This window comes from Actinomadura madurae (assembly GCF_900115095.1).
GTDB lineage: Bacteria > Actinomycetota > Actinomycetes > Streptosporangiales > Streptosporangiaceae > Spirillospora > Spirillospora madurae.
The window spans coordinates 112,820-226,633 of sequence record NZ_FOVH01000016.1 but is presented as its reverse complement, the minus strand read 5'-3'; the positions used below and the strand labels follow the sequence as shown (position 1 = coordinate 226,633).

Below are 113,814 nucleotides of genomic sequence, written 5' to 3'. Positions count from 1 at the left end.
TGGCCGTCCTGGAGGGACGCGAGGCGGTGATCATCGAGCGGTTCTCCGCGCCGCACGCGCTGGGGCTGGTGTCGCAGGTCGGGGGGCGCCTGCCGCTGCACTGCTCGGGCGTGGGCAAGGTGCTGCTCGCCCACGGCGGCCCGGAGCTGATCGACAAGGTGCTGAGCGGTGGGCTGCGCCGCTACACGCCGCAAACCGTGGTGGATCCCGCGGAGCTGCGGGCCCAGCTCGCGGCGTGCCGCCGGACCGGAACCGCCGTCGTCTGCGGTGAGCTGACCGAGGGGGCCGACTCGGTGGCCACCCGGATCGTCAACGGCCAAGGCCACGTCGTCGCGGCCATGTCGGTGGTGTTGCGGACGGGCTCGGTCACGCACCAGGCCGCGCTCCCGTCGCTGGTGGCCGGCGGTCTGGGCATCTCGCGGCTGCTCGGCCGGCGGCCCGGCACCCGGCTCCGCGAGGGCCGACCGCTCCAGTGATGTTCGTTGAATGAACATCCGCGTTGTCGGGGTGCGGACGGCCCCGGATACTCGCGGTCTCGGCCTGCCGATGTGGCGGGGCACTCTGTGCGGAGGACAGCCGGATGTCAGCGACCGATCCGGGACGCACCGTCCCGACCTGCGATCTGTTCATTGCCGGACGCGGAGTGCCGCCGGAGTCCGAGCGGTACTTCGACACGGCGGAGGCGTTGACCGGCACGCCGATCGCGCGGGTCGCGGCGGCGTCCCCGGCCGATGCCCGCCGCGCGGTCGACGCCGCGGCGTCGGCGCTCCCGTCCTGGTCCGGCCTCCCGCCGGCCCGGCGCCGGGAGGTTCTCGCGCGTGCGGCGGCGCTGCTGGACGATCGGGCCGAGCACCTGGCCGCGGTGATGGGTGCGGAGATGGGCGCGCCCCGGGCCTGGCGCATGTTCAACGTCCACGTCGCCAAGGGCATGCTCGCCGAGGCCGCCGCACAGGCCTACTCCGCCGTCGGCGAGGTCATCCCGTCCGACGTGCCGGGACTGACCGCGCTGGGCATCCGGCAGCCGGCCGGCGTGGTGGTCGGCATCGCGCCCTGGAACGCGCCACTGATCCTGGGCGTTCGTGCGATCGCGATGCCGCTGGCGTACGGCAACACTGTGGTCCTCAAGACCTCCGAGCAGACACCGCGGACCCAGGCCGCCATCGTCGAGGTCCTGCACGAGGCAGGCGCTCCAGCCGGTGCCGTCAACCTGGTCAGCAACGCGCCCGAGGACGCCGCCGAGGTCGTCGAAGCCCTGATCGCCCACCCCGGCACCGCCCGGGTGAACTTCACCGGGTCGACCAAGGTCGGCCGGATCATCGGCGAACTGGCCGGGCGCCACCTCACCCGCGCGGTCCTGGAGCTGGGCGGCAAGGCGCCCATGGTCGTACTGCCCGACGCCGACATCGACGCCGCCGCGGCGGCCGCCAGTTTCGGCGCGTTCATGAACCAGGGCCAGATCTGCATGTCGACCGAACGGGTGATCGCCGACCGCTCGGTGGCCGAACCGCTCAGCGACCGCCTGGCCGACCTGGCCGGCAAGCTCATCGTCGGCCCGCCCGACGATCCGACCTCGCAGATCGGCCCCGTCGTCCATACCGGTGCCCGCGACCACGTCCTGGCCTTGATCGAGGACGCCCGTCGGCAGGGCGCGCAAGTGCTGACCGGCGGAGACGCCGACGGCCTCTACGTCCAGCCGACCGTGCTGCGCGGTGTGACGCCCGAGATGCGGATCTACGGCGAGGAGTCTTTCGGTCCCGTGGTTTCAGTCATCGAGGCGAACGGTGTCGACGACGCCGTGGCCAAGGCCAACGACACCGAGTACGGGCTGTCCGCCGCGGTATTCGGCCGGGACGGAGGAACGGCGCTGGATGTGGCCCGCCGAATCCGCTCGGGCATCTGCCACATCAACGGGGCCACCGTCCACGACGAACCCCAGATGCCGTTCGGCGGCGTCGGCGCCAGCGGCTGGGGACGCTTCGGCTCCAGGGCCGCGCTCGAGGAGTTCACCGAACTCCGCTGGGTGACCATCCAGTCGGGCCAGCGGCACTACCCGATCTGAGACGGCCCGAATCCCCGGCCCCGAACAGCCCGGGGACACGCACGGAAAGGGTCCGCATGAACCCGTCGCCCGCAGTGGGGCCAGGTGCTCGCAGTGTCCGCGATGCCGCCCTCGACGTCATGCGCCACTTCGAGATGACGACCATCTTCGCCAACCCCGGATCGACCGAGATCTCCTTCCTCACCGGACTGCCCGACGACGTCGAGTTCCGGCTCGCCCTGCACGAGGGCTCGGTGGTCGGCATGGCCACGGGCTGGGCGATCGCTCGCGGACGGCCCGCATTCGTCAACCTTCACACCACCGCTGGGCTCGCCAACGCGGCCGGTGCCCTGGCCACCGCGCGGACCAACCGCGCGCCCCTCGTGGCCGTCGTCGGCCAGCAGGACCGGCGGCACCTCGCCCACGACCCCTTCCTCGCCGGGCGTCTCGACGGCCTCGTGGGCCAGTACCCGGTGTGGACGAACACGCCGCTCCGTCCCCAGGACGTCCCCGCTGCCATCGCCCGGGCGCACCATGAGGCGGTCACCGGAGCCGGCCCGGCGATCGTGGTCGTCCCGATGGACGATTGGGACCAGCCCTCCGCGCCCGAACGCGGTGCTGCGCCCATGGCGGTCCACCGGGCGGCGCCCACCACGACCGAGGCGATCGACGGCCTGGTCGAGCTCGTCGAGTCCGCCCGCCACCCGGTGATCATCGTCGGCGCGGGCGCGGACAGCCCGCCCGCCTGGTCAGCGCTGGTGGACCTGGCCGGACGGCTGGGCGCCCCGGTGTGGCAGGAACCGTTCGGTGCCCGCGCCGGCTTCCCGCAGGACCACCCGTCCTTCGCCGGGCACCTGCCCTCGGGACGGACGGCCGTTCGCCGAGCACTGCACGGTCACGACCTTCTCCTGGCGTTCGGCGGGCCAGTGCTGCGGCAGTACCCCTGGGAGCCCGGCGACCTCCTCCCCAGCGGAATGCGGACCGCGCAGGTCACCCAGTACCCCGACGAAGCCCACAACAGCGTCGCCGATCTTGCACTGATCGCCGACCCCGCCTTGATCTCTCGCGCCCTGGCCGAGCGCATCAAGCGCCGCGAAACCCGCGCACCCGAGCGACCGTCCCCCGCTCCTGCCCCGGCACCGGCCTCCGGTGAGCCGCTGCGGCCGGCCCATGTCTACGATCTGCTGGCCCGCCACCTACCAGCCGATGCGATCCTGGTCGAGGAGTCGCCCTCCAGCCGCCCAGAACTTCACCGCCGGGTCCCCGCCCGTGCACCACTCGGATTCGTCAGCGCAGCCGCAGGCGGCCTGGGCTTCGGCCTGCCCGCCGCGATCGGCCTGAAGATGGGCGCCCCCACCCGTCCCGTCGTGGCCGTCCTCGGCGACGGATCCTCCCTCTACGGAATCCAGGGCCTGTGGAGCGCGGCCCACTACCAGACCGGTGTCCTCTTCGTCGTCATGTCCAACGGCGCCTACGCGATCATGGACCGGCTCGCCGAGGCATCGGGGCGCGGCAAAGCCCCATGGCCCTCGTTCACCGAGGTCGCCATCTCGGGCATCGCCGAGAACCTGGGATGCCCTGCGACGCGCGTCACCACTCACGAGCAACTCGCATCGAGCCTGGCCAAGCTGCTACCCGGCCTTGCCGGACGCACCAGCCCTCTCGTCCTCGACATCAACGTCGCCCCCGACCCCTCTTACGCATGAACCCCGACCAGTCCCCGGGGCGGCCGCACCCCAGGACTCGGGTCGGATGCCGTCGGCCGGTCCTGTCGACAGTGAGTCGCCTATCTCCTCGAAATACCGCCTTTACGTGCAGTAGTGTCGACACTGCTCCACGAAGGCGGCTGGCGGGAGACGAGAGCATGGCAGACCAGGAGACGCATTTGGCTCTGAGCCGCCTGCTACGGCTGCGAGACCGGCGCGAACCGCTGGTCGTGCAGATCGCCGAGTGGGTTGGTGCCGGAATCATCGAGGGCCGGCTGGAGCCGGGGCAGGATCTCAACAGCGTCGATCTGTCCCGCCGGTTCGACACCAGCCGTACCCCGGTGCGGGAGGCGCTGATGCTCCTGGAGCAGGAAGGCCTGGTCGAGATCAAGGCCCGGCGGCGGCCTCGGGTCGCCGCGCCCACACTTGAGGGAATCCGTGACATCTACCAGGTGCGGCGCCAGCTCCTGTCGATGCTGGCGGGGCTGCTGGTCGAGCGTGCCACCGACACCGAGCTGGCCGAGCTGCGCACCCGGATCGAGCGGATGCGGAGTCTCGCGGACGCCGGGGACGTTGACGCCTACTTCTGGGACCACGTCCAGCTCCAAGAGCGGATGACCGAGATCGCCGGCAACACCACGCTGAAGCAGATGCTGGACTCGCTCGCCCTCCGTACCCTCATGCTGCGGCATCTCAGCCTGACCCGGCCCGGCCGCCTGGCCCACAGTGTGGACGACCAGGAACGGCTCATCCAGGCTTGCGAGGAACGCGACAGGGAACTGGCCTCGGCTCTGATCGCCGGGGCGACCGTGCGGGCGCTGCGCGCGGTGGAGGAGCAGATCGAGCAGGACACGGCGGACCGCCGCCGCAATCCCACCCGCCAACGTCGTGCCGCAGGCTGAACGGCCCGCCCCACGGGCGAGCGCCCCGCCGTCCACGGGCGCCTCTCTCGCGCGTTGTGGCGCGGAGCTTCACGTGCGTCGTGCGGGTGCCCGCAGCACGTCCCGGCGTACGGTGTCACCGAAGACGAGGGCTGGGGTGTCGTCGGGGCCGGTGAACCGCGGCCAAGCGGGGAGGGCCCCGCCGTTCGGGTCGCCCGTGGTGGTGAAGCGCGCCCAGGTGTCGGCCATGAGAGCCGCCAGTTCTCGGTCGGCGTCCTGCCAGGGCCAGACCGGGCGCCGATCCAGGTTGTCCAGGACGTAGGGGAGTTCGGCGGTGTGGTAGACGCCGACGTCGGGCACGCCGGGCGGCAGCGGCGGGCGGTGGGAGAAGCGGTACATCCAGGTCGGTGCGGCGGCGGCCCGGTGGCCGCGTGCCCAGTGCCAGACGGGGCGCACGAACCGGTCGTCGCCGACGGCGTCGGCATCCTCGCCTTCGGCGGCATAGACCGTTCCCTCGTCCAGGTTGGTGCCCACCATCAGCGGCACGGCGTGCTGGCGGCCGGCATCGAAGACGTCGTCGGTCGCCTCGGTCAGCACCCTGCCGTCGACCACGGGCCCGAAACGGCCCCGCACGGTCAGCTCGATACCCGATATCCGGCGCAGCGACGCGATGTCCCGGCCGCCGAAGCCGTCCGCGTAGGCGAGGCCGTGCTTCTGGGCTTCGGCCTGACTCGGCAGCGGTCCCTCCGCCCGGCCCACTCCGGACGCGCTCTGCCCGATGGCCGCGCGGAAGAACGGACGGGCCGACTGCGAGGCCATGAGGTGGCAGATGTGGGCGGCGCCGGCGGAGTTGCCCGCGAGGGTGACCCGGCCGGCGTCGCCGCCGAAGGCCGCGATGTTCGCCCGAACCCAGGTCAGGGCGGCGAGAATGTCGAGCGTCCCATAGTTTCCGGACGCGCCGACATCGTCTTCGGCGGCCAGGCCGGGGTGGGCGAGGAACCCGAGCGCGCCCAGGCGGTGGTTGAGGGTGACGACGACCACGCCCCGGCGGGCCATGCCGCCGCCGTCGTGGATGTCCTGGGATCCGTGGCCGTAGCGGTTGCCGCCGCCATGGACCCAGACCATGACGGGGAGCCCGGCGCCCGGCGCGGGGTCGGGCGTCCACACGTTGAGGTAGAGGCAGTCCTCGCTCATGACCAGGGCGCGCCGGTCGGCGAAGTTGCTCTGGTACATGACCGAGTCCCGCGGCGGCTCCGGCTGGAGGGGCGCGGGCCCGAACGAGTGCGCGTCGCGTTCCCCGTCCCAGCCCGCGGCGGGCCGGGGCGGCCGCCAGCGCAGGTCGCCGACCGGGGGCTCGGCGAAGGGGATGCCGCGGAACACGGCGATGGGGCCGTCCCACTGGCCGACCAGGCGCCCGGCGGCCGTCCGCGCTCGCGGAGAGGCCGCGCCGCCGTTCCTCTCGCTCTTCCGCCGGGCGCTCACGCCGGCGCCTTGTGCAGGACGCCGCCTTTCATGACGGCGACGAGGCGGTCACGGTCCTGGAGGACGCGGATGTCGTCCAGGGGGTAGCCGTCGACGAGCACCAAGTCGGCGAGGAACCCTTCCCGCACCAGGCCGAGTTCGTCGCCCATGCCCATCACCTGGCCGCCGTACAGGGTGGCGGCCCGCAGGGCCTCTGCGGGGGTGAAGCCGAACCACTCGACGAACAGCTGCAGGTCATGAGCATTGCGGCCGACCGGGTTCCAGGCGAATCCATAGTCTCCGCCCGGGACGACGCGCACACCGCGCCGGACGAGTTCCGGGACGACCTGCCTGACCGATTTCTCGGTGAGCTCGACCTCCATACCGGGATCGGGTTCGACGCCGGCGTGGTGGAGGTTGGCGTGGATGATCCCGGGGGTGGGGGCGACGAACACCCGCTCGCGCGCGTCCCGGAGCAGGTCAAGGGCCTCTTCGTCGGCGAAGGTGCAGTGGTAGACCGCGCGGATGCCGTGCCGGACCGCCATCTTGATCGACTCTGCCGCGTGGGCGTGCGCGGTCAGCGCCACGCCGTGCTCGCGGGAGGTCGCCGCTGCCGCGGCGACCTCCTCGTCGGTGAACTGCACGATCCGTGAGGTGCCCTGCACCACCGCGCTCTCGCCGGACAGCGACAACTTGACGATGTCGACGCCCAGGCCGGCCATCTCCCCGACGAAGCGGCCCACCGATTCCGGGTCGGGCACCCGGCCGTCGATGCCCGGGAAGTCGTAGACCCCCGGCTCGACCATGCCCGCGGTGCCCTCCCAGGACGCCGCCTTGAAGCGGGGGCCCGGCATCCAGCCCTCCGCGAAGGCCTTGCGGGCGGCGACCTCCGTCCGGGGCAGGCGGTTGCCGCCGGAGTAGGCGCTGGTGAAGCCGTGATCGAGCATGACTCGTCCCGCATGGGCCACGAGCAGGGCCTTCTCCTCATCGGGCTCGTCCCGTCTCGGGGAACGGTGCTCGACGGTCGAGCCGAAGCCGAGGTGCGTGTGGGAGTCGACGAGGCCGGGGATGAGAGTGCCGCCCGAGCCGTCCAGTACCCGGGCCCCGGCGCGCCGGGCCGCGGGCAGCCGGGGTGCGACGGCGGTGATGCGGTCGCCCTCGACGAGGACCTCGGCGGCGAAAGGCTCGCGCCCGGTGCCGTCGAAGACCCGAACGTCGGTGAAGACCGTTGTGTCACCCATCATGCGTCCCCCGTCTGTAGGTCCGGGATTGTCAGATTTCCGTGGTGCCGCGCGCCGACGCCGACGGGCCTCGCGGCGCGCCCGCCGTCTCCAGGAGAGTGATGGAGAGAAGACCCGCCGGGGTTCTCGTGCACTACGGCATGCGGGGGGTGGCTTCTGCTGTGTACGGCCGGTCGGGTCAGGCGCGGTTCGCGGCGGCCAGGGCGGTGGTGGACTCGGCCGGGGTCATGTAGGTGCGGAAAAGCCCCTCGGGGTCGTAAGCGCCGCGGATCTGCTCCAGCCGCTCAGCGTTCTCGACGCTGATTCCGAGGTCGAATCGATCGGCGAGGTTGTTGTCGGAGAACTGCAGCCCCTTGGACATGTGCTGCATGGCGGCCAGCGAGCCGTGTGCCCAGGCCTCATGGCGCAGATCCTCGGCCGGATCGTTCCAACCGGCATTGGGGGAGACATAGGCCTTGGCCTGAATGGACCAGCAGGCGTCCGGACGCGGCGGGTAGTGGCCCCAGAGCATCCACAGCACGAAGCTGTTCCCGCTGGGAATGGCGTCGAAGACGGGCGCCGCCGCGGCGAGGATCTCCTCGGCCGTCCCGTCGGCCCAGACGCCGTCCACGGACCAGCGCAGCCCCTCCGGGGTGAGGCGGTCCGCGATGTCGTACAGTTCCTCGATGGTCGTCTCCTGACGCACCGTCGAGCGCACGGCGCGGTCGCGGAAGGGTGCGGTCTCCAGGAGCGCGAGCGTCTCCGGGCCGTGCTCGGTCGTGCAGAAGGCGGTGGCGGTCAGGGAGACCGTGGGCACGCCGAGGTCCGGGGTGAAGCCGACCTTGGCGGAGAATTCCACAGTGGTGGGCAGCTTCTCCAGAAGGTCGTAGGACCAGGCCAGGACCTCGTCGCGTAGGGCCAGCGGGTAACTGTGCACAGTCCGGACGATCTTCGCGGGGCGTTCGTGGACCCGCAGGTGGAAGCGGGTGACCACACCGAAGAAACCGGGACCGCTGCCCCGGGCGGCCCAGAGCAGGTCGGGATGGGTCTCGTCGGTGGCGTGCACGAGCGTCCCGTCGGCGAGGACCACGTCAATGGCGCGGATGCTCAGGCAGGCCGGACCGAGGTGCCGGGAGTTCCAGCCGTAACCACCGCCGAGGATGAACCCTCCGATGCCCACGGTGGGCGCATGGCCGGTGGGGAAGAACAACCCGTGCGGCGCGAGGGCGTCCTGGATCGCGGGGCCCTTGGCGGCGGGCTGGACGGCCGCGGTCCGGGCCTCGGGATCGACGGTGATCTCCTGCAGCCGGGAGAGGTCGATCAGCATGCCGTCGTCCCGCACGCCATTGCCGACCCAACTGTGCCCTCCGGAGCGGATGGAGACGCGCAACCCCTCCGAGCGCGCCAGCCGGACGGCCCGGACGACGTCCTGCTCGTCCTCGGCGATGACGATGACGGCGGGGAAGCGGTCCGGCCTGCGCTCGTTCCACACGGCGGCCAGGCGGGCCTCCTCATAGCCCGTGTCGCCGCGCCGGATGACGGCTCCGCGCACGGTCCGGGCAGGGTCGGTTTCGATCGATTTAGACACGATGCCTCCTCGGTGATGCAGAGCCGACGATACTGTCGACACAAAAGCGGGGTCAAGCGGTCGGATGTCTACCGGGTGGCCGATTCTGTCGACACTATGACCTTCGGAAGGTCGGAACGGGCTCCGCCGCCGGGCTTGGCGTGACGTCGGAGGGCCCGGCCGGGTGTCGACGAGAGCCAGCGAAGATGCCTGCGGCCGAAGGCGCTGCCGATGAGCGCTAAGCGTGGTCGCAGGCTGTGCGGTGGCGAATCGCCCGATTTGGCCGGATGTTGGTAACCGCGCGGTCGATGGGTTCCTCGCGGCTGGGTAGGGCGCCGGTTATCGCCGAAGCGTCCAGTGCGGGAGGAGACGCTGATCATGACCGCACCAACCCGGGCCGCACCCGGCCGGCAATGGGCCGACGCCTTCGCCGCGGCCAGCAACGACGACGCCGAGATCCGGGCCCACGGGAAGTACTTCACCTGCACCTACCTGCTCGACGCCGCCGACCGCAGCTACGCGATCAAGGTGGAGTCGGGGCGGGTGACCCAGGTCACGGTGGATCCGGGGCCGCTGGACGTCCCCTACGAATTCGCGATCCGGGCGAGCCCTGAGACGTGGCGGGGGTTCGGTGAGCCGGTGCCGCCCCCGATGCACCACGGGATCTGGGCGGCCACCTTCCAGCGCGACATGCGATTGGACGGGGACATCCTGGTCCTCATGCAGAATCTGCGCTGCGTCACCCGGCAGATCGAACTGCTCCGCGCCGTCGGCTCGCCCGTCTGAGGAAGGAGATCACCGTGAGCAAGGTATCCCCGGTCACCGGGCACTATGTGACCGTCGAGGTCGACGGCGTCGAGTACAAGGTCTTCTACCTCGAGAACGGCACCGGACAGCCGCTGGTCTGCCAGCACACCGCCGGCTGTCACAACCACCAGTGGCGCGGCCTGCTGGAGGACGAAGAGATCACGGCGAATTACCGCGTCATCGCCTACGATCTGCCCCGCCACGGCAAGTCCGATCCGCCGGAGAACGTCGAGTGGTGGAAGGAGGAGTACACCCTCACCGCGGACCACTACGTCAATTTCATCGTCGCGTTGTGCGATGCCCTCGAACTCGAAGACCCCATCTTCATGGGCTCCTCCTTCGGGGGGAACGTCGCGCTGCAACTCGCGCTGCGGCGCCCCGACCGCTTCGCGGGCGTCCTGGCGGTCGAGGGCGCGGACTACTCGCCCGGGTTCTACCTCGACTGGTGGCAGCACCCGCACGCCAACGCCGCCCAGGTCTGCGCGAGCGGCGTGTGGGACCTGATGGCGCCGCAGTCGCCCGAGGCCGACCGCTGGAAGACATGGTTCTACTACTCCCAGGGCTCCGAGGCGTTCAAGGGCGACCTGTACTTCTACTCCGTCGACCACGATCTGCGGGAACGTCTTCACGAGATCGACGGGGACCGGTGCCCCGTCGTGATGCTCACCGGCGAGTACGACTATCTGACGACCCCGGAGGACAGCGCCCGCACCGCGAACGCGATCGAGAACGCCACCTTCATCAAGATGGAGAAGATCGGGCATTTCCCGATGAGCGAGAACCATTCCGTGTTCCGCGGTTACCTCCTCGAAGCCCTCAGGATCCTCGGAAGAAAGAAGGTGTCCGTCTGAGCGGGCAAAGGGGAGCGCCGACAACGGCGGCGTAGGGCCGGCGTCCGCGGGAACCTAGGTGGGCATGGCGCCCAGTCTTGGCTACGTGATCCTGTATGTCCGCGACCTTGCCGCCTCGATCGTCTTCTACCGGGACGTGGTCGGGCTCGTCTTCAAGTTCCAGGACGCGGGCTATGCGGAATTCTCTACCGAGGCCACCAGGTTCGCGCTGTACGAGCAGCGCCGCGCCGACTGGCTGACCAACAGCCGGACCGCGCCCGGCCCGGCGGCCGAGGTCGTCTTCATGGTCGACGACGTCGACGCCGAGGCCCGCAGGCTCAGGGAAAGGGGGGCCGCTATCCTCAGCGGCCCCGCCGACCGGCCGTGGGGACACCGGACACTGCATGTCGCCGACCCCGATGGTTTCATCGTGGAGCTCGCGCAGGACATCCCGCGCCGTCGCCATCGACGCTAGAGCCGCGCGAGTCAGCGGGCGTGCGTCGCGCCGCCGTCCACGACCAGCGTGGAGCCGACCACGTAGTCGCCTGCGCGGGAGGCCAAGTAGATCGCGGCCGCGGCCATGTCCTCGTCGGTGCCGATACGCCCCGACGGGATCACCTCCATGAGTTCGTCCGCGTGATCGCGCGCGGCCCTGTTCATGTTCGAGGCGAACGCGCCCGGAGCGATCGCGGAGACGACGATCCCGTCCTCGATCAGCCGAAGCGCCATTCTGCGGGTCAGCTGGATCAGTCCGGCCTTGCTGGCGTGGTAGCCGTAGGTCTCCATCGGGTTGATCGAGATCCCGTCGATCGAGGCGATGTTGATGACCTTGGCCAGATGGCCGCCGGTCGCGGCCACGAGTTCCGGCTTGAGCGCCTGCGTGAGGAAGAACGGCGTCTTGAGGTTGAGGTCCATCACCTTGTCCCAGCCGGACTCGGGGAACTCGTCGAACGGAGCACCCCAGGCCGCCCCGGCGTTGTTGACCAGGATGTCCAGCGCCGACTCCTGCTCGCGGTAGGCGGCCACCAGTTCCTGGATGCCCGCCGCGGTCGAGACGTCCGCCGGAAGCGAGACGCAGTGGCCGAACTCCGACAGCTCCTTTGCGGCGGCATCGCACGCCTCGGCCTTGCGCGCGGAGATGTAGACCCGCACGCCGCTGCGGACATAGCCCTCGGCGATCATCCGGCCGATGCCGCGGGAGCCGCCGGTGATCAGTGCCGTGCGGCCGTCGAGGGAGAAGAGGGTGGAGATGTCCATGGTTCTCGCTTCCGCGGCGGGAGGCGAACCGTCAGTTCGACGCGTCGCGCCCAGCCTGTTGTCGAGTCTGCTTCCGAGCATTCTCGATCGTGACTCGCGAAGCCATCAGGTATCCGAGTAAGTTCCGGCGTCGGCCAGGCGGGTGACCTGCCCTGCCCTTATCGCCGCCTCGCTTCGAACCGTCACGAGAGCCGCTCCAGCACCATCGCCATGCCTTGTCCGCCGCCCACGCACATCGTCTCCAGCCCGAACTGCCTGTCGTGGAACCGGAGCGAGTTGATCAGCGTGCTGGTGATGCGCGCGCCGGTCATGCCGAAGGGGTGGCCGACCGCGATGGCGCCGCCGTTGACGTTGAGCTTGTCGATGTCGAGGCCCAGGTCGCGGGCCGACGGGATCACCTGCGCCGCGAAGGCCTCGTTGATCTCGACGAGGTCGATGTCCTCGATCGTCATTCCCGCCCGGGCGAGGGCCCGCTCGCTCGCCTCCACCGGGCCGAGGCCCATGATCTCGGGCGAGAGCCCGGTGACGCCGGTGGAGACGATCCGCGCGAGCGGGGTCAGTCCGAGCCGCCTGGCCTTGACGTCGCTCATGATGACGATCGCCGCCGCACCGTCGTTGAGCGGGCAGCAGTTCGCGGCGGTGACGCTCCCGCCGGGACGGAAGACCGGCTTGAGCTGGGAGACCGAGTCCTTCGTCACGCCGGGGCGAGGGCCGTCGTCGGCGGAGACCACGGTGCCGTCCGGCAGCGTCAGCGGGGTGATGTCCCGCTCCCAGAAGCCGTTGGCGATCGCCGCCTCGGCGAGGTTCTGGCTGCGGACACCGAACTCGTCCTGCTCCTCGCGGCTGATGCCCTTGAGCTGGGCGACGTTCTCGGCGGTCTGCCCCATCGCGGCGTACAGGTCGGGCATGGCGGGGCTCGACGCCGGCGGAGATGAAGACGTCGCCCTCGCCCGCCTTGATCGCGTGGAAGGCCATCCGGGTCGTCTGGAGGCTGGACGAGCAGTAGCGGTTGACCGTGGTGCCGGGCAGATGGTCCATGCCCGCGAGCACGGCCACGGCCAGGTCGTCGGGCCGCATCGAGACCAGAGATCCCTTGTTGGCACGGCCGATCGGGGAACGTGCGGTGGCGACGATCACAGCCTCGGGCATCGGTGGTTCTCCTTGCGAAGCGTGTTCGGACTGGACTATTCGGCCGAGGAGGACGCCATCGTGTCGGCGTGCTCCGGACGCCCCACCGCGCGGAGCAGCACGGAGGCGTCGAGCCGGGGGCCGCGCCAGGCGATGTGCTGGTCGGGGCGGATCAGGAGGAAGGGTTCGTGTCCCCATGCGGCCGGCGCCGGGATCGTCGTCAGAGGGATGCCGAAATGCTCCGCCCTGCTCTGGAACCGCGCGATGGCGCCCGTGTCGGCGGAGCCCGGATGGATCAGCGTGAACCCGCGGCCGAGGTCGTCGTACAGCGCATGACCGGGCTTCAGCCAGACATGCGGGAGTCGTGAGCCGGGAACGGTCGACGGGGTGTAGTTCACCACGTCGAACGGTGGCGCCTCGTGCGTCGTGATCACCACGGGTGAACCGTGGTAGGAGTATCCGAGCACGAGGCCCAGGGAGTTGAACTCCTCGTACTTGGTCTCCTGGATGCGTTCGGCGGTCTGCGCGATGTCGGGGCCGGACGCTCGGAGGTTGCGCGTCGCGGAATCGATCGTCTGCTGCGCGACCTCGCGCCGCTCCACCGCGTAGGTGCGGAGCAGCTCGGGGCCTGCCCAGCCGCGCAGCGCCGCGGCGAGCTTCCAGCCGATGTTGACCGCGTCTCCGACGCAGGTGTTGAAGCCGTGGCCTCCGAACGGCGGATTGACGTGTGCGCTCTCACCGACGAGGAAGACCCGGTCGGAGGCGTACCGGTCGGCGATCAGCATCCGGGGCACCCACGGGTCGGTGGCGAGAAGCTCGATGCCGATCTCGTCCGCGGACCGTCCGGTGAGTGCGGCGAGGAGCTCGACCGCACGCTGGTCGGTGCAGGTGGCGTCGATGCCGCCGAGGCCCGCCCACCAGGTCCCTTCGCCGTCGAGCGGGCCCATGGCCGACTTCACCTCCGGGCCGACCACCCAGTAGTGGACGGCCTCACCGACGGCGGGCCGCAATCCCGGTGCGCGGAACACCGTGTTGAGGTTCGAGCGAGGCGACGACGCCCCGGCGAACGTCGAACCGATGGCGTCTCGGGTGACGCCCTTCGCGCCGTCGCAGCCGGCGACGTAGTCCGCGGTGATCTGGTACGTCGACTCGTCGTCACGCGTGATCTCGCAGCTCACCGAGTCGCTCGACTCGGTCAGACCCGTGACGCGCTCTCCGAGCCGGAGCTCGACGAGCCCGGTCGATCGCAGGTGGGCGCGGAGCACCTCCTCGACGATCGGTTGCGGCACCTGCTGCCCGCCTTCGGCGAACAGGTCACTGGGGGTGGCGCGCATGCCGAACGCATCGTCGAACTGGGTGATGCGCTCGCCGTTGAGAGTGGTGCAGAAGATGACCCGCCGGCACGACTCCGGTTTGAGAGGTGCGGCGTCACGGACCGCGTCGGCGATGCCCCAGCGCCGGAAGAGCTCCATCGTGCGCGGGCTCGTCGTCTTGGCGCGTGGTCTTGTGTGGGAGACGGCGGCCCGCGGCTCGACCACGATCGAGGGAACGCCGTGCAGTGCCAGTTCGGCCGCGGTCGCGAGTCCCGCGGGTCCACCCCCTGCGACCAGGACCGGAGCCGTCGACATCGAGTTCACTGGGTCAGGCATGGGCATATAGTCCGGCGTGCGATGGTCGACACACAGGGGACATTTCAATGAGTGGCACGCAGCGCTCAAGGCGCCCGTCCGGCCGTCCACCAGTCGGGGAGCCGATCCTCGACCGGGCCTTCCGGCTCCTGCGGGCCTTCGCCGACAACGGCGAGAGCCTGTCGCTGCAGACGCTGGCCGCCTGCTCTGACCTGCCGAAGAGCACCGCGCTGCGGATCGCGAACCAGCTCGTGCGCGTCGGGGCGCTCGAACGTCGCGAGAACGGAGAATTCGTCGTCGGCCTGCAACTCCTGGAGATCGCCTCACTCGCGCCGCGCGGGCACGGACTGCGCGCCGCGGCGCTGCCGGTGATGGAGGACCTGCATCACGTCACGCGCCAGCACATCCTGCTGGCGGTGCGCGAGGGCGACGAGGGCGTGCTGGTCGAACGGCTGTCGGCCACGGACGCGACGGCGGTCAAGTACCGGGTCGGCGGGCGGATCCCCCTCGGCGAGACCGGGATCGGGGTGGCACTGCTGGCGTACGCCCCCGAGGAGGTGCGTCAGGCGCGCCTGGAGCGTTCGGCGGAGCCCGCCCGGCTCCGGAGACTCCTCGCGATGACGAGAACGGAGGGTGTGTGCGCGGTCACTGGCCCGAACCCGTTGCCGGGCGGCCCGGACATCATCTCGACCGTGGCGGCGCCGATCCTCGGTCGGCAGGGCGAGGCGCTCGGTGCGATCTCTCTCGTATCGCCCGGTCCCCGCGGCACCCAGGTCGCCAACCGGGTCGCGATCCGGACCGCGAGCCTCGCGATCGCCCGCGCGACGCGGGCCCCCGATCCGGTCAGGCGGACGAGGCCGCCTGCTGACTCGCGATCGCCAACTCGATCGTGAGCCGGATGTGCCGCTCGCTGAGACCGACCGCGAGGTCGGCGTCGCGGCCCACGGCCGCTTCCATGATCGCGCGGTGCTCGGCCTCGATGTCGCGGTGCGTGCGCAGGCTCTCGGGTGTAGACCAGCAGCGGTAGACCTCCGAGATGGAGCGCAGGCGCGCCGCGGCGTCGTAGAGGTAGGTGTTGCCGCAGCCGGCGAGGATGGCGAGGTGGAACGCCTCGTGCGCGACGAGCCAGTCCTCGCTTATCTCGGGCCCCGTGACGGTGCGGCCGATCCGCTCGAGCGCGTGGTGCTTGGCGACGACCTCCGACTCCCAGGTGATGTCGCCGTGCGCGACCGCCTCGCGGATCCCGAGGGTCTCGAGGGCGACGCGCGCGTCGGTGAGCTGGGTGAGGTTGTCGACCGAGACGTCGATGACGCGGAATCCCAGCTGCGCCTCCGAGGTGGCCAGGCCCTGCTCGACGAGCCGGGGCAGGACTTCCCGCAGCACTCCGCTGCTGACGTTGTAGCGGGCGCCGAGTTCGGCGAAGCCGAGCTTTGATCCCGGCGCCAAGCGGCCGTTGAGGACATCCGAACGCAGTCGCTGGAGCACCACGCTCGCCCGCGTGGGGGCCGCGGAACCAGATCGAGCCATGGCCGGAGTGTAGTCCAAGGTGTTGAAACCCTGCAGTGGTCTCCACTTTGGCGCCAAATTTCGAAATATCGTTGACATCTCGCATCCTCGCTGGTTGTGTGAGCCGGACCACGGACGAAAGGTGAGCCACACGATGCGAATCGCGACGAGAGCAGGGCGAACGGTTCTGATGGCGCCCGACTCCAGCACGGTGGTCGACCTCGCGAAGGCCGGCGACGGGGCGTTCGGGCCCGACCCACGGCAGGTCTTCGACGCCTGGGACGCGCTGGTCCGCTGGTACGGCACCGCCACCATCGACTTCGCCGCGGGCGACCGGTACGAGCCCAGCGAGCTCGGGGCGCCGTCGCCCGACCCCCGGCAGGTCTTCGCGATCGGATTGAACTACCGCGACCACGCCGACGAGTCGGGCTTCACCTACCCCGACAAGCCGACCGTCTTCACCAAGTTCCTCGGCAGCTTCGCCGGGCCGGCGGGCGACCTCGCCCTGCCGGGGGAGACGGTGGACTGGGAGGCCGAGCTGGTCGTCGTGATCGGAAAGCCCGCGCGCGACGTCGCCGTCGAGGACGCCTGGTCGCACGTCGCGGGGCTCACCGTCGGGCAGGACTTCTCCGAGCGCACCTACCAGCTGGCAGGGCCCGTGCCGCAGTTCTCGCTCGGCAAGTCCTTCGCCGGCTTCTCCCCGCAGGGACCAGGGCTGGTCACACCCGACGAGGTGCCGGATCCCGACCGGCTCCACATCTCCTGCACCGTCAACGGCGAGACCGTGCAGTCCGGGTCGACCGATCGGATGATCTTCTCGGTCCCGTCGCTGATCTCGCACCTGTCGTCGGTGCTGGAGCTCCGCCCAGGTGACGTGATCTTCACAGGTACCCCGTCGGGCGTCGGCGGTGCCCGCAAGCCACCGCGGTTCCTCAAGGAAGGCGATGTCGTCGAGACCGCCATCGAGGGCATCGGCACGATGCGGCACGTGTGCGTCAAGGCGCGGTGACGGGGCGAGGAAAGGGGCTGTTGTGGGGATGCACCGACTGACCGGGATCACCATGGGTGTCCCCGACGTCGCCGCGACGGCGGCGTACTACACCGAGTTCGGGCTGACGCCTGTCGCATCGGAGGGCGACGACAAGATCGCACGCTTCCGCACCCAGGACGGCGGTGAGCAGCTCACCATCAGGCACACGGATCTGCGGCGGCTCATCGAACTGGGAATCGGTGTCGACGACGCCGACGACCTCGACCGCATCGCCCGCGGCCTCCGCCGACTCGACCTCGCTTACGAGCGGTCCGATGCCGGCGTCACGGCCCTCGATCCCGGCACCGGCGTGAAGGTCAGCGTCTCGATCGCTGCCCGTACCGAGCCGCGACCCGACCGGGAGCAGAGCTACAACGCGCCGGGGCGGCCGGTCCGCACCAACGAGCGGGCCGACGGCGTCACGCGCGAGGGGCCGGTCAAGCCGCGCAGGCTCGGCCACGTCGTGCTGGGCTCGACCGACTACACGGCGACGGAGCGCTTCTTCATCGAGGGCCTCGGCTTCAAGGTCAGCGACCTCGTTTCCGATGTGGCGGCCTTCCTCCGGTGCTCGACCGACCATCACAACGTGCTCGTCCAGAAGGCACCGGTCTCGTTCCTGCACCACACCTCGTGGATCGTCGACGACGTGGACGAGATCGGCAGGGGAGCTCACCACATGCTCGCCGCGGACCCGTCGCGCCACGTGTGGGGTCTCGGCCGGCACGCCGTCGGCTCGAACTTCTTCTGGTACCTCAAGGACCCGGCCGGCAACTTCTCCGAGTACAGCTCCGACATCGACTGCATCGTCGACGACGCGTTGTGGAAGCCGGAGGTGTGGGAGGGCGTTCGGGCGATGTACGCGTGGGGCCCGCCGCCCCCGCCGTCCTTCCTCGCCCCCGACGACCTCGCCGAGCTGATGGCCGGCGCGCACACCTCATGAGCGACGCACCGCGGACCGCCGGGCTCGCCCCCGCCCCACTCGGCACGGGACGGCTGGCGGAGTTCGCCGCCGAAGCGGCAGAGCGGCACGGCGTCGTCCTGAACGACTACTGGCAGTTGCATGAGTGGTCGATCACCGAGCCGGAGCGGTTCTGGGCCGAGGTGTGGCAACAGTTCGGCGTTGTCGCGTCGGCGCCGTACCGAACGGTCCTCGACCGCCGCACCATGCCGGGGGCCAAGTGGTTCCAGGGGGCTCGGCTGAACTACGTCGATCAGGTGATGCGGTTCGCCGACCGGCCCGGTGCGGCGGTGGTCTCGATCGCCGAAGACGGCAGCCGAGGCGAGTTGAGCTGGCCTCGGCTGAGGGCGGCTGTCGCCGGTTTCGCCTCGGCACTGCGCTCCATGGGCGTCCAGGAGGGAGACCGGGTCGTCGGCTACCTCCCCAATGCGCAGGAATCCGTCATCGCCTTCCTCGCCACGGCCTCGCTCGGCGCGACGTGGGCGGGGTGCGCTCCCGACTACGGAGTCTCCGCCGCCGCCGATCGCTTCCAGCAGCTGGAGCCGACGGTCCTGGTGGCCGCCACGGCGTACCGCTTCGACGGGAAGGTGCGCGACCGGCGTGAGGAGGTCGCTGCGCTCGTCGAGCGTCTGGGGGTGCGCGCGGTGGTGACGGTGCCGCGCGCCGGCCTCGACGCCGAGCCCGCCGCTTTCGGCCCGGTGCGTCACGAACGCTGGGACGACGTCTGCTCCGCGGACTCCGAAGAGCGGCTTATCACCGCGCAGGTGCCGGCCGAGCATCCGCTGTGGGTCCTGTTCTCGTCCGGCACCACCGGCATTCCCAAAGGGATCGCGCACAGTCACGCCGGCGTGGTCGCGATGAGCCTCGCGGCCTCCGCGCTGCAGGCGGACATGGGCCCTGGAGACACGTTCTTCTGGTACACCACGACGAACTGGATGCTGTGGAACAGCGTCGTCTCCAGTCTGCTGTCCGGGGTCACGGCGGTCACCTGCGAAGGCGGCCCGTTCTTCCCGACGGCCGATCGACTGTGGCAGATCGTCGCCGACGAGCGCGTCACCGTCTTCGGTACCAGCCCCGGTCACATCCTGGGGTGCGCGTCGCAGGGGTCGAGGCCCAACGAGCACCACGGGTTCACGCACCTCAAGCAGATCATGGTCAGTGGCGCGCCGGCCCCGGCCTCGGTGTACGCATGGGTGGCCGACGCGGTCTCGCCGTCCGTCCCCTTGATCTCCAGCAGCGGCGGTACGGACGTCGTCGGCGCGTTCGTCGCCGGTGCGCCCGCGCTCCCGGTCGTCCCCGGTGAGATTCCGGGCCCGGTGCTGGGCACGGCCGTGGCGGCCTTCGACGGCGATGGGGAGCCGATCCGCGATCAGGTGGGCGAGCTGGTCGTCACGCTTCCGATGCCGAGCATGCCCGTCGGGTTCTGGAACGACCCGGACGGATCCAAGTACCGAGCCGCGTATTTCGACACGTTCCCCGGGGTCTGGCGTCACGGCGACTGGGTCACCCACACCAGCAGGGGGTCGTTCGTCGTGCACGGCCGCTCCGACTCGACCCTCAACCGCAACGGCGTGCGGATCGGCTCCGCCGATCTCTACAAGATCATCGAGGGGCCCGAAGGCGTGGCCGAGGCGATGGTGATCGGTGTCGAGCGCGCCGACGGGACGTACCGGATGCCCATGTTCCTGGTGCCGCACGCGGGACAGGTCCTGGACGACGAGGCGATCGGGGCTCTCCGGCAGAAGCTGCGCACCGAGGGCTCGCCGCGGCACGTGCCGGACGCGTTCCATGTCGTGGCCGCGATCCCGCACACCAAGACCGGAAAGAAGCTCGAGATCCCGATCAAGCGGATCCTGCAGGGCGCGCGCCCCGAGGAGGTGCTGAGCGAGGGAGCGATCGATCGCCCCGGGCTCATCGCCGACTACGTCGCGCTCGCCGAGCGGTGGGACGCCGAAGACGCCCACGCGACCGCAGACCAGTAGAGAGCAAGGAGCGAGAGATGGCAGGAAACCCGGCGGACCGGGACGTGTTCGTCCCGCACGCCTTCCCCGAGAAGCAGGTCGACCTCGGTGAGATCACCATGAACTATGCCGAGGCGGGCTCTCCGGAGAACCCGGCCCTGCTTCTCCTTCCGGAGCAGACCGGATCGTGGTGGAGCTACGAGCCCTCGATCGGGCTGCTCGCCGAGCACTTCCACGTCTTCGCCGTCGACATGAGGGGGCAGGGCCGCAGCACCTGGACGCCGCGGCGGTACAGCCTCGACAACTTCGGCGGCGACCTGGTCAGGTTCATCTCGCTGGTCATCGGACGCCCGCTCATCGTCTCCGGCTGCTCCTCCGGTGGCGTGATGGCGGCCTGGTTGTCGGCGTACTCCATGCCGGGCCAGATCCGCGGTGCGATCTGCGAGGACCCTCCCTTGTTCGCCTCCGAGCTGACTCCCTCGTCCGGCCACGGCATCCGGCAGCACGAAGCCGGCGGCATGTTCGAAGCCTGGAACCGGTACCTGGGAGACCAGTGGTCGGTCGGCGACTGGGACGGCCTGACCAGGGCGATCGATGACTCGGCGTCCGCGGTCACCTCGGCGATGCTGTTCCCCGACCCCTCGCGACCGCCGCAGAACTTCAAGGAGTACGACCCGGAATGGGCGCGCGCCTTCTACGAGGGCACCGTGGCCGTGAACTGCCCGCACGACATCATGCTGAGGCAGGTCAAGACCCCTGTGCTGATCACCCATCACCAGCGCCACGAGGATCCGGAGACCGGTGTCCTCAGCCCCGGGGCGCTCTCGGTTGCTCAGGCGATGAAGGCCAAGGAGCTGATCGAGTCCGCGGGCCGGCGATGTGACTACCAGGACCACCCGACGGCGCTCCACATGATGCACCAGTTCGATCCTGAACTGTTCACCAAGGTCGTCGTGGAATGGGCGGCAACGCTGCGCTGAACCGTCCCCGGTGATCCGCGGCCTTCAGGAACACCCATGACCGTCACGACGCGCGCGGAAGGGGAAGACGGCCGTTGATGAGGCTCAACCGCATCGTCGTCGTCGGCGGACTCGTCGGGATGGAGATCGCCTCGACGTGCCGTCGGCTCGGTAAGGGCGTGACCGTCGTCGATCGGGAACCACCACTCGAACGCCTGCTCGGACCGATCGGGCCGCCCGGATCCGATGGTGCGCCGACGACTGAATTGCCGCTCGGATCCGTTCAGTCGACTACTGCGCGGGGATCGGTTTGTCCTGGAGTGCGCGGACGACCGAGGAGGGGCTCGGGCGGCCCAGCCGCGCGGCGAGCCAAGTGCTGGTCTCGACCAGTTTGGCAAGGTCGATGCCGGTGCGGATGCCGAGACCTTCGAGCTGCCAGAGGAGGTCTTCGGTGGCGAGGTTGCCGGTGGCGCTCTCGGCGTAGGGGCAGCCGCCGAGGCCGCCTGCCGAGGTGTCCACGGTGCTCACCCCGTGCTGGAGCGCGACGAGTGTGTTGGCGAGTCCCTGGCCGTAGGTGTCGTGGAAGTGCACGGCGATCCGGTCGAGCGGGATCCCGGCGGCGGTGAGGGCCTTGAGGAGGGCGATGACCCGCCCCGGGGTGGCCACGCCGATGGTGTCGCCGAGGCTGAGTTCGGTGCAGCCGAGGGAGGCCAGTGCCGTCGCGACGCCGACGACCTGGTCGGTGGAGACCGCTCCTTCCCATGGGTCGCCCCAGCACATGGAAAGGTAGCCGCGTACCCGCATCCCGGCTTCGCGGGCCTCGGCGATGACGGGAGCGAACATCTCGAGTGATTCGGCCACTGTGCGATTGAGGTTGGCTTTGGCGAAGCTCTCGGTGGCCGATGCGAACACGGCTATGTCGGTGACGTCCAGGTCGAGGGCTCGTCGCAGGCCGCGCAGGTTGGGCACGAGGACGGGGTAACGGACCCCCGGGCGGCGGTCGAGGCGGCGGAGTACCTCCTCGGCGTCCGCGAGCTGGGGCACCCGGGCGGGGTGGACCATGCTCGTCGCCTCGATGAGGGTATGGCCGGCGTCCGCGAGGCGTTCGATGAACTCGATCTTCACGCCGGCGTCCACCGGTGCGGACTCGTTCTGGAGTCCGTCACGGGGGCCCACCTCGCAGATGGTGACGGATTCGGGGAGGCCCGGCAGCCGCCGGGTCCCGTATCCGCTCATCGTCCGGCCCGCAGTTCGGCCAGGACCTTCTCGGCGTGGTCGGCGCGGAGCTGCTTGTCCGCGATGAGCCGGGCGACGACGGCCGGCACCTCCTCCGGGGTCGCCCCGGCCGTCGAGGCGATGTTGCGGGCGTGCAGGGACATGTGGCCGCGCTGGATCCCCTCGGTGGCCAGGGCCCGGACGGCGGCGAGGTTCTGCGCGAGGCCGACCGCGGTGATGATCTCCGCGAGCTCGGTGGCGGTGCGGACGCCGAGCAGGGCGATCGCCGCCTGAGCGGCGGGATGGACCTTGGTGGCGCCGCCGACGAGACCTACGGGCATGGGCAGTTCCAGGACCGCGGCGACGTTGCCGTCGGCGTCCTTCTCGAACCGGGACAGCGAGGTGTAGCGCCCGGCGGGGGAGACGGCGTGGGAGTGGGCGCCGGCCTCGACGGCGCGGGTGTCGTTGCCGGTGGCGAGCACGACCGCGGTGATGCCGTTCATGATGCCCTTGTTGTGGGTCGCGGCGCGATAGGGGTCGGCCTCGGCGAGCGCGGCGGCGTGAATGATGTTGTCGACCACGTCGGGGCCGCCGAGCGCGGCGGCGTCGAACACCGCGCGTGCCCGGGAGAGCCGCAGGTCGGCCTTGTTGGTGAGGATCCGCAGCAGGCTGTTCCCGCCCGCGATCTCGGCCGCCCGGGCGGCGACGGCCTCGGCCATCGTGTTGACCGCGTTCGCGCCCATCGCGTCGCGGACGTCGACCTGCAGGTGCGCGACGACATAGGTGCCGGCGCGCGACGGGACCAGGCGCACCGCGATGTCGCGGACGCCGCCGCCGAACTCGACGAGCTTCGGGTCCTGGGCGTCGGCGAGCGCGATCAGCTCCTCACGGGCCTCCAGCAGCCGTACCCGTCCCGCCTCGGGGTCGGCGATCCCCACGATCTGGACCTGTGCCTGCATGATGGGCGCGGTCGAGGACGTGGTGAACCCGCCGTGGACGCGCGCGACCTTGGCGGCGTTGCTCGCCGCGGCGACGACCGACGCCTCCTCGATCGCCATCGGCACGAGCACGTCCGAGCCGTTGACGACGAAGTTCGTCGCGACCCCGATCGGGACTCCGATGATCCCGGCCACGTTCTCGATCATGTGGTCGGCCAGCGCGGTGGTGAGGCCGTGCGCGGGGTCGAAGGCGGCGATCGCCGCGGGGTCGAGGCCGGCGGCGTCGGCGACGGACGTGCGCCGGTCCTCGACGGAGAGGTCCCGGAGATGCTGGATACGGCTGGTGCGCGGCATGTCGGTTCCCCGCCTACGTGTGGTTGCAGTACAGGGAGCGACGGTAGTTCGCATGAGATCGATGGGGAACGGACCGATCGTCCATGCTGATGAGATTTCTATGGGCGATCGGTCAGGTGGGCGAGGCGGACCGCGACGGTGATCCGGAAAAGATGGTCCGGCTCCTGCCAGTCCTCGCCGAGGAGCTGGGTCACTCGTTCCATGCGTTGCAGCACCGTGTTCTTGTGCAGGTGGAGAGCACGCGCGGCGCCGACCGTGCTCATCCGGTTGCTGAGGTAGGCGGCCAGCGTGGGCAGCAGCTTGGCCGAGTGTTCGCCGTCCCAGTCCAGTACGGGCCCGATGACGCGCCGTACGTAGGCGTTCACCCGCGCTTCCCCCGGGCCGAAGAGGGCCGTGTAGGGAAGGTATTCGTCGGTGGTGACGGCGGCGTCGTCCAGTCCGAGCGACGGCAGAATTCGAAGACATGCCGAGGCCGCGTCCACCTGCGTGCGCAGATCGCCGGCGGCGTCGCTGACGTTGGCGCCGGCCGCGAGGACCGGCACCTGGAGCGTGCGGCTCACCGCCTGGTGGACGTGCGTGCTCGCGGTGCGCGGGTCGGGATCGGACGTGAGGGCCACGACATGCTCGGCGTGCGCGCCGACGAGGCCGCCGATCTGGCGAAGGGCGAGGACGGCGTCACGGCGGAGTTCGGACGGCACGCAGACCACCACGACGGATCGCAGGTCACCGAGCCGGATGCCCTGTGCGCGGGCCCGGGTGGCGATGTCGGCCCGGCGGCCGGGGGAGTTGGACAGCAGGTCGGCGAGCAGGTCGCCGCGGACGCGCTTCTCGGCCTCGATCATGGCCTCCTGCTTGAGGTTGAGCAGCGCGGTGATCTGTGCGGCGCGTTCGGCGGTCCGCAGCTCGACGGGGCCGAACGCGACCTCGCCCTGCTCCAGCAGCAGGGCTCCGAGAGACGTCGTCCCGGCGACGATCGCCACCACGAAGGCGCCTCCTCCCACGGGGACGCAACGTCCGCTCCGGCGGCTTCGATCCACGGCCTCGCGCAGAGGCTCGTCGGTGTCGTCGGTTTCGAGCAGCCTGACGTGGCACCGCAACGCACGTCCGAGTGCGGTCGCGACATCGGGCGCGTCACCGCCCTGGAGGATGAGGTTCGTGAGGTCGTTGTGGACTTCGCTGGCGCGTTCGACGGCCTCGACGTGGCGGGCGAGTTCTCCGTAGGCGCGGCGTGCCTCGTCGGCCGAGTCCCGTGCCCGGGCGAGCAGGCGGGCGGTCTGGAGCACGATCGCGGCGTGGTCGGCGAAGGCCGACAGCAGGGAGATCTCCTCAGGCGAGAAGGCGTGCTCGAAGCGGTTGGCGGCGAACAGCACGCCGAGCACCTGGTCGTCGGCCAGCAGCGGGACGCCGAGCAGCGACACCAGGCCCTCCGCCTTGACGGCGGCGTCGATGCCCGAGTCATGCGGCACCTGCGTCATCGTGGCGTACTTGGACGTCCAGCACGGCCGGCGGCCCTCGACCACCTGGCTCGCCAGACCTATGCCGGGAGGCACCCGCAGCCCGAGGAGGGACGGGGAGATCGAGCCGAGGGTGGTCCGCACCCGGAGTTCCTTGCTGTCCGCGTCGAACTCGGACAGGTAGGTGACGTCGGTGCCCACCAGGTCGTGCGCCCGTTCGACGAGCCGGCCCAGCAGTTCGTCCACGTCGCGGAGCTGCGCGAGCTCGCGTGCCGATGAGAAGAGGGCCGACAGTTCCCGCCCGCGGCGGCGCCAGCGGTCCGAGGTCGCGCGCAGGCGCCGGAGCTCGTAGGCGATCTTGGCGGCGCCCTCCTCGGGCAGGGCCGCCTCCGAGAGGAGGCCGTCCACGTCGACCTCCCGGTCGGTCGACGCGGCCTGGAGCAGGTCGATGACGATCTCGACCGGGATGGTGCTCGCCATGTCGCCCCTGCCTTCCCGTACCGATCGAACAGGAACTTTTCCTGGATAGTGGACGAATGATACATAGCCTGAACCAGGTGGCGGCCGTAGCGTCCACGGCGGGGATGGCGGAATCTCCGGTGAATCGAAACAGACCGTTGGTGCGGACCTACCACCCGTCAGCCCAGCACGATCGGCACCAACCCATTCGAGAGGGACGGCGAGCATGGCGCTTCATGTTGGCATCGACGTCGGGGGGACCTTCACCGACGCCGTGGCGATCGTCGACGGGCGCGTGATCCGCGGCAAGGCGTTCTCGACCAAGGACGTGACCACCGGGATCCTCGGCGCCCTGGATGTCCTGCGGGACCGTGTGGGCATGGCCGAGGCGGAGTTCTTCGCCGCGGTCGACCGCTTCGTCCTGGGCAACACCATCGTCACCAACGCGGTGGACGAGCAGAAGTACGCCGCGGTGGGACTGCTGACCACGCAGGGGTTCCGCGACACCCTGCGCATCGCCCGCTCGGCCCGCACCGACGAGCGCGACCCGCACCGGATGTCGGCGCCGCCGGACATCGTGGAGCGCCGCCGCATCGTGGAGGTCGCCGAGCGGGTCGATGCCCACGGCACGGTCCTGGTCCCGCTCACCGAGGACGCGATCGCCGCCGCGGTGGACGCGGTCCTGGCGGCCGGCGCGGAAGCGATCGCGGTCTGCCTGCTGTGGTCGTTCCGCAACGCCGTCCACGAACAGGCGATCGGCGATTACCTGGACGCCCACCACCCCGACGTCCCGTACACGCTGTCCAGCCGCCTGACACCGGTCTACCGCGAGTACGAGCGCATGGTCACCACCGCGCTGGACGCCGCGGTGAAGCCGATCGTGGCCTCGCACTTCGAGCACCTGGCCGAGGACCTCCGGAGCAGGGGGCTCCGCGCTCGGGTGCAGATCATGCAGGTGCACGGCGGGTTCCTGTCGGTGGAGGAAACCGGCAAGGCCCCGATCTCGATGTTCAACTCCGGCCCGGTCGGCGGCGTCACCGGCGCGCGGCTGCTGGGCAAGCGCCTGGGGCGCCGCCGGGTGCTCACCGCGGACATGGGAGGCACGAGCCTCGACGCCGCGGCGATCCTGGACGAGGAGTTCCGGCTGCTGCCCCGGGCCGAGATAGGCGGCCTGCCCACGAGCCTGACCGCCGTCGACATCGAGACCATCGGGGCGGGCGGCGGCAGCCTGGCCTGGGTGGACGGCCGGAACCTGCTGCGCGTCGGCCCGCAGAGCGCGGGCTCGACCCCCGGCCCCGCCTGCTACGGCAAGGGCGGCACCCGGCCGGCGGTCACCGATGCCGCGCTGGTGCTCGGCTTGATCAACCCGGACTACTACCTCGGCGGCACCGTCCCCCTGTACGAGGAGAAGGCGCGGACGGCGCTGCGCAAGCACGTGGCCGAACCCCTGGGGATCTCCGAGGACGCCGCCGCCGAAGGCGTGTACCGGCTGGCGACGTCGCAGATGTCCAACGCGCTGCGCAAGATCACCGTGAACCGGGGGCACGATCCGCGCGAGTTCACCCTCGTCGGCTTCGGTGGCGCGTGCGGCCTGTTCGCGGCCGCCATCGCCGCCGAGGCCGGGGTCCGGGAGGTCGTGATCCCGCGCAACGCCGCGGTCTTCTCCGCCTACGGCCTGATGCACGCCGACTCGGTCTTCTCCGCCGTCCAGACGAGCCCGTGGACGATGGACCAGCCCGCCGCGGCGCTGGAGAAGGAGTTCGCGGCCCTTGAGGAACGCGCGCGGGCGTGGTTCGAGACCGAGGGGATCCCGGACGACCGCCGAGAGCTCCAGCGCGAGGCGGACATGAAGTTCGTGGGCCAGATCTTCGAGGTCACCACCCGCCTCCCCGTGAGCACGTTCGGCGAGGCGGACAAGGAGGCGCTGCGCGACCGGTTCATCGCCGACTACGAAGAGGAGTTCGGCACCGGCACCGCGTGGACGGAGGCCGACATCCTGCTCATCAACACGCGGGTCCGGGCCATCGGCCGCAGCGACGTGCAGACGGTGAAGCAGATCGCGGGCGCCGATGAGGAGCGGCACGAGCTCACCCGCCGCGCCGTGCTGGAGCCGCTCACCGGGGAGCGCGTCGAGATCGGCGTGCACCGGGGGTTCGGCGCGCTCGGCCGATCCGACGGTCCCTGCCTGCTGGAGGAGCCCGACACCACGGTCTACGTGCCCAGCGGCGCCACCGTCGAGCTCACCGAGGGCGGCGACTTCCTGCTGGGCCTCGCCGACCGCTGACCCGTCCGCCGAAGGAGACGACCCATGACCAGCACCCAGCCCGAGATGCCCGAAGGATTCGACCCGGTCACCCTCGAGGTGATCCGGATGCGCCTGGACTCCATCGTGGAGGAGATGGGCATCGCGATGATCCGCTCGTCGGGCTCCCCGGTCATCACCGAGGCCGGCGACTTCAACACCGCCCTGTTCGACCCCGCCGGCCGCATCTACGCCTACTCCGACTACGTCCAGTTCCACATCGGATCCGGCAGCGTCGCCGTGCAGAACCTGGTGAAGGCCATCGAGGGCGAGCCGCTCGCGCCGGGTGACGCGTTCATCTGCAACGACCCGCACACGGCCGGCGCGAGCCACCCGCCGGACACCAACGTGATCTCGCCGATCTTCCACGGCGACGAGCTGATCGGCTGGGCGCAGTCGCAGGCGCACCTGGTCGACGTCGGCGGCATGACCCCCGGCGGCTTCGCGCCCGGCGCCCATGACTGCTACGCCGAGGCGCTGCGGCTGCCGCCCGGTGTGAAGATCTTCGAGCGGGGCGAGCCCGTCGAGTGGGTGCGCCGGATCCTGCTCAACAACGTCCGGGTGCCCACGCTGTTCTGGAACGACGTGCGCAGCCTGGTCGCGAGCAACAACACCGGCATCCGGCGGCTGCTCGGCACCATCGAGGAGTTCGGGCTCGAGCGGTTCCGCGACTACACCAAGCTCTCCTTCGAGCTCGCCGAGCAGGTCGTGCGCGAACGGATCCGCGCGATCCCGGACGGCACCTACAGCGCCGACGAGTGGACCGAACACAACGGACACGTCGACGACCTGTACCGCGTCGCCTGCACCATGACCAAGAGCGGCGACCAGATCACCTTCGATTTCACCGGCTCCAGCGAGCAGACCGACGGCTTCGTCAACTGCAGCTACGGAGCCCTGGTCGGCAGTGTCGCCACGGCCATCGTGCCGATCCTCGCCTGGGACGTCCCGTTCAACGAGGGTGTCATGACGGCGTTCGACATCGTCGCCGAACCCGGCTCGATCGTGAACCCCCGGCCCCCGGCGCCGATCAGCAACGGGCACCTCACCACCGGCGCCCGGGTGAGCCGCGTGGTCACCAAGCTCATGAACGACGCGTGCCACAGGAGCGACGACGACACCGTCCGCAACCGCACGCAGGGGGTGTGGGGCGACTCGTGGACCGGCGGGATCTCCGCGGGCACCACCGACGGCGGCGAGTACTTCGTCCTGTTCAACATGGACGGCGGCGGGATGGGCGCCGGCGCCCAGCCCGACGGCGACGGGCTCGACTGCGCGGGGATGATGACGCAGGTCAACAACATGCTCCCCGACGTCGAGATGAACGAGATGCTCTACCCGGTGCTCTACCTGTGGAAGCAGCTCAACGTCGACAGCGCGGGCCACGGCGCCCACCGCGGCGGCCTCGGCCTGCGCTTCGCCTGGACCCTGCACGGTGCGCCGGAGGTCACGCAGACGGTGTTCGCCCCGAGCGCCCAGGTGGTCGCCGGCGGCTTCGGCGGAGGCCTCCCCGGTGGCGGCAGCGGGCACGAGGTCTGGCGCCGGACCGATGTCGCGCGGCTGCTCGGTGACGGCCGGGTCCCCGCCCGGGACGCGCTGAGCGCCGAGGAGAAGGAGCTGCTGGCGATCAACCAGCAGTCGGTCACGGTCCGCGCCGGGGACGTGTTCGTGCAGTGGATCGCGGGCGGAGGCGGCTACGGCGACCCGCTGCTGCGCGCCCCGCAGCTGGTCGCGGCCGACGTTCGCGACGGCTATGTGACCGCCCAGGCCGCGCGGCAGACCTACGGCGTGGTCCTTACCGACGGCGTCGTCGACGAGACCGCCACGGAGCGGGCCCGCGCCGAGCTCCGCCGGGAACGGCTCGGCGAAAGCCCCGTCCAGCAGGTCCTGCCGGCCTCGCCGGCCGGATCGTCCGCGCCGCGCCGTGACGCGGACGGCTGGTTCGTGCCCGCCAGCGGTGCCCGCCTCGGTACGGGGGAGGATTGGCACCGGGCCGCGCGGAAGGTCACCCATGTGGCCGCCGACAGGCTGGCCGCGTACGGAGTCCGCGTCCGCCCGCGCGCCAACGGGCAGCGCGTCTTGATCGACGAGTACTACAGCCCCGCGTGCGGCACCCTTCTGGAGGCGTGCGTCAGGGTCGACTCGACGGCGGGCTGACCGGCCGACTCATAGATCAGAGGCGAACATGACCATCAACGACTTCGGCGCGATCGCGGGCATGCTCCCCGGCGGGCCGTCCCAGGGCGCGCTGCGCGGCATCGTGGTCCTGGACATCACCCGGGTCGTCGCCGGCCCCTTCTGCTCGATGCTGCTGGGCGACCTCGGGGCGACCGTGATCAAGGTCGAGAATCCCAGGGATCCGGACTACGCCCGGGACTTCCCGCCGAAGCTCAAGGCGAGCTCCGGCGAGGAGTTCAGCGGGTTCTTCGCCCAGTTCAACCGCAACAAGTTCGGGCTGACCCTCGATCTGTCCCAGCCGGACGGCAAGGAACTGCTGAAGAAACTGGTACGCCGTGCGGACGTTCTGGTCGAGAACTTCCGGCCCGGCACGATGGACAAGCTGGGCGTCGGCTACGAGACGCTGCGCGAGCAGAACCCGCGGCTGGTGTACACGGCGATCTCCGGCTACGGGCAGTCCGGCCCCTATCGCCGCCGGCCCGCCTACGACAACAGCGCGCAGGCCGCGGGCGGGTTGTGGTCGATCAACGGCTTCCCCGACCGGCCTCCGGTGCGCGTCGGCACCATCATCGGTGATCTGTCCGCCACGCTGTACGCGGTCATCGGCACCCTGGCCGCGCTACGGCACGCGGAGAAGACCGGGGAGGGGCAGATGGTCGACGTGTCCCAGCAGGACTCGGTGCTCAGCCTCACCGAGAACGCCGTGGTCTCCTACGCCGTCGACGGCAAGGTCGCCGGTCCGCTGGGCAACGAGCACCCGTTCGTCAAGCCCTACGAGCTCTACCCGTGCCAGGACGGGTTCGTGTTCTTCGGCGGATACACCGACAAGTTCTGGCGCCTGTCCTGCCACCTGTTCGGACAGCCCGAGCTCGCCGACGACCCCGAGATCGACACCATGGCCAAACGGTTCGAGCCCGAGGTCTACGAGCGGCGGATCCGGCCGCTGCTGCACAAGTGGTTCGAGGACAAGACGAAGGCCGAGCTGGAGGAGATCGTCGGCGACGCCGTGCCGCTGAGCGCGATCAAGGACATCGCCGAGGTCGTGGAGGACCCGCAGATCGCCGCGCGTGACATGGTCGTCGACGTCGACTATCCCGACTTCGGCCGGCTGCGCATGTTCGGCTCGCCCATCAAGCTCGGCGGCACGCCCACCCAGCCGCGCGGCCTCGCACCGAAGGTCGGCGAGCACGCCGGCACCGTCCTCGGGGCACTGGCCGATCTCGACGAGCACCACATCGCCGCGTTGCGCGAGAAGAAGGTCATCTGATGGGCGGCATCACCCTCGACCGCGACGGGGCGGTCGGGATCATCCGCTTCGACCGTCCCGACAAGCTCAACGCGCTGACGCTCGCGATGTACGAGGACCTGGGCGCGGCCTTCGCCGAGGTCCGCGACGACGACTCGCTCGCCGTCGCGATCCTCACCGGCAGCGGCGACCGCGCCTTCAGCGTGGGGGCCGACCTCACCGAGTCGATCCCGGCCCTGGCCCAGGGGCGCTTCGACATCTCCGAATGGGATGCCGCGCACCAGAAGCACACCACGCTGTTCAAACCCGTGATCGCCGCGATCAACGGTCTCTGCCTCGGCGGCGGCTTCGAGATCATGCTGTCCACGGACATCCGGATCGCGGCCGACACCGCCGAGTTCGGCCTTCCCGAGAGCGGCGTCGGCGTCGTCCCCGCGGGGGGTACCCTCACCAGGCTGACACGGCAGATCCCCTACGTGTGGGCGATGGAACTGATGCTGCAGGGAGACCGGATCTCCGCGGCGCAGGCACTCCGATACGGACTCCTCAACGAGGTGGTCCCCCTTCCCTCACTGTTCGATTCCGCGCTCGACCGCGCCCATCGGCTCGTGGCCCGCAGCGGCACCGCACTGGAAACCGTCAAGGAGGCCGTGCTCAGGCTCGGTGACCTCCCGCAGGACCAGGCGTTCCACAGCGAAGCCCTCTACGGTCAGAAGGCCTTCACCTCACCGGACGCCCGCGAAGGCATAGCCGCGTTCACCCAACGCCGCCCCCCGACCTTCCCATCCCGCACCGGCACGGCGAAACCTCCCCACTGACCCGGCACTGGTACGACCTGGACGCCGATCCGATGACCGGCGCCTCCTCCCGCGGTCGGTCAGGGTGACGGGGGGTTCCGGAAGACCGCGCTTGCCGTTAGGACCGTTCGGCCCTGGCTGTGGAGTCGGGCGGATGCGAAGGTCACCGTTCGCGTCGACTGATCGACCGTCGCCTCCCCGAACAGCAGGTCACCGCCGTGGGCGGGCGCCATCATCGAGCAGGACAGTTGCAGCGTCACGGGATGGCGGTCGGGGTTCACGCCGAGGTAGGACTCGACGGTGGCGCCGAGGGTGATGTCGAGGACGGTCATGAGGAAGCCGCCGTGCGCGGTGCCGTTGGGATTGAGGTGGTGAGGCGCCGGCGACACGCAGACGTCGGTCCGGTCGGTGCCGCGCCGCCACATCAGGCCGCCGACGTGGTCGAGGAAGGTGCCCTCCTGGCCCAGGGGGACGAAGCCTTCGGGGACGCCGTTCACGCTTCCTCCACCAAGACGATCCATACCGCCGCCATCGCGGGCCGTTCGCTCGCCCGCCGCTCCAACAGGCACCGTAGGTCGAGCCGGGTGGTGGCGCTCGGGCCCGCGGCCACCGCATCCAACGTCAAGCGAAGGCGGAACTCGTCGCCCGGGAGGACGGGGGCGGTGAACCGGACCCGTTCCAGCCCGTAGTTCGTCCATCTCGTGGCCTTGGCGATGGTGTAGCACTGGTTCGCCAGGGCGGTGACCGTCGAGAGCATCAGGAATCCGTGGGCGAGGAGACCGCTCAGACCGGCCTCGGCTCGCGCACGGACCGGGTCCGTGTGGATCCAGTGCCGGTCGTGGGTGAGTTCGGCGAACCCGAGCACGTCGTCCTGTTCGAGTGAAGCCCAGCCGCTGACCCCGATCTCGGTTCCGATGTGGGTCCGGAGATCGGTGGCGCGGTCGACGGCCAGGGTCCTGTCAGGGTCCTCGACCTTCACGATGTCGCCTCCTGCCTGTCGTAAAGCTGCTCGACGAGCCGCGCCCGCCGTTCCAGGACGACCCCGCGCACGAGTTGTCCCTTGCTGCCCACCTCGTCGCCCTCAGGTACGAGCAGAGCGCCGCCGAGGAGCCGAGTGCTCGGTTTGGGGTTCTCGCGGTTGAACACGTCCAGGAGTAGTCGCAGGTCGTCCGCGCCAAAGGCCCGGTCGTCCGCCCAGACGAGCACGCATGGCGCCGGCCGGTCGGCGCCGGCCACGACCACGTCGCGCAGGCGGCCTCCGCCGCGGGCGAGGAGATCCGCGCGGATGCCGGTGGCGTCGACCCAGGTGCCGTTGGCCAGCTTGAAGTCGTCGGCGATCCGGCCGGTGAAGCGCAGCCCGAGTTCCGGGCGCGCGGGATCGATCAGTTCGCCCGTGTCACCCGAGCGGTACCAACCGTCGGAGGTGAACGCCGCCCGGCTCTGTTCGGGCTGCCGCCAGTACCCGGCGGCGACGCATGGCCCGCGGACGAGGAGTTCCCGCTTGCCCGCGACGGGCCGGAGCGCGATCTCGACACCGGGCAGCGGTGTCCCGATGCAGTCCGGGGCCACCCCGTGCGCGTGCACCATGGTGGCTCCAGGGCCCGCCTCGGTCGAACCCCATCCGGTCACGATGGGAACGGGACGCCCGCGCACCGTCGCCGACAGATCCGACAGCCGGCGGAACACGCCCGGGTGCATGGCCGCGCCGGCGCTGAACATGACGTCGAGTCGCCCGAAGAACGCCTCGCGGAAGGACGGATCGGCCTCCAACGCGGGCAGGAGCGCCGCGAACCCGGCCGGGACCGCCCCATGGAAGGTGGGCCGGTGACGGCGGAGGTTCTCGATGGTGACGTCGAGCCGGTCCGGCCGGCCCGCCGCCTCGTCGATGTGCAGCGTTCCGCCCTGGGACAGCACGAGCCCGACGTTGGCATTGCCGCCGAAGGCGTGGTTCCACGGCAGCCAGTCGACCAGCACCGGGCGGTGGCCGGTCAGGAACGGCCAGACGTCGACCGTGACCTGGACGTTCGTCGTCATCATCGACTGGGTGTAGGCCACCGGCTTCGGCCGGCCGGTCGAACCGGAGGTGAGGAGGATCTTCGCCGGGGCAGCCGGTTCGATGTCGTCGGGATCCGGCCGCGGGTCCCCGTCGCGGGCTTCTCTCCGCAGGTCCCGCACGGCCGGATGACCGACCAGGACATCGGCCCGTGAGCCCTCGGGCAGGGCGTCCGCCAGGACCGCCGCGCGGGCCGGGTCGGACACCCACACCAGGGCCGGTTCGAGGAGGGCCAGGAGGCCGGTCAGCTTGCCGCGGTCGGCGGAGGCCCCCGCGTACTGCGGCGCGACGGGCACCGCCACGGCCCTCGCGAGCATCGCGGCCAGCCCCATGGTCATGTGCTCGATGGAGTTCGGCCCCAGCACCACCACGCGGTCCCCGCTCCGCAGGCCGCGCTGGACGAGCGCCGCGGCGACCCGGGTCACGTCGTCCCACGCCTCGGCGTAGGACCAGGCCGTCCTGCCGGTGCCGGTGGACACCGTGAGCAGGACGGCGTCAGGCGTCTCGGCGGCGAACCGGCGCAGCCAGTGCAGGACGGTCGGCGCCGGCGTGCCGGCGGGAATGCGGGACCGCAGCAGGAGCAGCCCGTCCGGATCGCGGTGGTGGTCGACCGCGGGCGTCGCGAACATGCTCATGCCCCGGGCTCCGGGTGAGGCCCGGCCTCACCGCGGTCATCGGCGTGCAGCAGCGCCAGCAGGTCGACGGCGGCCGTGTCCCTGTCGGCGAGGACCGCGCCGATCGGCCGGCCGTCGAGGGCGTCGTCCCCGGCCGCGATCAGCAGGGCGCGGGTCTTCTCGTCGAGATGCGGCGAGCCGAGCTCGGACCACCATCCCTCGATGGTCTCCGCGAACGAGCGCATCGCGCCGCGCATCCCGTCGGGGCCGCCGGCCAGCGCCAGCGAGGTGAGGGGACCGCCGACCAGGAAACGCGGGGTGATGCCGTGGACGACGGCGTCCTCGATGCCGCGGGCGTCCACGACGCCCTCGGCGAGCAGATGCACCGCTTCCCGGAGCATCGCGAACGTGAGCCTGTTGGTGAGGTACCCGGGTACCTCGCGTCGCAGCAGGACCGGGCGTTTGCCCAGGTCGCGAAGGTGGGCGAGCGCCGCGGTGACGACCGCGGACGAGGTCGCCTCGCCCGCCAGGACCTCCACGAGCGGTAGCGCGTAGACGGGGCTCTGCGGGTGGGCGACCAGCAGGCGCTCCGGGTGCTTCATGCCGGTTTGCAGGTCCGATGGCATGAGCCCGCCGCTGCTCGACAGGATCGGAACCTCGGACGCGACCGAGGCCTCGATGCTCCGGTACGCCTCCCGCTTGGCTTCGAGGGATTCGGGGACGTTCTCGTGCACCAAGGCCACGGCGCCGAGCTCGGCGGCCGGGACCAGCCGGAGCAGGTCCAGGGGCGCCGACGCGGGTGCGCCGGGCAGGGTGCGCCGGACCGACGGCCACACCGCGTCGAGGTACGACGTCAGCCTCCCGAGCGCGGTGGGTGCCGGATCGGCCACCAGCACCGGCCGGCGCCGGGCGAGGTAGGTGGCGGCCCATCCACCGCCGATCGTCCCGGCGCCCACCAGGCCGACGGGCTCGTCATTCGCGAGATGGGACATGGGTGACCTCCGTGACACGGCTCAACGGTGACGGGCGACGAACCTGGAGATAACGCGGTTGAACTCCAGTGGACGTTCCCAGGTGGGGCAGTGCCCGCACCCCACGATCGTGTGCTGCTCCGCGCGTCGCATGCGTTTCGCGACCTTCCCGGCAAGGTAGGGCGTGATGTAGTTGTCGGCGTCCGTCGTGACGAGCAGGGTGGGCACCGCCGTGGCTTCGACCGCCGCCCAGTCCATCGGGCTCCTGAAGCCCTGCATGAAGAATTCGCCGTTCAGAGCCCGTTCCTCGATCTTCAGCCACTCGCGCACGCCGGCCGGGTCGGCGGAGCGATAGCTCGGACCGAGCTCGCGGAACTCGCTCGGCATGGATTCGAACTCCGGCGACCGCAGCGCGGCGACGCTCGCCGCGAACTCCGGGTCCTTGATGCCCATCGTGCTGCACACGATCGAAAGCGAGCGGACCCGGGCCGGTCGCGCCAGGGCCGCGTCCAGGGCCGGCACCCCGCCTGCGGCATGCCCGACGAGATGGGCCTGATCGATCGCCAGATGGTCGAGCAGCGCGATGAGATCGTCGGTGCTGTAGCCGACGGCGGTGTGCGTGCTGCCTTCATGGCCGCGCCGGGAGTAGGCGATGACGCGACGGCCCTCGCCGCGCAGTCCCTGCTGCTGGTAGGGCCAGGAGTTCAGGCTCCCCGACCGGGCGTGCAGGAGCACGACGACAGGGCCGTCGCCGCCGGTGTCGCTCCACACGAGACGGGCGTCCGGCAGTTCCAGCACCCCGCGCCGCAGCGGGACGTCCGGCACCGGTATCGGCGTGAAGTCCACCGGCCATGCGTGCCCGGCGGCGCCCTCCGCCCCGGCGGCGCCCTCCGCTCCGGCGGGGGAGAGGCCGGCGACACCGGCCAGCCCCACAGTGGCCGGGATCGACGCGAGGACCGTCCGTCGACCGATCGACCTGGTCATGCCGCACCTCCCTCTTCAGCGAGGAAGCCGAGCACGAGGTCGTTGAAGCGGTGGTGTTGCTCCCATTGCGGCCAGTGTCCGGCGCCTTTGACGAGTTCGAAGCGTCCGTTCGGGAGCCGGTCCGCCATGCGCAGCCCGACGGCGGCGGGTCCCGAGGGGTCGTCGCTGGTCCAGATTACGAGCGCGGGCGCGGTGATGGCCGCCAGCTCGTCGTCGGTGATCATGTTGCGCGCCCGGGTGCCGCCGTCCTGGAGGCACATGATGTTCCGCATCGACTCGGCGAACGGCGGCTGTGCGTAGATGGTCCGCCGGACGTCGACCAGTTCCTGCGTGACGCTCGCCGGGTCGGCCATCAGCCAGGTCACGCGGGCGCGGATGCGCTCGTCGCTCGGGTCGTCGGCGGCGCCCTGGGACAGCGTGCGGATCCGTTCGCGGACCGCCGGATCGGATAGCGCGCCACCGGGGGTGTTCAGCACGATGCGGCCCACACGCTCGGGGTGCGCGTACGCGGCTTTCACCGCGACCCATCCTCCGAGCGACTCCCCGTTCAGGTGTGTCCGATCCAAGCCGAGCGCGTCGAGAAGGCCCATGAGGTGGGCGACGTAGTCCGGCAGTTCGAGCGGCCGGGTCGCCGGGGTGGTCAGCCCGTGGCCGGGGTAGTCGTAGGCGATGACGCGGTACCGCGCGGCGAGGGCGGGGATGTTGCGCGCGTAGGCCTCCAGGTGCCCGCCGACGCCGTGCAGCAGGACGACGGTCTCCGGTCCCGAGCCTGCTTCCAGTACGCGGGTGTTCCATTCGCCGACCTGCACATGCCGGATCGTCAGGTCCTGCCCCAGCAGGGCGGTCCAGATGCTCGGCTCGTCGGTGACGGGGGCGGGGACGGTCATGGGGTCCTCCGGGTCTCTGCGGTGGTGATGCCGAAGCCGGCGATCCATTCCGGGATGGCGCGGTAGAAGCGGGTGCGCATCGCGTAGGGGCCGGCGGCGGCCAGCGCCGCGTAGCAGGCCAGCCAGGTGCGGACCTCGTGGGCGGAGTTGCCCGCCTCGGCGGTGATCCAGTCGTTGGTCCAGGCGTCGGTGGCGGCGAGCCGTCCCTCGGCCAGCAGGTCGAGGAAGGCGCGGTCCCAGTCCGGATTCAGCCGCGGGCCGGGTTCCCCTGCCGCGACGGCCAGGCCCGCGCGGCGGACGCGGGCCTCGCGCTCGGCCCGCTCCTCGGCCGTCGGATTCCGGCCGCCGATGAGCCGGGCGGCGACCTCGGGCGGCGCGTCCTCCAGCGTGGGGATCGGCGGATCGTGGGAGAGCCCGCCGGAGCCGAGCAGCAGCACCCGGCGGTCGAGTGCGAGCAGGGCGCGCCCCAGCGCCTCGCCGAGCCGGCGGGTGCGCCGCACGGGACCGAACGGCACCGCCACGGCGTTGACGAAGACGGGCACCGTCGCGACGGCGTCGATGGAACCGAACAACTGCTCCAGGGGCTGCGCGAAGCCGTGGTCGACGACCAACCGTTCGGACATCGCCAGGTCGACGTCCGCCGCGAGGACCTCCCGGACGACGTGCCGCGCGGCGTCCGCGTCGACCGCGAGCGGTCCCCGCGCCGTCCCGTAGTCGCCGACCGCCTCGGCCGCGGTGCCCACGCAGAACGGCGGCATCAGGTCGTAGAACATGCCGTTGTAGTGGTCCGGCGCGAGCACGACGACCAGGTCCGGCTGGAATTCCGCGACGAAGTCACGGGCCTGCGCGAACGCCGAGCCGACCGCGGCGCGGGCGCCGCCGCGCGGCTCGACCGTGTGCAGGAGCGGCGAGTGTGACGCCGTAACGACGGCCAGCGGCACCGGTACCTCCTCGACGTGTGGGATGACCCGACGCTACGACCGACGCTCACATAGGTCTATGTGAAAGTTCGGCATCAGGACATAGTCGTTTCCCTATGAATTCGCTCTCGGCCTTGTCGCGGACCCGCGAGTCGCGGACACACTCCTTGCCGAATCGATAGGCGTCCGGCTAAGTGAAGGCGACAAGACTTGTAATAGTGCTATTCCTCTGAGCGGCCTAGCGTCCTGGGTATGACCGAGTTCACATCCACCCCGGCCGCCGCCGCCCCGCCAGGGGCCCCGGCGACCTCCTCGGCCTCCCGGTTGCGCCGGCTGGTCACCGTCGCCGTACTGGCGCAGGCCGTCGAGTACTTCGACTTCTTCGTCTACGCCACCGCGTCCGCCATCTTCCTCGGCCCGCTGTTCTTCTCCGGGCTCGGCGACACCGCCTCCACGCTGGCCTCGTTCTCGACCTTCGCCGTCGGATTCGTCGCCCGCCCGGTCGGCGGCGCGGTCGCGGGCCACTTCGGCGACCGGTACGGCCGCAAGCCGATGCTCGTCGCCTCGACGGTGGTGATGGGCGGAGCCACCTTCCTCATGGGCCTGCTGCCCACGGCGGCGACGATCGGCTGGGCCGCCGCGGTGGCGCTCACGCTGCTGCGCCTGCTGCAGGGCTTCGCGCTCGGCGGGCAGTGGGGCGGCGCGTCGCTGCTCCTCACCGAGAGCGCGCCGGCCGGCCGGCGCGGCTTCTTCGGGAGCTTCGTGCAGGTCGGCTCACAGCTGGGACTGATGGGCGGGATCAGCGCGTTCCTCGTGCTCGCGTTCCTCTTCTCGGACGAGCAGATGATGGCGTGGGGCTGGCGGATTCCGTTCCTGTCCGGTCTGGTCATGATCGGCATCGGGCTCTACATCCACCGCGCGGTGGAGGACACGCCCAAGTTCAAGGAGCTGCAGGCAACCCGCCCGGAGACGGCCGCCGCCGAGCAGCCTCCGCTGGTGAAGGTGCTGCGCGAGCACTGGCGGACGATCCTGTTCGCGGGCGGCGCGTTCGTCCTGCCGAACGCCGTCGCCTTCATCGTGGTGGCCGGGATCCTCGACTACGGCGTCCGGACCCTGCACCTGGCCAAGGGCCCGCTGCTCGGGGTGATCCTGGCCGGTTGCGTCGCGCCGCTGTTCTTCCTGCCGTACTTCGCGCACCTGTCCGATCGCGTGGGGCGGCCGAAGCTGTTCATCCTCGGAGCCGTGGGCGTCGTGCTCTGGGGCTGGCCGATGTTCGCGATGATCGACACCGGCGACCTGTGGCTGGTCTTCGCCGCGCTGTTCGTCTGCTTCACCGTCCACTCGATGATGTTCGGTCCCCAGGTGGCGCTCTACTCCGAGCTGTTCAGCACGGACGTCCGCTTCTCGGGAGCGTCACTCGGGTACCAGATCGGATCGGTCTTCGGCGGGGGGATCGCGCCGCTGGTCACTACCGCGCTGCTCGACTGGACGAAGGTGAGCTGGTCCGTCGCCGCCTACATGACCGTCCTCGGGGGGATCAGTCTCGTGTCCATCGTGGTGTTGCGCAGGCAGGCGAACTCGGCGAGCCGCAAGGAGCTGTGATGACGAGGCGTACTGTCCGGCATGTCGTCGACACCCACCACCATGTCGGCACCCTCTCGATCGGCGCGGCCGAGGAACGGGCGCCGGACCGGGAGCCGCGCGACCTCGTCGACACCCATCACGCCATGCTCGACCGCTTCGGGATGACGGCGTGCGCGGTGATGCCGGGCCTGCAGTACGAGCGTCCGCACGGGATCGTCAACACCCGGGAGGTCAACGACGCGATCGCGGCCTACAGGGACCGCTCGCCGCGCTTCCTCGCCGCGCTCGGCACGGTGGAGCCGCTGCACGGCCTCGCGCTCTGCCGCGAGGAGCTCGACCGGATGGTCGGCGATCTGCGCCTCGACGGAGTCGTCTGGCACACCCGCTACCAGGGCGTGGCCGTCTCGGACCGGCGGATGCACGCCCTGGTCGACGAGGCCACCGCCCGCGGCCTCCCCTGCTACGTCCACATGTTCGCCGAATCCAACCTGGAGGCGCCGTGGATGTTCGCGGACCTCGCCCGAACCCATCCCGAGGCGACGATCGTCGCGCTGGACGGGTTCTCCGGCTCGACGCAGATCCAGTACGTCATGGATCTGGCGGACCGCTTCGACAACATCCTGTTCGACACCGCGGTCTGCTTCCCGCTGCTGCGCCCGCTGGACGCCTTCGTCGCCCGGTTCGGCTCCGAGCGGCTGATGTTCGGCACGGACTCCTACGCCGACCCGGTCAGCTACAACGTGCCCGCCGTGATGGAGGAGCTGCTCAACTCCGACCTGGACACCGAGCACCTCGAGAACGTCTTCTGGCGCACGTTCTGCCGGGTCTTCCCCGCCGCAGGCCAGGCACTGCGAGCATTCGACGCTCCCGGGGATGAATCCTGATGCCCGCCCATTTAGGGCACTGCCACTCGACCAACGTTCGGACGGAGGCACGGTTCTGGGCGGCGCGGCGGATCGGATCCGCCGCGCCGCGCCGCGCTGCCCGACCGAGGCGATACGGCCGCGGGCGCATTCAGAAAAGGCTATGGGACGGTCGAACAAAAGCGCATGGTGCATAGCGGTCCGCTCGTTTACCGTCGCAACTATGACCGAAACCACATTCGCCGTGGAGTCCGGAGCCCCGCTACGCGCGATCGACCCGCGAACCGGAGCCGGCGACGCCACGTACGACGCCGCGAGCACGGATGACGTGGCCCGGGCAGCGCGCCAGGCCCGCTCGGCTCAGAAGCGGTGGGAGGCGCTGGGCCTCGACGGCCGGCGGACGGCCTTGCTCGCCTGGGCGGACGCCATCGAGGCTTCGGCGGCGACGATCGCCGAGGCCGAGATGCGCGACACCGGGCGCCGCCGCATGGCGCACGAGGTGCCGCACATCGTGGCGGGGTCGATCCGCGCATGGTGCGGCCGAGCGCCCCGGGTGGTCGAGGCCGCTGCGCTCGAAGGCGTCTCGACCGTCGACCCGGGCGTCAGCTTCCGGACGCAACTGGTGCCGTATCCGCTCGTGGGAGTCATCAGCCCGTGGAACCACCCGTTCCTGCTCTCCACCCTGGACCTGGTGCCCGCGCTGCTGGCCGGATCCGCCGCGATCGTCAAGCCCAGCGAGATCACTCCTCGCTTCATCGAGCCGGTCCGCTCGACATTGGCCCGGGTCCCCGAGTTGGAGGACGTCGTCACCTACCTCTACGGCGACGGAGGCACGGGCCGGGCACTCATCGACGTGGTCGATGTGCTGTGCTTCACCGGAAGCGTCGCCACCGGCCGCAAGGTCGCCGTGGCCTGTGCGGAGCGATTCGTCCCCGTCTTCCTGGAGCTCGGGGGCAAGGACGCCGCGATCGTGACGCGGACCGCCGACCTGGAGCGGGCGACCGAGGCGGTCCTGAAGGGCGCCGTGCACAACACCGGCCAGATCTGCTTCGCCACCGAGCGCGTGTATGTGCAGCGCCCGGTCATCGAAGAGTTCGTCGACCTGCTCGTGGCGAAGGCGCGGGCTTTGAAGGTCAACCACCCCGACATCAGGCACGGGCACCTGGGGCCGTTCATCGACCAGCGTCAGGCCGTGGTCGTGGACCGTCACCTCGGCGACGCCGTGGGCAAGGGCGCTCGGATCCTCACCGGCGGCACCAGCACCGACCTCGACGGTGGACGGTACATGGAGCCCACGGTCGTGGTCGGCGTCGACCACTCGATGTCCCTGATGACCGAGGAGACGTTCGGGCCGGTCATCCCGGTGATGCCCTACGACACCGAAGACGAGGCCGTCGCGCTGGCCAACGACTCCGACTACGGCCTGTCCGCGGCGGTCATCGCCGGGGACGCCGACGAGGCCGAACGGATCGCGCGCCGCGTCGACGCGGGCGCCATCAGCCTCCAGGACACCTCGCTGACGATCACGATCATGGGCGACGTCGAGAAGACCTCCTTCAACCGGTCCGGACTCGGTGGCTCGCGGATGGGGCCCAACGCGCTGCTTCGCTTCTTCCGCAAGAAGGCGCTGATCCGCCGTGACGGGCCGGTGACCGGCATGACGTCGCTCGGAGAGGACGGCCTCGTGTGACCGTCCCCTGATCCTTCTCCGGCGTCACCTCGTCCGAGCCCGGAGCTAGTCGACAGCGCCCCTGACGTGTCGGTCCGTCATTCCGCCGGTGCCAAGGGGCCGAACCGGCGGACCGCGTCGTCACGTATGGCCTGCGCCAGGCGGCGCTGAAGCGGCGTCGGACGCTTACCGCGACGGGTCACCAGATAGAGCTTGTCCCGCAGGTCGGCTCCGTCGATGACGACCTCGCGCAGCGTGCCGCGGTCGAGCTCCTTCTGCACCGACGCCCGCCAGAGCAGCCCCAGCCCGAGGTCGGCCTCGACGGCCTGCTTGATGGCCTCGGCGTTGCCCAGCTCGATCTCGACCCGGCGGTTCACCACGCCGATCGAGGCGAGGGCGCCGTCCTGCGCGCGCCGGATCGCCAGTCCTCCGGGAGGGCACACGAACGGCATCCCGTTCAGCTCCTCCGGGCGGACCAGGTCGCCGGCCAGGCGGCTCGACGTCGACGCGACGAGGCAGAACCCCGGCTCGGCGATCAGCTCGGCGTCGAAGGCGTTGGTGTCCAGGACCGCGTCGGTCGCGATCACGCACATGTCGGCACGGCCGGTGAGGGAGGTCTCCAGGGCCTGCTCCACGCCCGAGATCAGCAGGGTGATGCTCGCCTGCTCGTACTCGCGCCGGAAATCGATCAGTACTGGCGTCAGGATGTAGGTGCCCACGGACATGCTCGTCGCCACCACCACCGTGCCGGACGTCCCGCCGGACAGATTCTGCAGGCTGGACTGGAGCTCCAGCCGCCCCCGGAGCACCTCACTGGCCCAGCGGTAGGCCTCGTGGCCCGCCTCGGTCAGCGCGATGCCCCGGCCGTCGCGCTCGAAAAGCCGCGCACCGATCCGATCCTGCAGGGAGCGCAGGTGCGCGCTCACCACGGGCTGGGAGATGTAGAGCTCTTCGGCCGCGCGGCGCACGCTGCCGAGGTCCACGACCTTGCAGAACACTTCGAGCTTTTGCAGCGAGATGCGGTTGTCCGGCGCACTCATCACGCCCACCCCTTAGTCAGACGTCTATGTGAGCCTCGAAAAGTTTGTCATAGTGCTATCGGCTCACGCTGACTAGCGTCCGACTCACAGAGGGCAACGGCAAATGAACGAGGAAAGAGTCAGCAGTGGGATACAAGCAACCCCCGCAATGGACCGGCCTGGGCGACCACCAACGCGAGGGCGACGAATGGCCGGTCGTGATCGCGGGCGCGGGACCGGTCGGCACCTGCCTCGCGCTTGAGCTGGGCCGGCGCGGTGTGCCGACCCTCGTCCTCGAAACCGAGCCCGGCACCACGGCCAACCCCCGGTGCAACACCACCAATGCCCGCTCCATGGAGTACTTCCGGCGCATGGGCATCGCAGACCGGATCCGCCGCGCCGGACTCCCGCTCGACCACGCCACCGACGTCGTCTACTGCACAGCGATCCTCGGCGACGAGCTCACCCGATTCGAGTTCTCGACCTCGGGGCAGGTCTTGAGCGGAAAGGCGCACGAGTTCGCCGACTGGCCCACCCCCGAACCCCAGCACCGCGTCTCCCAGATCTACCTCGAACCGATCCTCCACGAGGAACTGGCCCGACTCCCGTCGGTGCAGGTACGGCGGGGTGCCGAGGTGGTGGACGCGGTCCGGCATGGCGACCGTGTGACCGTCCGGTACCGCGACACCGCGACCGGTGAGGAGAGCGAGGTCCTCGCGCGGTACCTCGTCGGCTGCGACGGCGGCACGAGCGTGGTGCGGCGCTCGATCGGCTCCGTACTGGAAGGCGACGGCAAAGCCGCGGAGGAGCGGCTCTCGGTGTACTTCCGCTCCGCCGAACTCGGCCGGGAGATGGCGCGGCGTCGTCCGGGCTGGATGTACTGGTGGTACGGCGAGAGGCTCCGCGGCTCCTTCGTCCAGCTGAACGGCACCGACCTGTTCCTGTGCCACGCGCGGGTGCCGGAGCACATGACCCCCGACGAGCTGGACGAGGACGAGGTACTCGTCACCGCGATTGGACGGCCGGTCGAGCACGAGAAGATCCAGGTGGTCCGGTGGACGCCCCGCCGGCTGGTCGCCGACCGCTTCCGCGCGGGCCGGGTCCTGCTCGCCGGCGACGCCGCGCACCTGTGGCTGCCGCTGGGCGGCTTCGGCATGAACACCGGGATCGCCGACGCGGTCGGCCTCGGGTGGCGGCTCGCCGCCATCCTGGACGGCTGGGCGGACGAACGCGTGCTCGACGACTACGAGGCCGAGCGCCGGTCCGTGGGAGAAGCGACCTCGCAGGCGGCGCTGAAGATCGACCGTGACATGAAGCAGATCGGCCGGGACCCCGAGTTCCACGCCGACTCGAACCGCGGCCGGACGCTGCGCGAGGAGGCCGGGCGGCTGATCGAGCAGAAGGACCGCCAGCAGTGGTACAGCCAGGGCGTCCAGTTCGGCTCGCGCTACATCGGCTCACTGGGCATCGCGGCGCGGCCCGGCGGGAGCAACGGCACGGCCATCGAGGACATCGGCACCTACGTGCCCAGCGCCGATCCCGGGGCCCGCTTCCCCCACGCCTGGCTGCCCGACGGCACCTCGATCTTCGACCGCCTGGGGCCGGAGTTCACTCTGGTGGTCGTGGACGCCCCGGACCTGGCGGCCCAGGTCACCCCCTTGCTCGACCTCGCCCACGCGCACGGCATACCGATGACCTTGCTGGAAGTCTCCGGACCCGAATTCCTCGACGTCTACCGGTACCGCCTGATCCTGGTCCGCCCCGACCTCCACGTCGCCTGGAGCGACGACGAGCCTCCGGCCCGCCCCGGCGACCTGCTCGCCAGCCTCCTAGGCCGCCACGACACCGCCCGCCAGCCGACCCCGCAGCCCTGACCCCCGGGCCGAGCCGGGGACCGGGCGCACCGCAACGGGCAGCACGCCGAGGCCGCCGCCCACGGGGACCGTCACCCCAACAGCGCCTATCCGTTCTCAACGGCGCCCCGGTCGCCCCGGGGCGCCTCTCCCACGTGTTCCAGAAGATGCCGGCACGAGGGCGCCATAGCTGTTGCCCATCTGACCGATCTGCCCGTCCGACCACGGCTGGACGGCCAGCCACTCGATGACGTCGTAGTTGTCACGTTGTTCCAGCGGGCTGAACGGGTCGACGCGTCCGGGCGATTCACCTGAGCCGCGCGTCGTGCACACCAGCCCGTTGTAGCCGTACTCGGCGCAGCGCGTCGCCAACTGTCCGTCAGCGCGGGTGGGCCGTCCGTCCAGTCCGCGCCGCGGGCGACGCCGGCCCGAGTGGACCCCGGTGATCCGGTGCGTTGGTGGTCGCGGCGCCACGGATCGGAAGAGGATCACGGGCGGGCCAGGACGTGTGAACGCCCTACACGCGAGAGCGTCTGGAGGATCTAGTGTGGCTGGGCTGTGCGGGGACGCTCCCGATCGCGATGGAGACCAGCAGCCCGAGCGCGGCGGCCGCCACCGCCTGGCCTTCTCCCACCGCGGGCAGGTCCGACTTGGGGCCGCCGACCGGTGCGAAGCGTTCTCGCGGATCCAGCACGACCGGCATGATGTCGCCGCGCCCGTACCCCTCGCAGTTGGTGGCGAGCTCGCGCGCGATCGGGGCGCCGTCGGTGCGGCGCAGCGTGCAGTGGTGGCTTTCGGAGCCGCGGCTCTGCGTCGTCCAGGTCCGTTCCACGACTGCTTCGGCATCGACGCCGACAAGGATCATCGCGATGTCCCGCGCAGCCACGACACCGACGATGGAGACGGCGAGCAACGACAGGACGCCGAAGGTCAGCGGCACACCGCTGAACCGGAGCGGCCGCCGCGTCCGGTACAGCCATCCCAGTGCGACCACCGCTGAGATCGTCTCGATGACGACGATCAGAGCCGCGGCCGTCGTGTTCCACCACAAGTAGCCGGCCACGGCGAGCGCGAACCCGCATGCGGCCACGCCGAGCACCAGGCCACCGCGCAGCATGGCGGAACCGACGACGGACATGCTTCCTCCACCAGGCCGTACCGAACGCCAGAGCGTAACTGGTGATCGTGGTTCATCGCCGACACAAGCGCGCGGGGCCTCCCGCCCTGCAGACGAACCGGACGAGGTCGTTGTCTGGCATTGATAATCGTTTTCATTATCGTTACGGTGTCCCTGTGCCGACCACGGGAGATCTTCTGGCATCGAGGCTCCGCCCCATCTCGTTCTGAGCCGACTTGTTCGCCGTCCCCAACAGCGCCTGCGATCGCCCCTCCGATTCCCGCCTTTCCTCCGTGCAGTTGAAGGAGCGTCATGCCTGATAAGTCGCTTTCGTCCGCATTCGTGGCGGTTGACGAGGTCGCGGGGGTGGTCGCCGAGGTGCTCGGTCTGGCCGCCGGGTCGGTGGATCACGACGCCGTCCTGACCGTCCTGGGACTGGACTCGTTCACCGCGGTCCGGCTGCGGCGCAGGCTGCGGGATCTGGGTTTGGACCTGCCGATGACGGCGTTCCTCGGGGCCGCGACGGCCCGGACCGTCGCGGCGGGCATCGCCGATCCCGGCGAGGGAGCCCCATCGGACGAGGGTTTCCCCCTGACGCCGTTGCAGACCGCGTACTGGATCGGCAGGAACCCCGGGTTTCCGCTCGGTGGAGTCGCGACCTTCTATTACCGCGAGTACGACCGGGTGCCGGGGCCGGAGGGACCGGAGGAGGATCTGGCCCGGCTCGCCCTCGCATGGAATCGCCTGGTGGAGCACCATCCGATGCTCCGCATGGTGGTGGACGGGGAGGGGCGGCAGCACGTCCTTCCCGCCGTGGAGCCGTACGAGATCGAGGTCGTGGATCTGCGGGCGGTGACGGGGAAGGAGGCCGACCGCAGGCTCGGCGATCTGCGTCACGACCGCTCGCACCAGGTGCGGGACGCGTCGCGGTGGCCGTTGTTCGACGTCAGTGCCGCGTTCCTTCCGGACGGCCGGACACGCGTCCTGCTCGGCATCGACGTGCTCGCCCTCGACCTGGCGGGATGGATGCAGGTCCTGGACGAGTGGGGGCGGCTGGTCGGCGATCCGGACGCCGTGCTGGCGTCGGCCCCGATCTCCTTCGCCGAACTGGTCGAGCGCCGGGCCGCCGACCCGGACGAGGCGCGGAGGAGGGAGCGCGATCGGGAGTACTGGCGGGGGCGGGTGCTTCCCGCCGGCCCCCGGCTCCCGTGGGCGACCGACCTGGCGGAGCTGCGGTCGCACCGCTTCGGCCGGTGGGCGGCCGAGCTGCCGGCCGCGGAGTGGAGCGCGCTGCGGGAGCGGGCGGCCGAGCGCGGCCTGAGCCCGACGGGCGTCCTGCTGGCGGCCTTCGGGCTGGTCCTGTCGCGGTGGGGCGCGGGCGGGGCGTTCTGCCTGAACACGACGCTGTTCGACCGGCCCGACGACCCCGAGCTGGCACACCTGGTGGGCGACTTCACCTCGACGCTGCTGGTGGAGGTGCCGGAGCCGGGGACGCGCGGGTTCGCCGACTTCGCGGCGCGGGTCAACCGGCGGTTCTGGACCGACATGGAGCACCGCGCCGTGTCGGGCGTCGAAGTCCTGCGCGACGCCGGGGCCACCGATCTCACACCCACCCATCCGGTGGTGTTCACCAGCGGCCTGGGCCTGTCGGACCCGGAGCGGGATCCCGCGGGGTGGCTGGGCGAGGAGGTCTTCGGGATCTCGCAGACCCCGCAGGTGGCACTGGACCACATCGTCCACGACGAAGGGGGACGGCTGCGGATCGCCTGGGACGCGGTCACCGGAGCGTTCACCGACGGCTTCGTCGCGGGCATGCGCGACGCTCACCTGCGGCTGCTGCGGCGGCTGGCCACCGAGCCGGACACCTGGGACGAACCCGGCCTCGGGTGGGACCCGAGCCTGCTGGCGGAAGAGCCCCTGGACCGCCGTCCCTTCCCCAAGGCCGGGCCTCGGCTGGACGATCCGCTGCGCGCGGCCGCCCGTGCCGTGCCCGGCGAGCCGGCCGTGCTCGACTCGTCCGGCGGTCTGAGCCACGGGGAGCTGGCCGAGCGTACCGGGCGCATCGGGGGTGCCCTGGCCGCGCTGGGCGCCGGGCCGGGTGAGCTGGTCGCCGTTGCCTTCGACAAGGGCGTCGAGCAGGTGACCGCACTGCTGGGAGTGTGTGCGAGCGGCGCCGGGTACGTGCCCGTGGAACCGTCCTGGCCGGCGGGCCGCATCGCCTCGGTGTGCGAGCAGGCGGGCGTGACCAGGGCGCTGGTCCCCGCGGGCTCGGCCGTCGCATGGCCCGGCCACGTCAGCACGCACACGCTGCCGGAGCTCCTGGACGCGAGGACGGCCGACCCGGACACGGCCGCGGACGACGACCTGGCCTATGTCATCTTCACCTCCGGCTCCACGGGACGTCCCAAGGGCGTGGCGATCGAGCACCGGGCCGCCCGCACCACGATCGACGACCTCATCGACCGCTTCCCGGTCGGCCCGGGGGACCGGGTCCTCGGGCTGTCGGCGTTCAGCTTCGACCTGTCGGTGCACGACGTCTTCGGGGTGATGGGCACCGGCGCCGGGCTCGTGCTGCCCGACGCGGGCCGGCAACGCGACCCGGGCCACTGGCTCGACCTGATGGAGCGGCACCGGGTCACCGTCTGGAACACCGCGCCCGCGCTGATGGAGATGCTCGTCGAGTACGCCGAGATCGAGCCCGAGCGCGCCCGCGCGGTACTGGGACGGCTGCGCCTGGTGTTCCTGTCGGCCGACTGGATCCCGGTCACGCTGCCCGACAGGATCCGCGCGCTGGCGCCCGAGGCGCGGCTGGTGAGCCTGGGCGGAGCCACGGAGGCGTCGATCTGGTCGATCTGCTACCCCATCGGCGAGGTCGATCCGTCCTGGCCGAGCATCCCGTACGGGCGGGCGCTGCGCGGCCAGTCGTTCCACATCCTCGACGAGCAGGGGCGGCCGTGCCCGGTCGGTGCGGCGGGCGAACTGCACATCGGCGGTGGCGGCCTCGCCCGCGGCTACATCGGGGACGACGAACAGACCCGCGAGCGGTTCGTCACCGACCCGGTGCTGCGACGCAGGCTGTACCGCACAGGCGACCTCGGGCGGTGGCGGATCGACGGCACCATCGAGTTCCTGGGACGGCTCGACCGCCAGGTCAAGATCCGCGGGCACCGCATCGAACTGGGCGAGGTGGAGTCCGCGCTCAACCGGGCGCCCGGTGTGCGGCACTCGGTGGCGTCGTCCGTCCGCGGCCCCGACGACCGGCCCCGGCTGGTCGCCTACCTGGCCGCCGCCGAGCCCGCCGCCCGACCGTCCGACGACGAGCTCATCGCGCACCTGCGCGAGCGCCTGCCCGACTACATGGTGCCGAGCCGGATCCTGTGGCTGGAGGCCTTTCCGGTCACCGGCAACGGCAAGATCGACTACAAGGCTCTGCCCAACCCCTACGACCGGGCGGCCGCCCCTGCGCGAACGCCGGACGAGGCGGAGCCGTCCGCGAACGCGGAGCCGCCCCCGGCCGCCGCGGACAAACCCGGGGACTTGGCGGTGCTGTTGCGGCAGGCGGGCGAGCAGGGCCTCGACGTGGCCGTGCGCATCTCCGGGGGCACGCTCACCCCGGCGCGGGCGCTGGCGGCGGCCGGCGCGTGGGCCGGGCGGCTGTCGGCCGCGGCGGAGGGTCGGGAACTGACCCTGCATGAACGGCTGCCCGCGGACGGATTGATCGAACTCAGCGTCGTCACGGCGCCGGCGCCGCCGCCCGCACCAGCATCCCAGCCGGCCGCCGAGGCCGCCCCCGCACCGCGGCCTTCCGCCTCGTCGCCGAACGGTTCCGGGGAGGCACAGAACGCCGATCCCGAGATCGAACGGTTCGTGACCGAGACTCTGAGCGGCCTGCTCGGAGGAGCCTCGATCGACCCGGACACTCCCTTCATGCGCCTGGGCGCCACGTCGCTCACCCTCGTGCGCGCCCATGCCCGGCTGACCGAACGCCTCGATCCCGGCCTGTCCGTCGTGGACCTGTTCACCAGTCCGACGGTGCGCGGACTCGCGGGTTTGATCACGTCCCGCACGGAACGGGACGCCGCCACCCCGGTCCGGCCCGCCGCCGGACCGGACGGTGAACCGGCCGCCGGGCAGGCGCCGCCCCCAACGGATCCCGCGGCGCGGCGGGCGCACCATCGGCGCCTCGCCCGCCTCCAGGCCGCCGAGGTCGCCCGATGAGCCGCCCCGAGTTCGTTCCCGATCCGGACACCGCCGTCGCCGTCACCGGGCTGGCCTGCCGTTTCCCAGGTGCCCCGGACGCGGAGGCGTTCTGGACGATGCTCGTCGAGGGCCGCGAGGGCCTCGTCCGGTGCACCGACGAGGAACTCGCCGAGCGCGGGGTGCCCCGCAGGCTTCGCGGGGACCCCGCGTACGTGCCGGTCGCCGGGCTGATCGACGGCCAGGACATGTTCGACCCGAAGCCTTTCGGGCTCGCCGCGGCCGAAGCCGCCCTGCTCGATCCGCAGCACCGGCTGTTCCTGGAGTGCGCGTGGCGGGCGCTGGAACAGGCGGGCCACGGGGGAGGGCGCGGGGCCGGATCGGTGGGGGTGTTCGCCGGCGCCGCGCAGAGCGCCTACCTGGCGAGCAACCTGGCCGATCGCTGGGATCCGACCGGTGGCGGGGCCGACCCGGCCGGGAGCCTGCAGGCGGCGATCGCCACGCAGACCGACTACATGCCGCTCCAAACGGCCTACCGGCTGAACCTCACCGGGCCCGCGGTCGCGGTGAACACCACCTGCTCGACGTCTCTGGTCGCGGTACACCTGGCGGGCCAGTCGCTGCTGAACGGCGAATGCGACACCGCGCTGGCGGGCGGGGTCTCGCTGATCGTGCCGCAGGGGCGCGGGTACCTGTCGATGGCCGACGGCATCTACTCCCGGGACGGCAAGGTCCGCCCGTTCTCCGCGAACGGCAGCGGCGTCGTCTACAGCCAGGGCGCCGGGGTGGTCGTGCTGCGCCGGTTGCGGGACGCTCTGGACGGCGGCGATCCGATCCTGGCGGTCGTGGCGGGATCGGCCGTCAACAACGACGGTGCGGCGAAGGCCGGCTTCACCGCACCTTCGCTGCACGGCCAGGCGGCCGCCATCGCCGAGGCGCACGCGGTCGCGGGGGTCGGGCCGCGGCAGGTCGGATACGTCGAGGCGCACGGCACCGCGACCCGCATCGGGGATCCGATCGAGGTGGGGGCGCTGCGCCGCGTCTTCGGCGACACCGGCCCGGCCTGGTGCGGGCTCGGGTCGGTCAAGAGCAACATCGGCCATGCCAACTCCGCCGCGGGGATCGCGTCGTTCATCAAGACCGTGCTGGCGATGCGCGCGGGGACGCTGCCCGCCTCGCTGCACGCCGATCCGGTCAACGAGCTCCTCGGGCTGGACGGGTCTCCCTTCGAGGTCCTCACCGAGACCCGCCCGTGGGACGGCCCGCGGCTCGCCGGGGTCAGTTCGTTCGGTATCGGCGGGACGAACGCGCATGTCGTGGTGGGGCCCGCGCCCGGCCGCCCGCCTTCCGCCCCCGATCCCCGGCCGCAGGCGATCGTCCTCTCGGCGCACGACCCGGTGGCGCTGCGCGAGACCGCCGCCGACCTGGCCGCGTGGACGGAACGTCAGGACCCCACCGCTACGGCCGATCTGGCGCACACGCTCCAGACCGGCCGCGACCACCTCCCGTACCGGCTCGCCGTCGCGGCCACCGGTGACACCCTCGCCTCCGCGCTGCGCGCGGCGGTGCCGGTCGCACCGCTGCCCGCGCGGCCGCGGGTCATCTTCGCCTTCCCCGGCGGTGGCAGCGCCCGTCCCGGTATGGGAGCCGAGCCCTACGCCGACGAGCCGGTGTTCACGGCCTGTGCGGACGAGTGCGCCGAGCTGTTCGCCGATCTCCTCAAGGTTGACATCCGCCCGGTCATCCGGGGCGAGGTGATCGATACGGCTCGGGTCCACGGGGCGATCCATGGCCTGCCCGCCCTGTTCGCGGTTTCGCTGGCCACCGCGCGGCTGCTGGGGTCCTGGGGCGTCGGTGCACACGCCGTCCTCGGGCACAGCCTGGGCGAGTACACCGCGGCCGTGGTCGGCGGCGCCCTGTCGCTGGAGGACGCCGCCGGCCTCATCGCGGTGCGGTCCATCGCGCTCGCGGAGGCGGCCGGGGACGGTGCGATGCTGGCCGTCCCGCTGCCCGAGCAGGACACGCGGACTCTGCTGTCCCGCCATCCGGGCGTCGACCTCGCGGCGGTCAACGGCCCCACCGCCTGCGCGGTCTCCGGGCCGCGCACCGACGTGGGGGCGCTGGAGGCCGAGCTGCGGGCCGGCGGTCTGCGGCCGGCCCGGCTCCGGTTCGATGGGGCCGCGCATTCCCGCCTGGTGGAACCCGCGCTGCCGGACATGCGCCACGCGGCAACGCGGATCAAGGCGAGCACCCCCGCCGTCCCGCTGATCAGCACGGTCACCGGAACGGCGGTGGGCACCGAGCTGGGAGAGGCCGAGCATTGGGTGCGCCAGCTCCGGCAGACCGTCCTGTTCTCCCAGGCGCTGCGCGCGACCGTCGAGACCGTGGGCGGGACGGCCGACCGGCCCGCGGTGCTCGTCCAGGTCGGGCCCGGAGCGGCGCTCGCCACGCTTGCCCGCGGCCATGACCTCCCCGGGCTCCACGCCGCGCTGCCCGCGCTCGCGGCCGACACCGCCGACAGCGATCTGGCCGCCGTGCGGGACGCCGCCGGTCAGCTGTGGGCGCACGGCGTGGACGTCGACTTCCCCGCCATGCACGTTCCCGGCCGCCGCCGCGTGTCCGCCCCGGGATACGCGTTCCAGCGGCGCCGTCTGTGGATCGATCCGCCCGAGCGTCCGGCCGTCCACCTCGATGGGGAGCCGCCGGACGAAACCGAACCGCTCCACATCCCGGTATGGCGGCAGGCGGTGCCGCTCGATCCGGTCGCGCGTATCGACGGCCGCTGGCTCGTGGCCGGTCACGACGAAAGTGCGGTGGCGGAACTCTGCCGGACTCTCAGCGGTGATGCGATCGCGCTCTCAGAGGTGGACGACGCCTCGTCCGGCACCTGGGCCGGTGTCATCATGCTGGCGCACACCGGCGGACCGGAAGCGGTGGCCGAGCAGATCCTCGCGTATGCGCGGCTGGCCGAGGCCATCGCGGCCGCCGGAGAGCCGCCCGGCCTGCTGCTGCACGTCACGCGGTCGGCGCAGCGCGTGGAGAGCGCCGATCACCCCGATCCCGTCGCGGCGGCATCGCACGCGCTGCCCCGCGTTCTCGCGCAGGAGCATCCCGGGCTGCGCTGGCGCACCCTGGACCTGGACGGCGGGGCCGACCTCGCCGCCGCCGTGACGGCCGAGCTCGGCGTGGCGCCTTCCGGGGAAGTGGCGCCTTCCGGGGAAGAGGTCGCCGCCCGCGGCGGCAGCCGATGGATCCGCGGCGTCCGATCGTGGCGCCCCTCGTCGGACGCCCCGCGGCTCCAGGCCGGGCACATCGCGTTGATCACCGGAGGCCTCGGAGACGTGGGCCTGACCACGGCGGCGCACCTCGCCCGCCGGGGGCTCCGGGTCGTCGTCACCTCCAGGAGTGCGCCGCCAAGGGAGGGTGAGCGGGCCGAATGGTTGCGCCTGCTCGCCGGCGAAGGCCTGGACGTCCAGGTCAGGCAGGTGGACGCCGCCGACGCCGCCACGACCGCGGCCCTGCTCGCCGAACTCGCCGACCAGGCGCCGATCGCGCTGGTCGTGCACGCCGCCGGAGTGGTCGCCGGCGCCGACCTGCAGCCGCTGCGCCGCGTCGGCCCCGAGCACGTGACCGGGCATGTCGAGGCCAAGGTCGAGGGCGCGCTGGCGCTGCGGACGGCGCTGGACGCGCTGCCCGCGGACCGGCGCCCCTCCACGGTGGTGCTCATGTCGTCGGCGGGCACCCTGGTCGGCGGCATCGGCATGGGGCCGTACTGCGCCGCCAACCGTTACCTGGACGCCATGGCCGAAGGGCTCACGCCGTCCGGGACCCGCTGGGTCAGCGTCGTGTGGGACGTGTGGAAGGCCGGCCCGCCGGGCGGTGAGCGCGAGGTGCGGTCGCCCTACGCGCTGGACGCCCGCACCGGCATGGGCGCCCTCGACCGCGTCCTGGCGGGCCGCGACGCCGGCGCTCTGCCGCCCGTGGTCGCGGTCTCCACCACCGACCTGCGGGAACGGATGGCCGCGGCCGCCTTCACCGCGCCCGTAGCGCCCTCCGGAACCGGCGACGGCACGGCCGGCACCGAGCTGACCGGCGAGCAGCGAGCGGTGGCCGACCTGTGGTCGGACCTGCTGGGCGTACCGGTGACCTCACCCGACGCGGACTTCTTCGCACTCGGCGGGCATTCCCTGCTGGCCACCCGCATGCTCGCCACCCTGCGCAAGATCTTCGGCGTCGAACCGCGGCTCCGCGACCTGTTCACCCGGCCGACCGTCGCGGGCCTCGCCGAACTCCTGACCGGCCCGGCGGACCCGGCGCCGAGCCCGCCCCCCGCTCCGGCGGAAGACTCGTCCGACGCCACGTTCCCCATGACGCGCGTCCAGCACGCCTACTGGGTCGGGCGCGGGGGCGGGTACGCCCTCGGCGACATCGCCTGCGCCTTCTACCTGGAGTACGACTGCCCCGACCTCGACCTCGCCCGGTACGAGGCCGCCTGGCGGAAGGTGATCGCGCGGCATCCGATGCTCCGCACGGTCGTCACCGGCCAGGGCCGGTTGAAGACCCTGGAGCACGTCCCGGACTACCGGATCCGCGTCCACGACCTGACCGGCGTCTCCGAACCGGCCCGCGCCGACCGGCTGGCCCGGCTCCGCGACCGCGTTTCCCGCGACCCCGGCCCGCCCGACAGGTGGCCGCTGGTGCAGATCCAGGCCGCCCGCCTCCCCGGCGGCCGGGTGCGCCTCTTCATCGGCGTGGACGTGCTGATCTGCGACGCGGGCAGCTACTGGATCATCGACCGCGAGGTCCGGCACTTCTACGAGCACCTGGAGAGCCCGCTGCCGGAGCTCGGCGTGGACTTCGCCGCGTGTGCCCGGGCGGTCGAGGCCGCCCGGGACGGCGACGAGTGGCGTCGCGCCGCCGCCTACTGGCGTGATCGTCTCGACACCGTTCCCGGGCCGCCGCCGCTGCCCGTCGCCGCCCCGGACGGGCCGCCGAGGTTCGCGCGCCGTGCCGACCGGCTGAGCGGCGACGAGTGGGACGCGCTGCGCCGCGAGGCCGCGCGGCGCGGCGCCACGCCGACGGCCGTGCTGCTGACCGCCTACGCCGAGGCCCTGGCGGCCTGGTCGGAGAGTCCGCACTTCGCGCTGACCTTGACCCTGTTCGACCGCCCGCCGGCGCACCCGGACGTCGACGCGGTGGTCGGCGACTTCACCTCACTGCTCGTCCACGAGGTCGACCGGCGCGAGCCCGGCTCCTTCACCGAGCACGTGCGGGCCACGCACCGGCGGCTGTTCGCCGATCTGGACCACCGCGCGTACTCGGCGCTGGACCTGTTCGCCGAGCGGGCGGCGCGCACCGGCGAGGTCGCCTCGGTGCCGGTGGTGTTCACCAGCGCGCTCGGCCTGGAGGACCTCGTCGGCGGTGAACCCGACCTGCAGTGGGTCGGCGAGCAGGTGCACGCGCTGAGCCAGACCCCGCAGACCTGGCTGGATCACCAGGTCCTCGTCCAGCGCGGCGAGCTGCTGCTGCAGTGGGATTTCGTCGAGGGCGTGCTTCCGGCCGGCGAGGTCGACCGCGTGTTCGCCGCCTATGTCGCGCGGCTGCGGCGGCTGGCCGATGACCCCGCCGCCTGGGACGGGCCTCGGGGCGCGGCCGTCACCGAGGACGTGCTGGTACCGCTCCGGGACGGCACCGGCGACCGCACCCTCTACCTCTTGCACCCCTCGGGGGGCGACGTCATGTGCTACGCGGAGCTGTCCAGGCTGCTGGACGAACGCTTCTCCGTCGTCGCCGTCACCGACCCCGGCCTGGTGGGCGAGGGTGAGGCGCCCACCGACCTCACCGGACTCGCCCGGGGCTACGCCCAGGTGATCCGGGGCGATTCCAGCGGTCCCTACCTGCTGGGCGGCTGGTCGATGGGCGGCAGCCTCGGTCAGGAGGTCGCCCGCCTCCTCCACGAGCACGGCGATACCGTCGGCCTGCTGGTGATGCTGGACTCCAACGACCCCGCCCACATCACCCCGATCGAGGCGCCGACCCCGGACGCCGCCGACGCCGAGGCGACCGTGCGGCTGCTCGGCGCCTTCGAGGCCTTCCAGGGCATCGACCTGGGCGTCGGGACGGCCGAGGGCCGGGCGGCACTGCTCGCTCTGCCCCCGGACCGCCGGTACGCGCACGTCACGGAGCGGCTGCGCGACCACGGGCTCCTCGGCCGCCGCGACGACGCGCCGGACCGGGTCGCCGTGTTCGCCCGGCACCTGCGCGGCCTGGCCCGGCACACCCCCCGGCCCCTGACCGACGCGACCACGGCGACGCTGCTGGTGCGCGCCGACCGCCCCGCGTCCCGCAACTCCGGCATCGGCATGGGGGTGGACGACACCCCGCCCGAGCTGCGGCCCGATCTGGGCTGGGGACGGCATCTGGCCGGCCCGCTCGACGTCCACGGCATCGACACCGACCACTACGGCCTGCTGCGCGCGCCCGCCCTCGCACGGCTCGCCGAGCTCGTCAACCGGGCGCTCGCTCGCCACTGAAGGAACGGGACATCCGATGACACCCCTTCGCAAGACCGCCGGCGCGCTCGCCCTAGGGCTGGCTTTCACCCTGTCCGGATGCGGCGGAGGCGGCGACGCGGCCGCCCCGTCCGGTGGGGACACGCTGCGTTACGTCGCGGTCGGCGCCCCAGCCACCGCGATCAACGACCCGCACGGCGGCATCGGCAACCAGTCGGACCTGATCAGGTTCGCGCTGCTGTACGACGTGCTCACCAAACCCAAGGCCGACGGCACCACCGAGTACCGCCTCGCCACGTCCATGACCCCGGACGAGTCCCTGACCACGTGGACGGTCGAACTGCGGCAGAACGTGACGTTCACCGACGGCCGTCCCGTCCGGGCCGCCGACGTGCTGTTCTCCGTGCGCCGCATCCACGGGAAGGCCGCCGAGAACTTCGGGCGCCTGCGGATGTTCGACATGGCCAGGTCCCGTGTGGTCGACGATCACACCCTCGAACTGGTCACCGCCGAGCCCTACGCGGAGGTCCCGCGTGCCTTGGAGTCGGTGACCTTCGTCGTGCCCGAGGGCACGACGGACTTCGCCGAGCCGCCCCCCGGGTCCGGCCCGTACCGGATGACCGGCGGCACGCCGCAGCACGCCGTCCTCGAACGCAATGACCGCTGGTGGGGGCCCAAGCCCGCGATGCGGCGCATCGAGGTGCGGGCCGTGGCGGACCCGCAGGCGCGCGCCCAGGCGGTGATGTCCGGGCAGGCCGATGTCGCCGGCAGCGTCAGCCCCGCCGCCGCCCGCCGGGCGGAGGGGAGGTCGGGCCTCGCGGTCGTGCGCCGGCCCGCCGTCACCATGTACCCGTTCGTGATGCGGTTGGACCGCGAGCCGTTCGACGACCCCCGCGTCCGGGAGGCGATCAAGCTGGCGGCCGACCGGCGCGAACTGGTCGACAAGGTCTTCCTCGGCTACGGAAAGGCCGGCAACGACCTGCTCACCCCGGCCGACCCGTCCAGCCCCCGCGACGTGCCGCAACGCACCCGCGACGCCGCCAAGGCCAAGGACCTGCTGCGGCAGGCCGGGCACGGCGGCGGGCTGACCCTCACGCTGGCGACCACGACCTCCTACCCGGGCATGGACACCGCGGCGAACCTGTTCGCTCAGCAGCTCCGCGAGGCGGGCATCACCGTGCGGGTGAGGATGGAACCACCGGACACCTACTGGACGAAGGTCTTCGCCAAGGCCGACTTCTACACCGGCTTCTTCGGCGGCATCCCCTTCCTTGATGTGGCGCGGGTATCGCTTCTCGCCGATGCGCCCACCAACGAGACGGCCTGGAAGCGACCCGGATGGGACGCCCGATTCGGCAGGGCCCTCGCCACCACGGACGAGCAGGACAGGCGCCGGGAGTTCGGCGCGCTCCAGCGGGAGTTGCGCGACGAAGGCGGCTATGTGGTCTGGGGGACCGGCGACGGCCTCGACCTGACCTCCGCCCGCGTCACCGGCCTGCCCACCGGCCCCGGATTCGAGAGCAGCTTCATCGAAGGGGTGCGGCCGGCCCGGTGATCGCCCGCCTGTTCGCCTCGGCCGCACGCGCCGCCGGCCTGCTCGTCCTGGCCTCCGTGGCGGTGTTCGGCGCCACCGAGCTCCTCCCGTCGGACGCGGCGCGGACCCGCTCCGGCGGGACGGCCGCGGCCGGGCTGCGCGACCGGCTGGGGCTGGACCGCCCGGCCTGGCGGCGCTATGCCGACTGGCTCGCCGGACTGGCGCGCGGGGACGCGGGCGACTCCCTGCTCACCGACCGCCCCGTGGCGCAGATGGTCGCCGAGCGACTGCCCGCCACGCTCACCCTGGCGGGATGCGCGCTCGCCCTGACCGTCCCCCTGATGGGCGCCCTGGCCTGGGCCGTGGGCACCGCCTCGTCCCGCCGCCGGGGCCCCCTCACCGGGGTGGTGACCACGCTCGCGGCGGTCCCGCAGGTGGTGTTCGCCGCGGGAATGACGGCGCTGTTCGCGGGGGTGCTCGCCTGGCTGCCGCCGGTTTCGCTGGTGCCCCCGGACGGGGCCCCGCTGGATCGACCGGAGATCCTGGTGCTGCCTTCGCTGGCGCTGGCGATCCCGGCCGCGGCGTTCGGGGCGGCCCTCCTCGGCGGCGCGGTCGCCGACACGGTACGCCGCCCGCACGTGTCGTCCGCCGTCGCCCGTGGCGTGCCCGGGACGCGGGTGGCGGCGCGGCACGTCCTGCCCTGCCTGCTCGCGCCGGCCGTGCGGGTGCTGGCCGTGGTTGCGGGCGGGATGCTCGCCGCCACGGCGGTCGTGGAGACGCTCTTCGGCTACAGCGGGCTGGGGGAGTTGCTGGTCAGCTCGATCGGAACCCGCGACGTGCCGGTCGTGCAGGCGGTCGCGATGCCGGCGGCGGGCACCGTGCTGGCCGGGCTGCTCACCGCCGACGTGCTCGCCGCGCTGACCGACCCCCACCGGAAGACCGCATGAGCCGGGCGCCGGCGGCATGGACGCTGCTCCTGATGGTCGCGGTCCTGCTGGGCGGGGAGTTCGCGCCGCACGATCCGGCGGCCTCGATCGGCGCGCCCTGGGCCCCGCCCGGCGATGGCTCGTTGCTGGGAACGGACGACGCCGGCCGTGACGTGCTGTCGCGCGTGCTGGCGGGCGGCCGCGCACTCACCGCGACGGCGCTGGCCGCGGCCCTCACCGCCGCGGTTCTCGGTACCGCGGGCGGGCTGGCCGCGGGCTGGGCGGGAGGCCGGGTCGATCGCCTGCTGAGCGGGCTCGCCGACCTGCTGCTCGCGGTCCCGTTCCTGCTGCAGGCGATGGTCCTGGCCGTCGCGCTGCCCGCGCCCGCCGCCGTGGTCGCCGGGACGGTCTGCGGCGGCGCGCCGCTCGGCCTGCGCGTGATCCGGGACCTGACCGGGCAGGCCAGAGGGTCCGGGTACGTGGAGGCGGCTCGGGGACGAGGCGAGACGGCCGCCGCGATCCTCGGCCGGGAGGTGCTGCCCTCGCTGGCCGGGGCGGCCGCCGCCGACCTGGTGCTGCGGTTCGTCCTGGCGCTGCACCTCGCGGCGGCGTTCGGGATGCTCGGCCTCGGACCCGAGCCGCCGGCCCCCGACTGGGGGCTGATGCTGCGGGAGAACCTGCCGGGTGCGGGCCTCAACCCCGTGGCGCTGGTGGCACCGGCCATCGCGCTGACCGTCCTGGCGGTGACCGCCGCCCTGCTCGCGCAGAGCCTCGCCGCCACTCGCACGCCCCGCCCGGCCGAGCTCACGAAAGCCGGGGCGGAGCCGCGGCCCGTGGGCGCTGAGTCGGCCATGGACGGGCTCGATGTGGACGGGCTCGATGTGGTCGATTCCTTTGGCAGGCCCATCATCACGGGCTTCGCCCTGCGCGCCGGGCCGGGCGAGGTGGTCGCGATCGTCGGGCCGTCCGGCAGCGGCAAGACGACGGCGCTGCGGGCCGTCCTCGGGCTGCTGGGGGAGGGGCTTCGGCGTTCCGGCGGGACCGTGCGCTGGCGGGGAGACGACGTCCCCTCCGGCCGAGCGGCCCGCCGCTGGCGGCGCGTCCACGTCGGTCTCGTCGACCAGGACCCTGGCGCCACGCTGGACCCGCTGATGACCGTCGGCGCCGCCGTTCTCGATGGCCGCCGCGAGCCGCGGGCCGCCGCCCGCACGATGCTGACGGAACTGGGCCTTGACGCCGGGCGGCTCTGGTCGCGCCGCGCGAACCGGCTCTCCGGAGGACAGGCGCAACGGGTCGCGCTCGCCCGGGCGCTGCTCACCGGCCCGGCGCTGCTGGTCCTGGACGAGCCGACCAGCGGACTCGACCAGGGCGCCCTCGACCTGGTGGCCGGCGCCGTGGAACGGCGCCGTGGTGACGGGCGCTCCGTCACGCTGGTGGTCTCCCACGACGAGACCTTCGTCGCCCGCGTCGCCGACCGGATCATCGACCTGACCCCGCCCGACACCGGCCGCCCCCTCCCGCGGGCCGTTCCGGCGCCCGTCGGGGAACCGCCGCCGGTGGCCGCCGAGGCGCTGGCCGTGCGGGGGCTGCGCGTGGCCTACGGGCCCGCCGCTCTGCTCGGCGTCGAAGACCTGTCGTTGCGGCGCGGTGAACTCGTCGCCGTCACCGGGCCGTCCGGGAGCGGCAAGACCACGCTGCTGCGCGCCTTGGCGGGACTGCACGTCCCCGCATGCGGCGACCTCGGCGTTCTCGGACGGCCGGCCGCCTGGTCCTTGGACGGACGCGACCGCGACGAGATCCGCGCGATCCAGTTCGTCGGCCAGGACCCGGCGGGCGTCCTCAACCCCGCCCACCGTGTCGCGACCGTCCTCGCCCGTCCGCTCTGCCTACTGGCCGGGACGCCCCCCGCTCAGGCGCGGGAACGCGTCCCCGAACTCCTCCGCCAAGTGGAGCTCGGCCCGGAGCTGGCGGCGCGCCGTCCGGCCGAGCTGTCGGGCGGGCAGCGCCAGCGGGTCGCGCTCGCCCGGGCGCTCGCCGCCGGACCGGCGGTTCTGCTCGCCGACGAGATCACCGCCGCCCTGGACGCCGCGTCCGCCGCGGCCGTCCTGCGCCTGCTCGCGAGCCTGCGCGCCGGCGGCCTGGCGGTCCTCCTGGTCACGCACGACCACTCGGTGGCCGCGTGTGCCGACCGCGTCCTGCACGTCCACGACCGCACCCTCGTCCCGCAGCCCCTCGCACGAACGGAGACCGATGGCCGTGCCCGCTGACCAGCACAAAGATGATCTTCTGCGTCCACTTCGCGCGCACCCCTGGATCGAGGACGCCCGCTTCGCGCCCGACGGAGAGACCGTGCGCATCCGGCCCGCCGCGTCCGCCCTCGCGGTGCGTCCCGCCCTCGGCGGATTGGTCGAGGAGTACCTGGAGCACTGGGGCGAGGTCTACGACTGGACGTACACCGAGGCCGAAGGACGTCGCGCGGACGACCTGGACCTGTCCGGATGGCGCGCCTCCGACACCGGACGCCCGCTGCCCGCCGGGCACATGCGCGAGTGGGTCGACCACACGGTCGGCCTGGTGCTGAGCGTTCGGCCGCGGTGGATCCTCGAACTGGGCTGCGGCACCGGGCTGCTGACGCATCGGCTGCGCGGCCATGTGTCCGGTTACGTGGGCACCGATGTGGCCGGCACCGCCGTCCGGAAGCTCAGCGCCGGCGCCTTGCCGGGAACCACGTTCGTCCGGGCGGCGGCCCACGAAGCCCGGTCCCCGCAGGTGCTGGCCGCGCTGGAGGCGGGCGGCTTCCCCGATGCCCGGCCCGACTGCGTGCTCCTGAACTCGGTGACCCAGTGCTTTCCCGGCGTCGCCTACCTGGAAGCGGTGCTCCGGGACGCCGTCGAACTGGTCGCCGCAGGAGGGACGGTGATCGTCGGAGACGTGCGCGACGCGCGCCTGCTCCGCGACTTCTGCCGCTGGGCGGAGCGCGCGCAGGCCCCCGACGCCGATGCGCGCGAACTCGCGCGCCGCGCGGCGCAGCGCGCCGCGCGCGACCCCGAGCTGCTCTTCGACCCGCCGCTGATCGCCGGACTCGCCGTGCGGGCGGCCGCGGAGACGGGACGCTCCCTTCGGATGAGCGTCCATCCCAAGACCATGCGGGACGAGACCGAACTGACCCGCTACCGCTTCGACGCCGTCTTGCACGTCGACGCCTCGGCGACGCCCACCCCGAAGGCCGCGTCCTGGGACGACTCGGCCGGCGACGAGGCCGCCGCGTTGAACGTGTTGCTGGAAACGGAACCGGTGGCCGTTCACGGCATCCCGCGCACGTCGCTGCCCGCCGCGCGCCTGCGGGAGCTGGTGGGGGAGCGGGCCGCGGTGATCGCCGATCCCGCGGACCCCGCGCGGCTCGGAGTGGTCGCCCCGCCCGAGGCGGCGGCCGTCCCGGTGGAGGAGATCGCCGGCCGTCCCGGGACGGCGCACGACCCGTTCCCTTCCTTCGGCGAGCGCCGGCTCGGCGAGATCGCGCGTGCCGTCCTGCGCCGCGACACGGCCGTCGAGATCGATCGCGGCGACGGCCGGGCCGGGCTGCCGGAGCGCGCCGGACGGGCCGCCGCCCGGGCCGTCGACACGGACCCGGCCGGGTTGCCGGTCTTCCTGCGCAGGCTGGACGAGGTGGCGTTGCGGGCGATGGCGTCCACGCTGCGTCCGGTGGGCCTGACCGTCCCCGAAGAGCGGCTCACCGCCGACGAGATCGCCGACGGAGTGCACGCCGCCGCCCGGCATCGCTGGATCCTGCGCCGCTGGCTGCACGTCCTGGTGGCGGAAGGAAGGGTCGTCCGGCACGACGACGGCCGGTACGGCGCGCTGCGGCCCATGACGCGCCGGGAGGTGGCCGCGGCGGCGGAAGGCGTGGTGGCCGAGGGGGAGGAGAGCGGCTACCCGGCCAAGACGGCCGGTCTCATGCTCACGGCGATGGCGCGGCTCCCCGAGCTCCTGCGAGACGAGCTGTCGATGCGGACCCTGCTGTTCGGCGATGACGGGACGGAGGCCGCCGACGGGGCGTACCGCGAGAACACCGTCAACCGCTACCTCAACGGCGCGGTCGGCGAGGTGCTGCGCTGGGCCGGCGAGAACAACGACCACGGCGGTGCCCTGCGGGTGCTGGAACTCGGCGCGGGGGTCGGCGGCACGACGGCGGACGCGCTGGCGGCGCTCGCCGGCACCGAGATCGACTACCTGTTCACCGATCTGTCCCGCTACTTCCTGTCCCTCGGCCGGGAGCGCTTCGGAGGACGCGACGGCGTGCGGTTCGCGATCTTCGACATCAACCGGGACGCCGCGGTCCAGGGTGTCGCCCCGGGCTCCTTCGATGTGGTGCTGTCGGCGAACGTTCTGCACAACGCCCGCCACGTGGGCGGCATGCTGGCGGGGCTCGCGGATCTACTCGCCCCGGGGGGCCTGTTCGTGTTCGTCGAGACCACCCGCGAGCTGTACTCGATCCTCACCTCGATGCAGTTCCTCATGTCCGCCGGCCCCGGGGAGGAGCGGCTCCATCCCGACGATCCCCGGGCGGCCGGTGACCGGATCTTCCTCACCGGCGAGGAGTGGTCGCGCGAGCTGGGGAACGCCGGGCTGCGGCCGTGGTTCACCCTCCCGCACGACGACCATCCCCTGGCGGAGGCGGGCCTGCGGCTTTTCGTCGCCCGCCTCGCCAGGTGACGACTCCTACTCGGAAGGGAAGCCGAGATCGGATCGAAAGAGGTCGCCGTCCATCCACAACGCGGCGCGCACACCGTCGGCGGCGCCCAGCGAGACCAGGGTCGCGGCGTCGGGGACGGCGGGCAGCTTGGCCGTGTCGCCCGCGGCCGCGACGCCCGGCACGGTGGTCTCCTGCAGCTCGTCGACGCGGACCGTGCCGTCGTCCTGGATCTCGCAGCCGAGCTGGGCCGCCAGCTCCGAATGCTGCCGCGTGGGCGCCCGGTGGTAGACCCCCTGCCGCCGCAGCACGCTCCCGTCCGCGAACCGCAGCGTGACGTCGCCGGCCTCGCCCGACACCTCGGTGATCGGCTCGGTGTTGACGGTGACGCCCTTCTCGCGGAGCTTTTCGGCGATCTCGGCGGGCAGCTCCAGCGGCCCATGGGTGCACAGCACCACGTCGTCGCTGAACCGGTCGGCGACGTACAGCGCCAGCATCGCCTCCCGCGGGACGGTGGTGATGACCGCGAGGGTCTTCCCGCTGGTCTCCCAGCCGTGGCAGAAGGGGCAGTGGAAGACGCCGCGGCCGAACCGCTCGGCCAGGCCGGGGATGTCGTAGGGCTCGTCGACCTGCCCGGTGGCCAGCACCAGGCGCCGTGCCCGCTCCCGCGCGCCGCCGGCCAGCTCGACCTCGAAGTCGTCCTTGGCTCCGCGCGCCGCCAGGACCGTCCCGGGACGCACCTCCACCGAGGGGTAGGCGGCCAGCTCCGCGCGGCCGAGTTCCAGCAGGCGCGCCGGCGGGAAGCCGTCCCGGCTCAGGTACATGTGCATCTCGGCGGCGGGCGCGTTACGGACCCGGCCGCCGTCGATCACCAGGACGCGGCGGCGCTGCCGCCCGAACACCAGGGCGGCGCTCAGCCCGGCCGGTCCGCCGCCCACCACGATCACGTCGTACATGTCGCTCCTCCGCTGTCGGAAATGGTGAGGAATCTTGATCGATGAGTCGTGCGGCGCGTGGCTGCGCCGCTTCCTGCCGCGCCCGGACGCCGGGCTGCGCCTGATCTGCGTTCCGCACGGCGGCGGCGGAGCGGGCGCCTTCCTGGGCTGGGCCGAGCTGCTGCCATCGGCCGTCGAGCTGCTCGCGGTCCAGTACCCCGGCCGCGGGGACCGCCTCGCCGACCCGGTGCCCCGCGCCATGGCCGAACTGGTCACCGAGCTCACCGATGCCATCGCGGCCGTCGCGGACCGGCCCTATGCGCTCTTCGGGCACAGCATGGGCGCCACCGTCGCCTACGAGGTCGCCCAGGAGGCGCGGCGGCGCGGCCTGCCCGGCCCGGTCCATCTGGTGGCCTCCGCGCGGGAGGCGCCGCACGACGAGAAGGGCGGCGACGTGCACCGGGGCGGCGACGACGACCTGTACGCGGAGCTGCTGCGCCTCGGCGGTACCGCGCCGGACGTGCTCGCCGATCCCGGCCTGCGCGCGATGATCTTCGCCTGTGCGCGGGGGGACTACCGGCTCATCGAGACCTACCGGCCGCTGCCGCTGCCGCCGCTGGACTGCCCGGTCACGGTGTTCCTGGGCGACCGCGACCCCGACCTGACCCCGGACGAGGCGGGCCGCTGGCGGCACGCCACCTGGGCCCGGACGCGGCTGGAGGTCTTCCCCGGCGATCACTTCTACCTGGTGCCGCGGCGCCACGCCGTGCTCGCCTCGCTGCGCCGGCTGCTCGCCCCGTACGGCCGCGGGGCCGGCTGACATCACCGGCGCCAGACGCGCAGGCTCTCGGGCGCGTCCGGGACGGGCGACAGCCCGGCGGCGGACAGCTCCGCGGCCAGCAGCTCGTCGGAGACGACGTGGCAGTCGAACTCGGCGGTCTCCTCCTGGACGAGGCGGTCGCCCTCCCAGGTCCGGTAGGTGTTCACCCAGCGGATCATGTCGCCGCCGATCACATCCGCCCGCGACACCGTGTCGTACCGGCGGCGGCCGAGGGTGCGTCCCGGCACCACGCTGGACGGAACCTCCTCGGCCTTCTGCGGATACTGCGCCTCCACGATCAGCAGCCCGCCCGGAGTCAGCGCCCGCGCCCACCTGCGCCACAGCCGCGCACGCTCGGCCGGGGAGAAGTGCATCACCAGATTGAGCAGGACGACCGCGTCGACGGCGGTTCCGGGATCGGCGGTCGCCGCGTCACACGGCAGCACGGTCACCCGCCGCTCCGCCCCGGGCCGCCTCGCCAGCCTCGTGACCAGCGCCGCCCGCATGACGCGCGCCGGCTCGATCGCGAAGATCTCCGCCCCGGCGGGCAGGGAACTGAGCATCGACTCGGTGAAGTAGCCCGTCCCCGCACCGACCTCGGCCACCGACCGTGCGTCCTTGAGCAGCCCGCCCACCGCGGCGGCGAGGCCGGCCCAGTGCTCCTCCGGCAGGATCAGGTCGTAGTAGGGGGCATTGATGGCATATCCCAGGCCCTCGTCCGCCCGGGCCGTCTCATCGGTCATTCCTCACGCCCTTCTTCTCGGTGGTGGATCAGGCCAACTCGATGCCGGTGACCAGCGGATCGCCGGACAGCAGCGCCAGGGTCTCGGCCGCGTCCAGCACGTCCGCGGCGAAATGGACGCCCGCCGGGATCCGGCCGGTGAGCGACTCCCGCACGGTCAGCGCCGCCACGACGCCACTCAGTGCGTAGGAGTCGGGAGTATGGAGAACAAGGCGGCGCGGACGTCCCGGTGTGGAGTCACGGTGCACGGCCTGGAACAGCATCGTGTAGTAGGGCCCCGTGGCGGCCAGGTCGGCGTCGGCCGCGGCCACGACCGCCGGGACGTGCCGCTCGGGCGGAGCGTCCCCGTCCCCGCTCGCGTCGTCGTCCGCCCATGCCTCCGCGAGCGCCCGGGGAATCGCTTCGGTGACGTAGACGGTGTAGTTCCGCAGCTCTTCCACGTCCAGTTCGGCGGCGAGCCGCGCCGCCTCGACCGACAGGAACGGCCAGGCGTGCACCCGTCCCCGGAACCCCGGCAGGGTGACCGACCGCAGCGGGCGCAGCGCGTTCGGCAGCACCGCGCCGGCCCGCCACACGGCCAGCGCGGTCCCGAACCGGGGACCGCGCGTCAGGAGCGCGTCCACCGCCGACAACGGGCCGATCGCGGCCGCGCCGCCGACGTAGAGGTCCAGCCGGGACGGCGGGCCGTCCGCCGCCAGCAGCCGGGGGAGCAGGCCGGAAAGCCCCGGCATCAGGCCCGCCGAGAAGACCGCGGCCTTCCGGCGGGCGGGGCCTTGGCCGAGCGCGTCGGCGGCGGCCGCGTCACCCGCCGCGTCGACGTAGTGAGCCCCGCCCGCCAGTGCCGCCCGGGCCACCGTGTCGAGCACCAGGTACGACGGGCCCGCGCAGTTGACCACCACGTCGCAGCCGGCGCAGAAGGCGCGCAGGGCGTCGGCGTCGTTGAGATCCACGCGCACCGGTTCGGTGCGGGCGCGGGGCACTCGGGCGCCGACCTCGGCGGCCCGGTCCAGATCGCGCCCGCCGAGTCGCAGGTCGCCCAAGTCCCAGGAGGCCAGCCGGTCGACGGCGACCCGGCCGACCGTTCCCGAGGCGCCCAGCACGCCGATCGTCGTCATCGGCCCTCGTCCAGATCGCGGACGACGGCCGCCAGACCGGCCACGGTCGGGGCGTCCAGGAACCGCCGGACCTGGACGGCCACGCCCTCGTCCTTGGCCAGCCGTGCCAGGGCGCGCACGGCCAGCAGTGAGTCACCGCCGAGGGCGAAGAACGGCGTCGCGCGGTCGAGGACCGGGGCGTCCAGGATCCCCTCCCACAGCAGCGCGATCCGCTGCTCCAGCTCGTCCCTGGGCGGCCCGGCCTCTTCGCCCGTGCCGGCCGCGGCGGGGCCACCCGGTGAGAGGCCGCCGTCCCGTTCCGGCTCCGGAGCGGCGGGCAACTCGACCACCCGTTCCCAGCCTGGCCCGTCGGCCAGGTCCCCGATCAGCTCCACCAGCTCCGCGAAGGCCGCGTCGACCTCCTGCGGATCGAACAGCTCGCCCACCAGCGAGAACGCGACGGCCATCGCGCCGTCCATCTCCCAGAACCGCGCCTCCAGGGCGACCTGGGGGGTGCGGAGCTGGTGGTAGTAGTCGGCGAAGTCCAGCCGGCCGAGCGGTCCGGCCGACGTGGCCTGGCTCTCGCCGATGGCCGCGTCCATCCCGAGGGTGCTCTGGAACACCACGGGCGCGACGGGCCGGGTCGTCCCGCGCCTTCGGGCCAGCTCCCGCGACACCTCCACACCCGAGATCAGGTTGTGCGCCGCGTACTCGGTGAACGTGCGCTGCTGGCCGGCCGCCAGCTCGGCGAAGGTTCGTCCGGTGCCGGGTTCGGCGGGGACGAGCATGGTGGACGCGAACGCGCCGATCGTCCGGTGGATGTCGGGATGCAGCGGCAGGCGGTTGAGCTGCAGGGTGTTGAGCAGCATCCGGCGGTGCCCGGCCCAGCGGGCGAGCACGACCGAGAACGCGGTGAGCATCGCGGCCGACACGGTGACGTCGTGCGCGGCGCACCGTTCCCGCAATGCCGCCCATTTCGCGGCTTCCAGCCGCGCCTCCCGGCTGTCCATCAGGGTCGGCGCCACCTCCCGGGGATCGGCGCGCAGCGGCAGCGCGGGCGGGAGAGGCGCGCCGTCGAGCCGGTCCCACCACCAGTCGCGGTCGGCCGCCCAGGCCGCCGTCCGGCGCAGCCGCCCGATCGAGGTGACGTAGTCGCCGAAGTCGACCTCCAGCGGTGCCAGGACGGCGTTCCAGTCGGCCGCCAGCGCGAGCAGTTCCCGATTGAGCACCGTGGCCGACCATCCGTCCATCGCGACCAGGCTCATCGCGGTGTGCAGCCGCCCCCGCCCGCCCGGCAGGAGGCTCAGCCGCGCGTCGAGCCCGGGACCGGACAGCGGGTTCGGCCCGGTCCCGGCCATCTCCCGCCGCACGGTCGCCAGCGTTGCGCGGATCTCGTCCTCGCCCGCCTCGCGCAGGTCGTAGACGCGGGGCCGCGGGATCGCGCCGGGTGCGTCCTCCGGCAGGACGTACTGCATGCCGTCGGGCGTGATGCGGGCCCGGAGCGTCGGCTGGTGCAGGGCCAGCCGTCGCAGCGCGTCGGCCAGTGTCTCCTCGGCCTCCTCGGCGTCCATGTCCGTCAGGCCGACATCGCCGTAGAAGTGCGCCGAGTCGTACGAGAGCTCCCAGCCGTCGTGCTGCCCCACGAAGTAGCCCTGTTGGAGCGGCATCAGGGGAAAGGGTGCCGCGGGGTCGGCGCGGTGCTCGATCTCCACGGGAAGGGCCCGTGCCGTCGCTCCACCCTGGCCGCGCCGTGCCACGATGTCGGCGAGCTCCGACAAGGTGATCTCCACGGTGACGTCGGACAGCGCGAGCTCGACCGACAGCCGCTTGCGGATCAGCGCCGACATGCGCACGGTCAGCACCGAGTCGCCGCCGAGCCGCAGGAAGCTGGCGTCGCCGCCGATCGTGCCGGGGTCCAGGTCGAGCAACTCGGCCCAGATCCGGGCCAGGTCCGGGACGATCTCCGCAGGGGGCCGGGCCCTGGCCGGGGGCGGCGCTTCGCCGGGGCCGGTGGCGGACGGAATGGTCATCTGATCTCCTTACGGCTCCCGCGCGGCGACGAACAGGCGCTGCGAGAACGCCGCCGGCGGATGGTCGGGATGGGGCAGGTCGAGGAGCGGTGCCAGCCCGGCGGTGCGGACGGCGGCCAGCGATTCCCGCCGGGTCAGGTAGGTGCGGCCGGTCCCGGCCCGCCCGTCACGGCGCTCGGGACGCGAACCGCCGGGACGAGCCGACAGCAGGAACGGCATCGAAGCCAGCGACTGGTGGTGCTCGTGGCACGTCTCGACGAGCAGCAGCGCACCGCCGGGCGCCAGTGACTCCCGGACACGTCCGACAGCGTCCCTGTATGCGAGGCGTTGTGCGCCGCGTTCACGGCGACCACCAGATCGAACGGGTCCGGTCCGCACTGCGCGGCGAGGTCCCGGTCGAAGCCACGACGCGGGGACGCGGGAAGGGGTGTCCGGCGAACCGGATGCGCGCCGCGTCCGTGCCCGGTCCAGGGTCTCCCGGGCTTCGGCTGGCCCCGCCCGATGAGCACGGGCGCGCATCGTCACGGCCGGGCGGCCGGTGGACGAGCCGAGCCCTGGGCGAGTCGCGCCGTCAGTTCGGGTGCGAGCCCGATCGTTGCCCGCGGCCATCTCCTTCTGCAGCGTGGCGCAGTCATCGACGCCCTCATGGAGCAGATCGCGCAGCCGGTGGGCGCTCATCGCGGCGACCGACATGCCTTGCGCGTAGACCGGGTTGAGCGCGCATGTGGCCTCGCCCACCACCAGCAGGCCCGCGGCCACGCGGCGAAGGCCGGGAAGCCCTCTTCATCCGTCGGTGGGTGGTCATCGAGGCAGCCGTACAGCGACACCAGCCGGCGGCCGCCCTCGACCGGCACCAGCGCACCTCCGCGAAGCGGTTGCGAGGGCCCCGGCTGGACCGAGATCACCCGCCACGCGTCGCCGAAGTCCGCGGGCATCGCGTAACAGCGGCTGGCGTATCCCGCGCGCGAGTCGACGAGCGTGGTCTCCGCATCGTCGCAGTCGAGCGAGGCCAGCCACTCAGGTGTCCTGGAGCGGCGCCCCGACGTGTCCACCACCAGGTCTGCGGCGACCTCGGTGGTCCCGCCGTCACGCCGCACGACGGTGACCTCGGTGATCCCCGCACCGTCCGCGCGCAGGCCGGTGACCTCCAGCCGGTCACGCATCCGGATGCCCGGGAGGCTTTCCGCGCGGCGGCGGACCACCCACTCCACGAGCTCCCGGCTCGCCGACGGCACCGTGCGCGACGGCGCGAAGCGGTGGCACCAGCCCGCCGGGCTGAGCCACACGTGGTCGTAGGGGGTGCGCAGCGGCACCGCGCCGGCCGCGTACAACTCGTCGGTGACGGCCACCGCGTCCCGCCCGACGACGGTCACCCGCCGGGCATGCCCGGCCAGTGCGATCGCCGCGGGCAATCCCGCGATACCGCCGCCTATGACCGCGACGTGATGCCGGCGCTCCATGGAACTCCTCATCTGGGGAGGCTAGAAATGATAATCGTTTTCGCCAGCTTGCGCAGCCCTCACTCTCGGCTCGTTGAGTCGTTCGGCGGTTGGGGGGTGTAGCCGGACACCCTGGAGTTGTGGTTCTCTTATATGAGATAGTTGCCTCATTTAGTAGGGGAGTCCCATCGTGTTCATCGTTGCGGCGACGGACCGCGTGTTCGTCGCTCCGAGCTGGGACCGCGCGGCGGCGGTGCGGAGTCGCCGTCTGGGGGAGGTGCCGGCCGCCAACGTCGGCGACGCGCTGCAGCGGATGACCGTCATGGACGGCGGCATCCGGCTGTTCACCGAGCACGCCGCGCTCCTCGGAAACGCCCTGACGGTGGACGTGCGGTCGGGTGACAACCTGGCCGTCCACCGGGCGCTCGACGAGGCCCGGCCGGGCGACGTCCTGGTCGTGAACGGACACGGGGACATGACCCGTGCGCTGATCGGCGACCTCATCGGCGAGATCATGCTGAACGCCGGGGTCGTCGGCGCGGTCGTCGACGGGGCCGTCCGCGATGTCCGGGCGCTGTCCGAGATGGGCCTGGCCGTCTACGCGCGGGCGGTCACCCCGGCCGGGCCCTTCAAGGACGGGCCCGGCGCCGTCGGAGCCCCGGTGGCGGTCGGCGGGGTGGTGGTGGAGGCGGGCGACGTGCTCGTCGGCGACGCCGACGGCGTCGTCGTCGTGCCACGGCACCGCGTGCAGGAGGTCGCGGACGCGGTCGACGGGATCGGCGAGAAGGAGGAGGCGCTCCGGCAGCGCATCCTCACCGCGCGCTCCGGCCGGGCGGGGGTGGCCCGATGACCGCCCTGCCGTCCGCCTTCCGGATCGCGGAACTGCGCCGCTTCTCGCGGCGCCCGGCCCTCGCCCCGGCCCCGCCGGGGGCCGTCTCCCTCGCCATGGGCGAGCCGGACCTCCCGACGCCGCCGCCGGTGATCGAGGCCGCGGTGGCTGCCCTGCGCGAGGGGCACACCCACTACGCCGACCAGAAGGGCCTGTGGGAGCTGCGCGCCGCGCTCGCGGCCGGACTGCCGGCGCACCCCGGCCGGACGTGGACCGCGGACGACATCGTGGTCACCCACGGCGCGACCGCCGCGCTCGCGGCCGTGGTGCTCGCGACGATCGGCCCCGGCGACCGCGTGGTCGTCCCGGAGCCCGCCTACTCGCTGTACGCCGACCTGGTCGTCTTCGCCGGGGGGACGGTGGATTTCGTCCCGCTCGCCCCGGACCTGCACTGGGACCTCGACGCGCTGGCCGCCGCGCTGCCCGGGGCCGCGATGATGATCTTCTCGAACCCGTCGAACCCGACCGGCATCGTGCACCGCGAGGAGGAGCTGGAGGCCCTCGGGAAGCTCCTCGACGGCTCCGACGTCGTGGTCGTCAGCGATGAGGCGTACCACCGGCTGGTCTACCCGGGGCACGCGCTGACCTCCGCGCTGGAGATCGCATCGCTGCGAGACCGGACCGTGTACGTGCAGACGTTCTCCAAGACGTACGCGATGACCGGCTGGCGGGTGGGGTACCTGACCGGTCCGCGCGAGGTGGTCGACGCGGCGGCGCACGCGCACCGGACTTACAACGGCTCGTTGAACACGGCGGTCCAGCACGCGGCCCTCGCCGCCCTCGACCTGCCGGACGGCGTCGTCGACGCCATGGTCGACACGTACCGGCAGCGGCGCGAACTCGTGGTCGACCACCTGTCCGGTGTTCCCGGTCTGCACCTGGTTCCGCCGGAAGGAGCGTTCTACGGGTTCCTTCGCTACGACGCCGACCTGCCCTCGGAGACGGTCGTCCGCGAACTCGCCGAGCGGAAGGTCATGGTCCGGGCCGGCGCCGAGTACGGGCCGTCGGGCGAGGGACACGTCCGGATCTCGTTCGCGGCCGCCGAGAACGACCTGCGGACCGGGCTGGCCCGTATCGTCCGTCACCTCGGCGATGCGCGATCCTGACGAGGCCGGGCGGGTGTGCTTCGCACCGCGGATGTCCGTGCGGGCCAAGGCGAGCCGCCCGGAGGGCGATACCCTTCGCCTGTACTCAGTCGAGGGCGAGGGGAGCCTGTGACCGATCAGCAGGCCGCCGCGCGCGGGGGGCGCAAGCTGCGCAGTGACACCCGCCGCAACCGCCGGCGCCTCCTTGAGGCCGTCGGCGACCTCGCCCGGGAAGCGCCCGATCAGCTCACCATGCAGGCGGTCGCGACCCGCGCGGAGATCGGCCCCGCCACCGCCTACCGCTACTACTCCTCGATAGAGGACGTGCTCGCGGCCTATGTGCTCAGCGTCGTCGAGGAACTCCGCGACTTCAGCGCGGCGTCGACCGCGGAAGGGCGTCCGCTGTTCGACTCCGTCGTGGACAAGTGGATGGACCTGCTCGCCGAGCACGGCCCGGCGCTGGTGCGGCTCCGGTCCCGGCGGGGCTACCTGGAGCGGCTCCACGCCGGGAACGAGATCATCGCCGCGACGCGGGAAGCCTGGACCGGGCCGGTGCGAGGGCTGCTCGACGACATCGGCCTCCCGGACGACATGATCGAGTACGCCCTGTTCCTCGCGAACATGATCTTCGATCCGCGAGAGATCCAGGACCTGCTGCAGGAGACGGACCTGTCCCGCCGGGAGGTCGTGACCCGGCTGACCGAGGCCTACGGCGGCGCGCTGCGCGGATGGGCGCGGGCAGGCTGATCCCGCCCCGACGTCGGCGCGTGGCAGCCCATTTCCGACCGGTCCGGCGCCTGGCCGCGGGGTCCCGTATGTGCCGCCACCGGTGACGATGCTGGTCGGCGCACGGCCGCCGTTGTGATCGGTGCCGGGACCTCGGCCACGGCGGCCGGCCCGGCACCGCCGGCGCATCGCTCGCCGCCCGCCCGGGCTTTCGGGAAGACGCTGCGCGGCCGGGACCGTTCCACGCAGTAGCCGTGAGGCCCCCGCTCGCACGCACCTCGGGTCTCCCGTGTCATGGGATCGCCTCCTTCTGGCACGAGGCGCGGCGAGATTAATGTGATACGATTCTCTCAATTCGGATGACAGTCTCGCACCTCTGGCGACAGGGAGGTCCGTAGTGGCAGCGCAGCGGCAGGAGCGCGAACCCGCCGACAGTTCCACCATCCGGGCGGGTGGGCTCGACGTCGGGTACATCGATCGCGGCAGCGGTGTGCCGCTCGTCCTCATTCACGGCGGCGAGGGCGACCGCACCGCGTACGCGACACTCCGCGCGCACCTCGGCGCGGGGATACGGGCGATCTCCTACGATCAACGCGATTCCGGGATCACCGTGAACCCGCCCGTTCCGTACACGCTGGGCGACCTCGGCGATGACGTCGCCGACCTGCTGGACGCGCTGGGACTGCGGAGTGCGCACCTGCTGGGCACCTCCTTCGGCGGCGCCGTCGCGCAGCACGCCGCGCTCCGGCATCCCGAGCGCGTCGAGTCCCTCGTCCTGATCGCCACCACGCCGAGCTTCGCGCTGGGGGCCGACGCGATCAACAAGCTGCTGAACCTGTCCTACGGCGACATGCGGGACGCGGTCGACGACTACTTCGTCACGCCCGAAGGCAGGGCCAGGATCGGCACCCGGGCCGCCCAGACGCTCATGACCCGTGACCCCGAGCAGCGCGCCCGCCGCCACGCCGCCGCCCGGGAGCACGAGATCCGGGACCGCCTCGGGGAGATCACCGCGCCCACCCTGATCGTGCACGGCACGGAGGACCAGCTGGCGCCCTACCCCGGCGCCGTCATGATGGAGCAGCGGATGCCGAACGCCGAACTGCGGTCGATCGAGGGCGGGCGGCACGCGGTCGGGATGGAGTTCGCGGACGAGATCGCCCTCTGGGTGCGCGAGTTCCTCGGGGTGACCGCGGAGTGAGCCGCGCCGGCCGTGAGGTCGCGGACCGGATGGCCGAGGCGGCCCGGGCGTGGCTCGCCTCTCTGGACGCGGACCAGCGCACGCTGGCGGCCGGGCCGCGGCCGGGAGCCCGCGGCGAGGCCGAAGCCGAGCGCACCCGCTGGTTCTACACCCCCACCGACCATGGCGGCCTCACCTTCCACCAGCAGCGCCCCGCCCAGCACCGGCTGATGATGCGGCTGGTCGCGAGCGGCCTTTCCGAAGCCGGGTACACCACCGTCGCCACCGTGCTCGGCCTGGAGAACGTACTCGACCGCACCGAAGGCTTCTCCGTGAACTGGGGGCGGGAACGCACCCGCGACCCCGGCATGTACTACCTGCGGGTCTTCGGCGAGCCCGGCGGGCCGCTGCCGTGGGGATGGCGGTTCGGCGGCCACCATGTCTCGCTCAACAACCTCGTGGTGGACGGGCGCGTCGCCGCCACCACGCCGTGCTTTCTGGGCGCCGACCCGGCCGCGTCGCCGCTACTGGGGGGCGCGTCGCTGCGCCCGCTGGGGGCGGCCGAGGATCTGGCCCGCGAGCTGGTGCGGTCCCTGCGTCCCGAGCTCGCCGCACGCGCGGTGCTGCTGGCGCGCCCCCCGAACGACATCGTGACGGGCAACGGCGCCCGGGTCGACGGCCGCGTGAGGAAGCGCGGCGAACTCTGGCGCCCCGGCCCGCACGTCCCGGACCGTGCCGAGGACCCGGCAACCGGCCTCGACGGCGCGGACCAGCGGGCGCTGGACCTCGCCTCGACGCCCAAGGGCGTTCCGGGCGTCGAACTCGACGCCGCGCAGCGGGAGTTGCTGCGGGCCCTGCTCGGCACCTACCTCGGCCGCGTCCCGGAAGAGGTGTCCGCGCTGCCCCGCTATGACGACCCGGCGGCGCTGGACGCCGTGCACCTCGCCTGGGCCGGGTCCACAGCGGCGGGCGAGCCGCACTACTACCGCCTGCAGGGGCCGCGGTTGCTCGTCGAGTGGACCAACGTCCACCGCGGCGCCAACCACGCCCACGCCGTGTGGCGGGACCCGGACACCGACTTCGGCGGGGACGTCCTCGCCGCCCACCACGCCGCCCACCACGTGCCCTGACCATGGGATGTGACAGACATGGCCGGTCAACAGCCATCACGGACCGACAATCCACCCCACAAGACCCGCCCCACGCTCCGGGGATCCTTCGGCATGTGCGCGTCGACGCACTGGCTGGCCTCCGCGACGGCCCAGTCCGTCCTGGAGCGGGGCGGCAACGCGTTCGACGCGGCGACGGCCGGCGCCTTCGTGCTGCACGTGGCCGAACCCCATCTCAACGGGCCGGGCGGCGATCTCGTCGCCGTGCTCGCGACCGCGGCGGGCGCGTCTCCGCTCGTGCTGGCCGGGCAAGGGCACGCTCCGCGGGGGGCCACGATCGAGCACTTCCGGGCCGAAGGACTGGACCACGTCCCGGGCTCGGGCGCCCTGGCCGCCGCCGTCCCGGGGGCCGTGGACTCCTGGCTCTGGCTGCTCGCCGAGTTCGGCACCTGGGAACTGGCCGGCGTCCTGGCCTACGCGATCCACTACGCGGAGCACGGAGTTCCGGTCGTCCCCCAGTTGGCGCGCGTCCTGGCCACGGTCGAGGATCTCTTCCGCACGCACTGGCCGACGTCGTACGCGCTGTGGATGCCCGGAGGACGGGTCCCGCGAGCGGATGCCACGCTCGTCAACCCCGAGTACGCCCGGACCCTGCGCCGGCTGAGCGCCGCGGGCGCCGGCACGACGAGGACCGCCCGGATCGACTCCGCGCGGCAGACCTGGCGGACCGGGTTCGTGGCGGCCGCCGTGGGCGAGTTCGCGGCCACACCGCATCGCCATTCCTCGGGCCGGGACCACGCCGGAGTGATCACCGCCGCCGACTTCGCCGACTTCCGCCCGTCCGTCGAACCCGCGGTCACCGCGGAGTTCCGGGGGGCCACGGTGGCGAAGGCGGGCCTGTGGTCCCAGGGGCCCGTGCTGCTCCAGTGCCTCACCATGCTCGACCACTTCGACGATGAGCAGATCGATCCGTCGACCGCCGAGGGAATCCACACCATCACCGAGGCCGTGAAGCTGGCCATGGCCGACCGGGAGGCGTTCTACGGGCATCTGGATCCGGAGGACGCGGAGGCCGTGGTGCGCCGTCTGCTGTCCCCCCGGTACAGCAGGGAGCGCGCCGGCCTGATCGGCAGGGACGCGTCGACCGCGTTCAGGCCCGGTGACATCGGCGTCACACCGTACACACCGCCGCTCGACACCGATCGGCAGGCCGTCCGGGTCGAAGGCGTGGGAGAACCCACCGTGCAGCACACCGGGGAGACCCGGGGCGACACCTGCCACATCGACGTCGTCGACCGCTGGGGGAACATCATCTCCGCCACGCCGTCGGGAGGGTGGCTCCAGTCCTCTCCCGCCGTGCCCGGTCTCGGCTTCGCGCTGGGCACGCGGCTCCAGATGGCGTGGCTGGATCCGGCCGCCCCGTCGCGGCTGGAGCCGGGACGGCGGCCTCGTACGACACTCACCCCGACCCTGGTGCTCCGCGACGGCAGGCCCGTGGCCGCGCTGGGTTCGCCGGGGGGCGACAAGCAGGAGCAGTGGCAACTGCTCTACCTCGTGCGCACGCTCGCTCTCGGCCTGGACCCGCAGGAGGCGATCGACGCACCCGCGTTCCACACCACCGCGGTACTGAGCTCGTTCTGGCCGCGGACCTGGACGCCGAGGGGACTGGTCACCGAGGAGCGAGTGGGCGGGACGGTCATCGACGAGCTGCGTGAGCGAGGCCATGACGTGACCGTCTCCGGACCATGGAGCCAGGGCCGGCTGTCCGCCGTCACACGTGATCCGGACAGCGGAGTCCTCCAGGCGGCGGCGAACTCGCGCGGCGCCCAGGGCTACGCCGCGGGGCGATGAGCGGCGTCGCGTCCGGCACCCGCGCCGGCGGCCGGCCGCTGCGGCGGCGTGTCCCGCCACTGGGTCTCATGCTCGCGCTCACCTTCGCGACGGGCGTCGTCGACGCCGTCGGATACCTCCGCCTCGACCAGGTGTTCGCGGGCAACATGACGGGCAACGTCGTCATCCTCGGCATGGCGGCCATAGGCGGGACGGGGCTGCCCGTGGCCGGCCCGGTCGCCGCGCTGGCGGCCTTTCTCGCCGGCGCGGCCATGGCCGGGCGGGTGCTGCGCACCGCCGCCTCGGGCTGGAGCCGCCGGTGCACGGGCCTGCTGGCCGGCGTCGGGCTGGTCCTGGCCGCCACGGCGCTCGGCCTGGCCGCGACCCGGGCGGGCGCCCCCGGCGTCCGCGCGTCGATGGCGTCGTCGCTCGCCCTGGCCATGGGGGTCCAGGCGGCGACGGCCCGCCACCTGGCGGTGAAGGACGTCACCACCGTCGTCGTCACCTCCACGCTGACCGGCCTCGCGGCGGACTCCCGGCTGGGAGCGGCCCGCGGGCAAGGGGCGCTGCGCCGAGGCGCGGCCGTCGCGCTCATCATCGCCGGAGCGGTCAGCGGCGCGGCGCTGTGCCAGGTGCACGAAGGCCTCGCGGTGGTGACGGCGGCGTTCGTCGTGCTGGCCGTGACCGGCCTCGGCCACGCGTCCGCTCGCCCCGCCGACCGCGCGACGGCGGTCCCGACGCGGCGAAACCCATGACAGTCCCACCCGGCATCCCCGGATGTCCCGATCGCACGAACGACCGCGAACAGCCCACGAAGAAAGGTATGGACGTTCATGTCCTCGACTTTGGCACCTCCGGTCCGTATCGGAAGGGTCGCTCTGGGGGCCCTGGGCATGCTGGCGGCCGCCACCGGGACCCTGGAGTCGGTGGTGGCCCCGACGCTGCCGCTGTTGCAGCGCGAGTTGTCGATCAGTCCCGCCCAGGGGGCGCTGCTGAGTGTCGTGATGCTCGTCACCGGCGCACTCGTCGCGCCCATCGCGGGGATTCTCGGGGACCGCTGGGGCGGTAAGCGGGTGATGATGCGGCTGATGGCGGTCGTCTCGGCCGGCGGGATGGTGTCGGCGCTGGCGCCGAACCTGTGGGTGCTGCTGCTGGGGCAGATCCTGCAGGGCGCGATGGTCGGCGCGATGCCGCTGTCGTTCATCCTGGTGCGCAGGCACATGCCGTCGGGGCAGTCCCAGGTCGCCATCGGGGTGGTCAGCGGGTTGTTCGTGGGCGGCGGCATGCTGGGGACGCTGATCGCCGGGCCCATCGCCGAAGGGCTGTCGCGGCACTGGATGTTCGCGATCCCGACCTTCGCGATCATCGCGGCGACCGTGTCCATCCACAGGCTGATGCCGGACGATCCGCCGGGCCGGCCGGCCGGCGGGATCGACTGGCCCGGCCTGGTGCTTCTGAGCGGCGTCCTGCTGACGCTCATGCTCGTGCTCTCGATGGCGGCCGACATCGGCGAGCAGCCACTGGTGTTCGGCGCCCTCGTCGTGGTCCTGGCCGCACTGGTGACCGGTTGGGTGGCCGTCGAGCGTCGTGCCGCCTCACCGCTGGTCGATCTGCGCATGCTCGCCAGGCCCGCGATCTGGAGCTCCTATGTGATCACCTTCGCCGTCTGCGTGGGCACCGCGGTGTCGATGTTCATGGTTCCGCAGCTGTTCGCGGTCTCGGGTGACGGATACGGTTTCGGGGCCGACTCCACCGACATCGGGCGGTACCTGCTGCCCGGGACCGTCATGGCGGCGATCAGCGGACCGCTCGGCGGGATCGCGGCGCGGCGGTTCGGGGCCGGCGCCGCGGTCAGCACCGCGATCGGCCTCCTGGCGGCCACACTCGTCGCCGTGGCGTTCGTGCACGCCGAGGTGTGGCACCTCGTGGTGGGCAAGGCGCTGATCGCCCTGGCCAGCGGTGTCTGCGTCACCGCGATCGTCATCAAGACCGCCACCAGTGTCGATCACGACAACACCGGCACCGCCACCAGCCTGGTCCTGGTGATCCGCGTGCTGGGCTTCGCCACGGGCGCACAGGTCAGCGGCGCCTTCCTCACCGCCGCGACCCCCTCGGGGTCCGACGTCCCCGCCGGATCGGCCTTCGTCACCGGCTTCGTCATCGCCGGCATCGTCAGCGCGCTGTCCCTCCTCGTCGTCCGCACCATGAGCAAAGGAACCAAGGCATGACCCGCACCGATCCGGCGACCGGCATCCGCACCGCGCCGAAACACGAAGTACTGATATCAGGGGCGAGCATCGCGGGTCCTGTCCTCGCGTTCTGGCTGAACCGGTACGGATACGCGGTCACGGTGGTGGAGAAGTCGGGCACGCTTCGCAGCGGTGGCTATCCCATCGACGTGCGCGGCACCGCACTTGAGGTCGTCCGGAAGATGGGGATCCTTCCACGACTGCGGGACGCACACGTCGACCTGCGTCGGCTGACCTTCCTCGACGGGGACGGCGCCGAGGTGGTCTCGCTCAACCCGCACACCGTCACCGGTGGTGTCGCGGGACGGGACCTGGAGGTACGGCGCGGGGACCTGACAGAGGCCCTTTATGCGGCGGTCCGTGACGACGTTGAGTTCATGTTCGGCGACTCCATCGAAACACTCGACCAGTCTGACCACGTGGTCGATGTCACCTTCCGCGGGGGCGGCAGCCGCACGTTCGACATGGTGTTCGGCGCCGACGGTATGCACTCACATACCCGGGAGATGCTCTTCGGCCACGAGAAGCAGTTCCACCGCTACCTCGGCTACTGCTTCGCAGTGTTCACCATGCGCAACACCTTCGGGCTCTCCCACGAGACCGTGATGTGGAACACCCCGGGCAGGGCCGCGGCACTCTACGCCGTGGGGGACGGCGACGAAGTGCACGCCTTCCTGAACTTCGCGCAGCCGGAACCGCCGTTCGACGCGTTCACGAACCCGGAAGCCCAACGGGACCTCGTCGCCACGGTCTTCGCCGACGCGGGATGGGAGGTCCCGGGCATGCTGGCCGCCATGCGCGAGGCGGATGACCTGTTCTTCGACGGGGTCGGCCAGATACGCATGCCCCGCTGGTCCAGCGGCAGGGCCGCGCTGGTGGGCGACGCCGCGTACGCGCCCTCGTTCCTCACCGGACAGGGCACCAGCCTCGCGCTCGTCGGCGCGTACATGCTCGCCGGTTCCCTGGCCGCCCGGGACCACGCCGCGGGCTTCGCGGCCTACGAACACACCACCCGTGATTTCGTGACCATGAATCAGGACCTCGTCGGCAAGGGCAGTGCCACACTCTTCCCGACCACCGCCCAGGCCCTGGAAGAACGCAACAGCAGGCTGCGCGACCTCAGCGCCATGCCCGCCGCGGAGCCACGCCCGGCCCACTCGGCCCTGACCCTCCCCGACTTCGAGCCGGCGCCCTGATCTCCGACGACAACCCCGACCACCCGAGAAGGCCGGGTATGTCCAGGTGGGGGTGGGTATGGGGTTTGCAAGGGGCTGGCCATGGCGGAGATAGATTTCGGGTTGATATTCGAGGCGTCGCCCACCGCCTCGGTGGTGCTGTCGCCGGATCTGGTGTTCCGGGCGGTGAACCGCGCCTTCGAAAGGATCACGGGCCTGGACCGGGCCGAGCTGATCGGCCGTCCGGAGCTGGAGGTGCCCGCGGGTCCGTCCGGGCAGGGCCCGCCGCAGCTGCGGGCCTCGCTGGAACGGGTGCTCACCGAACGCGAGACCGACATCGTCGCCATGCTGCGCTACGACCTGGAGGACGCCCGGGCGCCGGGCCGCTTCCGGGAGCGGTACTGGAACACGGTGAACGCTCCGGTCCTGGATTCAGACGGCAAACTCCTCTGGATCGTCCAGAAGGTGCACGAGATCACCCCCTTCGTCGATCAGTTGCGCAAAGCGGCCTGGCCCACGGCCGCCGCCGGCTCCGCGGCGGTGCAGATGCAGCAGATCGAAGTGGAGCTGTTCGACCGGGCCCGGGAGCTGAACGAGGTCAACCAGAGGCTCCGCCGCGCCCAGGACCAGCAACGCCGCACCACCGAAGCGCTCCATGAGCAGCTACGCCGGCACCGCGAGGCCGTCGCCGACACCTCCCACGACCTCAAGGGCCCCATCACCGGGCTGCAGACCCGACTGCAGGACGCCCTGGCGGATCCCGACACCGACCTGCGGCACATCCTGCTGGCCGCGCTGCACGACGCCGAACGCCTCGGCGACATCGTCTCCGACCTGCTGGAACTAGCGGAACTGGAATCGGGGAACCCCACCGAGACCGAGCCCGTCGACCTGGCCGACCTGGTCGAGACCGAACTCGCCCACCGCCCGGCGGCCATCCCTGTCATCGCCCACCTGCGGCCCCACACCGTCGTGAAGGGATCACCCGTCCGGCTGGCCCGGCTGCTGGACAACCTGCTCAGCAACGCCGAACGCCACGCCCGCACCCGCATCGAGATCATCCTCACCGCCGACGACGGCTCGGCGATCCTGCAGATCACCGACGACGGGCCCGGCATCCCCGCCGCCGAACGTCACACCGTGTTCGAGCGGTTCCACCGCCGCCCCGACGCGCGCCGCAAAGACCCCGCGGGCACCGGGCTCGGCCTCCCCATCGCCCGCCAGATCGCCCACACCCACCACGGCACCCTTCACATAGCCGAGCACACGCCCGGGACCTGCATCATCCTGCGACTGCCCCAACACCGGCCCAAACCCTGAAACACCGAAGTCTCGTGGTCACCGCTGCCCGGCGCCTATCAGCGGACCGCTTTCACGCCGTAGGAGGCGAGTTCGTCTTCATACGGGAAGGAGCCGGGCTCATAGGCGCACCAGGGCTCCTCCGCGTACGGGTCGCCCGAGGTGGCCAGGGCGCGTGACCGAGAGCCGCCGCAGATCGTCCTGAACTCGCAGGCGCCGCATCGTCCGGTCAGGTTGCCGGGGTCGCGCAGACCGGTGAACAGGGGAGAGGTCCGGTAGATGTCGGTCAGCCGGTCATTGCGGACGTTGCCGGCCGGAGAGGGCAGGAAGCCGCTGGGGTGCACGGTGCCCCGGTGGGAGACGAAGGCGAATCCGCGCGCGGAGCTGACGTCCATGGGCGGGCGGCGTGCCCGCCGCAGGGGGAGATCGAGTTCGGTCAGCCGCTGCCGCAGGGTCTGGTACAGCGGGCCCAGGCCGAGAACGGCCACGTGGTCGGCCTCCTGACGGCTCAGGATCGCCCGCTGGATGGCGATACGGCGAAAGTGGTGGGCTTCGGTGGTGCGGGCGGGGACGAAGGCGCCGGCGTCGTAGACGAAGTTGAGGACGTCTTCGACCTGGTGGGGGTCGAGTCCGGGCAGCAGCCTGCCCCGCCCGGTCGGGACGAGCAGGAACGCGCTCCAGGTCAGCGCTCCCATCTGCCGGACGATGCGGACGATCTCCGGCAGGTCGGTCAGGTTGTGCCCGGTGACAGTGGTGTTGATCTGTACCTTGAGGCCGAGGTCGCGGGCGGCCTGCCAGGCGTCCAGGGTCCAGCGGTAGACGCCGGGCGTGGCGCGGAACGCGTCGTGGACGCGCGCGTCCGAGCCGTCCAGGCTGAGGGAGACGGCCCGCGCGCCCGCCTCCCTCAGTCCGGTGAGACCGTCCTTGGTGAGCGTGGGCGTGCCGGACGGGGAGACCGCCACCGGCAGCCCGAGGCGGGTGCCGTGCCGGACCAGTTCGAACAGGTCCGGCCGCTGGAACGGGTCGCCGCCGGTGATGACGAACAGCGGCGGCGGGGACCCGAACTCGGCCACCTGGGCCATCAGGCCGCAGGCCTCGACGGTGGTGAGCTCGCCCGGATCGCGGTCGGGCCGGGCCTCGGCGCGGCAGTGCCGGCAGGCCAGCGGGCACGCCTGAGTGGCCTCCCAGATCACGATGAGCGGCCGGTCGGCGGGGTCGTGGCGGGGGCTGCGGATCTGTTTCATAGGCCCAGCAGGTAGTCGACGGCGTCGGCGGCGGAGTAGTCGTCGCCGACCTTGTGAACGAGCTCGGGCAGGAACCCGAGGTCCTGGCCGAGCGTCAGGAGGGGCGGTTCGACGTAGCCGTCCGGTCGATGCTGCGGATGGCCGATGTTGGCGACGAGCGCGTTGCACAGGCAGCGGCGGCCGACGGTGTCCTCGCGGGTCCCGCCCTTCCGGACGTGAGCATCGACGGGTTCGGCCGGGCACCGGTAACCGATCGCGCCGTTCTCTCTGAGATACGGAGTCCGCAGATAGCTCATGTCGCACAGCCTGGACCGCTTGTCGTAGACCTCGTCCTCCGACAGGGTTCCCGGCAGCACGGCGACCTTGAACGGGAACCCGGTCGGGGAAGCGTGGGGATCGTTGCGGATCCGCAGGGTGCCGTCCAGAGCCCGCCGGATGAGCCGCCGCCGCAGGTCAGCGTCGAGACCGGACTCCCGGGACAGCGCGAAGATGCTGCCGGCCTGGATGCCCGTGGCACCGGCCGAGCGCGCCTCAGCCAGCGTGCCGGGCCGTGCGTATCCTCCGGCCACCCAGAATGGCAGGCCGAGCGCGCCGACCTTCGCGGGATCGATCCGGTCCCGATGCCCGTAGATCGGCTCGCCGCCGTCGTCCAGGCGCATGCGTCCGCGGGGCGGCGCGCTGTGCCCGCCTGCGATCGCCGTCTCCAGGACGAACCCGTCCGGGCGGGTGGCCGGTGTCCGGTGCAGATACATGGCCAGGACGGATGAGGAGACGATGGCGAGCAAGCGCGGCCGCGCCCGCGCCGGACCGGCGAGCGACGCCGGATCGAACGTGAGGGTGCGGCCATCGTCGGCGCCGGCGACCGTGATCGTCAGGCGGCCGGGGGAGCCGGCGGCCAGCGAGTCCAGGAGCGCGGGGATCTCGCTGGGGATGCCCGCCCCCATCAGGATGTAGTCCACCCCGGCCAGCATCGCCCCGTAGGCGGCCGCAGGCGTCGCGAGCTGGATCTTCTCCAGATAGTTGATTCCGATCGGGCCATCGTGTCCCTGCTTGGCCAACCAGACCTCGGCGAAGTTCCCTGCGACGGTTAGTTCGTCACGGTTCCTGTTCGGGTTCAGACCGAGCTTCGGTATGGGACGGAAGCGCCGGCCCGGCTCGATCCCGCCCGGGACGTAATAGCGCCGCAGGATCCGCTCGGTCACGTCCGGCAGCGGGAAGGCGGCGAGCGCGCGCCGCAGGTCGCCGCCCTTGTCGCCGGCCTGGAGCCCGCGTGCCAGCAGGGCGTCGAGTGCCACGCCGGAGACCACACCGAGCTGGCCGGTCCGGGCCACGGCGCCTGCCAGCCGCCATCCCGACACACCCGCGCCCATTCCGCCTTGGACGATGTGAGGGAGCGAGGGCTCAGACATGCCGGTCCCGAGCCGTCGCCGCCCAGCTCAACAGGTCGAGCCCGGCACCGCGGACTTTCCGGCGTGGCGGGCGGACGTTCTGGATTGCCGGCCAGTTCGTCATCTGTACGCGGCTGGAACAGCCGGAACACGAGGAGACGAGTGGCGGATGGTCACAGCGGTCGGTCACGGCCTCTTCTTTCTGCGACGTGAGTTTGCGTGGCTCTTCGGGTGCCGTGCGCTGTCAGGCACGGGTCAGGACTTCGGGGAACGGTCGGCGCGGCGTACCGGGCACCGGCGGCCCGTAGCCGAACCGGATGATCGCCTGGATGTGGCCGTGCGATTGCCCGGCCGTGTCGGTACGCGCACTGTTACGCAGGTCCAGGGGCTGGGACAGCAACGAGGCCGACACACCGCGCCGCTCGGCGGTGAGCAGAACCCGCTGCAGCGCCTGCCCGGCCCGCAGCCAGTCCGCCGGACCATCGCCCTTGGTGAGCAGGACGCCGAGCTGTGGCCGGGCGGCGAAGTCGTCGACCTTCCGTCCGGACATCGGCCCGGCGAGCCCGAAGTCCCGCATGGGCACGCCGCGCCCGCTGGGGCGAGGCCCGAAGGCGTACCAGGGGACGCCGTCCCCGCGGGTGCGGTCCGGCGTCCACCGGGCCAGCTCGGCGACGTACTCGTCAGTGGAGGCCAGCCGCTCGTCCGCGGCGGCGACCAGGCTGAGCAGGTAGGCGGTGGTCTGCGGGCCCGGCAGGTTCAGCACCGCTCCCTCGGTTAGCGCGGCGGACTGGAGCTCCCAGCGGACCGGTCGCGGCACCAGGCGCTTGCTGAAGGGATGCCGGTTGGTACGCCGATGCGGGATGGCCGCGTACAGCTCCGCCTGTTCCCGCGACGGCTTGGGCGCGTCCACGGCATGGACGGACGCCAGCAGCGTCGGCTTACCCAGAGCTTTCGGGAAGAGCTCGATCTGCGGCTGATGACCGGTCACGCGAAGCGCCAGCCGCAGATTCAGCAGGGCGGCCCCGCAACTGATGTGGAGGGCTCGGCCGCATGGGTCGATGACGGTCAGCCTGCGGTCCAGGTCGGCGTGCAATTCCAGGGCCGCCGCACCGTTGAGCCGGAAGCGCCACGGCTGGGTGTTGTGCACGGACGGAGCCGCGATGGCCGCGGTCACCAGCCGCCGGACCCCCGCGCGCGTCGCAAACGGGTGAGGCATGGCCTTCCTCCACATGCTGCCGCTGTCACCGCCAGACTTCCGGTCATCCGGCAGAGCGCCACAGGGACGAAGGTCCCAACGTGAGAGGGCAAAGGACCGTACGTTGAGACCGTGCCGGCCCCACGGAGCCTCCGGCGGCCAGCAGCACGGGTGAACAACACACCCAGACCACTGGCAGGCTTAGCCGGCTGACGTGGCGTCGTGATGAGTCCGGCCGCCCGACGCTGGGTCACGTGCTCTATCCGGGCCCATAGGCGGGCACCGGCCAGGTCGGGCGATGACTTGGCGGGCACGCTCCACTCTTCCTGGGGCACCTTCCTGTGCCAGATCCGCCGCCACGCCACGGAGGCGGCCAGGAAGCGCGGGCTAGAGGCCCGAAGGTCCTGGCAGAGAGGACCTTGGGCACGATGCCGCCTTGGCAGCCGCCCGGCAGGCTGAAGGTGCCGGACCAACGGCTGGAGGTCATCGAGATGGTCGACGCCACACGGCCTGCGGCGGGGCGACGGGACAAGCCCGCCAAGGCTTTCGGATATGAACGGACTGATCTGGCGGCGCGTTTCGTCGTCCGAGCGGCGATCCTGGCCCCGTCCATCCACAACACCCAGCCGTGGCGGTTCGTCGGCTGTGCCGATGGGCTGGAGCTTTGGGCCGACCGAGCGCGTCTGCTGCCGATGGGCGATCCGGCCGGGCGCGAGATGGTGATCAGTTGCGGTGCGGCCCTGTTCAATGCGCGGCTGGCCGTCCGCCACCTCGGCTTCACCCCGAGAGTGGCGCTCCTGCCCAACCCTGCGCACCAGGACCTGCTGGCCCGGATCACCTGGGGGACCAGAGCGGCGCCGCGGCCGTACGAGGAACTTCTGTATCGGACGATTCGGCTCCGTCACACGCACCGCGGGCCGTTCCTGACAACGCCGCTGCCGCCCATGCTGCCGACCGTGCTGGCCGGAATCGCCCGGCACGAGGGCGCAAGCCTGCGCGTCGTCCCGGACGAGGCACAGCGGCGGCAGTTGGCCGAGCATGTCCGGGCCGCCGAGGCGGCGCAACGCCGTGACCCTCGCATCGTCTCCGAGCTGGGAACATGGGCGGCCTCGCCGGGCAGCGGGCGGCCTGACGGTCTCGCGCCCGGCCCCTACCCGGTCCCGGCGGACGGCCAGGGTTTCCTCTCGCGAGACTCCGGCGCCGAGGTGCCATGGAGGACGCGACATCGTGCGGCCGGCTTGGACACCGATCCCGAAGTCGCCCCTGGCGTCGCGGGGACGGTGGCGGTGCTGACCACCCGGCAGGACAGGCGGACGGACTGGCTGCTCGCGGGTCAGGCGCTCCAGCATGTGCTGCTGCATGCGGCGACGCTGGAGGTGAGCGCGGCCTTTCACACGCAGCCGCTGGAACTGCCCTACCTGCGGGCGGCGGTACGCCGCGACCTGGTCTGCGCGCATCCGCAGATGGTGTTGCGCCTCGGCCATGCGGCACGCCGCCTACGCGGTCGGCGGCGGTCAGTGAGGGACGTCCTAAGCGGTGAGTGACGACCCTGGCGGCTGCGGGTGTGATGACGCGTCGGGTGTCAGGGGCCGATGCGGCGGTGGTCGAAGCCGGCCCAGGCCTCGTCCCACAGCCGGTAGCGGCACCGATCGCAGTGATGGCGCAGCAGCAGGTACAGCCCCAGTAGTGGCAGGCCCGTCGCCGCCACGGTCGAGGCCCCGACCGCCGCCGCGTCGCCGACCGTTCGGGCGTGTGTGCGTGGTGGATGCTCACCTACTGCTCCCGCGCCGACCCAGACCTCGGGTCGGTCGCCCAGGTTCACCCCGCGCCAGGTGGTGAAGCGGCCCTTGTGCGGCGTCCCGTCCGGGTCGGTCCAGCCCACTGTGACTTCCCGGCCGCGGTGCAACGGTCTGACCTCTACCACGATGGCGTCGACCGGTCGACATCACGGCGAAGGTCATTTCTGTCGAAACCCCAGCCGCGGCGGCGACGATTCACGTGCGCCCAGGTTTTCGACGGTCTCATGACGCCGTTCCCCTCCTTTCGTGCAATGGCGCCCCTGTGTCCCCCGCAGGCTGGAAGCAAAGGCCCGTCGGGGTGCGTCCGCCATCCAGCGTTTCTCAAGGGGATGCTCGGGGGTACCGTCCGACGTCCTGTAGACCGGGGGCCGAAGGTCCATATCGGGCGGGGATGAGGGTCCCGCGACCGTGGCGTGTCCTGGAGCGGCGGCGGTCCACGGTGCCCGCAGGGCTGTCCGGCGGCTCGCGAACCAGCTGGCCGGACCGCCGCCGATGGCCTGCGCCACCGCCGACGCGCTGATCGGACACGGCCCTCGCCGAACCCAGGAACTGACGCGGCAGGAATGCCTGCACGCGGCCCCCGCCGAAGGCCCGACCACCCTCGCGTTGCGCCGGATGAGCGGGATCTCACAGCGCGAACTGTTCGGCGGGTTCATCCGGGAGCCCCCCTTCCGGGCGCATCTGGGGCCCTGCCGGGGGCCGGCTCGCAGTCGAAGACGTCCACCGCCGAATGGCGCTCTGAGAGTGGGATGACGGTGTTGCCAGATCGGTCATGCGATCTGATCGACGAACCTAGCTGCGGACGAGGAACCAGGGGAGCCCCACGCAGTCCGCCCAGTCGGGGCCGGGTGGAAGTTCGCGGCGGGGGAGGTCGTCGGGGCGGGTGATCGAGCCCACGATGGTCGCCGGGGTGTTCGAGGCCAGGACGCGGCCCGTCGAGTTGATCAGGAGGGTGGCGGGACCCTCGGTGTTGAGGACGGGGAGCATCGCGCGTTCGAAGTCCGTCGCGCGGATGTCGGCCGCCGCTACGCCGAAGAAGCCCGCGTCGCTCGTGATGGGGGCGGAGAACGTGAGGATGTACTCGTCGGTGCCCGCGTAGTCCACGTACGGGCCGACCACGACCCTGCGGCCGGTCCGGTACGGGACGTCGAACCACGGTGCCAGTGGGTACTCGTAGCTGCCGATGTTGTTCGGGTCCAGGTCGACCGCGAGGGGGAACAGGTCGCCGGCCGCGGCGGGCCTGCGCCACCACTCGAGCCACCTCGGCTGGTCGGCCAGCGTTCCGGGCGCCGCGATCACGCCGGTGCCCGCGCACAGGCGCCGGCTCGACAGGTGCTCGAGCACCGTGGGGCGGATGGACGCCATGTCCGACGTGGTCGGGGCGCGGCCCTCGGTCACGACTCGGCGGTGAACGTCGGCCGTCAGTGACCGGAGAGTGTCTATGCCGTCGAACGTGTCCCGGACCAGGGCCTCCACCGAGGCGGCGGTGTCACCGGTGTACGTGATCGCTTCCATGGCTGCTCCACGGTCGACGTCGGGCTTCACTCTAATGCACCAGCTCTAACGCACCAGCTGCAGGTGGAACTCGATCAACCTCGAAATGGCCAGCTCCACGTGCTCCTCGACCAGCAGGCGCGCGCGATGGCCGTCCCTCGCCTCGATCGCGGCGACGACGGCACGATGCTGGGTCACCCGCTCGTCGCGCTCGACGGCCTCGCCCAGCGGGATCCACAGCAGCTCGCCGATCTCGCCCTGCAGGTCGATCGACTGGCGGGTCAGGCGAGTGGACTGGGCGGCCGCGGCGACCTCGATGTGGAAGCGGCCGTCGGCGCGGCGCCGTTCGCCCGCCTTCTCCGCGACGGCCAGTTGGTCCACCAGCCCGTTGAGGACGGCGATCTGGTCGGCGGACGCGCGTGACGCGGCCAGCCGCGCGGCGGTGGCGGACACCGCCAGCAGGTGGTCGCCGATCTCGCGCAGCTCGTGGACGCCGGTCTCCCGCAGCGTGTCGCGAAGGCGGGACACCGACGCGTCGACGGGGGCGCGGACGAACGAGCCGCCGCCGCGGCCGCGCCGCGTCTCGACCAGGCCGCGCTGGCGGAGCAGCATCAGCGCTTCGCGGAGGGTCACGGTCGAGACGTTCAGCGAGGCGGCCAGCTCCAGCTCGGTCGGCAGCTGCTCGCCGTCGGCGATCAGACCCAGGCCGATGGCCTCGCTGATCCGCCGGGCGATGACCTCTGCCCGGCCGCCGTCCTGCAGCGGCGCGAAGACGACATACCGAGCACCGACGTCCGTCACCTGCGTCTCTCCTCCCCAGGGACCCCCACGGAGCCTAGCCCGCAGATCACTGGGTGTTGTCATTTGAAATATAGAGTTATATTTTAAGGTCTACCGTGACCGCGGTCACATGCGGAGGGAAACATGACGGAACCAGAGTCCACCTCCTCGGATCACGCGCCGGTGACCATGGAGTTCCTGTCCGACTGGCGCAACGCGGCCTACAACTGCTTCTCCTCCGGCCACAAGTTCTGCCGTGAGGTCTGCCCGGTCATGCAGGTGACACGCAACGAATCGTGGACCCCGACCGCCTTCCACGCCAACGTCGTCGCGATGGAGCAGGGCGAGCTGACCGTCGAGGACGTGGCCGAGGACTACGTCAACTGCACCCAGTGCGGCGCCTGCGAGCTGCGCTGCCCCAACACCCTGTTCACCGGCGACTTCTACCGCTTCCGCACTCGCACCGTCGACCTCGTCAAACAGATGCGCGCGCTGGCCGTGGACAACGACGTCCACCAGCCCGGCTACCGGCGCTGGAACGAGCGCACCGACGAGCGCACCCACGAACCCGTCCTCGGCGAGGTCCCGGTCAGCCAGGACCATGTCCGCGACTGGGCACACGGCCTCGAACTCCCGATCGGCGGCGAGACGATCCTCTTCGTCGACTGCGAGGCCGCATTTTACCGGACCTCGGTGCCGCGCGCGGTCGCCCAGCTGCTCCAGCGCGCGGGCTACGACTTCGGGCTCATGAGCGAGCAGTGGTGCTGCGGCGGACCCGCGGCCGAGATGGGCTACCGCGACCAGTCGCGGCGCTTCGCCGAGCACAACCTCGCGGACTGGCGCGCGAGCGGCGTCCGGCGGGTGCTGGTGCTCGACCCGCACGACTACATCACGTTCACCGAGGACTACCCGGGCTACTTCGGCGCCGACTTCGACATCGAGATCGTCCTCGTCGTCGAGCTGCTCGCTCGGTTCGTCGCCGAGGGCAGGCTGACCCCGACCGTGCCGATCGAGCGCACGATCACCTACCACGACCCGTGCCGGCTCAACAAGCGCAAGGGGGTCTGGCAGGAGCCGCGGCAGATCCTGCGCGCGATCCCCGGGCTGACCTTCCACGACGTCGACCGCGTCACCCAGTGGTCCTACTGCTCCGGCGCCGGGGGCGGGCTCCCGATCGAGAAGCCGGAGCTCACCGCGAAGATCAGCGCCGCCCGCCTGGACAAGGCCGCCGAGCTCGAGGTCGACACGCTCGTCTCGGCCTGCCCATGGTCCGAACGGCCGCTCGCCGAGGCGGGCGCGGAACGCGCCATCGACGTCGTCGACCTCCACGAGCTCCTTGCCGAATCCTGCGGCATCGAGGTGGGCGGGAGCACGGGCCGATGACCGCGCAGCAGACCGCACAGCTGTCCGACCGGGTGCTCGGCGAGCTGGTCGACGCCCTGGGCGGCGAGTACGTGCTGACCTCCAAGACCGCGCGGATGAACCGGGCCCGCGTGCCCGCGCCGTTCCCCGTGCACCGGTGGCGCGAGCGGATCCCGGACCTGGTCGTCATGCCGGCCACGACCGAGCAGGTCGCCGAGGTGGTGCGGATCGCGAACGCGCACCGGATCCCCATCGTGCCGAGGGACGGCGGCACCGGGCTGACCGACGGGGCGGTGCCGGAGCGGCGCGGCATCGTCGTGGACGTCAAGCGGATGAACGAGATCAAGGAGATCGACCTCGACAACCGGACCTGCACGGTCGGACCCGGCATCAACATGCTCAAGCTCAACGAGGTCCTGGCCCGGCACGGCCTGATCTACCCCGACGACCCCGCCTCCTACCCGTGCTCGCTCGTCGGCGGGCGGATCGGCACCAGCGGCTGGTCGCTCGTCGGCTCACGGTACGGGCACACCAGGGACCTGGTGCTGAGCTTCGAGATGGTGCTCCCGACCGGGAGGGTCATCCGGGTCGGCGACGGCGGCGGGCGCAAGGTGTCCAAGAGTTCCAGCGGCTACCAGCTCAAGCACCTGTTCATGGGCCACCAGGGCACCCTGGGCATCGCGACCGAGGCGACCCTGAAGCTGTATCCCAAGCCGGAGGCGGAGTTCTCGCCGTTCTGGGCGTTCGCCGACTTCGACTCGGCCTACGCCTGCGTCGGGCGGCTCGCTCGCGCCGGGGTGGCGACGTTCGCGGGCGCCGTCCTGTTCGACGAGTGGAAGGTCGACTACCTCCGCCGCGACGACGAGGCCTACATCCCGCAGCCCGCCGACCTGCGGGCGCTCGTGTGCGCCGCCGCGTACGGCAACGAGGACGAGGTGCGTGCGGGCGGCAAGCGGTTGATGCGCGTCGCGCGCGACGCGGGTGCGCGCTACCTGGGAGACGAGATCTCCCAGGGCGACTGGGCCGCCAGGCACGACCGGTACGCGACCCCGCTGCACGGGAGGACCGAGGCCGGGCAGGTCGTGCCGATGTCGTGGCACTGCGAGGACGCCGCGATCGCCTACACCGACCTGCCCGAGGTCCGGGTGCACTGGCACGACATCATCGCCCGGCTGCGCGAGCGGCACCCGGTCTTCGACGACTGGGGGATGTTCTTCTACACCAGCGCGGACACCGGCGTCGACTACCTCACGGAGATCGACGTGGGCATCTGGGAGCAGGAGCTCGACGACGCGGCATGGGCCGCGTGGGTGGACGCCAAGCGGGACATCGCGGAGATCTCCCTGCGCCACGGCGGCTCGATCAGCGCGTGCCACGGCTCGTGCCGCGAGGGCGAGGTCGACCTCGTCCCGATGGAACTGGGCGGCGGCTACGACGTGATGCTCCAGGTCAAGAAGGCGCTGGACCCCAACAACATCATGAACCCCGGCAAGTACGGGCTGCAGCGCGCCTACGAGGAAACGCCATGAACGGGTACCGCTACGACGAGCAGCACACGCCGCCGTCGGCCAGGCAGGTCAGCGATGTCGCCGTGGAGCGCTTCGAGCACATCTTCGAGGTGGATCCGAGGCTCATGACCGTCCACGTCGCACAGCAGCTCTTCCCCAACTGGGACACGCTGCGCATCGCGGCGAGCCGCGGTGACCATCTCGAATGGATGCACCGGCACTGGGCAGGCACCGTCCTCTCCGGACAGGAGTTGCTCGACGAGCTCGAAGCGGAGGACGGCCGGTGACCGATACGACCGCCGGCGCAGGCCACTCCGCGGACGTCGACGCCAGGCAACTCGCCGACCTCGGCTACACCTCGGAGTTCCGCCGGGACATGAGCCTGTGGGCGAACTTCTCGCTCGGCTTCACCTACCTGTCGCCGGTCGTCGGCATCTACACGCTGTTCGCGGTCTCGCTGGCCGCCGCGGGCCCGCCGATGATCTGGAGCCTCGTCATCGTCGGCCTGGGCCAGCTTCTCGTCGCGCTGATATTCGGCGAGATCGTCTCGCAGTACCCGATCGCCGGCGGGATCTACCCGTGGGCGCGGCGGTTGTGGGGCCAGAAATGGGCCTGGATGACCGGGTGGGTGTACGCGATCGCGCTGCTGGTCACGATCGCGTCGGTGGTCTACGGCTCCGGGCCCTACCTGGCGTCCTTGCTGGACCTTTCGGTGTCGGCGACCACGACCACCGTCTGCGCGCTGGTCATGGTCGCCCTGGCCACGGTGATCAACCTGGGCGGCACCCGCGTCCTCGGCATGGCGGCGATGATCGGGTTCGGGACGGAGATCCTCGGCGCACTCGCGGTCGGCGGGTGGCTGCTGATCGCCGAGCGGCGGCATGGCCTCGGAGTGCTGTTCGACGGCTTCGGCGCCGCGCCGGAAGGCTCCTACCTGGCCGCCTTCCTCGCGGCGGGCCTGATCGGGATCTTCCAGTACTACGGCTTCGAGGCGTGCGGGGACGTCGCCGAGGAAGTGCCGGACGCCGGCCGGCGCATCCCGAAGGCCATGCGGATGACGATCTACGTCGGCGGCGCGGCGGCGACGTTCGTGTGCCTCGCGCTGGTGCTCGCGGTACCGGACTTCGGCGCGGTGATCTCCGGCGCGGACGCCGACCCGGTCGGCGGTGTGCTCACCACGGCGTTCGGTTCGTTCGGTGCCAAGGTGGTGCTGGTCGTCGTGCTGGTGTCGTTCCTGTCGTGCGCGATGAGCCTGCAGGCGGCGGCGTCGCGGCTGCTCTACTCCTACGGCCGCGACCGGATGCTGCCCGGCAGCGGCCTGCTCGCCCGGTTCTCCCACCAGCGGGGCGTGCCGCCGTACGCGCTCCTGGTCGCGGCCGTCGTGCCCGCGGTGGTGGTGCTGGTGTCCGGGTTCTCCGAGGACGCCGTCACGAAGATCGTCTCCTTCGCGGTGCTCGGCATCTACCTCGGCTTCCAGATGGTCGTCCTCGCCGCGCTGCGCGCGCGGCTCAAGGGCTGGCGGCCCGCGGGGTCGTTCACACTGGGGCGCTGGGGGTTCGCGGTGAACGCCGGCGCTCTGCTCTACGGGGTCGCGGCGATCGTGAACATGGTGTGGCCGCGCACCGAGGGCGCGCCCTGGTACGACGACTACCTCGTGCTCCTGTCCGGCGTCGTCGTCGCAGGAGCAGGACTGCTGCTGATGATGACCTTGCGGCCGTACCGGTACAGCACGGCGACCGCAGGCGACGCGATATCCCGGGAGGACGGATGAAGAAGGTGCAGAACTTCGTCGGCGGGTCCTACGTGGACGCGGCCGACGGCCGCACGGCCGAGCTGGTCGATCCTGCCACGGGCGCGGTGTTCGCGTCCGCGCCGGTGTCCTCGCCGGCCGACGTCGACCGGGCGCTGACCGCCGCGCGGGACGCGTTCGCCTCGTGGCGGGACACCACACCCGCCGAGCGGCAACTGGCGCTGCTGCGCCTCGCCGACCGGATCGAGGAGCGCGCGGACGAACTGCTGGCGCTGGAGTGCGAGAACACCGGCAAGCCGCTGGAGCTGACCCGGCAGGAGGAGCTGCCGATGCTGCTCGACCAGCTCCGGTTCTTCGCGGGCGGCGCGCGGGTGCTGGAGGGCAGGTCGGCGGGGGAGTACATGCGCGGGCACACCTCGTGGATCCGGCGTGAGCCGGTCGGGGTGTGCGCGCAGGTGACACCGTGGAACTACCCCGCGCTGATGGCGCTGTGGAAGTTCGGGCCGGCGCTCGCGGCCGGGAACACGGTGGTGCTCAAGCCGTCCGACACGACGCCCGTGTCGACGGTGTTCCTCGCGGAGCTGGCCGCGGAGTTCCTCCCGCCCGGAGTGTTCAACGTGATCTGCGGTGACCGGGAGACCGGAGCCGCGCTGATCTCGCACGAGATCCCGGCGATGGCGTCGATCACCGGCTCGGTGCGCGCCGGGCGCGAGGTGGCCGCCGCGGCGGCCGGCGACCTGAAGCGGGTGCACCTCGAACTGGGCGGCAAGGCGCCGGTCATCGTGTTCGACGACGCCGACATCGCCGCCACCGCGGAGGCCGTCGCCGAGGCCGGGTACTTCAACGCCGGGCAGGACTGCACGGCCGCGAGCCGGGTGCTGGCCGCGCCGGGCGTCCACGACGACCTCGTCGCCGCGCTCACCGAGCAGGCCGCCGGCACCTCGACCGGTGCCGACGGCGACTACGGCCCGCTGAACAACGCCGACCAGCTGGCGAAGGTCAGCGGCTTCGTCGACCGGCTGCCCGACCACGCGTCGGTCGCCGCGGGGGGCGGACGCGTCGGCTCACAGGGCTTCTTCTACGCCCCGACGGTGGTGTCCGGCCTGCGGCAGGACGACGAGATGGTGCAGCAGGAGGTGTTCGGCCCGGTGATCAGCGTGCAGCGGTTCACCGACGAGGCCGAGGCGCTGCGGTGGGCGAACGGCGTGGAGTACGGGCTCGCGTCGTCGGTGTGGACACGAGACCACGGCCGGGCCATGCGGATGTCGCGGGAGCTCGACTTCGGCTGCGTGTGGATCAACACGCACATCCCACTGGTGGCGGAGATGCCGCACGGCGGCTTCAAGCACTCCGGCTACGGCAAGGACCTGTCGATGTACGGCATCGAGGACTACACCCGGATCAAGCACGTCATGTCCAACCTGGACGTCTAGTCGCTTCGCTTCGAAAGGAGCGCCCCATGCGGTTCAGCTTCGTGATGTTGCCCGACTATCCGCTCGACGACACGATCGAGTCCATCAAGCTCGCCGACGAGCTCGGCTACTACGGCTGCTACGCGGCCGACGAGACGTGGCACAAGGATCTGTGGCTGCTGTTCGCCGCGGCGGCGGACAAGACGGAGAACATCCGCTTCGGCCCGAGCCTGTCGGCGGTTACCCTGCGCGAACCGTCCCTGATCGCCCAGGCGACGGCGACGCTCGACGAGCTGACCGGAGGCCGCGCCGAGTGCGTGCTCGGCTCGGGCAACTTCGGTCTGTTGGCTCAGTACGGCATCGACTGGGCGAAGACGAAGCCGCTGTCCCGCCTGAAGGAGGCGCACCACGTCGTGCGCACCGTCCTGGACGAAGGCGCGATCAACTACGACGGCGAGTTCTTCTCCTACAACGGTCTGTTCACCTTCGCGCGGCCGGTGCAGGAACACGTCCCCGTGAAGCTGGGCGCGATGCGCGGCCCGAAGTCGTTCCAGGCGGCCGGCGAGCTGACCGACGGTGTCCACCACGCGCTGAGCTACACCAGACGAGCCTACGAGTACATGGTGGAGAACGTTCGCATCGGAGCCGAGCGCGCGGGCCGTGACGCCGACTCGCTGGACCTGGGCGCCTGGATCGTCTTCTCGACCGGCCCCGACTCCCGCGCCGCCAAGGACGCCGCCCGCGCGATGGTGGGCCTGTACGCATCGTCGATGCCCGCCGAACAGCTGGCACGCAACGATGTGGACCCGGCCGACCTGACCGACATCATCGCCGCCGTCGGCGAAGGCCGGGTGGACCGCGCGTTCGAGCTGACGCCGCCGGAACTGGCCGACAAGCTCTCGGTCGCGGGCACCCCGGAGGAATGCGCCGAGAAGATCAAGACCGAGATCGCGTCGACCGGCGTGAACCATCTCGTCCTCGCCATCACGGACGCGGCGCTGGTCAAGGCGTTCTCCGGGATGGAGCTTCCCGGTGTCGCCACCATGCGCGACCAGTTGCGACTGGTCCACGACCAGGTGATGCCCGTCTTCGCGAGCCCGTCCTCGTAACTCAGGCCGGCACGACCGGCCCCGGGCCGGTCGGCTGGCTGAGGCGGAGTCGTCGTGCGTTCATCGCTCCTCGACGTTGAAGGTGTCGCGCATGTTCTTCTCGCCCCCCAGCGCCTCGAGCACCGCAAGCGGGTTCCAGTAGTCGCGCTGCTTCACGATCTTTCCTTCCTCGACCGTGACCACCCAGACGTATCGCACGCGGTAGGGCTTACCCGTGGCGATCACCCGTCCCTCCACCTGGGCCTCGACCACGAGCACTCCCGGTTCGGTCGTCGGGTGCTCGATCACCTCCGCGAAGCCCTGGAGATCAATGCGCTTCGGGTAGTCCTTGACGTACTCCCAGATCGCGGTCTTACCCACGAGCCGCTGGGGGTAGTTCGGCGGCGCGAAAGGCAGCTCGAAGACCGCGTCGTCCGCAAAGGCGTCGACCCATGCCTCCATGTTCTTGTCGAGCAGGTTGCGCAAATGACCGCGGTGCAGCTCAAGCGTCTGCTGCCGCAGTCGCGCCGCGGAGTCGTCGTGCTCGGGCATGGTGTCCACTCCTTCTTCTTTTCCTCTGTGGTGAACTTTCTCCGGCCGGATCTTCACGATCACCCGCACGTCGCCGGGCCTGCGGAAGGGGAATGAGTCGACGCCGAGGTAGCGCTTGGCGAGCGCGTCGATGCCCTCTTCGGCGCCCTCGCCGGTCATCTCGACGACCTTGCCCTGGATGAGCAGGCTCTCGTAGGGATTCGCGTGGCTGATCATCGAGATCGCGACGTCCGGGTTGTTTCGCAGGTTCTTCGTCTTGACGAGGCCCTCGTTCGTGTTGAAGACGACGAGGTCGCCGTCGAGAGCGATCCATACCGGCGACACCTGCGTCGAGCCGTTCGGGTTGACCGTCGCCACGTGGGCGAAGTCCCTGCCTTCGAAGAGGTGCCTTGCCTCGTCAGGGATGGTGGCCATGGGTCCTCCTGATTCATCGGTCGTGTCTTCGGGCCGGACCGTCAGTCGTGGCACGCCCGGGCCCGGCCCGGCCGATTTCGCGCCACGGTCGCGTGGAAGGAGCCGGCAGACCGAGGATTTGGGCCAGCCGCCCGCGATGTTCCGCGGGCGTGCCGAACATGAGCTGAGAGGTCTTCGCTCGTTTCAGATGGACGTGGGCGATGTGTTCCCACGTGAAGCCGATTCCACCGTGCACCTGGATCATCGCCCGGGCGACCTCGACGTAGGTGTCGGAGCAGACCGCGGCGGCCAGGTGAGCCAGGACGGGCAGTTCGGTCGAGCCGGCCTCGGCGGCCGTCAGCGCCTCCGCCAGGACGGCCTCGGCGCCTCGCACCGCCACGAGGAGATCGGCGCAGCGATGCTTGAGCGCCTGGAAGGATCCCAGGGGGCGTCCGAACTGCACCCGCTGACGGAGGTGATCGACAGTCGTCTCGAGGGCGCCTCGCGCCCCGCCGAGCTGCTCCGCGGACAGCAGGAGCGCGGCGCACAGGGACAGCCTCTCGGCGCCCTCCATGCCGGGGGAGACCTCGCCGAGCGGGACGGCCGGCACCGCGTTGAACTCGATGTCCGCCATGGGACGGGTCATGTCCATCGTCACCAGCGGTTCACGCAGCATGCCAGGTGCCGGGGAAGCGGGCAGGAAAAGCGCGGGCCCCGACCGCGTCTCGGCCAGGACGAGGATCGTGTCGGCGCCGGCTCCGTCGATGACGAAGCGCGCGGTGCCGTTCAGCGACCAAGACACCCCGGGCGATTCCGCGGGCTCGGCGCGTACCCCGAACGACAGCGGTCCGCGCTCTGACAGTCCGGCGACGGTGCAGCGATTCGCCCCGGAGGCCAGTCCGGAAAGAACCTGCGACCGGCCTTCCTCGTCACCCAGTTCCAGCAACGCCGCGGCGGCTATCTGCCCGGACAGAAACGGCACGCCGGTCAGCGCCCTGCCGGTCTCCTCGAGCACCACGCCGAGCTCCTGCCAGCCGTAGCCCATGCCGCCGAAGCGTTCGGGAATCCGAATGGCGGGCAATGCCAGTTGCGTGTAGATCGCGGTGAGCACCGCCGGGTCGTAGCCCGGATCGGTCTCGAGCCAGTAGACGATCTGAGAGGGAGAAGTATGTTTCACGAAGAAGTCGCGCACCGACGCCCGTAGTTCCGCGCGTTCCTCGTCGGAAACGCTCGGGCGGCGGGCGGCGGTATCGATGTCGCCGTCGTGTGAGTAGGTGTTCATTCTTCCTGCTCCTCTATCCGCGCGGCACGTCCGTCCATGGGCGGTTCTTGTCCACGCGGGGTTCCGGAGGAAGACCCAGGACGCGTTCGCCGATCACGGTGCGCTGGATCTCCGACGTCCCGCCCTCGATCGAATTGGCGAGGCTTCGCAGGAAGGCGCGTCGCGGGTCCGAGCTTCCGTGGACCGTGGAATGCCCGGGCCGGGTCAGCGCGAAGCTGTCGTACAGCACTCCGTCCAGGCCCATCAGGTCGATGCAGAGGTCGTAGACGGCCTGGTTCAATTCCGCCATCTGCAGTTTGACCACGGATCCATCCGGCCCCGCGGCGAGATCCGAACGGGAGCGCCCCATGTGGGCGCTCATCAGGCGATTCGTCTCGGTACGGCACCACAGTCGGATGAGCCGGTCGTAAAGCTCCGGCTCGACGTATCCGCCGCCGTCGATCGCCTGCCGGTAGAGGGCGACCGCCTGACCGATCGGGCCGGTCCCCCGGTCGGCGACCACGTCACCGAGAGTGGATCGTTCGTTGGACAAAGTCGTGAGCGCGACCGTCCACCCGCTGCCGACCGCGCCCAGGCGCGCCGTGTCAGGCACCCGGACGTCGGTGAGGTAGACCTCGTTGAACTCCGCCTCCCCCGTCAGTTGGCGAAGGGCCCGCACGTCGACGCCCGGAAGGGACATGTCGAGCAGGAAGTAGGTCAGTCCTCGGTGTTTCGGCAGCGTGGGATCGGTGCGGGCCAGGAGCAGCCCGTAGCGTGCAACGTGCCCCAAGCTCGTCCATACCTTCTGGCCGGAAACGATCCAGCCGTCACCATCGCGCACCGCGCGGGTGGCCATCGCCGCCAAGTCAGATCCCGCCTCCGGCTCGGAGAACAGCTGGCACCAGACGTGCTCGCCGCTGAAGAGCGGCCGAAGCAGCCGTTTCTGGGCGGCCGTGCCATGCGCATGAATGGTGGGGGCGGCCATGCCCAGTCCGATGAGATTGCGGTCGCGCCAGTCGGCGCAGCCGGCCTCCCGGAATCGGGCGTCGACCATCGGCTGAAGGCTCGGAGCCAGTCCGAGGCCGCCGAGGCCGGGGTCGAAGTGAACCATCGCCAGTCCCGCGTCGAAACGGGCCTCGCGAAACCGGCGGTCGTCTGTTCGGCTCACCGGATACGCCCGCAGAAAATTGTCGATCCGTTCGTCGAGTGCTTCTGGTGATGTCATTTTCGCTCCGCGCTGTCAGAACATGAACAATAGGTTGACATTGGTCGCGGCGTCGCGCAGTCGTCGGCGATACTCTTTCCGCGCCGCGACGGCGGCGTCGAGATCGACGGATTCGAAGCGGATGAGGTCAGGGGCTTTCAGTTGCGCGAGCCGGTCGATGTCGGAGGAGATGACGGTGCCCAGCGTCGCGTAGCCGCCGCCGGTGACGGCATCCCGCATGAGGCAGATGGCCTGGTCTCCGTTCGGTGCTTGGATCGAACCGACGGGGTATCCGAGATCCACGACGTTGCTGGGGTTGTCGCCCGCCCCGAACGGCTGTGCACGTTCCACGAACGAGAGACGAGGGCCATCGAGACGGTATCCGGTGCGGTCGGACACCGAGGTGACCGTGAACGTCTCGGTGAAGAATTCATGGAGGGATTCACGGGTGAAGCGATAATTGCAGAGCCCTTCGACGACACGAACGCCGGTCTGTGCGCTCAGCGCCGGACGCAGCCGCCGGTCGATCGATGCCCCGATCCGGCCCGGTGCCGAAGTCTCGCGGCCCGATCGCAGAATGTCGCCTGCCTTGAGCGGTTCTCCGGACAGGCCGCCGATTCTCGAAGAGGTATAGGTCGAGCGACTTTCCAGGAAAGGCGGAGAGTCTATGCCGCCGCGGATCGCCAGGTACGCTCGGGCGCCGGTTCGGAGGATTCCGATTCTGACGACCTGCTCGGGGGATACGGCGTGGCTGGTCCAGGCCTCCACCGGGTGATCGTCGATAGAGATGTCGACGTCCCCGCCCGTCACGGCGATCAGGGAGGCCTCCTTGAAGTGGAGTGCCGGCCCGGTCATCGTCGACTCGAGCGTCGCCGCGCCGGCCGAGTTGCCGACCAGCAGGTTGGCGCACCGATGTGAGAACTGGTCCAGCGCGCCGGACGGCGGCAGGCCCATGGCGAAGTGGCCGGGCCGGCCGAGATCCTGGATGGTGGTGTGCAGCCCCGGGGTAACGACCGATATCACGACACCAGTCCCTTCAAAGACTGTGCGTACTCGCACGGCGCCGCGGTGAACTTCTCCAGCGAGAACTCCACCGGGTGACGCTTGACGGCATAGCGGTCGCATTCGACCCGGTGCTGAATGTCGTCATATTCCGTGCGATCGATCGACCGGAACTGGATCAGCGTCGATATGGGACTGAGCACCCGCGACGACGTGAACTCCCGGGACCGCTGGTACAGGTCGACGACGGGAACGGCGGAACGCCCCAGTAGCTGGTAACCACCGACCCCGTCCACCGGATAGATCACGCTGAACGCGCCGCCGTGCGCCACCGCACGAGAGGGCGTCTCGGTACGCGGGCTCAGGTACTTGGGCGCTTCGATCTGCCGATCACGGGCGACGAGCTGGTACGACTCGGCGTTGCCCGGCTTGAAGCATGGAAAGGTCACGATGAACGGCGCGCGGGTGTGTGCGTCGACAAGGTCCCGGATGCTGCCGAAGCCGTTGATCCGGGCCACGAACTCGATATCGGTCTCCGACGGCGACTGATGCCCGGAGCGGAATCGCAGGCATACGTCTTTCGTCCATGGATCGTCGTAGTACACGGGTACTTCAACGATCTGCGTCGTGACGCTCGGATCCGAGCCGTCATCATGACCGTGCAACTCGCTGACGGCCGCCAACACGTCCCGTGGATGCGAGACATCCGGATCCAGGCGAATCATGTAACTCGTGTTCGCCGGCGCGATGTCGACGATGCCGAGCATTCCGAGTTCCGCGATTCGCGCGACGATCGCCTGTACGCGCAGTGCCGCCTCCAGGCTCATCGCCTCAGCGATCTCGACGAAGATGTACTCGTCACCGCCGAAGCTCGCGCGGCTGCCATCCGGGAACGGGTGATAAATGGCCGATGCATCCATGCGTCACCTGGCCGACGCATCTGCGGTCGCCGGCTGAACGGTGATGCCCGCCTCGGTGAGCCGGCGGTGGACGGCCGCGGCGATGTCGACGGCGTTGGGGCGGTCGCCGTGAACGCAGATCGACCGGACGGGCATCGGAATGGTCCGGCCTGTCGTCGTGACGGCGTGGCCCGCGGCGGCCGCGAGCGCGATCTGGGCCACGCGGTCCGGGTCTTTGGCCGCGGGCCGGGGCTCGATGATGTTGAGCCCGTCGTCGTCGAAGCCGAGGTCGACCGCGTTCTCGGGGATGACGGGGTGACCGGCCGCTTCGACCGCGTCGAGGGCCGGGGACGGGGCCAGCATCAACGGGAGGTCCAGCCCCGCGCGGTGGACCGCCGCGGCGATGGCGGTGGCCAGGTCCGGATTCCGGCAGACCGCTCCCATGAGGGCGCCGTGCGGTTTGAGGTGGCGCAACCGTACGCCTTCGGTCGCCGCGATCGCTGCCAGGGACCCGACCTGGTAGACGACATAGTCGGTCGTCTCCTCGATGGAGACGGCCATGGCCCTGCGGCCGAACCCGAGTTTGTCGGGGTATCCGGGGTGCGCGCCCACGGCGACCCCCGCGTCCCTCGCCGCCCGAACGGCGGCGTGCATCGTCGTGGGATCACCCGCGTGAAATCCGCATGCGATATTGGTGCTCGACACGTACCGGAACAGATGTGCGTCCTCGCCCAGGTGCCATCGCCCGTAGCTCTCACCCGCGTCGGCATTGACATCTATTCGGTGTGCGGTCATCAGCGACCTCCGTGTGTCGCCGCGGCGGACGGTGTGCGCCGCAGAACCGAGGTGAGCGTGCCGACGAGCCGGTCGACATGGCCGCGCCGGAACGTCAGCGGGGGGCGGATCTTGAGGACGTTTCCGCCCGGTCCTGATGCCGAGATGAGCACGCCGTCGCGTCGTACCTCGTTGACGACCGTCCGCGCGATATCGGCGTCGGCGGCCGAAGGCCCATCAGGACCGCAGATCTCTATTCCGTAGAACATTCCGACGCCTCGTACTTGGGCGACGGCGCCGATGTCGGTGAGGGATTCCCGCAGGGATCGACGCAGGTAGTCGCCGATCGTCCGCGCACGGTCAACGAGGTCTTCTTCTTTGATGACGGCCAGCACCGCCCCTGTGGCCGCCATTGCCGCGGTGCTTCCGCCGAAGGTGTTGAAATATCGCACCGCCGCCGCGAACTCGCGTCCCACTTCCTCGCGCAACACGACGCCGGCAACGGGATACCCGTTTCCCATGGGCTTGCCGAGCGTGACGATGTCCGGCTCGAACCGGTGGCGCTGGAAACCCCACCAGCCGTCCCCGGTGCGGCCGAACCCCGCTTGCACCTCGTCGGCGATGACGAGGCCGCCGGCCCGGCGCACCTCGTCGGCGATCGCCCCCAGCGTGGGCGTCGGATGGGTGAACACGCCGTCGGACGAGAAGACGCTGTCGGCGATGAACGCGCTCACGCCATGTCCGTGACGGTGCAGGTCCTCGGCTGCCATACGCGTGTTCGCCCGGAGGACGTCCTCCAGACTCTCGTCGCCGCCGACGAGCCGAGGATCGGGCGGGTCGATGAGCCGTACATGGGAACTCGGCGGCGAGCCGGTGCCGAGAGAGGGAGAGAACGCCGCGACGCCGGACGTGACGCCATGATATGCGTGTTTTGTTGCGATCAACCCCGTGGCGCCGGTGTGGTAGTTGGCGATGCGCACGGCGAGATCGTTCGCTTCCGAGCCGCTGCACGTGTACGTGACGCGATTCAGCGCGCCGGGAAACGTCGCCAGAAGCTCCTCGGACGTTTCCAGGATCCTGCTCTGCAGGTATCGCGTATTCGTGTTCAGGATGCCGAGTTGCCGCGACACGGCCTCCACGACCTTCGGATGGCAGTGCCCGATCTGCGCGACATTGTTGTACGCGTCGAGGTACTCGATGCCGTCCCGGCCGTACAGGAACACATCTCGTGCGTGTGACACCTCGATCGGGTCGGCGTAGAAGAGTTGGTAGCCGGGGCCGAGCAGGTCGCTGCGGCGATCGAGCATGCTGATGATGTCCGGCGGTTGCCCGGCCCGGTCCGCGGCCTGGAAGCCGTTGACCATTCCGACGGGGCTGACGGCGTGGTTGCGCCCGGATGACGACGTCATCTCGATTCTCCGTACGACTGTGTCCGACACTCGCGCGAGCCAGCATTTGAGAAATGAGCCGTCGCGATTTCGATGGTCTCCAGCCCGGCTTCGATGTTGGGCCAGTCGCTGCGTGCGTGTCCCAGGACGTACTCGGCCCGAACCGGGTCATTCTGTGCACGCGACTCCGAGAGCAAGGCGCGCTGGAGGCTGCGCGCCACCGCCGCCACCGCGAGCGCCTCGCGGTGGTGCCGTGGCAGTGGCCGCACTTTGAGGAATCCGGTGACATGCCGTGCTCCCGCCGACCAAGGATCGGCCATGCGGTGGTCGAGCAGATTGGACAGCGCGATGGCCAGATCGAAGACCACGGGCCCGTGGTGCAGGTCGCCGAAGTCGACGACACCCGTGACGAATCCGGGGGTCGACGGATCGGCGAGAACGTTGTACACGCTGAAATCCCCATGAACGACCTGCCGGGCGAATTCGTTCGCGAGCGGCATGACCGTGCACTCGAAGCACCGCATGACCCGACGCGCCAGCTCCCGATGAGCCCGATCCGCCAGCCCATCGGCCAGTTCCGCCAACGCCGGCAATTCCGCCAGGTCCCAGATGAGGCGCCGTCGCTCCCGAGTGTGATGAAAGCGCGCGAGTGCCCGCGTGACCTCGCCGTGGACCTCGCCCACGCGCTCCGCCTGACCGAAGGTCATTCGATGCGAAGCGAGGTCGCTCCCCGGAAGGAACCGCATGACATGGACGATCCGGGCCGGCTGATCGTCACCCGCCGCCGGCAGGATCGTGGCCGGTGCCCGGCCGAGCGTGCGGCGGATCCGGGGAACCGGCAGACAGGTCGTGCGAGCGAGGTGTGTGATCGCCGAGATCTGCAGGTCGATCGACTCGAACGGCTCAGCCGGCGGGCTCACCTTGACCAGGAACGCCTCATCGGCCGCGCGAAGCCGGAACGTGTCGTCGCGCTCGGAACCCAGGCGATCCCAGGCCCCTTCGAGCCCGTACTCGCGGGCAAGGAGCGCTGCCAGGCCGGTCGGCGGATGTGCGGTGTCTTCCACGTTCAGTTCGCGATCCATCCGCCGTCGATGAGGAGGCTCGAACCGTGGATGTAGGAGGCAGCCGGGGAGGCCAGGAAAACGACCGCGGGCGCTATGTCCTGAACCTCGCCGATACGTCCGGCCGGCGTCGCGTCGAGCATCTGCCGCTCGTACGCCGGGTCGGCGAAGAGGTGCGCGTTGATACTGGTACGGACGTTGCCCGGCGCGACCGCGTTGACGCGGATGCCGCGGGGGGACAGCTCCGCGGTGAGCGCCTTGACCAGCAGTTCGACCGCGCCCTTGGTCGCACAGTACGCGCTGGAGTTGGGGAATCCGGCGTAGCCGCAGATGGACGATACGAAGATGATCGAAGCGCCCTCGTTCATGCGGGTGACGGCGGTGCGGGCCAGCCGGAACGGGGCCCGCACGTTCACGTTCCACTGCTCGTCGAGGATCTGGTCCGTCGTCTCACCGAAGGGTGTCGGGGTGAAGATGCCCGCGGCGTTGACCAGGACATCGATCCCGCCGAACTTCTTGACGGCATGATCGACGATCTCGTCCGGCGCCGAAGCGCCGGTCACGTCGACGCTCAGATGGCCGACGGCGTCGCGATCGCCGGAGATCGAACGGGCGCAGGAATCCAGACGTGATGCGTCGCGCCCCACCAGGAGCACATTCGCGCCGGCGGCGTGCATCTCTCGCGCGATCTGCGCACCGATACCCGAGCTGGCCCCTGTGACGACGGCGGTCTTGCCCCGCAGCGCTGAAGGAATGGTGGTCACTGTCTATCGTCCTATCGGTGTCGACTTCGTGAGAGGGCTGGACCGGGCACGGCTATTCGGTGAGGTAGTTCTCCAGCCTGATGTCAGGGCTGCGGCGTATGGCGAACGCTCCGTACGCGGCGCCGACGACGAGGATCAGCGGCATCGCGACGATGTACGGGGAGTCGCTTCCGGTGACGTCCTCGTAATTGGCCACGATGATTCCGCCGACGATGAGAAGTCCGGTGCCGGCGATGGCCGGTGCGATCCTGGTCGACCACATCGAGCCGGACACGGTGCCGCGCAGAGAGGACACGATGACGCTCAGGCAGCACCCGGCCATCACATAGATGGTGGCGAGCGAGGTGACGCCGGAAACCGTCGGGAAGAGATTGAGCAGGGGGTCCAGCCCGGCCACCGCGAACAGCGCTATGACGGACAGGGACAGCACGACCTGCAGTTGCGTGGCGTTCGCGGGCGTGCCGTACCGGTGATGGATGCGTGCGAGGCGGGTGGGAAGCAGTCCCGCTCTCGACAGAGAGAAGTGGTAGCGCGCCGCCATGTTGTGGAATGCGGTCGCCGCGGCCAGGAAGCTGAGCACGATGCACACCGCGATGAGCGACCCCGCCCACTCGCCCAGATACTCGTCGGCGGCGGCTGTGACGAGCGCTCCGGGGTCGGCCGCGGCCAGCGCGGTCACGTCGTCGAATGCCGCGATGAAGCTCCACGTCGCGACGAAGAACAGGGCGACCAGCAGTCCGAGTGCCAGGTAGGTCGCCGTGCGGATGCTCTTGGCCGGCGCCTCGCACTCCTCGCCGTAGATGGCGGCGGCCTCGTAGCTCGCGAACGAGAGCAGGCAGAAGACCAGGGTGAGTGCGAAGTTCCCGCTGAACATCGAGTCCGGTGAGAGGCCGTCCAGGGTGAAGGAGCCGGACCGGCGCAGCAGCACCGCGATGATCAGCGCGCCGACCAGTGCGAACTGGGCGATGCAGATCGCGGTCGCGAGTCGTGCTGCGATCGACACCCCGAAGTGGCCGGCCGCCCAGACCACGGCGAGGGCGGCGAGCGTGTACCAGTACCAGGCGAGGTCGAGGCTCAGGTACTGGCTGACCGTGACTTTGGCGAAGTATCCGGTCGCGGCGACCATCGCGATGGTGGCCATGTTGTAGGCGATGCCGGCTATGAACGCCGTCGCGGCCCCGACCGTACGGCCCAGCCCGTACGCCATGAAGGCGAAGTACGCCCCGGCGTTGACGACATGCCTGCTCAGGACGACGTAGCCGGCGGTGAACACGAACAGGAGCGCCGCCACCACGAGGATCCAGCCGAGCGTTCCGATTCCCGCGCCGATCCCGATGCTCAGCGCGAAGTTCGATGCCATCGCGGTCAGCGGCGCCGTCCCCGCGATGACCATGAACAGCATTCCGACGACGCCGATCGTCCCTCGTCGCAGTTGCCGGTCGGTGGTGCTCGTTCGAGTGTCCTCGAGCCCTGTCATGTCGGGTCTCCCATTGTTCGTCGCTCCGTCGTGGACGTCGCCCGCCGCGGTGTGGTTCGCCGGGGGACCCCGTGCTGTGGGCGTGTCGCCTCAGGGCCGTCAGGAGATCGTGGGTGGATTCGCTGAGCCGATGAATCGCGAGGTCACCGCGAGACGGAACGGGATCGTCTCGCCGTGATGGCAGAGTAAGTCCTCATGTGCGGCTTCGCAAGGGTCGGGATCGGCCGACGCGTGCCCGGGCGGGCCGCGCGGCTCCGGCCGACACCGCGGAGGTGGGCCGCGCGTCGCGGTACCGGGCGATCGTCCGGCACCCGCGACGGCAGGTGGATGGGCACACTCCGGACGGATCCGGCGTTCTCTCCGAGATGGACTTCAGGGAGGGAAGGGCCCGGCTTTCAAGCCGGGCCCGGCGCGGTCAGGCCCGAGCTATCGGGTCGCCCCGCGCAGAACGTCAAGAACAGATTGGACGACGTTTTCGCGCAGCGCCGGCGACGAGCTCTGCCGGCGGCCGCACACTCTCCAGAAAAGGGGACCTGCCAGCAGATCGAGGGCGTACTCGATGTCAGCGTCGGCGTCCACTTCCCCGGTACTGATCCGTTCCTCCAGCACCCTGCGATAGTGAGTCCGGCGGATCAGGCCGATGCGCGTTGTCAACGCTTCGCCGAGGTCCGGATTGCGCAGCGCCTCGGCCAGGAGGTCGGGCAGGATTCGCCGATTCATGTCATCGCTCAGCCAGTTGTCGACCGACTCGACCAGCAACGTCACGACGGTCCGCAGATCGTGCGAAGTCCGCACGTCCGCTATGGGAACGCTGACACTTGAGACCGCGTCCAGGACCATTTCCTGCTTGGAGGGCCAGCGCCGGTAGAGCGCGCTCTTGCCCGCTCTCGCCCTTCGGGCGACTCCGTCCATGGACAGCTGCCCGAAGCCCACCTCGGCGAGTTCGCTGAGTACCGCCTCGGTGATGGCGACCGTCAATTCGGGGCTGAGGTTGGAGCTCGACCGTCTGGAGGCAGGAGTAGATGATCGCTTGCTCACGCCTAGGAACCTACCAGGCACTCGCGCGGTGATGTACCACCCCGATGCGCTCCGCCGCCCCGGTCGGCGACGGTCGGTGCCGGCCCGTGAGCATTCGCAGCGCGTGGCGGGGACTGGACGTGGCGAGCGGGCTCGCGCTACCTTGCGGGCGAGACGGTACGGTACCGTCTCGTGTGCTGGGTCTGGATCCGACGTCCGGGGCAGCGCTCTGCCGGCCGACTGGATCACGAAGGTGGCGACATGGCTCACTTCTTCAAGAAAGACACGCAGTTCGAGTTCGAGTTCATGCGGACAATGGGTCAGACTTCCTACGGCGCGGCAGAGATCGGTGAGTGTCTGGCCACCGCGGCACGGATAGTCGACGGCGACTACGACAGCTGGCACGACGAGTGGTTCGACACCGCGCAGTGGCTGTTCGATCGCACTGCCGGAACCGAGTCCCAGCACAAGGTTTCGGCGCGTGATGCGTACCTGCGTTGTGCGAACTATTACCGGACGGCGGAGTTCTTCCTCCATGGATCCCCGGGAGATCCGCGGATTCATCGCACGTCGAAGATGTCGGTCGAAAGCTTCCACCGCGCCGCAAGACTGCACGATCCCGAGATCGAGACAGTGGAGATCCCCTACGGCACTGGACATTTGCCGGCCTACTTCTTCCGCGCCGCCGGCGAATCGTCCACCCCCAAGCCGACGGTGGTCATCCACAACGGATTCGACGGCACCGCCGAAGAGATCTACTCGTTCGGTGGAAGAGCCGGCCACGACCGGGGCTACCACGTTCTCGCCTTCGAGGGGCCCGGCCAGGGGCAGGTCATCCGGTCCCAGGGCCTGACGTTCCGTCCCGACTGGGAGCACGTCGTCGGTCCGGTCGTCGACTACCTCGAGACCCGCGACGAGGTGGACGCCGAGCGCATCGCGCTGATCGGGATCAGCATGGGAGGCGCACTCGCCCCTCGCGCGGCGGCGTTCGAGCGGCGTCTGGCCGCCGTGGTCGCCTGGGACGGCGTCTACGACATGAGCACCGTCGCGCTGGACTTCGTCCTCGGAGAGCTCCCCGACCCGCGGGAGGTTCTCCTCGACCGGCTCGGCGCCGAGTCCGACGTGGAACTGGACGAATACATCCAGCGGCGGATCTCGGAGAGCGGCACGGCCCGCTGGTTCTTCGACCACGGAAGCTGGGTGATGGGCACCGAGTCCCCGCGCATGCTGCTGAGGCGGATCTGCGACTTCAACGTCCGGGACGGTGTCGCGGAACAGATCACGTGTCCCGTCCTGGTCCTGGAGGCCGACGAGGACATGGCCCTCGGCGGGCAGCCGGCGCAGCTCGTCCAGCATCTCACTGCCCCGCACGCCCACCACGTCTTCACGGCCCGGCGCGGCGGCGAGTTGCACAACCAGGTCGATGTCATGCGCTACGCGTCCTCGGTGATCTACGACTGGCTGGACACGGTCCTGCACTCGTGACGAAACGCGAGCGGCCCGGGCGCACACCGGATCGGCCGCTCTGTGACGTCCGGTCGGTATCCAGAGAAGGAGGGATGATGCAACCAGGCATGATGCAGGACCGTCCACTGGTCCTCTCAGACCTGTTGGAGCGGATGGAGGTCCGGTTCCGCGGCAAGCGGGTGGTGACCACGCAGACCGGAAGGGTTCTCGAGGCGACCTTCGGGGAGATCGCGCATCGCGTACGTCGCCTTGCCGCTGTTCTCGATGCCCTCGGCGTGCCGGCCGGCGCACGCGTCGGCACTTTCGGCTGGAACACCCAGCGTCACCTCGAACTGTACGTCGCGGTTCCGTCCACGGGCCGGATTCTGCACACGATCAACCACCGGTTGTTCAGCGAGCAGCTCGCCTTCATCGTCGACGACGCGGCGGACGACGTCCTGTTCGTCGATCGGTCCCTGCTGCCGGTCGTCTGGCCGCTCGTCGAGTCGTTCCGCACGGTCCGCTTCGTCGTGGTCATGGACGACGGCGACCCCGCGGAGATCCCGGACGACCCGCGCGTCCGCGACTACGAGCGGTTGCTCGCCGAAGCGGTGCCCGTCACCGATGACGGGTTTCCCGTCCACGACGAACGAACCGCTGCCGCCCTCTGCTACACCTCCGGCACGACCGGTCTGCCAAAGGGGGTCCTCTACGACCACCGGTCGATCCTCTTGCACGCGTTGATGCTGCAGACCGCCGACGCGTTCGCGCTCAGCGAGTCCGACGTCATCCTGCCGGTGGTGCCGATGTTCCACGTCAACGCGTGGGGCCTTCCCTACGCGGCGCTCATGTGCGGCGCGGAGTTGGTCATGCCCGGCACCGCGACCGCGCCGGCCGAACTGGTGAAACAGATCGAACGCCATCGTGTGACGTTCACCGCGGCGGTGACGACGGTCTGGCGTGGAGCGCTCCCGCATCTCGACGGGCACGACCTGTCGAGTCTGCGTCACATCGTGTGCGGCGGCGGCGCGGTACCGCTGTCGCTCTCCCGTGCGTACGACGAGGCGATCGGTCAGCCGCTGCGCAACGGGTGGGGGATGACCGAGACCAGCCCGGTCGCGACGAGTGCCTATGTGTCCGACCGCGCAGCCCGCGACCGCGACCGCGAACCGGAGGCACTGGCGCGCCCGGGGGTCGCGCTGCCGCTGGTCCGGCTGCGCGTGGTGGACGACAAGGGCAGGGCGCTGCCCTGGGACGGCAGATCCGCGGGCGAACTGCAGGTCGCCGGCGCCACGGTCGCCGCCGCCTACTACGGGCGATCCGGAGAGCGGGCGGCCGGGTCCTTCACCGAGGACGGCTGGCTGCGCACCGGCGACGTCGCCACCATCGCCCCCGACGGGCAGCTCCGCATCGTCGACCGCACCAAGGACCTCGTCAAGTCGGGCGGCGAGTGGATCTCCTCGGTCGAGCTCGAGAACGAGATCATGAGTCATCCCGACGTCATCGAGGCCGCCGTCATCGCGGTGCCCGACGAGAAATGGGACGAGCGTCCCCTCGCCTGTGTCGTCACCGTGCCGGGCGCCTCCCTGTCCGAGCACGACGTCCAGGAGTACCTGCGAGGACGAGTCGCCAGGTGGTGGGTCCCCGAACAGGTGCTGCTGATCGACGAAATCCCCAAGACCGCCACGGGGAAGTTCTCCAAGGCCGCGTTGCGTGAGGCCGTGGTGAACGGCGCGATCGGACGGGAGACCCGCGGCCTCGACGCTGCTCAGCGGATGGGACAACGCCAGTGATGGAAGGTCCGCTCGCAGGTGTGCGAGTGGTCGAACTCGCCGGCATCGGCCCCGGCCCGTTCGGCGCGATGGTGCTCGCCGATCTGGGAGCCGAGGTCGTACGGATCGACCGGCCCGGCGGGCATCCCGCCGCCTGGGGGCGCGTGAAGGCTTTCGGCCGCGGCAAACGCACGCTGGAGATCGACCTCAAGAGCGCCGCCGGCGTGGCCGAGGTGCTCGAGCTCGTCGCCGGGTCCGACGCCCTGATCGAGGGCTACCGCCCCGGGACCGCGGAGCGGCTCGGGCTCGGCCCGGCCGAGTGCCTGGCCCGCAACCCGGCGCTCGTCTACGGGCGGATGACCGGTTGGGGCCAGGAGGGCCCCTACAGCGCCACCGCCGGCCACGACATCAACTTCCTCGCGGTCAGCGGCGTCCTGCATGCGATCGGGCGCGAGGGCGAGCGGCCGGTTCCCCCGCTGAACCTGCTCGGCGACTTCGGCGGCGGCGGGATGCTGCTCGCCCTCGGACTGGTCGCCGCCGTCTTCGCCGCCCGTCGCGACGGCCGCGGCCAGGTGGTCGACGCGGCGATCCTCGACGGTACGGCGCTGCTCGGCACGGTGATCCACGACTTCCTCGCCGAAGGCGGCTGGGCCGACCGGGCCGGCGTCAACCTGCTCGACGGCGGCGCGCCCTTCTACGACACCTACACCTGCGCCGACGGCCTCTTCGTCGCGGTGGGGGCGCTTGAGCCGGCCTTCTACGCCGCTCTCGTCGAGAGGCTCGGCCTGCAGGGCGAGGTGGCGCCTGCCGGCCGGCACCTCGACCCCGGGAACTGGCCGACGATCCGGGCCCGGCTGACCGAAACCTTCGCCACCCGCACCCGCGACGAGTGGGCCGCCTTCTTCGCTG

Annotated in this window: 89 protein-coding genes and 2 pseudogenes (1 of these 91 running past the window's edge); 48 read left to right on the top strand and 43 right to left on the bottom strand. The window is 71.3% G+C overall.

What is annotated here, in order from left to right:
• The 4 genes from BM339_RS36075 to BM339_RS36060 all read left to right on the top strand — a co-directional run.
• Positions 1–476, top strand: a 476-nt coding sequence (locus BM339_RS36075; protein ID WP_276526556.1) for an IclR family transcriptional regulator, incomplete at its 5' end; no start/stop codon positions are given.
• 104 nt (positions 477–580) lie between these two features.
• Positions 581–2,059 (top strand): aldehyde dehydrogenase family protein, encoded by a 1,479-nt coding sequence (locus BM339_RS36070; RefSeq protein WP_075023788.1) that lies wholly within the window; start codon positions 581–583, stop codon positions 2,057–2,059.
• 56 nt (positions 2,060–2,115) lie between these two features.
• A complete protein-coding gene (locus tag BM339_RS36065) occupies positions 2,116–3,744 on the top strand; it encodes a thiamine pyrophosphate-dependent enzyme (protein ID WP_075023787.1) in 1,629 nt (542 codons plus the stop codon).
• Positions 3,745–3,902: 158 nt separating this feature from the next.
• Positions 3,903–4,646: a GntR family transcriptional regulator gene (locus BM339_RS36060; RefSeq protein WP_021591575.1), complete on the top strand. Its 744-nt coding sequence runs from the start codon at positions 3,903–3,905 to the stop codon at positions 4,644–4,646.
• A gap of 69 nt (positions 4,647–4,715) precedes the next feature.
• Here the strand turns inward: BM339_RS36060 and BM339_RS36055 are convergent, their stop codons facing one another.
• From BM339_RS36055 to BM339_RS36045, 3 genes are all read right to left on the bottom strand, one after another.
• Positions 4,716–6,107, bottom strand: a complete 1,392-nt coding sequence (locus BM339_RS36055; protein WP_075023786.1) for a carboxylesterase/lipase family protein — start codon at positions 6,105–6,107, stop codon at positions 4,716–4,718.
• Complete coding sequence (locus tag BM339_RS36050) at positions 6,104–7,327, bottom strand: amidohydrolase family protein (RefSeq protein ID WP_218163850.1); 1,224 nt, start codon at positions 7,325–7,327, stop codon at positions 6,104–6,106. The genes BM339_RS36055 and BM339_RS36050 overlap by 4 nt, the downstream gene beginning before the upstream one ends.
• A gap of 178 nt (positions 7,328–7,505) precedes the next feature.
• The gene (locus BM339_RS36045) at positions 7,506–8,894 is read right to left on the bottom strand and encodes an FAD-binding oxidoreductase (protein ID WP_218163849.1); all 1,389 of its coding nucleotides are present in this window, start codon (positions 8,892–8,894) and stop codon (positions 7,506–7,508) included.
• 357 nt (positions 8,895–9,251) lie between these two features.
• Here BM339_RS36045 and BM339_RS36040 point away from each other — a divergent pair, with 357 nt between their 5' ends.
• The 3 genes from BM339_RS36040 (at position 9,252) to BM339_RS36030 (ending at position 10,985) form a co-directional block, all read left to right on the top strand.
• A complete protein-coding gene (locus BM339_RS36040; protein ID WP_075023812.1) occupies positions 9,252–9,659 on the top strand; it encodes a hypothetical protein in 408 nt (135 codons plus the stop codon).
• 14 nt (positions 9,660–9,673) lie between these two features.
• Complete coding sequence (locus BM339_RS36035) at positions 9,674–10,531, top strand: alpha/beta fold hydrolase (protein ID WP_021591570.1); 858 nt, start codon at positions 9,674–9,676, stop codon at positions 10,529–10,531.
• Between the two features lie 64 nt (positions 10,532–10,595).
• On the top strand, positions 10,596–10,985 hold the full coding sequence (locus tag BM339_RS36030; RefSeq protein ID WP_021591569.1) for a VOC family protein: 390 nt from the start codon (positions 10,596–10,598) through the stop codon (positions 10,983–10,985).
• A gap of 11 nt (positions 10,986–10,996) precedes the next feature.
• Here the strand turns inward: BM339_RS36030 and BM339_RS36025 are convergent, their stop codons facing one another.
• The 3 genes and pseudogenes from BM339_RS36025 to BM339_RS36015 form a co-directional block, all read right to left on the bottom strand.
• Positions 10,997–11,767 (bottom strand): SDR family oxidoreductase, encoded by a 771-nt coding sequence (locus tag BM339_RS36025; RefSeq protein ID WP_075023783.1) that lies wholly within the window; start codon positions 11,765–11,767, stop codon positions 10,997–10,999.
• Positions 11,768–11,949: 182 nt separating this feature from the next.
• Positions 11,950–12,916: pseudogene (locus BM339_RS36020) on the bottom strand (acetyl-CoA C-acyltransferase).
• A gap of 35 nt (positions 12,917–12,951) precedes the next feature.
• Positions 12,952–14,544, bottom strand: coding sequence for an FAD-dependent monooxygenase (locus tag BM339_RS36015; RefSeq protein ID WP_024934000.1), 1,593 nt, complete (start codon positions 14,542–14,544; stop codon positions 12,952–12,954).
• Between the two features lie 47 nt (positions 14,545–14,591).
• Between BM339_RS36015 and BM339_RS36010 the strand changes: the two genes are divergently transcribed.
• A complete protein-coding gene (locus tag BM339_RS36010; RefSeq protein ID WP_021591564.1) occupies positions 14,592–15,416 on the top strand; it encodes an IclR family transcriptional regulator in 825 nt (274 codons plus the stop codon).
• Here the strand turns inward: BM339_RS36010 and BM339_RS36005 are convergent.
• Complete coding sequence (locus BM339_RS36005) at positions 15,367–16,050, bottom strand: GntR family transcriptional regulator (RefSeq protein ID WP_024934001.1); 684 nt, start codon at positions 16,048–16,050, stop codon at positions 15,367–15,369. The two genes, BM339_RS36010 and BM339_RS36005, sit on opposite strands and share 50 nt — an antisense overlap.
• A gap of 133 nt (positions 16,051–16,183) precedes the next feature.
• Between BM339_RS36005 and BM339_RS36000 the strand changes: the two genes are divergently transcribed.
• The 5 genes and pseudogenes from BM339_RS36000 to BM339_RS52775 all read left to right on the top strand — a co-directional run.
• Positions 16,184–17,038 (top strand): fumarylacetoacetate hydrolase family protein, encoded by an 855-nt coding sequence (locus BM339_RS36000; protein WP_024934002.1) that lies wholly within the window; start codon positions 16,184–16,186, stop codon positions 17,036–17,038.
• 28 nt (positions 17,039–17,066) lie between these two features.
• The gene (locus BM339_RS35995; protein WP_244938885.1) at positions 17,067–17,999 is read left to right on the top strand and encodes a VOC family protein; all 933 of its coding nucleotides are present in this window, start codon (positions 17,067–17,069) and stop codon (positions 17,997–17,999) included.
• Positions 17,996–19,999, top strand: a complete 2,004-nt coding sequence (locus tag BM339_RS35990; protein WP_075023781.1) for an acetoacetate--CoA ligase — start codon at positions 17,996–17,998, stop codon at positions 19,997–19,999. Before BM339_RS35995 ends, BM339_RS35990 begins: the two co-directional genes overlap by 4 nt.
• 17 nt (positions 20,000–20,016) lie before the next feature.
• A complete protein-coding gene (locus tag BM339_RS35985) occupies positions 20,017–20,958 on the top strand; it encodes an alpha/beta fold hydrolase (protein ID WP_075023780.1) in 942 nt (313 codons plus the stop codon).
• Between the two features lie 59 nt (positions 20,959–21,017).
• Positions 21,018–21,140, top strand: a pseudogene (locus tag BM339_RS52775) (FAD-dependent oxidoreductase); the annotation flags it as partial.
• Between the two features lie 88 nt (positions 21,141–21,228).
• Here the strand turns inward: BM339_RS52775 and BM339_RS35975 are convergent.
• The 3 genes from BM339_RS35975 to BM339_RS35965 form a co-directional block, all read right to left on the bottom strand.
• Entirely contained in the window at positions 21,229–22,173 is a 945-nt protein-coding gene (locus BM339_RS35975; RefSeq protein WP_075023779.1) for a hydroxymethylglutaryl-CoA lyase, read from the bottom strand.
• Positions 22,170–23,444: a hydroxymethylglutaryl-CoA reductase, degradative gene (locus BM339_RS35970; RefSeq protein WP_075023778.1), complete on the bottom strand. Its 1,275-nt coding sequence runs from the start codon at positions 23,442–23,444 to the stop codon at positions 22,170–22,172. The genes BM339_RS35975 and BM339_RS35970 overlap by 4 nt, the downstream gene beginning before the upstream one ends.
• Positions 23,445–23,542: 98 nt before the next feature.
• On the bottom strand, positions 23,543–25,378 hold the full coding sequence (locus tag BM339_RS35965; protein ID WP_075023777.1) for a helix-turn-helix domain-containing protein: 1,836 nt from the start codon (positions 25,376–25,378) through the stop codon (positions 23,543–23,545).
• Between the two features lie 205 nt (positions 25,379–25,583).
• On the opposite strand from BM339_RS35965, the gene BM339_RS35960 reads away from it, so the two are divergent.
• From BM339_RS35960 to BM339_RS35945, 4 genes are read left to right on the top strand one after another with little or no spacing between them, the layout of a single operon-like run.
• Positions 25,584–27,641: a hydantoinase/oxoprolinase family protein gene (locus BM339_RS35960; RefSeq protein WP_021591555.1), complete on the top strand. Its 2,058-nt coding sequence runs from the start codon at positions 25,584–25,586 to the stop codon at positions 27,639–27,641.
• A 24-nt stretch (positions 27,642–27,665) separates the two neighbouring features.
• Positions 27,666–29,816 carry a hydantoinase B/oxoprolinase family protein gene (locus tag BM339_RS35955; protein ID WP_075023776.1) on the top strand — a complete coding sequence of 717 codons (2,151 nt, stop codon included), beginning with the start codon at positions 27,666–27,668 and terminating at the stop codon, positions 29,814–29,816.
• A 28-nt stretch (positions 29,817–29,844) separates the two neighbouring features.
• Complete coding sequence (locus BM339_RS35950) at positions 29,845–31,104, top strand: CaiB/BaiF CoA transferase family protein (protein ID WP_021591553.1); 1,260 nt, start codon at positions 29,845–29,847, stop codon at positions 31,102–31,104.
• Positions 31,104–31,901: an enoyl-CoA hydratase/isomerase family protein gene (locus BM339_RS35945; protein WP_075023775.1), complete on the top strand. Its 798-nt coding sequence runs from the start codon at positions 31,104–31,106 to the stop codon at positions 31,899–31,901. Before BM339_RS35950 ends, BM339_RS35945 begins: the two co-directional genes overlap by 1 nt.
• A 59-nt stretch (positions 31,902–31,960) precedes the next feature.
• On the opposite strand, the gene BM339_RS35940 is transcribed toward BM339_RS35945, so the two are convergent.
• From BM339_RS35940 to BM339_RS35910, 7 genes are read right to left on the bottom strand one after another with little or no spacing between them, the layout of a single operon-like run.
• Complete coding sequence (locus BM339_RS35940; RefSeq protein WP_021591551.1) at positions 31,961–32,377, bottom strand: PaaI family thioesterase; 417 nt, start codon at positions 32,375–32,377, stop codon at positions 31,961–31,963.
• Positions 32,374–32,859, bottom strand: coding sequence for a MaoC/PaaZ C-terminal domain-containing protein (locus BM339_RS35935; protein ID WP_177287863.1), 486 nt, complete (start codon positions 32,857–32,859; stop codon positions 32,374–32,376). The genes BM339_RS35940 and BM339_RS35935 overlap by 4 nt, the downstream gene beginning before the upstream one ends.
• Positions 32,856–34,568: an AMP-binding protein gene (locus BM339_RS35930; protein WP_083598351.1), complete on the bottom strand. Its 1,713-nt coding sequence runs from the start codon at positions 34,566–34,568 to the stop codon at positions 32,856–32,858. Before BM339_RS35930 ends, BM339_RS35935 begins: the two co-directional genes overlap by 4 nt.
• On the bottom strand, positions 34,565–35,539 hold the full coding sequence (locus BM339_RS35925) for a 3-hydroxyacyl-CoA dehydrogenase NAD-binding domain-containing protein (protein WP_075023773.1): 975 nt from the start codon (positions 35,537–35,539) through the stop codon (positions 34,565–34,567). Before BM339_RS35925 ends, BM339_RS35930 begins: the two co-directional genes overlap by 4 nt.
• Before the next feature lie 21 nt (positions 35,540–35,560).
• Complete coding sequence (locus BM339_RS35920; RefSeq protein ID WP_083598350.1) at positions 35,561–36,502, bottom strand: alpha/beta fold hydrolase; 942 nt, start codon at positions 36,500–36,502, stop codon at positions 35,561–35,563.
• Positions 36,499–37,389: an alpha/beta fold hydrolase gene (locus BM339_RS35915; protein WP_021591546.1), complete on the bottom strand. Its 891-nt coding sequence runs from the start codon at positions 37,387–37,389 to the stop codon at positions 36,499–36,501. The genes BM339_RS35920 and BM339_RS35915 overlap by 4 nt, the downstream gene beginning before the upstream one ends.
• The gene (locus BM339_RS35910; protein WP_075023772.1) at positions 37,386–38,330 is read right to left on the bottom strand and encodes a 3-carboxyethylcatechol 2,3-dioxygenase; all 945 of its coding nucleotides are present in this window, start codon (positions 38,328–38,330) and stop codon (positions 37,386–37,388) included. The genes BM339_RS35915 and BM339_RS35910 overlap by 4 nt, the downstream gene beginning before the upstream one ends.
• Positions 38,331–38,561: 231 nt before the next feature.
• Between BM339_RS35910 and BM339_RS35905 the strand changes: the two genes are divergently transcribed.
• The 3 genes from BM339_RS35905 (at position 38,562) to BM339_RS35895 (ending at position 42,446) form a co-directional block, all read left to right on the top strand.
• Complete coding sequence (locus BM339_RS35905) at positions 38,562–39,911, top strand: MFS transporter (RefSeq protein ID WP_021591544.1); 1,350 nt, start codon at positions 38,562–38,564, stop codon at positions 39,909–39,911.
• On the top strand, positions 39,911–40,777 hold the full coding sequence (locus tag BM339_RS35900) for an amidohydrolase family protein (RefSeq protein ID WP_075023771.1): 867 nt from the start codon (positions 39,911–39,913) through the stop codon (positions 40,775–40,777). Before BM339_RS35905 ends, BM339_RS35900 begins: the two co-directional genes overlap by 1 nt.
• Positions 40,778–40,979: 202 nt before the next feature.
• Positions 40,980–42,446 (top strand): aldehyde dehydrogenase family protein, encoded by a 1,467-nt coding sequence (locus BM339_RS35895; RefSeq protein WP_075023770.1) that lies wholly within the window; start codon positions 40,980–40,982, stop codon positions 42,444–42,446.
• 77 nt (positions 42,447–42,523) lie between these two features.
• Here the strand turns inward: BM339_RS35895 and BM339_RS35890 are convergent, their stop codons facing one another.
• A complete protein-coding gene (locus tag BM339_RS35890; RefSeq protein WP_075023809.1) occupies positions 42,524–43,465 on the bottom strand; it encodes a LysR family transcriptional regulator in 942 nt (313 codons plus the stop codon).
• A gap of 125 nt (positions 43,466–43,590) precedes the next feature.
• Here BM339_RS35890 and BM339_RS35885 point away from each other — a divergent pair, with 125 nt between their 5' ends.
• On the top strand, positions 43,591–45,318 hold the full coding sequence (locus tag BM339_RS35885) for an FAD-dependent monooxygenase (protein WP_218163847.1): 1,728 nt from the start codon (positions 43,591–43,593) through the stop codon (positions 45,316–45,318).
• A 96-nt stretch (positions 45,319–45,414) separates the two neighbouring features.
• On the opposite strand, the gene BM339_RS52770 is transcribed toward BM339_RS35885, so the two are convergent.
• Both BM339_RS52770 and BM339_RS50950 read right to left on the bottom strand, forming a co-directional pair.
• Positions 45,415–45,771, bottom strand: coding sequence for a CocE/NonD family hydrolase (locus tag BM339_RS52770; RefSeq protein ID WP_369076969.1), 357 nt, complete (start codon positions 45,769–45,771; stop codon positions 45,415–45,417).
• Positions 45,772–45,814: 43 nt separating this feature from the next.
• Positions 45,815–46,435 (bottom strand): hypothetical protein, encoded by a 621-nt coding sequence (locus BM339_RS50950; protein WP_075023769.1) that lies wholly within the window; start codon positions 46,433–46,435, stop codon positions 45,815–45,817.
• A gap of 321 nt (positions 46,436–46,756) precedes the next feature.
• Between BM339_RS50950 and BM339_RS35870 the strand changes: the two genes are divergently transcribed.
• Genes BM339_RS35870 through BM339_RS35840 form a run of 6 tightly spaced genes read left to right on the top strand, consistent with a single transcriptional unit; the run spans position 46,757 to position 64,296 of the window.
• Positions 46,757–50,632 carry a non-ribosomal peptide synthetase gene (locus tag BM339_RS35870; RefSeq protein WP_218163845.1) on the top strand — a complete coding sequence of 1,292 codons (3,876 nt, stop codon included), beginning with the start codon at positions 46,757–46,759 and terminating at the stop codon, positions 50,630–50,632.
• Positions 50,629–57,144, top strand: coding sequence for a type I polyketide synthase (locus BM339_RS35865; protein ID WP_075023767.1), 6,516 nt, complete (start codon positions 50,629–50,631; stop codon positions 57,142–57,144). Before BM339_RS35870 ends, BM339_RS35865 begins: the two co-directional genes overlap by 4 nt.
• 16 nt (positions 57,145–57,160) lie before the next feature.
• Entirely contained in the window at positions 57,161–58,678 is a 1,518-nt protein-coding gene (locus tag BM339_RS35860; protein WP_075023766.1) for an ABC transporter substrate-binding protein, read from the top strand.
• Positions 58,675–59,604 carry an ABC transporter permease gene (locus tag BM339_RS35855; RefSeq protein ID WP_256255636.1) on the top strand — a complete coding sequence of 310 codons (930 nt, stop codon included), beginning with the start codon at positions 58,675–58,677 and terminating at the stop codon, positions 59,602–59,604. Before BM339_RS35860 ends, BM339_RS35855 begins: the two co-directional genes overlap by 4 nt.
• The gene (locus BM339_RS51925) at positions 59,601–61,850 is read left to right on the top strand and encodes an ABC transporter ATP-binding protein/permease (protein WP_083598346.1); all 2,250 of its coding nucleotides are present in this window, start codon (positions 59,601–59,603) and stop codon (positions 61,848–61,850) included. Before BM339_RS35855 ends, BM339_RS51925 begins: the two co-directional genes overlap by 4 nt.
• Positions 61,834–64,296 carry a methyltransferase gene (locus BM339_RS35840; protein WP_075023765.1) on the top strand — a complete coding sequence of 821 codons (2,463 nt, stop codon included), beginning with the start codon at positions 61,834–61,836 and terminating at the stop codon, positions 64,294–64,296. Before BM339_RS51925 ends, BM339_RS35840 begins: the two co-directional genes overlap by 17 nt.
• A 6-nt stretch (positions 64,297–64,302) precedes the next feature.
• Here BM339_RS35840 and BM339_RS35835 read toward each other — a convergent pair whose 3' ends face one another.
• Complete coding sequence (locus tag BM339_RS35835) at positions 64,303–65,229, bottom strand: NAD(P)/FAD-dependent oxidoreductase (protein ID WP_075023764.1); 927 nt, start codon at positions 65,227–65,229, stop codon at positions 64,303–64,305.
• A 34-nt stretch (positions 65,230–65,263) separates the two neighbouring features.
• On the opposite strand from BM339_RS35835, the gene BM339_RS35830 reads away from it, so the two are divergent.
• Entirely contained in the window at positions 65,264–66,028 is a 765-nt protein-coding gene (locus BM339_RS35830; protein ID WP_177287862.1) for a thioesterase II family protein, read from the top strand.
• 2 nt (positions 66,029–66,030) lie between these two features.
• Here the strand turns inward: BM339_RS35830 and BM339_RS35825 are convergent, their stop codons facing one another.
• From BM339_RS35825 to BM339_RS35805, 5 genes are all read right to left on the bottom strand, one after another.
• On the bottom strand, positions 66,031–66,771 hold the full coding sequence (locus tag BM339_RS35825; protein ID WP_075023763.1) for a class I SAM-dependent methyltransferase: 741 nt from the start codon (positions 66,769–66,771) through the stop codon (positions 66,031–66,033).
• Between the two features lie 28 nt (positions 66,772–66,799).
• Positions 66,800–67,885, bottom strand: a complete 1,086-nt coding sequence (locus BM339_RS35820) for a saccharopine dehydrogenase NADP-binding domain-containing protein (protein WP_075023762.1) — start codon at positions 67,883–67,885, stop codon at positions 66,800–66,802.
• Positions 67,882–69,894 carry a condensation domain-containing protein gene (locus BM339_RS35815; RefSeq protein ID WP_083598345.1) on the bottom strand — a complete coding sequence of 671 codons (2,013 nt, stop codon included), beginning with the start codon at positions 69,892–69,894 and terminating at the stop codon, positions 67,882–67,884. The genes BM339_RS35820 and BM339_RS35815 overlap by 4 nt, the downstream gene beginning before the upstream one ends.
• 9 nt (positions 69,895–69,903) lie before the next feature.
• Positions 69,904–70,113, bottom strand: a complete 210-nt coding sequence (locus BM339_RS35810; RefSeq protein ID WP_075023761.1) for a hypothetical protein — start codon at positions 70,111–70,113, stop codon at positions 69,904–69,906.
• A 455-nt stretch (positions 70,114–70,568) separates the two neighbouring features.
• Positions 70,569–71,366, bottom strand: coding sequence for an FAD-dependent oxidoreductase (locus BM339_RS35805; protein ID WP_143118740.1), 798 nt, complete (start codon positions 71,364–71,366; stop codon positions 70,569–70,571).
• A gap of 157 nt (positions 71,367–71,523) precedes the next feature.
• Between BM339_RS35805 and BM339_RS35800 the strand changes: the two genes are divergently transcribed.
• From BM339_RS35800 to BM339_RS35755, 10 genes are all read left to right on the top strand, one after another.
• Positions 71,524–72,183 carry an RraA family protein gene (locus BM339_RS35800; protein ID WP_021597984.1) on the top strand — a complete coding sequence of 220 codons (660 nt, stop codon included), beginning with the start codon at positions 71,524–71,526 and terminating at the stop codon, positions 72,181–72,183.
• On the top strand, positions 72,180–73,328 hold the full coding sequence (locus tag BM339_RS35795; protein WP_075023759.1) for a pyridoxal phosphate-dependent aminotransferase: 1,149 nt from the start codon (positions 72,180–72,182) through the stop codon (positions 73,326–73,328). Before BM339_RS35800 ends, BM339_RS35795 begins: the two co-directional genes overlap by 4 nt.
• A gap of 108 nt (positions 73,329–73,436) precedes the next feature.
• Entirely contained in the window at positions 73,437–74,054 is a 618-nt protein-coding gene (locus BM339_RS35790) for a TetR/AcrR family transcriptional regulator (RefSeq protein WP_075023758.1), read from the top strand.
• A gap of 376 nt (positions 74,055–74,430) precedes the next feature.
• A complete protein-coding gene (locus BM339_RS35785) occupies positions 74,431–75,234 on the top strand; it encodes an alpha/beta fold hydrolase (protein WP_021597987.1) in 804 nt (267 codons plus the stop codon).
• Positions 75,231–76,343 carry a DUF3500 domain-containing protein gene (locus BM339_RS35780; protein WP_075023757.1) on the top strand — a complete coding sequence of 371 codons (1,113 nt, stop codon included), beginning with the start codon at positions 75,231–75,233 and terminating at the stop codon, positions 76,341–76,343. Before BM339_RS35785 ends, BM339_RS35780 begins: the two co-directional genes overlap by 4 nt.
• Before the next feature lie 93 nt (positions 76,344–76,436).
• On the top strand, positions 76,437–78,173 hold the full coding sequence (locus BM339_RS35775) for a gamma-glutamyltransferase family protein (RefSeq protein WP_244938887.1): 1,737 nt from the start codon (positions 76,437–76,439) through the stop codon (positions 78,171–78,173).
• A complete protein-coding gene (locus BM339_RS35770; protein ID WP_083598344.1) occupies positions 78,170–78,907 on the top strand; it encodes a YoaK family protein in 738 nt (245 codons plus the stop codon). Before BM339_RS35775 ends, BM339_RS35770 begins: the two co-directional genes overlap by 4 nt.
• Positions 78,908–79,045: 138 nt before the next feature.
• On the top strand, positions 79,046–80,380 hold the full coding sequence (locus tag BM339_RS35765) for an MFS transporter (protein ID WP_218163844.1): 1,335 nt from the start codon (positions 79,046–79,048) through the stop codon (positions 80,378–80,380).
• Positions 80,377–81,597: an FAD-dependent monooxygenase gene (locus BM339_RS35760; protein ID WP_075023754.1), complete on the top strand. Its 1,221-nt coding sequence runs from the start codon at positions 80,377–80,379 to the stop codon at positions 81,595–81,597. Before BM339_RS35765 ends, BM339_RS35760 begins: the two co-directional genes overlap by 4 nt.
• A gap of 81 nt (positions 81,598–81,678) precedes the next feature.
• A complete protein-coding gene (locus BM339_RS35755; RefSeq protein WP_083598343.1) occupies positions 81,679–82,896 on the top strand; it encodes a sensor histidine kinase in 1,218 nt (405 codons plus the stop codon).
• A 38-nt stretch (positions 82,897–82,934) separates the two neighbouring features.
• Here BM339_RS35755 and BM339_RS35750 read toward each other — a convergent pair whose 3' ends face one another.
• The 3 genes from BM339_RS35750 to BM339_RS35740 all read right to left on the bottom strand — a co-directional run bounded on the left by BM339_RS35750 (position 82,935) and on the right by BM339_RS35740 (position 86,723).
• A complete protein-coding gene (locus BM339_RS35750; RefSeq protein WP_218163843.1) occupies positions 82,935–84,119 on the bottom strand; it encodes a TIGR04053 family radical SAM/SPASM domain-containing protein in 1,185 nt (394 codons plus the stop codon).
• Positions 84,116–85,489, bottom strand: a complete 1,374-nt coding sequence (locus BM339_RS35745) for a beta/alpha barrel domain-containing protein (protein ID WP_256255635.1) — start codon at positions 85,487–85,489, stop codon at positions 84,116–84,118. Before BM339_RS35745 ends, BM339_RS35750 begins: the two co-directional genes overlap by 4 nt.
• Before the next feature lie 262 nt (positions 85,490–85,751).
• Positions 85,752–86,723, bottom strand: coding sequence for an Acg family FMN-binding oxidoreductase (locus BM339_RS35740; RefSeq protein ID WP_075023751.1), 972 nt, complete (start codon positions 86,721–86,723; stop codon positions 85,752–85,754).
• 407 nt (positions 86,724–87,130) lie between these two features.
• Between BM339_RS35740 and BM339_RS35735 the strand changes: the two genes are divergently transcribed.
• On the top strand, positions 87,131–88,246 hold the full coding sequence (locus BM339_RS35735) for an Acg family FMN-binding oxidoreductase (protein WP_083598342.1): 1,116 nt from the start codon (positions 87,131–87,133) through the stop codon (positions 88,244–88,246).
• Between the two features lie 38 nt (positions 88,247–88,284).
• Here BM339_RS35735 and BM339_RS35730 read toward each other — a convergent pair whose 3' ends face one another.
• The 3 genes from BM339_RS35730 to BM339_RS35715 form a co-directional block, all read right to left on the bottom strand.
• On the bottom strand, positions 88,285–88,584 hold the full coding sequence (locus BM339_RS35730) for a hypothetical protein (protein ID WP_111833361.1): 300 nt from the start codon (positions 88,582–88,584) through the stop codon (positions 88,285–88,287).
• A gap of 709 nt (positions 88,585–89,293) precedes the next feature.
• Positions 89,294–90,016, bottom strand: a complete 723-nt coding sequence (locus BM339_RS35720; RefSeq protein ID WP_021591986.1) for a cache domain-containing protein — start codon at positions 90,014–90,016, stop codon at positions 89,294–89,296.
• 45 nt (positions 90,017–90,061) lie between these two features.
• The gene (locus BM339_RS35715; protein ID WP_021591987.1) at positions 90,062–90,796 is read right to left on the bottom strand and encodes a FadR/GntR family transcriptional regulator; all 735 of its coding nucleotides are present in this window, start codon (positions 90,794–90,796) and stop codon (positions 90,062–90,064) included.
• 123 nt (positions 90,797–90,919) lie between these two features.
• Here BM339_RS35715 and BM339_RS35710 point away from each other — a divergent pair, with 123 nt between their 5' ends.
• The 6 genes from BM339_RS35710 to BM339_RS35685 are packed head-to-tail and all read left to right on the top strand — an operon-like array spanning position 90,920 to position 97,916.
• Positions 90,920–92,158, top strand: coding sequence for a (Fe-S)-binding protein (locus BM339_RS35710; RefSeq protein WP_024934016.1), 1,239 nt, complete (start codon positions 90,920–90,922; stop codon positions 92,156–92,158).
• Positions 92,155–93,666, top strand: coding sequence for an FAD-binding oxidoreductase (locus BM339_RS35705; protein WP_075023748.1), 1,512 nt, complete (start codon positions 92,155–92,157; stop codon positions 93,664–93,666). The genes BM339_RS35710 and BM339_RS35705 overlap by 4 nt, the downstream gene beginning before the upstream one ends.
• Positions 93,663–93,932, top strand: coding sequence for a hypothetical protein (locus tag BM339_RS35700; protein WP_021591990.1), 270 nt, complete (start codon positions 93,663–93,665; stop codon positions 93,930–93,932). Before BM339_RS35705 ends, BM339_RS35700 begins: the two co-directional genes overlap by 4 nt.
• The gene (locus BM339_RS35695) at positions 93,929–95,416 is read left to right on the top strand and encodes an APC family permease (protein WP_021591991.1); all 1,488 of its coding nucleotides are present in this window, start codon (positions 93,929–93,931) and stop codon (positions 95,414–95,416) included. Before BM339_RS35700 ends, BM339_RS35695 begins: the two co-directional genes overlap by 4 nt.
• A complete protein-coding gene (locus tag BM339_RS35690; RefSeq protein WP_075023747.1) occupies positions 95,413–96,828 on the top strand; it encodes a gamma-aminobutyraldehyde dehydrogenase in 1,416 nt (471 codons plus the stop codon). Before BM339_RS35695 ends, BM339_RS35690 begins: the two co-directional genes overlap by 4 nt.
• Before the next feature lie 26 nt (positions 96,829–96,854).
• On the top strand, positions 96,855–97,916 hold the full coding sequence (locus BM339_RS35685; RefSeq protein ID WP_021591993.1) for an LLM class flavin-dependent oxidoreductase: 1,062 nt from the start codon (positions 96,855–96,857) through the stop codon (positions 97,914–97,916).
• A gap of 60 nt (positions 97,917–97,976) precedes the next feature.
• Here BM339_RS35685 and BM339_RS50935 read toward each other — a convergent pair whose 3' ends face one another.
• The 11 genes from BM339_RS50935 to BM339_RS35625 form a co-directional block, all read right to left on the bottom strand.
• On the bottom strand, positions 97,977–98,861 hold the full coding sequence (locus BM339_RS50935) for a TIGR03618 family F420-dependent PPOX class oxidoreductase (RefSeq protein ID WP_021591994.1): 885 nt from the start codon (positions 98,859–98,861) through the stop codon (positions 97,977–97,979).
• 13 nt (positions 98,862–98,874) lie between these two features.
• Positions 98,875–100,122 carry an acyl-CoA dehydrogenase family protein gene (locus BM339_RS35670; protein ID WP_075023746.1) on the bottom strand — a complete coding sequence of 416 codons (1,248 nt, stop codon included), beginning with the start codon at positions 100,120–100,122 and terminating at the stop codon, positions 98,875–98,877.
• A gap of 13 nt (positions 100,123–100,135) precedes the next feature.
• The gene (locus tag BM339_RS35665; protein ID WP_075023745.1) at positions 100,136–101,326 is read right to left on the bottom strand and encodes an acyl-CoA dehydrogenase family protein; all 1,191 of its coding nucleotides are present in this window, start codon (positions 101,324–101,326) and stop codon (positions 100,136–100,138) included.
• A gap of 15 nt (positions 101,327–101,341) precedes the next feature.
• Positions 101,342–102,328: a 5-oxoprolinase subunit C family protein gene (locus tag BM339_RS35660; RefSeq protein ID WP_075023744.1), complete on the bottom strand. Its 987-nt coding sequence runs from the start codon at positions 102,326–102,328 to the stop codon at positions 101,342–101,344.
• Positions 102,325–103,227, bottom strand: a complete 903-nt coding sequence (locus BM339_RS35655; RefSeq protein WP_075023743.1) for a 5-oxoprolinase subunit B family protein — start codon at positions 103,225–103,227, stop codon at positions 102,325–102,327. Before BM339_RS35655 ends, BM339_RS35660 begins: the two co-directional genes overlap by 4 nt.
• A 3-nt stretch (positions 103,228–103,230) precedes the next feature.
• The gene (locus tag BM339_RS35650) at positions 103,231–104,001 is read right to left on the bottom strand and encodes a LamB/YcsF family protein (RefSeq protein ID WP_075023742.1); all 771 of its coding nucleotides are present in this window, start codon (positions 103,999–104,001) and stop codon (positions 103,231–103,233) included.
• Positions 104,001–105,389, bottom strand: a complete 1,389-nt coding sequence (locus BM339_RS35645) for an aspartate aminotransferase family protein (protein WP_218163842.1) — start codon at positions 105,387–105,389, stop codon at positions 104,001–104,003. The genes BM339_RS35650 and BM339_RS35645 overlap by 1 nt, the downstream gene beginning before the upstream one ends.
• Positions 105,386–106,450: a phosphotransferase gene (locus BM339_RS35640; protein WP_083598341.1), complete on the bottom strand. Its 1,065-nt coding sequence runs from the start codon at positions 106,448–106,450 to the stop codon at positions 105,386–105,388. Before BM339_RS35640 ends, BM339_RS35645 begins: the two co-directional genes overlap by 4 nt.
• Complete coding sequence (locus BM339_RS35635) at positions 106,435–107,193, bottom strand: SDR family NAD(P)-dependent oxidoreductase (RefSeq protein WP_218163841.1); 759 nt, start codon at positions 107,191–107,193, stop codon at positions 106,435–106,437. The genes BM339_RS35640 and BM339_RS35635 overlap by 16 nt, the downstream gene beginning before the upstream one ends.
• Before the next feature lie 52 nt (positions 107,194–107,245).
• The gene (locus BM339_RS35630; protein ID WP_075023740.1) at positions 107,246–108,670 is read right to left on the bottom strand and encodes an APC family permease; all 1,425 of its coding nucleotides are present in this window, start codon (positions 108,668–108,670) and stop codon (positions 107,246–107,248) included.
• Between the two features lie 426 nt (positions 108,671–109,096).
• The gene (locus tag BM339_RS35625) at positions 109,097–109,708 is read right to left on the bottom strand and encodes a TetR/AcrR family transcriptional regulator (RefSeq protein WP_033329711.1); all 612 of its coding nucleotides are present in this window, start codon (positions 109,706–109,708) and stop codon (positions 109,097–109,099) included.
• Positions 109,709–109,948: 240 nt separating this feature from the next.
• Between BM339_RS35625 and BM339_RS35620 the strand changes: the two genes are divergently transcribed.
• The 3 genes from BM339_RS35620 to BM339_RS35610 all read left to right on the top strand — a co-directional run.
• Positions 109,949–111,172 carry an alpha/beta hydrolase gene (locus BM339_RS35620; protein WP_075023739.1) on the top strand — a complete coding sequence of 408 codons (1,224 nt, stop codon included), beginning with the start codon at positions 109,949–109,951 and terminating at the stop codon, positions 111,170–111,172.
• Between the two features lie 77 nt (positions 111,173–111,249).
• Entirely contained in the window at positions 111,250–112,926 is a 1,677-nt protein-coding gene (locus BM339_RS35615) for a long-chain fatty acid--CoA ligase (RefSeq protein WP_218163840.1), read from the top strand.
• Positions 112,926–113,814: the 5' portion of a CaiB/BaiF CoA transferase family protein gene (locus BM339_RS35610; protein ID WP_075023738.1), read on the top strand. It continues 134 nt past the right edge of the window; 889 of the gene's 1,023 nt are visible here — the first part of the coding sequence; it begins with the start codon at positions 112,926–112,928; its stop codon lies off the right edge, out of view. Before BM339_RS35615 ends, BM339_RS35610 begins: the two co-directional genes overlap by 1 nt.

What these genes read in the sequence shown, in the direction of transcription:
- BM339_RS35765 (WP_218163844.1), top strand. Translation starts at nt 79,046, where the DNA reads ATGCTGGCGGCCGCCACCGGGACCCTGGAGTCGGTGGTGGCCCCGACG.
- BM339_RS35795 (WP_075023759.1), top strand. Translation starts at nt 72,180, where the DNA reads ATGACCGCCCTGCCGTCCGCCTTCCGGATCGCGGAACTGCGCCGCTTC.
- BM339_RS36015 (WP_024934000.1), bottom strand. Translation starts at nt 14,544, where the DNA reads ATGCCTGACCCAGTGAACTCGATGTCGACGGCTCCGGTCCTGGTCGCA.
- BM339_RS35900 (WP_075023771.1), top strand. Translation starts at nt 39,911, where the DNA reads ATGACGAGGCGTACTGTCCGGCATGTCGTCGACACCCACCACCATGTC.
- BM339_RS35735 (WP_083598342.1), top strand. Translation starts at nt 87,131, where the DNA reads ATGCCGCCTTGGCAGCCGCCCGGCAGGCTGAAGGTGCCGGACCAACGG.
- BM339_RS35650 (WP_075023742.1), bottom strand. Translation starts at nt 104,001, where the DNA reads ATGACCGCACACCGAATAGATGTCAATGCCGACGCGGGTGAGAGCTAC.
- BM339_RS35710 (WP_024934016.1), top strand. Translation starts at nt 90,920, where the DNA reads ATGACGGAACCAGAGTCCACCTCCTCGGATCACGCGCCGGTGACCATG.
- BM339_RS36065 (WP_075023787.1), top strand. Translation starts at nt 2,116, where the DNA reads ATGAACCCGTCGCCCGCAGTGGGGCCAGGTGCTCGCAGTGTCCGCGAT.
- BM339_RS36010 (WP_021591564.1), top strand. Translation starts at nt 14,592, where the DNA reads ATGAGTGGCACGCAGCGCTCAAGGCGCCCGTCCGGCCGTCCACCAGTC.
- BM339_RS36070 (WP_075023788.1), top strand. Translation starts at nt 581, where the DNA reads ATGTCAGCGACCGATCCGGGACGCACCGTCCCGACCTGCGATCTGTTC.
- BM339_RS35965 (WP_075023777.1), bottom strand. Translation starts at nt 25,378, where the DNA reads ATGGCGAGCACCATCCCGGTCGAGATCGTCATCGACCTGCTCCAGGCC.
- BM339_RS35840 (WP_075023765.1), top strand. Translation starts at nt 61,834, where the DNA reads ATGGCCGTGCCCGCTGACCAGCACAAAGATGATCTTCTGCGTCCACTT.
- BM339_RS35890 (WP_075023809.1), bottom strand. Translation starts at nt 43,465, where the DNA reads ATGAGTGCGCCGGACAACCGCATCTCGCTGCAAAAGCTCGAAGTGTTC.
- BM339_RS35960 (WP_021591555.1), top strand. Translation starts at nt 25,584, where the DNA reads ATGGCGCTTCATGTTGGCATCGACGTCGGGGGGACCTTCACCGACGCC.
- BM339_RS35620 (WP_075023739.1), top strand. Translation starts at nt 109,949, where the DNA reads ATGGCTCACTTCTTCAAGAAAGACACGCAGTTCGAGTTCGAGTTCATG.
- BM339_RS35615 (WP_218163840.1), top strand. Translation starts at nt 111,250, where the DNA reads ATGCAACCAGGCATGATGCAGGACCGTCCACTGGTCCTCTCAGACCTG.
- BM339_RS35740 (WP_075023751.1), bottom strand. Translation starts at nt 86,723, where the DNA reads ATGCCTCACCCGTTTGCGACGCGCGCGGGGGTCCGGCGGCTGGTGACC.
- BM339_RS35895 (WP_075023770.1), top strand. Translation starts at nt 40,980, where the DNA reads ATGACCGAAACCACATTCGCCGTGGAGTCCGGAGCCCCGCTACGCGCG.
- BM339_RS35630 (WP_075023740.1), bottom strand. Translation starts at nt 108,670, where the DNA reads ATGACAGGGCTCGAGGACACTCGAACGAGCACCACCGACCGGCAACTG.
- BM339_RS35655 (WP_075023743.1), bottom strand. Translation starts at nt 103,227, where the DNA reads ATGGATGCATCGGCCATTTATCACCCGTTCCCGGATGGCAGCCGCGCG.
- BM339_RS35645 (WP_218163842.1), bottom strand. Translation starts at nt 105,389, where the DNA reads ATGACGTCGTCATCCGGGCGCAACCACGCCGTCAGCCCCGTCGGAATG.
- BM339_RS35665 (WP_075023745.1), bottom strand. Translation starts at nt 101,326, where the DNA reads ATGACATCACCAGAAGCACTCGACGAACGGATCGACAATTTTCTGCGG.
- BM339_RS35805 (WP_143118740.1), bottom strand. Translation starts at nt 71,366, where the DNA reads ATGAGGAGTTCCATGGAGCGCCGGCATCACGTCGCGGTCATAGGCGGC.
- BM339_RS36000 (WP_024934002.1), top strand. Translation starts at nt 16,184, where the DNA reads ATGCGAATCGCGACGAGAGCAGGGCGAACGGTTCTGATGGCGCCCGAC.
- BM339_RS35755 (WP_083598343.1), top strand. Translation starts at nt 81,679, where the DNA reads ATGGCGGAGATAGATTTCGGGTTGATATTCGAGGCGTCGCCCACCGCC.
- BM339_RS35990 (WP_075023781.1), top strand. Translation starts at nt 17,996, where the DNA reads ATGAGCGACGCACCGCGGACCGCCGGGCTCGCCCCCGCCCCACTCGGC.
- BM339_RS50935 (WP_021591994.1), bottom strand. Translation starts at nt 98,861, where the DNA reads ATGGCCACCATCCCTGACGAGGCAAGGCACCTCTTCGAAGGCAGGGAC.
- BM339_RS35955 (WP_075023776.1), top strand. Translation starts at nt 27,666, where the DNA reads ATGACCAGCACCCAGCCCGAGATGCCCGAAGGATTCGACCCGGTCACC.
- BM339_RS35770 (WP_083598344.1), top strand. Translation starts at nt 78,170, where the DNA reads ATGAGCGGCGTCGCGTCCGGCACCCGCGCCGGCGGCCGGCCGCTGCGG.
- BM339_RS35835 (WP_075023764.1), bottom strand. Translation starts at nt 65,229, where the DNA reads ATGTACGACGTGATCGTGGTGGGCGGCGGACCGGCCGGGCTGAGCGCC.
- BM339_RS36025 (WP_075023783.1), bottom strand. Translation starts at nt 11,767, where the DNA reads ATGGACATCTCCACCCTCTTCTCCCTCGACGGCCGCACGGCACTGATC.
- BM339_RS35640 (WP_083598341.1), bottom strand. Translation starts at nt 106,450, where the DNA reads ATGGATCGCGAACTGAACGTGGAAGACACCGCACATCCGCCGACCGGC.
- BM339_RS35920 (WP_083598350.1), bottom strand. Translation starts at nt 36,502, where the DNA reads ATGACCAGGTCGATCGGTCGACGGACGGTCCTCGCGTCGATCCCGGCC.
- BM339_RS36005 (WP_024934001.1), bottom strand. Translation starts at nt 16,050, where the DNA reads ATGGCTCGATCTGGTTCCGCGGCCCCCACGCGGGCGAGCGTGGTGCTC.
- BM339_RS35685 (WP_021591993.1), top strand. Translation starts at nt 96,855, where the DNA reads ATGCGGTTCAGCTTCGTGATGTTGCCCGACTATCCGCTCGACGACACG.
- BM339_RS35745 (WP_256255635.1), bottom strand. Translation starts at nt 85,489, where the DNA reads ATGGGCGCGGGTGTGTCGGGATGGCGGCTGGCAGGCGCCGTGGCCCGG.
- BM339_RS36040 (WP_075023812.1), top strand. Translation starts at nt 9,252, where the DNA reads ATGACCGCACCAACCCGGGCCGCACCCGGCCGGCAATGGGCCGACGCC.
- BM339_RS36050 (WP_218163850.1), bottom strand. Translation starts at nt 7,327, where the DNA reads ATGGGTGACACAACGGTCTTCACCGACGTTCGGGTCTTCGACGGCACC.
- BM339_RS35865 (WP_075023767.1), top strand. Translation starts at nt 50,629, where the DNA reads ATGAGCCGCCCCGAGTTCGTTCCCGATCCGGACACCGCCGTCGCCGTC.
- BM339_RS35945 (WP_075023775.1), top strand. Translation starts at nt 31,104, where the DNA reads ATGGGCGGCATCACCCTCGACCGCGACGGGGCGGTCGGGATCATCCGC.
- BM339_RS35810 (WP_075023761.1), bottom strand. Translation starts at nt 70,113, where the DNA reads ATGCCGTTCCTGCTGTCGGCTCGTCCCGGCGGTTCGCGTCCCGAGCGC.
- BM339_RS50950 (WP_075023769.1), bottom strand. Translation starts at nt 46,435, where the DNA reads ATGTCCGTCGTCGGTTCCGCCATGCTGCGCGGTGGCCTGGTGCTCGGC.
- BM339_RS36060 (WP_021591575.1), top strand. Translation starts at nt 3,903, where the DNA reads ATGGCAGACCAGGAGACGCATTTGGCTCTGAGCCGCCTGCTACGGCTG.
- BM339_RS35995 (WP_244938885.1), top strand. Translation starts at nt 17,067, where the DNA reads ATGCACCGACTGACCGGGATCACCATGGGTGTCCCCGACGTCGCCGCG.
- BM339_RS35860 (WP_075023766.1), top strand. Translation starts at nt 57,161, where the DNA reads ATGACACCCCTTCGCAAGACCGCCGGCGCGCTCGCCCTAGGGCTGGCT.
- BM339_RS35825 (WP_075023763.1), bottom strand. Translation starts at nt 66,771, where the DNA reads ATGACCGATGAGACGGCCCGGGCGGACGAGGGCCTGGGATATGCCATC.
- BM339_RS35775 (WP_244938887.1), top strand. Translation starts at nt 76,437, where the DNA reads ATGTGCGCGTCGACGCACTGGCTGGCCTCCGCGACGGCCCAGTCCGTC.
- BM339_RS35700 (WP_021591990.1), top strand. Translation starts at nt 93,663, where the DNA reads ATGAACGGGTACCGCTACGACGAGCAGCACACGCCGCCGTCGGCCAGG.
- BM339_RS35930 (WP_083598351.1), bottom strand. Translation starts at nt 34,568, where the DNA reads ATGAGCATGTTCGCGACGCCCGCGGTCGACCACCACCGCGATCCGGAC.
- BM339_RS35760 (WP_075023754.1), top strand. Translation starts at nt 80,377, where the DNA reads ATGACCCGCACCGATCCGGCGACCGGCATCCGCACCGCGCCGAAACAC.
- BM339_RS35720 (WP_021591986.1), bottom strand. Translation starts at nt 90,016, where the DNA reads ATGGAAGCGATCACGTACACCGGTGACACCGCCGCCTCGGTGGAGGCC.
- BM339_RS35905 (WP_021591544.1), top strand. Translation starts at nt 38,562, where the DNA reads ATGACCGAGTTCACATCCACCCCGGCCGCCGCCGCCCCGCCAGGGGCC.
- BM339_RS35915 (WP_021591546.1), bottom strand. Translation starts at nt 37,389, where the DNA reads ATGACCGTCCCCGCCCCCGTCACCGACGAGCCGAGCATCTGGACCGCC.
- BM339_RS35985 (WP_075023780.1), top strand. Translation starts at nt 20,017, where the DNA reads ATGGCAGGAAACCCGGCGGACCGGGACGTGTTCGTCCCGCACGCCTTC.
- BM339_RS35815 (WP_083598345.1), bottom strand. Translation starts at nt 69,894, where the DNA reads ATGACCATTCCGTCCGCCACCGGCCCCGGCGAAGCGCCGCCCCCGGCC.
- BM339_RS35950 (WP_021591553.1), top strand. Translation starts at nt 29,845, where the DNA reads ATGACCATCAACGACTTCGGCGCGATCGCGGGCATGCTCCCCGGCGGG.
- BM339_RS36030 (WP_021591569.1), top strand. Translation starts at nt 10,596, where the DNA reads ATGGCGCCCAGTCTTGGCTACGTGATCCTGTATGTCCGCGACCTTGCC.
- BM339_RS35690 (WP_075023747.1), top strand. Translation starts at nt 95,413, where the DNA reads ATGAAGAAGGTGCAGAACTTCGTCGGCGGGTCCTACGTGGACGCGGCC.
- BM339_RS35820 (WP_075023762.1), bottom strand. Translation starts at nt 67,885, where the DNA reads ATGACGACGATCGGCGTGCTGGGCGCCTCGGGAACGGTCGGCCGGGTC.
- BM339_RS35970 (WP_075023778.1), bottom strand. Translation starts at nt 23,444, where the DNA reads ATGCCGCGCACCAGCCGTATCCAGCATCTCCGGGACCTCTCCGTCGAG.
- BM339_RS35750 (WP_218163843.1), bottom strand. Translation starts at nt 84,119, where the DNA reads ATGAAACAGATCCGCAGCCCCCGCCACGACCCCGCCGACCGGCCGCTC.
- BM339_RS35705 (WP_075023748.1), top strand. Translation starts at nt 92,155, where the DNA reads ATGACCGCGCAGCAGACCGCACAGCTGTCCGACCGGGTGCTCGGCGAG.
- BM339_RS51925 (WP_083598346.1), top strand. Translation starts at nt 59,601, where the DNA reads ATGAGCCGGGCGCCGGCGGCATGGACGCTGCTCCTGATGGTCGCGGTC.
- BM339_RS35925 (WP_075023773.1), bottom strand. Translation starts at nt 35,539, where the DNA reads ATGTCCCATCTCGCGAATGACGAGCCCGTCGGCCTGGTGGGCGCCGGG.
- BM339_RS35670 (WP_075023746.1), bottom strand. Translation starts at nt 100,122, where the DNA reads ATGAACACCTACTCACACGACGGCGACATCGATACCGCCGCCCGCCGC.
- BM339_RS35975 (WP_075023779.1), bottom strand. Translation starts at nt 22,173, where the DNA reads ATGAGCGGATACGGGACCCGGCGGCTGCCGGGCCTCCCCGAATCCGTC.